102 protein-coding genes, 2 tRNA genes, 1 pseudogene and 2 riboswitches (2 of these 107 only partly in view) are annotated in these 113,945 nt (G+C 71.2%); of the genes and pseudogenes, 70 read left to right on the plus strand and 35 right to left on the minus strand.

Features of this window, described 5'->3' with window-relative positions:
- On the plus strand, positions 1 to 93 hold the 3' end of the coding sequence (locus tag IFT51_RS04700; RefSeq protein ID WP_192059708.1) for a putative protein N(5)-glutamine methyltransferase. It extends 819 nt beyond the left edge of the window; only the last 93 of its 912 coding nucleotides appear in the window; its start codon lies beyond the left edge, outside the window; the stop codon is at positions 91 to 93.
- Here the strand turns inward: IFT51_RS04700 and IFT51_RS04705 are convergent.
- A complete protein-coding gene (locus tag IFT51_RS04705) occupies positions 75 to 497 on the minus strand; it encodes a hypothetical protein (protein WP_206758085.1) in 423 nt (140 codons plus the stop codon). The genes IFT51_RS04700 and IFT51_RS04705 overlap by 19 nt on opposite strands.
- Positions 498 to 607: 110 nt before the next feature.
- Here IFT51_RS04705 and IFT51_RS04710 point away from each other — a divergent pair, with 110 nt between their 5' ends.
- The 4 genes from IFT51_RS04710 (at position 608) to gcvP (ending at position 6,023) form a co-directional block, all read left to right on the plus strand.
- Positions 608 to 1,057, plus strand: coding sequence for an SseB family protein (locus IFT51_RS04710; RefSeq protein ID WP_192059712.1), 450 nt, complete (start codon positions 608 to 610; stop codon positions 1,055 to 1,057).
- Between the two features lie 72 nt (positions 1,058 to 1,129).
- Positions 1,130 to 1,233, plus strand: a riboswitch (glycine riboswitch).
- Between the two features lies 1 nt (position 1,234).
- A riboswitch (glycine riboswitch) is annotated at positions 1,235 to 1,330 on the plus strand.
- Positions 1,331 to 1,435: 105 nt separating this feature from the next.
- Positions 1,436 to 2,650 carry a glycine cleavage system aminomethyltransferase GcvT gene (gcvT, locus tag IFT51_RS04715; RefSeq protein WP_192059714.1) on the plus strand — a complete coding sequence of 405 codons (1,215 nt, stop codon included), beginning with the start codon at positions 1,436 to 1,438 and terminating at the stop codon, positions 2,648 to 2,650.
- Between the two features lie 62 nt (positions 2,651 to 2,712).
- Entirely contained in the window at positions 2,713 to 3,090 is a 378-nt protein-coding gene (gene gcvH / locus IFT51_RS04720) for a glycine cleavage system protein GcvH (protein ID WP_192059716.1), read from the plus strand.
- A 104-nt stretch (positions 3,091 to 3,194) separates the two neighbouring features.
- Positions 3,195 to 6,023, plus strand: coding sequence for an aminomethyl-transferring glycine dehydrogenase (gene gcvP, locus IFT51_RS04725; protein WP_244636961.1), 2,829 nt, complete (start codon positions 3,195 to 3,197; stop codon positions 6,021 to 6,023).
- 55 nt (positions 6,024 to 6,078) lie between these two features.
- Here gcvP and IFT51_RS04730 read toward each other — a convergent pair whose 3' ends face one another.
- Positions 6,079 to 6,864 (minus strand): CPBP family intramembrane glutamic endopeptidase, encoded by a 786-nt coding sequence (locus IFT51_RS04730; protein WP_192059721.1) that lies wholly within the window; start codon positions 6,862 to 6,864, stop codon positions 6,079 to 6,081.
- Positions 6,865 to 7,099: 235 nt separating this feature from the next.
- Here IFT51_RS04730 and IFT51_RS04735 point away from each other — a divergent pair, with 235 nt between their 5' ends.
- From IFT51_RS04735 to IFT51_RS04760, 6 genes are all read left to right on the plus strand, one after another.
- A complete protein-coding gene (locus IFT51_RS04735) occupies positions 7,100 to 8,725 on the plus strand; it encodes an ABC transporter substrate-binding protein (protein ID WP_192059723.1) in 1,626 nt (541 codons plus the stop codon).
- Between the two features lie 148 nt (positions 8,726 to 8,873).
- Positions 8,874 to 9,803, plus strand: a complete 930-nt coding sequence (locus IFT51_RS04740; protein WP_055794476.1) for an ABC transporter permease — start codon at positions 8,874 to 8,876, stop codon at positions 9,801 to 9,803.
- On the plus strand, positions 9,793 to 10,749 hold the full coding sequence (locus tag IFT51_RS04745) for an ABC transporter permease (RefSeq protein WP_192059725.1): 957 nt from the start codon (positions 9,793 to 9,795) through the stop codon (positions 10,747 to 10,749). The genes IFT51_RS04740 and IFT51_RS04745 overlap by 11 nt, the downstream gene beginning before the upstream one ends.
- Positions 10,746 to 12,503 (plus strand): ABC transporter ATP-binding protein, encoded by a 1,758-nt coding sequence (locus tag IFT51_RS04750; protein WP_192059727.1) that lies wholly within the window; start codon positions 10,746 to 10,748, stop codon positions 12,501 to 12,503. Before IFT51_RS04745 ends, IFT51_RS04750 begins: the two co-directional genes overlap by 4 nt.
- A gap of 141 nt (positions 12,504 to 12,644) precedes the next feature.
- Positions 12,645 to 14,555, plus strand: a complete 1,911-nt coding sequence (gene typA / locus IFT51_RS04755) for a translational GTPase TypA (protein WP_192059729.1) — start codon at positions 12,645 to 12,647, stop codon at positions 14,553 to 14,555.
- 147 nt (positions 14,556 to 14,702) lie between these two features.
- Positions 14,703 to 15,218 carry a hypothetical protein gene (locus IFT51_RS04760; RefSeq protein ID WP_192059731.1) on the plus strand — a complete coding sequence of 172 codons (516 nt, stop codon included), beginning with the start codon at positions 14,703 to 14,705 and terminating at the stop codon, positions 15,216 to 15,218.
- Positions 15,219 to 15,270: 52 nt separating this feature from the next.
- Here the strand turns inward: IFT51_RS04760 and efeB are convergent, their stop codons facing one another.
- The 3 genes from efeB to efeU are packed head-to-tail and all read right to left on the minus strand — an operon-like array spanning position 15,271 to position 18,679.
- The gene (efeB, locus tag IFT51_RS04765; protein ID WP_192059733.1) at positions 15,271 to 16,587 is read right to left on the minus strand and encodes an iron uptake transporter deferrochelatase/peroxidase subunit; all 1,317 of its coding nucleotides are present in this window, start codon (positions 16,585 to 16,587) and stop codon (positions 15,271 to 15,273) included.
- A 14-nt stretch (positions 16,588 to 16,601) separates the two neighbouring features.
- On the minus strand, positions 16,602 to 17,807 hold the full coding sequence (gene efeO / locus IFT51_RS04770; RefSeq protein ID WP_192059735.1) for an iron uptake system protein EfeO: 1,206 nt from the start codon (positions 17,805 to 17,807) through the stop codon (positions 16,602 to 16,604).
- A complete protein-coding gene (gene efeU, locus IFT51_RS04775; protein ID WP_192059737.1) occupies positions 17,804 to 18,679 on the minus strand; it encodes an iron uptake transporter permease EfeU in 876 nt (291 codons plus the stop codon). Before efeU ends, efeO begins: the two co-directional genes overlap by 4 nt.
- Before the next feature lie 155 nt (positions 18,680 to 18,834).
- Between efeU and IFT51_RS04780 the strand changes: the two genes are divergently transcribed.
- The 4 genes from IFT51_RS04780 to IFT51_RS04795 are packed head-to-tail and all read left to right on the plus strand — an operon-like array spanning position 18,835 to position 22,879.
- Positions 18,835 to 20,142: a PIG-L family deacetylase gene (locus tag IFT51_RS04780; protein WP_192059740.1), complete on the plus strand. Its 1,308-nt coding sequence runs from the start codon at positions 18,835 to 18,837 to the stop codon at positions 20,140 to 20,142.
- On the plus strand, positions 20,139 to 20,456 hold the full coding sequence (fdxA, locus tag IFT51_RS04785; RefSeq protein WP_192059742.1) for a ferredoxin: 318 nt from the start codon (positions 20,139 to 20,141) through the stop codon (positions 20,454 to 20,456). The genes IFT51_RS04780 and fdxA overlap by 4 nt, the downstream gene beginning before the upstream one ends.
- Positions 20,457 to 20,466: 10 nt before the next feature.
- On the plus strand, positions 20,467 to 21,567 hold the full coding sequence (gene dapC / locus IFT51_RS04790; protein ID WP_192059744.1) for a succinyldiaminopimelate transaminase: 1,101 nt from the start codon (positions 20,467 to 20,469) through the stop codon (positions 21,565 to 21,567).
- Positions 21,568 to 21,583: 16 nt separating this feature from the next.
- The gene (locus tag IFT51_RS04795) at positions 21,584 to 22,879 is read left to right on the plus strand and encodes a citrate synthase (protein ID WP_192059746.1); all 1,296 of its coding nucleotides are present in this window, start codon (positions 21,584 to 21,586) and stop codon (positions 22,877 to 22,879) included.
- A gap of 188 nt (positions 22,880 to 23,067) precedes the next feature.
- Here IFT51_RS04795 and dapD read toward each other — a convergent pair whose 3' ends face one another.
- Entirely contained in the window at positions 23,068 to 24,036 is a 969-nt protein-coding gene (gene dapD / locus IFT51_RS04800) for a 2,3,4,5-tetrahydropyridine-2,6-dicarboxylate N-succinyltransferase (RefSeq protein WP_192059748.1), read from the minus strand.
- 88 nt (positions 24,037 to 24,124) lie between these two features.
- Between dapD and dapE the strand changes: the two genes are divergently transcribed.
- The 3 genes from dapE to IFT51_RS04815 all read left to right on the plus strand — a co-directional run bounded on the left by dapE (position 24,125) and on the right by IFT51_RS04815 (position 26,710).
- On the plus strand, positions 24,125 to 25,198 hold the full coding sequence (gene dapE, locus IFT51_RS04805) for a succinyl-diaminopimelate desuccinylase (RefSeq protein ID WP_192059751.1): 1,074 nt from the start codon (positions 24,125 to 24,127) through the stop codon (positions 25,196 to 25,198).
- Positions 25,183 to 26,454, plus strand: coding sequence for a hypothetical protein (locus IFT51_RS04810; RefSeq protein ID WP_371740682.1), 1,272 nt, complete (start codon positions 25,183 to 25,185; stop codon positions 26,452 to 26,454). Before dapE ends, IFT51_RS04810 begins: the two co-directional genes overlap by 16 nt.
- An 85-nt stretch (positions 26,455 to 26,539) precedes the next feature.
- A complete protein-coding gene (locus IFT51_RS04815; RefSeq protein ID WP_192059753.1) occupies positions 26,540 to 26,710 on the plus strand; it encodes a DUF3117 domain-containing protein in 171 nt (56 codons plus the stop codon).
- A 68-nt stretch (positions 26,711 to 26,778) separates the two neighbouring features.
- Here IFT51_RS04815 and IFT51_RS04820 read toward each other — a convergent pair whose 3' ends face one another.
- The gene (locus IFT51_RS04820) at positions 26,779 to 27,405 is read right to left on the minus strand and encodes an O-methyltransferase (RefSeq protein ID WP_192059755.1); all 627 of its coding nucleotides are present in this window, start codon (positions 27,403 to 27,405) and stop codon (positions 26,779 to 26,781) included.
- Between the two features lie 63 nt (positions 27,406 to 27,468).
- On the opposite strand from IFT51_RS04820, the gene IFT51_RS04825 reads away from it, so the two are divergent.
- A complete protein-coding gene (locus IFT51_RS04825) occupies positions 27,469 to 27,873 on the plus strand; it encodes a Sec-independent protein translocase TatB (RefSeq protein WP_192059757.1) in 405 nt (134 codons plus the stop codon).
- A gap of 23 nt (positions 27,874 to 27,896) precedes the next feature.
- Here the strand turns inward: IFT51_RS04825 and IFT51_RS04830 are convergent, their stop codons facing one another.
- The gene (locus IFT51_RS04830; RefSeq protein WP_192059759.1) at positions 27,897 to 28,811 is read right to left on the minus strand and encodes a LysR family transcriptional regulator; all 915 of its coding nucleotides are present in this window, start codon (positions 28,809 to 28,811) and stop codon (positions 27,897 to 27,899) included.
- Between the two features lie 236 nt (positions 28,812 to 29,047).
- On the opposite strand from IFT51_RS04830, the gene IFT51_RS15320 reads away from it, so the two are divergent.
- Entirely contained in the window at positions 29,048 to 29,170 is a 123-nt protein-coding gene (locus tag IFT51_RS15320; RefSeq protein WP_255354969.1) for a hypothetical protein, read from the plus strand.
- Positions 29,171 to 29,270: 100 nt separating this feature from the next.
- On the opposite strand, the gene IFT51_RS04835 is transcribed toward IFT51_RS15320, so the two are convergent.
- From IFT51_RS04835 to IFT51_RS04845, 3 genes are read right to left on the minus strand one after another with little or no spacing between them, the layout of a single operon-like run.
- Positions 29,271 to 30,434, minus strand: a complete 1,164-nt coding sequence (locus IFT51_RS04835; RefSeq protein WP_192059760.1) for a P-loop NTPase — start codon at positions 30,432 to 30,434, stop codon at positions 29,271 to 29,273.
- Positions 30,427 to 31,011: a DUF1003 domain-containing protein gene (locus IFT51_RS04840; protein ID WP_192059763.1), complete on the minus strand. Its 585-nt coding sequence runs from the start codon at positions 31,009 to 31,011 to the stop codon at positions 30,427 to 30,429. Before IFT51_RS04840 ends, IFT51_RS04835 begins: the two co-directional genes overlap by 8 nt.
- Positions 30,998 to 32,317, minus strand: coding sequence for a magnesium transporter MgtE N-terminal domain-containing protein (locus IFT51_RS04845; protein ID WP_192059766.1), 1,320 nt, complete (start codon positions 32,315 to 32,317; stop codon positions 30,998 to 31,000). Before IFT51_RS04845 ends, IFT51_RS04840 begins: the two co-directional genes overlap by 14 nt.
- A 48-nt stretch (positions 32,318 to 32,365) precedes the next feature.
- Here IFT51_RS04845 and IFT51_RS04850 point away from each other — a divergent pair, with 48 nt between their 5' ends.
- From IFT51_RS04850 to IFT51_RS04865, 4 genes are all read left to right on the plus strand, one after another.
- Positions 32,366 to 32,863: a general stress protein gene (locus IFT51_RS04850; protein WP_192059768.1), complete on the plus strand. Its 498-nt coding sequence runs from the start codon at positions 32,366 to 32,368 to the stop codon at positions 32,861 to 32,863.
- Positions 32,863 to 33,471 (plus strand): hypothetical protein, encoded by a 609-nt coding sequence (locus tag IFT51_RS04855; RefSeq protein WP_192059770.1) that lies wholly within the window; start codon positions 32,863 to 32,865, stop codon positions 33,469 to 33,471. The genes IFT51_RS04850 and IFT51_RS04855 overlap by 1 nt, the downstream gene beginning before the upstream one ends.
- 109 nt (positions 33,472 to 33,580) lie before the next feature.
- Positions 33,581 to 34,375, plus strand: a complete 795-nt coding sequence (locus IFT51_RS04860) for a DUF1775 domain-containing protein (protein WP_192059772.1) — start codon at positions 33,581 to 33,583, stop codon at positions 34,373 to 34,375.
- Positions 34,372 to 35,244: a copper resistance protein CopC gene (locus IFT51_RS04865; protein WP_192059774.1), complete on the plus strand. Its 873-nt coding sequence runs from the start codon at positions 34,372 to 34,374 to the stop codon at positions 35,242 to 35,244. Before IFT51_RS04860 ends, IFT51_RS04865 begins: the two co-directional genes overlap by 4 nt.
- 148 nt (positions 35,245 to 35,392) lie before the next feature.
- Here IFT51_RS04865 and IFT51_RS04870 read toward each other — a convergent pair whose 3' ends face one another.
- Together IFT51_RS04870 and IFT51_RS04875 are read right to left on the minus strand one after the other, a co-directional pair.
- Positions 35,393 to 36,886, minus strand: a complete 1,494-nt coding sequence (locus IFT51_RS04870; RefSeq protein ID WP_192059776.1) for an aminopeptidase P family protein — start codon at positions 36,884 to 36,886, stop codon at positions 35,393 to 35,395.
- Between the two features lie 53 nt (positions 36,887 to 36,939).
- On the minus strand, positions 36,940 to 37,968 hold the full coding sequence (locus tag IFT51_RS04875) for an endonuclease/exonuclease/phosphatase family protein (protein WP_192059779.1): 1,029 nt from the start codon (positions 37,966 to 37,968) through the stop codon (positions 36,940 to 36,942).
- Between the two features lie 40 nt (positions 37,969 to 38,008).
- Between IFT51_RS04875 and IFT51_RS04880 the strand changes: the two genes are divergently transcribed.
- Positions 38,009 to 38,863 carry a PHP domain-containing protein gene (locus tag IFT51_RS04880; RefSeq protein ID WP_192059781.1) on the plus strand — a complete coding sequence of 285 codons (855 nt, stop codon included), beginning with the start codon at positions 38,009 to 38,011 and terminating at the stop codon, positions 38,861 to 38,863.
- A 315-nt stretch (positions 38,864 to 39,178) separates the two neighbouring features.
- Here the strand turns inward: IFT51_RS04880 and IFT51_RS04885 are convergent, their stop codons facing one another.
- On the minus strand, positions 39,179 to 40,615 hold the full coding sequence (locus IFT51_RS04885; RefSeq protein WP_192059783.1) for a DEAD/DEAH box helicase: 1,437 nt from the start codon (positions 40,613 to 40,615) through the stop codon (positions 39,179 to 39,181).
- Between the two features lie 118 nt (positions 40,616 to 40,733).
- Between IFT51_RS04885 and IFT51_RS04890 the strand changes: the two genes are divergently transcribed.
- Positions 40,734 to 41,420, plus strand: a complete 687-nt coding sequence (locus IFT51_RS04890) for a ferritin-like fold-containing protein (protein ID WP_243214474.1) — start codon at positions 40,734 to 40,736, stop codon at positions 41,418 to 41,420.
- A 56-nt stretch (positions 41,421 to 41,476) separates the two neighbouring features.
- On the opposite strand, the gene IFT51_RS04895 is transcribed toward IFT51_RS04890, so the two are convergent.
- On the minus strand, positions 41,477 to 41,764 hold the full coding sequence (locus IFT51_RS04895) for a hypothetical protein (RefSeq protein ID WP_192059785.1): 288 nt from the start codon (positions 41,762 to 41,764) through the stop codon (positions 41,477 to 41,479).
- Positions 41,765 to 41,766: 2 nt separating this feature from the next.
- Positions 41,767 to 41,991, minus strand: a complete 225-nt coding sequence (locus tag IFT51_RS15045; RefSeq protein ID WP_192059787.1) for a DUF3107 domain-containing protein — start codon at positions 41,989 to 41,991, stop codon at positions 41,767 to 41,769.
- A 99-nt stretch (positions 41,992 to 42,090) separates the two neighbouring features.
- Between IFT51_RS15045 and IFT51_RS04905 the strand changes: the two genes are divergently transcribed.
- Together IFT51_RS04905 and IFT51_RS04910 are read left to right on the plus strand one after the other, a co-directional pair.
- Positions 42,091 to 45,240, plus strand: coding sequence for a UrvD/REP family ATP-dependent DNA helicase (locus tag IFT51_RS04905; RefSeq protein WP_192059789.1), 3,150 nt, complete (start codon positions 42,091 to 42,093; stop codon positions 45,238 to 45,240).
- A complete protein-coding gene (locus IFT51_RS04910; RefSeq protein ID WP_192059791.1) occupies positions 45,237 to 48,578 on the plus strand; it encodes an ATP-dependent DNA helicase in 3,342 nt (1,113 codons plus the stop codon). Before IFT51_RS04905 ends, IFT51_RS04910 begins: the two co-directional genes overlap by 4 nt.
- Here IFT51_RS04910 and IFT51_RS04915 read toward each other — a convergent pair.
- Positions 48,569 to 49,564, minus strand: a complete 996-nt coding sequence (locus tag IFT51_RS04915) for a phosphotransferase (protein WP_192059794.1) — start codon at positions 49,562 to 49,564, stop codon at positions 48,569 to 48,571. The two genes, IFT51_RS04910 and IFT51_RS04915, sit on opposite strands and share 10 nt — an antisense overlap.
- 74 nt (positions 49,565 to 49,638) lie before the next feature.
- Here IFT51_RS04915 and nudC point away from each other — a divergent pair, with 74 nt between their 5' ends.
- Positions 49,639 to 50,571 carry an NAD(+) diphosphatase gene (gene nudC, locus IFT51_RS14835; RefSeq protein ID WP_197981792.1) on the plus strand — a complete coding sequence of 311 codons (933 nt, stop codon included), beginning with the start codon at positions 49,639 to 49,641 and terminating at the stop codon, positions 50,569 to 50,571.
- The gene (locus IFT51_RS04920) at positions 50,568 to 52,280 is read left to right on the plus strand and encodes an ATP-dependent helicase (protein ID WP_371740683.1); all 1,713 of its coding nucleotides are present in this window, start codon (positions 50,568 to 50,570) and stop codon (positions 52,278 to 52,280) included. The genes nudC and IFT51_RS04920 overlap by 4 nt, the downstream gene beginning before the upstream one ends.
- On the opposite strand, the pseudogene IFT51_RS15325 reads toward IFT51_RS04920, so the two are convergent.
- Positions 52,210 to 53,058, minus strand: a pseudogene (locus tag IFT51_RS15325) (TOMM precursor leader peptide-binding protein); the annotation flags it as partial. The gene IFT51_RS04920 and the pseudogene IFT51_RS15325 overlap by 71 nt on opposite strands.
- Before the next feature lie 69 nt (positions 53,059 to 53,127).
- Positions 53,128 to 54,504, minus strand: a complete 1,377-nt coding sequence (locus IFT51_RS04925; protein ID WP_192059798.1) for a zinc-dependent metalloprotease — start codon at positions 54,502 to 54,504, stop codon at positions 53,128 to 53,130.
- Between the two features lie 82 nt (positions 54,505 to 54,586).
- Here IFT51_RS04925 and IFT51_RS04930 point away from each other — a divergent pair, with 82 nt between their 5' ends.
- From IFT51_RS04930 to IFT51_RS04945, 4 genes are all read left to right on the plus strand, one after another.
- Positions 54,587 to 55,711, plus strand: coding sequence for a PDZ domain-containing protein (locus IFT51_RS04930; RefSeq protein ID WP_371740708.1), 1,125 nt, complete (start codon positions 54,587 to 54,589; stop codon positions 55,709 to 55,711).
- 104 nt (positions 55,712 to 55,815) lie between these two features.
- Positions 55,816 to 58,779: a UPF0182 family protein gene (locus IFT51_RS04935; RefSeq protein ID WP_192059800.1), complete on the plus strand. Its 2,964-nt coding sequence runs from the start codon at positions 55,816 to 55,818 to the stop codon at positions 58,777 to 58,779.
- A gap of 126 nt (positions 58,780 to 58,905) precedes the next feature.
- A tRNA-Met gene (locus IFT51_RS04940) sits at positions 58,906 to 58,979 on the plus strand.
- A gap of 110 nt (positions 58,980 to 59,089) precedes the next feature.
- Positions 59,090 to 60,286: a glycerate kinase gene (locus IFT51_RS04945; RefSeq protein WP_192059802.1), complete on the plus strand. Its 1,197-nt coding sequence runs from the start codon at positions 59,090 to 59,092 to the stop codon at positions 60,284 to 60,286.
- On the opposite strand, the gene IFT51_RS04950 is transcribed toward IFT51_RS04945, so the two are convergent.
- A complete protein-coding gene (locus IFT51_RS04950; RefSeq protein ID WP_192059804.1) occupies positions 60,206 to 61,405 on the minus strand; it encodes an aminotransferase class I/II-fold pyridoxal phosphate-dependent enzyme in 1,200 nt (399 codons plus the stop codon). The two genes, IFT51_RS04945 and IFT51_RS04950, sit on opposite strands and share 81 nt — an antisense overlap.
- A gap of 160 nt (positions 61,406 to 61,565) precedes the next feature.
- Here IFT51_RS04950 and IFT51_RS04955 point away from each other — a divergent pair, with 160 nt between their 5' ends.
- From IFT51_RS04955 to IFT51_RS04980, 6 genes are all read left to right on the plus strand, one after another.
- Positions 61,566 to 63,335 carry a trypsin-like peptidase domain-containing protein gene (locus IFT51_RS04955; protein ID WP_192059806.1) on the plus strand — a complete coding sequence of 590 codons (1,770 nt, stop codon included), beginning with the start codon at positions 61,566 to 61,568 and terminating at the stop codon, positions 63,333 to 63,335.
- 147 nt (positions 63,336 to 63,482) lie between these two features.
- Positions 63,483 to 64,526 (plus strand): glycosyltransferase family 2 protein, encoded by a 1,044-nt coding sequence (locus IFT51_RS04960; RefSeq protein WP_192059808.1) that lies wholly within the window; start codon positions 63,483 to 63,485, stop codon positions 64,524 to 64,526.
- A gap of 8 nt (positions 64,527 to 64,534) precedes the next feature.
- On the plus strand, positions 64,535 to 65,341 hold the full coding sequence (locus IFT51_RS04965) for a CDP-alcohol phosphatidyltransferase family protein (RefSeq protein WP_192059811.1): 807 nt from the start codon (positions 64,535 to 64,537) through the stop codon (positions 65,339 to 65,341).
- Positions 65,338 to 66,216 carry a glycosyltransferase family 2 protein gene (locus IFT51_RS04970; RefSeq protein ID WP_192060188.1) on the plus strand — a complete coding sequence of 293 codons (879 nt, stop codon included), beginning with the start codon at positions 65,338 to 65,340 and terminating at the stop codon, positions 66,214 to 66,216. Before IFT51_RS04965 ends, IFT51_RS04970 begins: the two co-directional genes overlap by 4 nt.
- Before the next feature lie 55 nt (positions 66,217 to 66,271).
- Positions 66,272 to 67,555, plus strand: a complete 1,284-nt coding sequence (locus tag IFT51_RS04975) for a CDP-glycerol glycerophosphotransferase family protein (protein ID WP_371740684.1) — start codon at positions 66,272 to 66,274, stop codon at positions 67,553 to 67,555.
- Positions 67,556 to 67,652: 97 nt separating this feature from the next.
- Positions 67,653 to 67,958, plus strand: coding sequence for a helix-turn-helix domain-containing protein (locus IFT51_RS04980; RefSeq protein WP_192059812.1), 306 nt, complete (start codon positions 67,653 to 67,655; stop codon positions 67,956 to 67,958).
- 15 nt (positions 67,959 to 67,973) lie between these two features.
- On the opposite strand, the gene IFT51_RS04985 is transcribed toward IFT51_RS04980, so the two are convergent.
- The 5 genes from IFT51_RS04985 to IFT51_RS05005 form a co-directional block, all read right to left on the minus strand.
- The gene (locus tag IFT51_RS04985) at positions 67,974 to 68,255 is read right to left on the minus strand and encodes a hypothetical protein (RefSeq protein ID WP_192059814.1); all 282 of its coding nucleotides are present in this window, start codon (positions 68,253 to 68,255) and stop codon (positions 67,974 to 67,976) included.
- Positions 68,256 to 68,373: 118 nt separating this feature from the next.
- Entirely contained in the window at positions 68,374 to 69,159 is a 786-nt protein-coding gene (locus IFT51_RS04990; RefSeq protein ID WP_192059816.1) for a hypothetical protein, read from the minus strand.
- Positions 69,160 to 69,168: 9 nt separating this feature from the next.
- Entirely contained in the window at positions 69,169 to 69,945 is a 777-nt protein-coding gene (locus tag IFT51_RS04995; protein WP_192059818.1) for an ABC transporter ATP-binding protein, read from the minus strand.
- Between the two features lies 1 nt (position 69,946).
- The gene (locus tag IFT51_RS05000) at positions 69,947 to 70,732 is read right to left on the minus strand and encodes an ABC transporter permease (RefSeq protein WP_192060190.1); all 786 of its coding nucleotides are present in this window, start codon (positions 70,730 to 70,732) and stop codon (positions 69,947 to 69,949) included.
- A 57-nt stretch (positions 70,733 to 70,789) separates the two neighbouring features.
- The gene (locus IFT51_RS05005; protein WP_192059820.1) at positions 70,790 to 71,503 is read right to left on the minus strand and encodes an NTP transferase domain-containing protein; all 714 of its coding nucleotides are present in this window, start codon (positions 71,501 to 71,503) and stop codon (positions 70,790 to 70,792) included.
- Positions 71,504 to 71,763: 260 nt separating this feature from the next.
- On the opposite strand from IFT51_RS05005, the gene IFT51_RS05010 reads away from it, so the two are divergent.
- The 3 genes from IFT51_RS05010 to IFT51_RS05020 all read left to right on the plus strand — a co-directional run bounded on the left by IFT51_RS05010 (position 71,764) and on the right by IFT51_RS05020 (position 75,166).
- Entirely contained in the window at positions 71,764 to 73,302 is a 1,539-nt protein-coding gene (locus tag IFT51_RS05010; RefSeq protein WP_244636925.1) for an ABC transporter ATP-binding protein, read from the plus strand.
- Positions 73,278 to 74,843: an ABC transporter permease gene (locus IFT51_RS05015; RefSeq protein WP_192059822.1), complete on the plus strand. Its 1,566-nt coding sequence runs from the start codon at positions 73,278 to 73,280 to the stop codon at positions 74,841 to 74,843. Before IFT51_RS05010 ends, IFT51_RS05015 begins: the two co-directional genes overlap by 25 nt.
- 62 nt (positions 74,844 to 74,905) lie before the next feature.
- Positions 74,906 to 75,166: a DUF3039 domain-containing protein gene (locus IFT51_RS05020; RefSeq protein ID WP_192059824.1), complete on the plus strand. Its 261-nt coding sequence runs from the start codon at positions 74,906 to 74,908 to the stop codon at positions 75,164 to 75,166.
- 45 nt (positions 75,167 to 75,211) lie between these two features.
- On the opposite strand, the gene IFT51_RS05025 is transcribed toward IFT51_RS05020, so the two are convergent.
- Positions 75,212 to 76,501, minus strand: coding sequence for a nicotinate phosphoribosyltransferase (locus IFT51_RS05025; protein ID WP_192059826.1), 1,290 nt, complete (start codon positions 76,499 to 76,501; stop codon positions 75,212 to 75,214).
- A 60-nt stretch (positions 76,502 to 76,561) separates the two neighbouring features.
- On the opposite strand from IFT51_RS05025, the gene murI reads away from it, so the two are divergent.
- Genes murI through rdgB form a run of 3 tightly spaced genes read left to right on the plus strand, consistent with a single transcriptional unit; the run spans position 76,562 to position 78,797 of the window.
- Positions 76,562 to 77,446 (plus strand): glutamate racemase, encoded by an 885-nt coding sequence (murI, locus tag IFT51_RS05030; RefSeq protein ID WP_192059828.1) that lies wholly within the window; start codon positions 76,562 to 76,564, stop codon positions 77,444 to 77,446.
- Positions 77,443 to 78,213: a ribonuclease PH gene (gene rph / locus IFT51_RS05035; RefSeq protein ID WP_192059830.1), complete on the plus strand. Its 771-nt coding sequence runs from the start codon at positions 77,443 to 77,445 to the stop codon at positions 78,211 to 78,213. The genes murI and rph overlap by 4 nt, the downstream gene beginning before the upstream one ends.
- Entirely contained in the window at positions 78,210 to 78,797 is a 588-nt protein-coding gene (gene rdgB, locus IFT51_RS05040) for an RdgB/HAM1 family non-canonical purine NTP pyrophosphatase (RefSeq protein ID WP_192059832.1), read from the plus strand. The genes rph and rdgB overlap by 4 nt, the downstream gene beginning before the upstream one ends.
- Positions 78,798 to 78,819: 22 nt before the next feature.
- On the opposite strand, the gene IFT51_RS05045 is transcribed toward rdgB, so the two are convergent.
- The 3 genes from IFT51_RS05045 to IFT51_RS05055 all read right to left on the minus strand — a co-directional run bounded on the left by IFT51_RS05045 (position 78,820) and on the right by IFT51_RS05055 (position 80,976).
- The gene (locus IFT51_RS05045) at positions 78,820 to 79,545 is read right to left on the minus strand and encodes a DedA family protein (RefSeq protein ID WP_192059834.1); all 726 of its coding nucleotides are present in this window, start codon (positions 79,543 to 79,545) and stop codon (positions 78,820 to 78,822) included.
- A 25-nt stretch (positions 79,546 to 79,570) separates the two neighbouring features.
- Positions 79,571 to 79,652: transfer RNA gene (locus IFT51_RS05050), tRNA-Leu, on the minus strand.
- 70 nt (positions 79,653 to 79,722) lie between these two features.
- Positions 79,723 to 80,976 (minus strand): MFS transporter, encoded by a 1,254-nt coding sequence (locus tag IFT51_RS05055; protein WP_192059837.1) that lies wholly within the window; start codon positions 80,974 to 80,976, stop codon positions 79,723 to 79,725.
- Between the two features lie 59 nt (positions 80,977 to 81,035).
- Between IFT51_RS05055 and mnmA the strand changes: the two genes are divergently transcribed.
- The 15 genes from mnmA to IFT51_RS05130 all read left to right on the plus strand — a co-directional run bounded on the left by mnmA (position 81,036) and on the right by IFT51_RS05130 (position 97,332).
- Positions 81,036 to 82,163 carry a tRNA 2-thiouridine(34) synthase MnmA gene (gene mnmA, locus IFT51_RS05060; protein ID WP_192059839.1) on the plus strand — a complete coding sequence of 376 codons (1,128 nt, stop codon included), beginning with the start codon at positions 81,036 to 81,038 and terminating at the stop codon, positions 82,161 to 82,163.
- A 10-nt stretch (positions 82,164 to 82,173) separates the two neighbouring features.
- A complete protein-coding gene (ligA, locus tag IFT51_RS05065) occupies positions 82,174 to 84,486 on the plus strand; it encodes an NAD-dependent DNA ligase LigA (protein WP_192059841.1) in 2,313 nt (770 codons plus the stop codon).
- 106 nt (positions 84,487 to 84,592) lie between these two features.
- On the plus strand, positions 84,593 to 86,056 hold the full coding sequence (locus IFT51_RS05070; RefSeq protein WP_192059843.1) for an alpha/beta hydrolase: 1,464 nt from the start codon (positions 84,593 to 84,595) through the stop codon (positions 86,054 to 86,056).
- Positions 86,057 to 86,173: 117 nt separating this feature from the next.
- Positions 86,174 to 86,473, plus strand: a complete 300-nt coding sequence (gene gatC, locus IFT51_RS05075) for an Asp-tRNA(Asn)/Glu-tRNA(Gln) amidotransferase subunit GatC (RefSeq protein WP_055794582.1) — start codon at positions 86,174 to 86,176, stop codon at positions 86,471 to 86,473.
- 2 nt (positions 86,474 to 86,475) lie between these two features.
- Entirely contained in the window at positions 86,476 to 88,026 is a 1,551-nt protein-coding gene (gatA, locus tag IFT51_RS05080) for an Asp-tRNA(Asn)/Glu-tRNA(Gln) amidotransferase subunit GatA (protein WP_192059845.1), read from the plus strand.
- Positions 88,026 to 89,525: an Asp-tRNA(Asn)/Glu-tRNA(Gln) amidotransferase subunit GatB gene (gene gatB / locus IFT51_RS05085; RefSeq protein ID WP_192059847.1), complete on the plus strand. Its 1,500-nt coding sequence runs from the start codon at positions 88,026 to 88,028 to the stop codon at positions 89,523 to 89,525. The genes gatA and gatB overlap by 1 nt, the downstream gene beginning before the upstream one ends.
- An 88-nt stretch (positions 89,526 to 89,613) precedes the next feature.
- Positions 89,614 to 90,516 carry a hypothetical protein gene (locus tag IFT51_RS15055; RefSeq protein WP_192059850.1) on the plus strand — a complete coding sequence of 301 codons (903 nt, stop codon included), beginning with the start codon at positions 89,614 to 89,616 and terminating at the stop codon, positions 90,514 to 90,516.
- A complete protein-coding gene (locus IFT51_RS05095) occupies positions 90,509 to 91,345 on the plus strand; it encodes a DUF3097 family protein (RefSeq protein ID WP_192059852.1) in 837 nt (278 codons plus the stop codon). The genes IFT51_RS15055 and IFT51_RS05095 overlap by 8 nt, the downstream gene beginning before the upstream one ends.
- 76 nt (positions 91,346 to 91,421) lie before the next feature.
- Positions 91,422 to 92,066, plus strand: a complete 645-nt coding sequence (locus IFT51_RS05100; RefSeq protein ID WP_192059854.1) for a spermidine/putrescine ABC transporter substrate-binding protein — start codon at positions 91,422 to 91,424, stop codon at positions 92,064 to 92,066.
- 25 nt (positions 92,067 to 92,091) lie between these two features.
- Positions 92,092 to 92,502: a DUF3054 domain-containing protein gene (locus IFT51_RS05105; RefSeq protein WP_192059856.1), complete on the plus strand. Its 411-nt coding sequence runs from the start codon at positions 92,092 to 92,094 to the stop codon at positions 92,500 to 92,502.
- Between the two features lie 92 nt (positions 92,503 to 92,594).
- Positions 92,595 to 93,341: a DedA family protein gene (locus IFT51_RS05110; RefSeq protein ID WP_192059858.1), complete on the plus strand. Its 747-nt coding sequence runs from the start codon at positions 92,595 to 92,597 to the stop codon at positions 93,339 to 93,341.
- Positions 93,342 to 93,441: 100 nt separating this feature from the next.
- The gene (locus IFT51_RS05115; protein ID WP_192059860.1) at positions 93,442 to 94,293 is read left to right on the plus strand and encodes a hypothetical protein; all 852 of its coding nucleotides are present in this window, start codon (positions 93,442 to 93,444) and stop codon (positions 94,291 to 94,293) included.
- Positions 94,294 to 94,415: 122 nt separating this feature from the next.
- A complete protein-coding gene (locus tag IFT51_RS05120; RefSeq protein WP_192059862.1) occupies positions 94,416 to 95,423 on the plus strand; it encodes an SDR family oxidoreductase in 1,008 nt (335 codons plus the stop codon).
- Positions 95,420 to 96,886, plus strand: coding sequence for an NAD(P)/FAD-dependent oxidoreductase (locus IFT51_RS05125; RefSeq protein WP_192059864.1), 1,467 nt, complete (start codon positions 95,420 to 95,422; stop codon positions 96,884 to 96,886). Before IFT51_RS05120 ends, IFT51_RS05125 begins: the two co-directional genes overlap by 4 nt.
- A gap of 17 nt (positions 96,887 to 96,903) precedes the next feature.
- Positions 96,904 to 97,332: an SRPBCC family protein gene (locus tag IFT51_RS05130; RefSeq protein WP_244636926.1), complete on the plus strand. Its 429-nt coding sequence runs from the start codon at positions 96,904 to 96,906 to the stop codon at positions 97,330 to 97,332.
- 101 nt (positions 97,333 to 97,433) lie between these two features.
- Here the strand turns inward: IFT51_RS05130 and IFT51_RS05135 are convergent, their stop codons facing one another.
- Complete coding sequence (locus tag IFT51_RS05135; RefSeq protein ID WP_192059868.1) at positions 97,434 to 99,116, minus strand: long-chain-fatty-acid--CoA ligase; 1,683 nt, start codon at positions 99,114 to 99,116, stop codon at positions 97,434 to 97,436.
- A 133-nt stretch (positions 99,117 to 99,249) separates the two neighbouring features.
- Between IFT51_RS05135 and IFT51_RS05140 the strand changes: the two genes are divergently transcribed.
- The 3 genes from IFT51_RS05140 (at position 99,250) to lepB (ending at position 101,709) form a co-directional block, all read left to right on the plus strand.
- Positions 99,250 to 100,068, plus strand: coding sequence for an oxidoreductase (locus IFT51_RS05140; protein ID WP_192059870.1), 819 nt, complete (start codon positions 99,250 to 99,252; stop codon positions 100,066 to 100,068).
- 106 nt (positions 100,069 to 100,174) lie between these two features.
- On the plus strand, positions 100,175 to 101,092 hold the full coding sequence (locus IFT51_RS05145; RefSeq protein WP_192059872.1) for an oxygenase MpaB family protein: 918 nt from the start codon (positions 100,175 to 100,177) through the stop codon (positions 101,090 to 101,092).
- Between the two features lie 29 nt (positions 101,093 to 101,121).
- Positions 101,122 to 101,709 (plus strand): signal peptidase I, encoded by a 588-nt coding sequence (gene lepB, locus IFT51_RS05150; RefSeq protein WP_192059875.1) that lies wholly within the window; start codon positions 101,122 to 101,124, stop codon positions 101,707 to 101,709.
- Between the two features lie 19 nt (positions 101,710 to 101,728).
- On the opposite strand, the gene IFT51_RS05155 is transcribed toward lepB, so the two are convergent.
- The 4 genes from IFT51_RS05155 to IFT51_RS05170 form a co-directional block, all read right to left on the minus strand.
- The gene (locus tag IFT51_RS05155) at positions 101,729 to 103,423 is read right to left on the minus strand and encodes a long-chain-fatty-acid--CoA ligase (protein WP_192059877.1); all 1,695 of its coding nucleotides are present in this window, start codon (positions 103,421 to 103,423) and stop codon (positions 101,729 to 101,731) included.
- Positions 103,424 to 103,483: 60 nt separating this feature from the next.
- Positions 103,484 to 104,041, minus strand: coding sequence for a TIGR03086 family metal-binding protein (locus tag IFT51_RS05160; protein ID WP_192059879.1), 558 nt, complete (start codon positions 104,039 to 104,041; stop codon positions 103,484 to 103,486).
- Positions 104,042 to 104,291: 250 nt separating this feature from the next.
- A complete protein-coding gene (locus tag IFT51_RS05165) occupies positions 104,292 to 104,843 on the minus strand; it encodes a YceI family protein (protein ID WP_192059881.1) in 552 nt (183 codons plus the stop codon).
- A 177-nt stretch (positions 104,844 to 105,020) separates the two neighbouring features.
- Entirely contained in the window at positions 105,021 to 106,025 is a 1,005-nt protein-coding gene (locus IFT51_RS05170) for an aldo/keto reductase family protein (protein ID WP_192059883.1), read from the minus strand.
- Positions 106,026 to 106,310: 285 nt separating this feature from the next.
- On the opposite strand from IFT51_RS05170, the gene IFT51_RS05175 reads away from it, so the two are divergent.
- The 6 genes from IFT51_RS05175 (at position 106,311) to IFT51_RS05200 (ending at position 113,574) form a co-directional block, all read left to right on the plus strand.
- Positions 106,311 to 107,825: a glycosyltransferase gene (locus IFT51_RS05175; protein ID WP_371740686.1), complete on the plus strand. Its 1,515-nt coding sequence runs from the start codon at positions 106,311 to 106,313 to the stop codon at positions 107,823 to 107,825.
- Positions 107,822 to 109,816, plus strand: a complete 1,995-nt coding sequence (locus IFT51_RS05180) for a glycosyltransferase family 39 protein (RefSeq protein ID WP_192059885.1) — start codon at positions 107,822 to 107,824, stop codon at positions 109,814 to 109,816. The genes IFT51_RS05175 and IFT51_RS05180 overlap by 4 nt, the downstream gene beginning before the upstream one ends.
- Positions 109,817 to 109,910: 94 nt before the next feature.
- Positions 109,911 to 110,768, plus strand: coding sequence for a DUF4397 domain-containing protein (locus tag IFT51_RS05185; RefSeq protein ID WP_192059887.1), 858 nt, complete (start codon positions 109,911 to 109,913; stop codon positions 110,766 to 110,768).
- Between the two features lie 103 nt (positions 110,769 to 110,871).
- Positions 110,872 to 112,041 (plus strand): glycosyl hydrolase family 8, encoded by a 1,170-nt coding sequence (locus IFT51_RS05190; RefSeq protein WP_192059889.1) that lies wholly within the window; start codon positions 110,872 to 110,874, stop codon positions 112,039 to 112,041.
- Position 112,042: 1 nt separating this feature from the next.
- On the plus strand, positions 112,043 to 112,714 hold the full coding sequence (locus IFT51_RS05195) for a class F sortase (protein WP_192059892.1): 672 nt from the start codon (positions 112,043 to 112,045) through the stop codon (positions 112,712 to 112,714).
- 53 nt (positions 112,715 to 112,767) lie between these two features.
- Positions 112,768 to 113,574, plus strand: coding sequence for a polyprenol monophosphomannose synthase (locus IFT51_RS05200; RefSeq protein ID WP_192059893.1), 807 nt, complete (start codon positions 112,768 to 112,770; stop codon positions 113,572 to 113,574).
- 72 nt (positions 113,575 to 113,646) lie between these two features.
- Here IFT51_RS05200 and treZ read toward each other — a convergent pair whose 3' ends face one another.
- A protein-coding gene (treZ, locus tag IFT51_RS05205; protein ID WP_192059895.1) for a malto-oligosyltrehalose trehalohydrolase crosses the window boundary here: on the minus strand, positions 113,647 to 113,945 show its 3' end. The gene runs 1,459 nt beyond the window's last position; only the last 299 of its 1,758 coding nucleotides appear in the window; its start codon lies off the right edge, out of view; its stop codon occupies positions 113,647 to 113,649.

A 113,945-nucleotide genomic window follows, 5' to 3' on the forward strand; every position in this document is an offset into this window, starting at 1 on the left:
CACGAGACGACGGTCGTCGTGGGCGTGCGACCGCAGTCGGATGCCGCCGGCGGTCGGACGATGCCGTCAGCGGGTCAGATGTCGACCGGGTAGACGCCCTCGACGACGGGGGACTCCGGGGTGCCCGACACCTCGCAGCTGAAGGCGGCCTCGATGCGCCCGTCGGCGGTGTGGCCGTAGCGCACCTCGACGACCGCGCCGGTGGCCGAGTCGCGGACGTCGTCGTCCTCGTAGCTCCACACGTCGTCGAGGAACGGGACGTCGGGGTACTCGGCCGCGACGGCGTCGACGCAGGCGTCCCAGGCCGGCGGGGCCTCTCGCGTCGGCGCCGTGGCCGGGGCGGGGGGAGTGGTCGTCGGGATCGGCGTGCTCGACGCGTCGGCCCCCGTCGTGGCGAGCCCGGAGGTCTCGGCGGCGCCGGGCTCGGACGTCGGGGTGGCGCACCCGGCGAGGGCGAGGACGAGAGCGATGCTGCTGACGAGCAGGGGGGCGGCCATACGGGGCACGAGCGCTCCTCGAGGGATGACGGGCCGCCACGGTGGCAGGCTTCGAGGGTCAGGATACCGTCACGGAGTCGTTACGGAGGTTCTTCGGGCAAGGTGGACCGATGACCGCTTCAGAGAACCGTGAACCGACCGCACTCGAGCAGGCCATCGCCAAGGGCCAGGCGGGCGAGGGCGACATGAACTCCGTGCTCGCCGAGTTCGTGAACGCCGAGATCGTCGTCCCCACCGCCGTCCAGGCGGAGGAGTCGCTGAACGAGCTGCAGCCCGTGCTCTTCGATCGCGAGGGCACGCCCATGCTCGCCGCCTTCACGCACGCCGACATGATCGGCGACCAGGTGAGAGAGGTGGCGGCGCACTCCGCGACGATCCACGCCGCCGAGCTCGTCCAGGCCATCCCGCCGCAGACGGGACTGGTCGTGAACCCCGGCAACCCCGAGGGCTTCGAGATGCTGCCCGAGGGCGTCGCGCAGCTCGCCGACGACGTCCGCGAGCTCGTGGCCGCGCACCAGGCCGACGAGACCGCGGCGACCGATCGGCCCGCCGGCGCCTGAGCGTCTCGACCCCGAAACCTGCTCGTCACACGCCGGCTGTAGGCTGAGCGCCACAACCGAACATCGGGCCACGAACACGTCGCGGGAGAGCCCCGGTGCGCATCACATGCGCCGACCGGGCACCGAAGGAGCAAGCTCCCCGCCAATCTCTCAGGTACGCGTACCGCGACGGACTGGCCACTCTGAAAAGCAGGAGCGCCTCTCGGCGACTCCTCGCCCACGGTGAAAGTCGACCCGCGTCGGCGAAGCTCTCAGGCCCATGACAGAGGGGGAGCCCCGCACGACTCCGGTCGGGCGGGGCCCACCCCCGTCGTGCAGGCGCTGCACGGCATGCTCCCGGTCGAGACAGCTCGAGGCCGGGCCGTCCTCAGGAGTCAGATGTCCGACGCAGCCTCGAACCTGCCCGCCGCCCCGGGCCCCACCGACGCCGACCTCGTCGACGCCGAGCTGGCGGACGCCGACCTCGTCGACGCCGACCCGGCCGACGTCGACGACGAGCGCTTCAGCCCGCTCCACGAGATCCACGTCGCCGCGGGCGCCTCGTTCACCGACTTCGCCGGGTGGCAGATGCCCGTGCGCTACAGCTCGGATCTCGCCGAGCACCACGCCGTCCGCACCGCGGCGGGTCTCTTCGACCTCTCGCACATGGCCGAGATCGCCGTGGTCGGACACGACGCCGGCGTGTTCCTCGACCAGGCGCTGGCGGGCACCCTCTCGACGATCGCCGTCGGTCGGGCCAAGTACTCGCTGCTCCTCGCCGACGACGGCGGGATCGTCGACGATCTCGTCGTCTACCGGCTCGACGAGCACGACTACCTCGTCGTGGCCAACGCGGGCAACCGGGAGGCCGCGTTCGGCGCGCTCGCGACCCGCGCCTCCGGCTTCGACGTAACGGTCGACGACGAGAGCGACGACACCGCTCTCGTCGCGATCCAGGGTCCCGAGGCGGAGGGCGTCCTCGACGCGCTCATCAGCGGCGACCGTCTCCAGCCCGACGCGCCGCTCTCGACGCTCCGGTACTACCGGGTGCTGCAGGGCACCTTCGACGACGCCCCCGTCCTGATCGCCCGCACCGGCTACACCGGCGAAGACGGCTTCGAGCTCTACCTCGCGCCCGAGTCCGCCGCCGACCTCTGGACGGCGCTCGCCGAGGCGGGAGCACCCCGGGGCGTCGTCCCCGCCGGTCTCGCCAGCCGCGACACGCTGCGACTCGAGGCGGGCATGCCGCTCTACGGCCACGAGCTCGGTCGCGACGTGCGCCCCGCCCAGGCGGGTCTCGGCCGCGTGGTCGACACCTCGAAGGACTTCGTGGGCCGCTCCGGTGTCGACCCGGCGCCCGGCGCCCGTGTGCTGGTGGGTCTGACCCTGCCGGGTCGTCGCGCGGCCCGCGCAGGCTACCCCGTGGTCACCGACGACGGCACCGTCGTGGGCGAGATCACGAGCGGCGCGCTCTCGCCGACCCTGGGGCACCCCGTCGCCATGGCCTTCGTCGATCCCGACGTGGTCGACCGCGGCCCGGCCCTCGCCGTCGACGTGCGGGGGACGCCGATCCCGGCGACCGTCGTGCCCCTGCCGTTCTACAAGCGCTCCTGACCCTTTCGCGGGCCGACGGCCCGCGCGCCCCGCACCTCATCCCCCTCTCGAAAGGCCTCGGCATGACCGACCTCACCTCGCTGCACTACACCGCCGAGCACGAATGGCTGCTCATCGACGGCGACACCGCCACCGTGGGCATCACCGACTACGCGGCCGAGAAGCTCGGCGACGTCGTCTACGTCGACCTGCCGTCCGCGGGCACCGAGGTCGAGTCCGGCACCGTCGTCGGCGAGATCGAGTCGACGAAGTCCGTGGGCGAGCTCTTCGCCCCCGCGCTCGGCACGGTGCTCGAGATCAACGACGCCGTCGTCGACAGCCCCGATCTGGTCAACAGCGACCCGTTCGGCGACGGCTGGCTCATCAAGATCACCCTGGCGTCGACCGACCGCGTCGGCCTCCTCTCGCGCGACGAGTACGTCGCCCTCACGGCCGAATGACCGGCGGGACGACCTCCGGGTCGGTGTTCGGAGACTGGGCCGGTCGTGCGGCCGGCGGATTCGTCGACCGCCACATCGGCACGACGCCGTCCGATCAGGCCGCGATGCTCGCCGTCGTCGGGCACGACAGCGTCGAACGGCTCGTCCGGGCCGCCGTCCCCGACAGCATCCACACGTCGGCCGACGCGGGCGGCACGCTGCCCGCACCGGTGGGCGAGACGGAGGCGCTGGCCGAGCTGAGACGACTCGCCGACCGCAACCGCCCCTCCCGCACGCTCCTGGGGCTCGGTTACTACGACACCGTCACACCCGCGGTGATCCAGCGCAACGTCCTCGAGAACCCGAGCTGGTACACGGCCTACACGCCCTACCAGCCCGAGATCTCGCAGGGGCGGCTCGAGGCGCTGATCAACTTCCAGACGATGGTCTCCGAGCTCACCGGTCTGACCACCGCCAACGCCTCCATGCTCGACGAGGGCACGGCCGTGGTCGAGGGCATGCTGCTCGCCCGCCGCGCCTCGAAGGCGAAGAGCGACGTGTTCGTCGTCGATGCCGACGCGTTCCCGCAGACCAAGGCGCTGCTCGCCGGTCGTGCCGCGGCCGTCGGCATCGAGCTGGTCGAGCTCGATCTGACGGGCGCCGATGCGGCCGAGGTGCCCGAGTCGTTCGGGCTGTTCGTGCAGTACCCCGCGGCGACCGGCGCCGTCCACGACCTCGCGGCGATCAGCGAGGCCAGTCACGCCCACGGCGGTCTCGTCGTCGTCGCGGCCGATCTGCTCGCGCTCACCCTCCTCACCCCTCCCGGCGAGTTCGGGGCCGACGTCGCCGTCGGGACGAGTCAGCGCTTCGGCGTGCCCATGGGCTTCGGTGGTCCGCACGCGGGCTACATGGCGGTCCGCACCGGTCTCGAGCGGCAGCTGCCCGGGCGCCTGGTCGGGGTGTCGCAAGACGTCGACGGGCGGCCGGCCTACCGGCTGAGCCTGCAGACCCGAGAGCAGCACATCCGTCGCGAGAAGGCCACGTCGAACATCTGCACCGCCCAGGTGCTGCTGGCCGTGATGGCCTCGATGTACGCCGTCTACCACGGCCCCTGGGGGCTGCGGCACATCGCGTCGCGGGTGCACGCTCACGCGGCCGACCTCGCCGAGGCCATCGCCGCCTCCGATCTCGAGCTCGAGAACGACACGTTCTTCGACACGCTGCAGGTCTTCGTGCCGGGCCGGTCCGCCGAGCTCGTGGCCGCGGCCCGCGGGCGCGGCTACCTCGTGCACGCCGTCGACGCCGACTGCATCCGGCTGTCGTTCGACGAGACGACCACGCGCGACGACGTCGTCGCGGTCGCCGAGGTGCTGGGCGTCGAGATGCCCCCCGGAAAGGGCGGCGACGGCCCGTCCGGACTCCCGGAGGCGCTGCTGCGGACGAGCGACTACCTCACCCACCCGGTCTTCCGCACCCACCGCAGCGAGACCAGCATGATGCGGTACCTCAAGCACCTCGCCGACAAGGACTACGCCCTCGACCGCGGAATGATCCCGCTCGGCAGCTGCACCATGAAGCTCAACGCGGCCACCGAGATGGCGGCCGTGACCTGGCCCGAGTTCGCCTCGGTGCACCCGTTCGCGCCGGCGGAGGACGTCGAGGGCTACCTCGACCTCGTCGGTCAGCTCGAGGGCTGGCTGGCCGATCTGACCGGTTACGACACGGTGTCGCTGCAGCCCAACGCGGGCAGCCAGGGCGAGCTCGCGGGTCTGCTGGCGATCCGCGGGTACCACCTCGCGAACGGCGACGCCGCGCGCACGGTGTGCCTCATCCCGCAGAGCGCCCACGGCACCAATGCGGCGAGTGCGGTGCTCGCCGGCATGAGGGTCGTCGTCGTCGCCTGCGACGACCGGGGCAACGTCGACCTCGACGATCTGCGGAAGCAGGTCGCGGCCCACGCCGACGATCTCGCGGCGCTGATGATCACCTACCCGTCGACCCACGGCGTGTACGAGCACGACATCCGCGACATCACCGACGCCGTCCACGAGGCGGGCGGCCAGGTCTACGTCGACGGCGCGAACCTCAACGCCCTGCTCGGGTTCGCCAAGTTCGGCGAGTTCGGCGGCGACGTCTCGCACCTGAACCTGCACAAGACGTTCTGCATCCCGCACGGCGGCGGCGGGCCCGGTGTCGGACCGGTCGCGGCCAAGGCGCACCTCGCGCCGTTCCTGCCCGGCCACCCGATGGCGCAGCAGGCCGACCGACGCACCGGGGCGGCCGCGGCGGCGCCGGGGGAGCGACCGGCCCATGCCGGCGTCCCGGTGTCGAGCGCCCCGTACGGTTCGCCGAGCATCCTGCCGATCAGCTGGGCCTACATCCGCATGATGGGCGACGAGGGGCTCGTGCAGGCCACCGGCGCGGCGGTGCTCGCGGCGAACTACGTCGCCGTGCGACTGCGTGAGCACTACCCGGTGCTGTACTCGGGTGAGGGCGGGCTCGTCGCGCACGAGTGCATCCTCGACCTCCGCCCGCTCCGCGACGCGACCGGCGTGACCGTCGACGACGTCGCCAAGCGACTCGTCGACTACGGGTTCCACTCGCCGACGATGTCGTTCCCCGTGGCGGGCACGCTGATGGTCGAACCCACCGAGAGCGAGGACCTCGCCGAGATCGACCGGTTCGTCGACGCCATGATCGCGATCAAGCACGAGGCCGACGAGATCTCGTCGGGTCGGCACGCCGTCGAGGACAGCCCGCTGCGGGCCGCCCCCCACACGGCCGAGTCCGTCATCTCGGGCGAGTGGACGGCCGGTTACAGCCGCGACGAGGCCGTCTACCCGGTCGACTCGCTCAAGCGCGCGAAGTACTGGCCGCCGGTCCGTCGCATCGACCAGGCGTGGGGCGATCGCAACCTGTTCTGCGCCTGCCCGCCGGTCGAGGCCTTCGCCTGATCCGACCGACCTGCGCCCGGGTCCGCGCTCGCCGCTCGGACCCGGGCGTCGGCCGTCAGGAGGGAAGTCCGAAGAACGCGGGGAACGTCGCCGCCGCCCACGGGTAGCCGATGAAGACCGCCGAGTCCATCACGACGTGTGCCACCACGAGCGGCAGGATGCGCCCGAACCGGGCGTACAGCCATCCGAACACCAGGCCCATCACCACGTTGCCGACGAACGCGCCGAACCCCTGATAGAGGTGGTACGTGCCGCGCAGCAGGGCGGCCGCGACGATGATCGTCCACGGACGCCAGCGGAGATCGGTCAGGCGCGCGAAGAGGTAGGCCACGACGATGACCTCCTCCGTGAGTCCCGCCCGGAGCGCGGAGAGCACCAGCACCGGGACGGTCCACCAGTGCTCGCCGAGGTCCGTGGGCACGACCGTCACCGTCAGGTCGAGAGCCTTGCCGACCAGGTACAGGCCGATGCCGGGGATCCCGATCGCGAGGGCGAGCCCCAGGCCGCCGAGCACATCGCGTCCGCTGCGCGAGAAGTCGACGCCGAGGCGCGCCAGGTGAGGGCGGCGGCCCTGCCAGAGCAGGTAGGCGACCAGCGCGACGGGCACGAGGTCGACGACCACGGCGAGCACCTGGTAGACGAGGTCGAACACGGCGCGATCGCTGAGCGACGAGTTGAGGGTCGCGGTCTGCTGCGACAGGCTCGTGGGCTGGGTGAGGCGGTTGACGATCGACACGAGCGAGTACACGGCGGAGGCGCCGAGCGACAGCCCGAGCACGATCGCGATCTCGACCCGGAGGCGCGAGCGGCTGGGCAGGTCGACCGCCGGTTCGAGAGGCATGGCCGGATAATACCTGCCACGTGTCTGATTTCTCGCAACGGAAACCTGCGCAGATGAGGGGCTTGACGCAACGATCCGTGTGTCGGCGCAACGATCCATCGAATTGGTTTCCGTCGTGTAACCGTTCGCCCTGAGGTTTGGAGAAGCCTGAAAGAGGTGCCTAGGGTCGTCTTCATCCAACGTGGCACGACTCATGGGGAGTCGTGCTGCGTCCTTTCTTGCATCAGGAGGAACATTGAAGAAGACGCGCATGGGCCTCGGGTCCGTCGCCGTCGTGGGGGCGGCAGCACTCGTCCTCACCGGCTGCTCGAACGGCGGTGACTCGGGCGACGCCGCTCCCTCGGGCAACGCCGACGCCATCATCACCACGAACGGCAGCGAGCCGCAGAACCCGCTGGTCCCGTCGAACACCACCGAGACCGGTGGCGGGAAGATCATCGACTCGATCTTCGCCGGCCTCGTCTCGTACGACGCCGAGGGCGCCACCGAGATGGACGTCGCCGAGTCCATCGAGTCCGACGACAACCAGCTCTGGACCGTCAAGCTCAAGGAGGGCCAGACCTTCACCGACGGCACCCCCGTCACCTCCGAGTCCTTCACGAAGGCCTGGAACTGGGCCGCGCAGATCAGCAACGCGCAGAGCGCCTCGTACTTCTTCGACAACATCGAGGGCTACGACGCCGAGGCCGACAGCGACCTCTCGCTCGAGGTCGTCAGCGACACCGAGTTCACGGTCATGCTGAACGCCCCCGAGGCCGACTGGCCCCTGCGTCTCGGCTACTCGGCGTTCTCGCCGCTGCCCGAGTCGTTCTACGACGACGTCGACGCCTTCGGCGAGAGCCCCGTCGGCAACGGCCCCTACAAGCTCGAGAGCGCCGACGCCTGGACCCACAACCAGGACATCAAGCTCGTCACCAACGAGGACTACGACGGTCCGCGCACGCCCGTCAACGGCGGCCTCACCATCACGTTCTACACGACGCAGGACGCCGCGTACTCCGACGTGCTCTCGGGCAACCTCGACATCCTCGACCAGGTGCCGGACACCCAGTTCGCCTCGTACGAGAGCGACTTCCCGGAGCGCTTCGCGAACCAGCCGGCCGCGATCTTCCAGTCGATCACCATCCCGCAGTACCTCGAGCACTTCGACGGCACGACCGAAGAGGGCAAGCTGCGTCGTGCGGCGATCTCGCTCGCGATCAACCGCGGCGACATCACCGACGTCATCTTCCAGGGCACCCGCACCCCCGCCAAGGACTTCACGTCGCCCGTCATCGACGGCTACTCCGAAGACCTCGACGGCTCGGACGTGCTCGACTACGACGCCGACCGCGCCAAGGAGCTCTGGGCTCAGGCCGAAGAGATCGCCCCCTACGGCGACACCACCTTCACCATCGCCTACAACTCCGACGGCGGACACCAGAACTGGGTCGACGCCGCGACGAACAGCATCGCCGACACGCTGGGCATCAAGGCGGCCGGAGAGCCGAAGCCCACGTTCGCCGAGCTCCTCGACCAGGAGGACAACGACGCCATGACCGGCGCCTTCCGTTCCGGATGGCAGGCCGACTACCCGTCGCTGTTCAACTTCCTCGCGCCGCTGTACCAGACCGGTGCCGGTTCGAACTACGGCCGTTACACGAGCGACGAGTTCGACGGTCTCCTGAGCGAGGGCGCCGCCTCGACCTCCGTCGACGACGCCAACGCGAAGTTCCAGGAGGCGCAGGAGGTCCTGCTCACCGACCTCCCCGTCATCCCGCTGTGGTACTCGAACGTGACCGGCGTGTGGGCCGACACGGTCGAGAACGTCCAGTTCGGCTGGAACTCCGTCCCGCTGTTCTACGAGGTCACCAAGCAGTAAGGAACGCATCCGATAGAGGCTCCGGCCTCGTTCAGAACTGCCGAGGGGTCCGGGCGGGTTATCCTGCTCCGGGCCCCTCGGTGGGCGTCCACCACTCTCTCTCCATGATTGCGACATCCATGCACGCGCAGAAAATCGAGGCGGCCTGATGCTCTGGTACACCGGCCGGCGCCTCCTCCAGCTGATTCCCGTCTTCTTCGGGGCGACCTTCCTCATCTACTTCATGGTGTTCGCCCTCCCGGGCGACCCGATCGCCGCCCTGTTCGGCGAGAAGCAGCCGAGCCCCGCCGTCATCGAGGCCATCCGGGCGCAGTACAACCTCGACAAGCCGTTCATCGTGCAGTACCTGCTCTACATCGGCGGTCTGTTCACGGGTGACCTGGGCACGACGTTCTCCGGTCGCCCCGTCATCGACGAGCTCGTCCGGGCGTTCCCGATCACGTTCCGTCTCGCCATGCTCGCTCTCCTGTTCGAATCGATCGCCGGGATCGTCGTCGGCCTCTACGCCGGCCTCCGCAAGGGCAAGATCTTCGACAACAGCGCCCTCGTGGTCTCGCTGCTGCTCATCTCCGTGCCGACGTTCGTCATCGGTTTCGTCCTGCAGTACGTCTTCGGCATCCAGCTGGCCCTCTTCCGGACCACCGTCAGCTCGCAGGCTCCGTGGAGCGAGCTGGTGCTGCCCGCGATCGTGCTCGCCTCGGTGTCGTTCGCGTACATCGTCCGACTCACCCGCGCCTCCGTCGCCGAGAACATGAGCGCAGACTTCGTGCGCACGGCGACGGCGAAGGGCCTCACCCGTCGACGGGTCGTCGGGGTGCACATCCTCCGCAACTCGCTCGTGCCCGTCATCACCTACCTCGGCGTCGACATCGGATCGCTGATGGTCGGTGCGATCGTCACCGAGGGAATCTTCAACATCCAGGGCGTCGGTGGCACCGTCTACCGGGCCATCCAGCTCGGCGAGGGGCCGACCGTCGTGTCGTTCGTCGCGGTGATGGTCATCATCTTCATGCTGGCCAACCTGCTCGTCGACCTGCTCTACGCCGTTCTCGACCCGAGGATCCGCTATGCCAAGTAACACGACACCGGGCCTGTCGCCCGACCACTACGTCGCCCCGCTCGACGAGACCCCGCTGAAGGCCGTCGACGCCGTCGACGAGACCGAGAAGCCCCGCTCCAGCTGGAACGACGCGTGGGACGCCATGAAGACGCGCCCCCTGTTCTGGATCTCCGCGGTGCTGATCCTGTTCGTGATCGTCGTGGCGCTGTTCCCGCAGCTCTTCACGAGCACCTCGCCGACCTCCGGCGCCAGCCTCCCCGACAGCAACGGACCGGCCGAGTCCGGGCACCCGATGGGCTTCACGCTGCAGGGGCTCGACGTCTACGCCCGTGTCGTCTACGGCACCCGGGCCTCGTTGACCGTGGGCCTGCTGGCCACGGTCCTCGTGACCCTGGTGGGCATCGTCATCGGCTCGCTCGCCGGCTACTACGGCGGCTGGCTCGACGCGCTCGTCTCGCGTCTCGGCGACATCTTCTTCGCCATCCCCACCGTGCTCGGCGCCATCGTGCTCATGTCGGTCCTGCCGTCGCGCACCCCGCTGACGGTCGCCCTCGTGCTGTCGCTCTTCGCCTGGCCGCAGATCGCCCGCATCATGCGCGGCTCGGTGCTCGGCGCCAAGAGCAGCGACTACGTCATGGCCTCCGCCGCGCTCGGCGTCTCGCGCTTCCGCATCCTGGTCAGGCACGTCATCCCCAACGCGATCACTCCCGTGATCGTCGTGGCGACGGTCTCGCTCGGCACGTTCATCGTCGCCGAGGCCACCCTGTCGTTCCTCGGCATCGGCCTGCCCGGCACCGTGATGTCGTGGGGCAACGACATCAACGCCGCCCGCGCCTCCCTGCGGGTCGCCCCGATGCCCCTGATCTGGCCGGCGGCCGCCCTCTCGGTGACCGTGCTGTCGTTCCTCATGATGGGCGACGTCGTGCGCGACGCCCTCGACCCGAAGGCGAGGGCCCGTCGATGACCTCCACCTCCACCCGTCCCGAGTCGGCGAGCACCGCCTCCTCGGCGACCCCTCTGCTCGAGATCAAGGGCCTGAAGATCGGGTTCAAGACCCAGTCGGGCTACGTCGACGCCGTCCGCGGCGTGGACTTCACGATGATGCCGGGCGAACGTCTCGCGATCGTGGGCGAGTCCGGCTCGGGCAAGTCGACCACGGCCACGTCGATCATCGACCTGCTGCCGGGCGCCGGCGAGGTCACCGGGGGGCAGATCCTCTTCGAGGGCAAGGACCTCACGAAGGCGACGCCCGCCGAGATGCAGGCCATCCGCGGTCGCGACATCGGCTACGTGCCGCAGGACCCGATGTCGAACCTCAACCCGGTCTGGAGCATCGGCTTCCAGGTCGAGGAGGCCATCCGCGCCAACGGCGTGGCCACCGGCAAGCAGGCGGTGCGCGATCGCGCGATCGAGGTGCTGAAGGAGGCGGGGCTCGGCGACGCCGACCAGCGTCTGAAGCAGTTCCCTCACCAGTTCTCGGGCGGCATGCGCCAGCGTGTGCTGATCGGGATCGGCCTCTCGTCGCGCCCGAAGCTGCTGATCGCCGACGAGCCGACGTCCGCGCTCGACGTCACCGTGCAGCGGCGGATCCTCGACCACCTCGAGACCCTGACGCGCGACTACGGCACCTCGGTGCTCTTCATCACGCACGACCTCGGTCTCGCGGCCGAACGCGCCGAGAAGCTCGTCGTCATGTACAAGGGCCAGGTCGTCGAGTCGGGGCCGTCGAAGGAGATCCTGGCGAACCCGCAGCACCCGTACACGCAGCGTCTCGTGGCCGCGGCTCCGAGCCTCGCCAGCCAGCGCATCCAGTCGAGCATCGCGCCGACGCACACCAACGACGTCGAGATCTCCGACGAGGGCGCCGACGACGCCGAGCTGATGAAGCGCGCGCACCAGCGCGAAGAGCTCGGCAAGCGGAACGCGTCGTACATCCAGGTCGAGAACCTCACCAAGCTGTACAAGATCCGTCAGGGCGGCTTCAAGACGACCGAGCTGCGGGCCGTCGACGACGTCTCGTTCTCGATCCCGCGCGGCACGACGATGGCGCTGGTGGGCGAGTCCGGCTCGGGCAAGTCCACCGTGGCCAAGCTGGTCCTCCAGCTCGAGTCCATCACCTCGGGCACCGTCGCCATCGACGGGAAGAGCGTCGGGGCCCTGAAGGGCAAGGAGCTCTTCGACTTCCGTCGTCGGGTGCAGCCCGTCTTCCAAGACCCCTACGGCTCGCTCGACCCGATGTACAGCGTCGGCAACACGATCGCCGAACCGCTCGTCACCCACGGCATCGGCGACCGCAAGAGCCGCCAGCAGCGTGTGCACGAGCTGCTCGATCAGGTGTCGCTGCCCGTCTCGATGGTCAACCGCTACCCGGGCGAGCTCTCGGGCGGTCAGCGTCAGCGCATCGCCGTCGCCCGGGCGCTCGCGCTCAAGCCCGACGTGATCGTGCTCGACGAGGCCGTCTCCGCGCTCGACGTGCTGGTGCAGGGCCAGGTGCTCGACCTGCTCACCGACCTGCAGACGGAGCTGGGGCTCACCTACCTCTTCATCACCCACGACCTGGCCGTGGTCCGCCTCATCGCGGACAACGTCTGCGTCATGCAGAAGGGACGCATCGTCGAGGCCGGCACCACCGACGAGATCTTCGCGAACCCGGCGCAGCAGTACACCCGCGAGCTGCTCGAGGCGATCCCCGGCGCGAACTTCGAGTTCGGCCGGTAGTCGACCCGCGCCTCCTCGTCAGGGGCCTCTCCACCGTTCCGACAGGGGCGGGGGAGGGGCCCTTTACCACGTGCCGTAGACTGTCGTCGCCGGGCTCTGTCCCGTGCATCTCCCCCTCCGCTTCTCGTAAGGAATTCATCCATGGCGACTGCCATCCGCAGCGACCTGCGCAACGTGGCGATCGTGGCCCACGTCGACCACGGCAAGACGACTCTCGTCGACGCCATGCTCAAGCAGACCAACTCGTTCGACGCCCACTTCGACACCGAAGACCGAATGATGGACTCGAACGAGCTCGAGCGCGAGAAGGGCATCACGATCCTCGCGAAGAACACCGCGGTGCTCTACAACGGTGCTCACGCGGCCGACGGCCCGATCACCATCAATGTGATCGACACCCCCGGCCACGCCGACTTCGGCGGTGAGGTCGAGCGCGGCCTCTCGATGGTCGACGGCGTCGTGCTGCTCGTCGACGCGTCCGAGGGGCCCCTGCCCCAGACCCGCTTCGTGCTCCGCAAGGCCCTCGCGGCCAAGCTCCCCGTCATCCTGCTGGTCAACAAGACCGACCGCCCCGACGCCCGCATCGACGAGGTCGTGGCCGAGTCGCAGGACCTCCTCCTCGGTCTCGCCAGCGACCTGAGCGAAGAGGTCGAAGACCTCGACCTCGACGCGATCCTCAACGTGCCCGTGGTCTACGCCTCGGGTCGTAACGGCGCAGCGTCGATCAACAAGCCGGCCGACGGCTCGCTGCCCGACAACGCCGACCTCGAGCCGCTGTTCGACGCCATCCTCACGCACGTGCCGGCGCCGACCTACGACGACGAGCACCCCCTGCAGGCGCACGTGACCAACCTCGACGCGTCGCCGTTCCTCGGTCGTCTCGCGCTCCTCCGCGTGTTCCACGGCACCCTGAAGAAGGGCCAGACCGTCGCCTGGGTCAAGCAAGACGGCACCACGGTCAACGCCCGCATCACCGAGCTGCTCATCACCAAGGCCCTGCAGCGCTACCCCGCCGAGTCCGCGGGCCCCGGCGACATCGTCGCCGTCGCCGGCTTCGACACCATCACCATCGGCGAGACCCTCTCCGATCCCGACGACGTCCGGCCGCTGCCGACCATCACGGTCGACGACCCCGCGATCTCGATGACCATCGGCACGAACACGTCGCCGCTGATCGGCAAGGTCAAGGGTCACAAGCTGACCGCGCGCATGGTCAAAGACCGTCTCGACCGAGAGCTGATCGGTAACGTCAGCCTCAAGGTCGTCGACATCGGACGCCCCGACGCGTGGGAGGTCCAGGGTCGAGGCGAGCTCGCACTCGCCATCCTCGTCGAGCAGATGCGACGCGAGGGCTTCGAGCTCACCGTCGGCAAGCCGCAGGTGGTCACCCGTCGCGACGAGAACGGCAAGCTCCAGGAGCCGTTCGAGCACATGACCGTCGACGTGCCCGACGAGTACCTCGGTGCGATCACCCAGCTGATGGCCGCCCGCAAGGGCCGCATGGAGAACATGGCGAACCACGGTTCGGGCTGGGTCCGCATGGAGTTCATCGTCCCGTCGCGTGGCCTGATCGGCTTCCGCACGCAGTTCCTCACCGACACGCGCGGCACCGGCATCGCCAACGGCATCAGCCACGGCTACGGCCCCTGGGCCGGCGAGATCTCGACCCGTACCAACGGCTCGATCATCGCCGACCGCTCGGGTGTCGTCACGCCGTTCGCGATCCAGAACCTGCAAGAGCGCATGACCTTCTTCGTGCAGCCGACCGAAGAGGTCTACGAGGGCATGGTCGTGGGCGAGAACTCGCGCGCCGACGACATGGACGTCAACATCACCAAAGAGAAGAAGCTGACCAACATGCGTCAGTCGACGGCCGACAACTTCGAGTCGATGACGCCCTCGCGCGTCCTCTCGCTCGAGGAGTCGCTCGAGTTCGCCGGTGACGACGAGTGCGTCGAGGTCACCCCCGACGCCATCCGCATCCGCAAGGTCGAGCTCGACGCGTCGGCTCGCCAGCGCAGCACCGCTCGTCTCAAGAAGCAGAACGCGTAGCACCACCGAATCACCGCCAGACCGAGAGGCGGCCCGCAGCAGTGCGGGCCGCCTCTCGCGTATCCACCCCGCTGCGCTTCGCCGCCCCTCGCTGCGTGCCCCGCACGTTCCACGCCCACGCCCAGAGACGGCCGCTACCCTCTCCGGGTGCCGATCCGTTCGAAGTCCCTCATCCGCCCCGTCGCCGCTCTGACCATCGTCGTCGGTCTCGGCGCCGGCCTCACCGCGTGCGGTTCGGGCTCGCCGATCGACAACATCGTCGGCGGCGCGATCGACAGCAGCGTCGAGGGCCTCACCGGCACCGTGCAGCAGGCCGTCGAAGACGCCGCGGGCGAGGCGCTCGGCGGAGCCGGCATCACGACGGACGGCACGCTCCCCGAGTCGTTCCCCGCCGAGGTCCCGCTCGTCGAGGGCACCGTGCGCGGGGGCGGCGCCGGGCCCGAGGGATCCGGCTGGGTGGCTCAGATCACCGTCTCGGGCGCCGACCGCTTCACCGTCGCGCAGCAGCAGCTCGAGCAGGCCGGCTACACGGCCAGCGGGGTGGACTCCGACGCGGACAGCGGCTTCGGCACATTCACGGGCCCGGCGTACCGCGTCGTGCTCACCGTGTCGACCGACACCGACGGGGTCTCGACGGCGACCTACGTCGTCACCCCCGTCTGACCTCCGCACTCGCGGGCGTCCGCGCCGCGCCGGCCGCCCCGACCCGGCGGCGTCAGGCGAAGAGCGTCTCGCCGACCCAGCCGTTCTCCGACGCGCCCGGCGGCACCGCGAAGATCGCCGAGCCGACGTGCTTGACGTACTCGTTCATGCGATCGCTGCGGGCGAGCGACTGCTGGATCGGCACGAACTGCCTCCGGCTGTCGCGGTTGAAGCAGATGAAGAACAGCCCCGCGTCGAGGCGTCCGAGCTCGTCGTTGCCGTCGACGAAGTTGTAGCCGCGCCGCAGCAGGGTGGCCCCGTCGTTGTTCTGCGGGTGGGCGAGCGCGACGTGCGAGTCGGGCGCGATGGCCGGCCCGCCGGTCGAGGCCGCGGCGGCGAAGTCGGGTGCGGTGAACTCCGATCCGCCCGACAGCGGGGCCCCCTCGCCCTTGTCACGGCCGACGACGGTCTGCTGCTCGGCGAGGGAGGCGCGGTCCCAGGTCTCGATCGTCATCCGGATCTTCCGGGCGACGAGGTACGACCCGCCCGCCATCCAGGCGGCGCCGTCGCCCTCGGTCGCCCAGACGCCGTCGGCGACGGCCCCGGTGTCCTCGGCCTTGACGTTCGCGGTGCCGTCCTTGAAGCCGAACAGGTTGCGCGGAGTGGTCTGCCCGCGGGTCGTCGACGAGGTGCGGCCGAAGCCGAGCTGCGACCAGCGGAGGGAGGCGCGGCCGAAGGCGATCCGCGACAGGTTGCGGATCGCGTGCACGGCCACCTGGGGGTCGTCGCTGCACGCCTGCACGCAGAGGTCGCCGCTGCTGGCCGCCTCGATCAGCTGATCGCCCGAGAAGTGCGGCAGGTCGATCAGCGCGGCAGGGCGTCGCGAGGCCAGCCCGAAGCGGTCGACGCCCGTGGCGGTGCTGAAGAGCGTCGGGCCGAAGCCGATGGTCACGGTGAGCCCGGCCGCTGGCAGGCCGAGGGCCTCGCCGGTGTCGTCAGGAGGCGCGGCGAGCGACCCGCCCGTCGCCCCCGTCGGACTCACGTCCAACCCGGCGGTCAGTCTCGACGCGGCGTAGCTCCAGTCCTTCAGCAGCTCGACCAGCTCGGCGCGCGTGGTGCCGTCCGAGACGTCGAACGCTGCGAAGTGCAGGCGGTCCTGCGCGGCGGTGGTGACGCCCGACTGATGCGGTCCGAAGAACGGGTACGTCGCCGCCGCGCCCGAGCCGCCCGCGGTGTGCGCGACGACCGCGCGGTCGGCTCCGATCCCGACGCCGAGACCGAGCACGCCGGCGCCGACGCCCGTGCCGACGAGTCCGAGCAGGCCCCGTCGCGACAGCCCCGGTCGCTCGGCGGCGCCGCCCGTCTCTCGGGCGCCGTCAGTCCCGCCCACGCTGCGGGCCACCGTCAGGAGACCAGGGCCGCGGTCAGCCGGCTGAGCGGCTCGCTGAGCGCGTTGACGGCGTCCGACAGCTTCTTCTTGTCGGCGTCGGTCAGCTCGGTGTAGGCCGGGTAGCCCGAGTCGAGGCTCCCGTAGCCGGCGAGCAGGGTCTCGACCGAGGTCATCTCGTCGTCGATCGAGGTCGCGAGCTCCGGGTCCTCCTCGTCGACGATGTCGCGGACGCCGTCGAAGGCGACACGGGCCCCCTCGAGGTTGCCCTGGAAGTCGTAGAGGTCGGTGTGCGACCAGATCTCCTCCTCGCCGGTGATCTTGCCGGTGGCGACCTCGTCCATCAGGCCGACCGCCCCGTTCGCGATCGTGTCGATGCCGACCGAGAAGTCGTCGGCCGTCACCTCGTCGTAGAGGTCGGCGGTGTCGCCGGTCAGCAGGTCGGCGAAGCGCTGGCGCTCGGCGGGTGTCAGGGCGACGTACGCCGCGCCGCCGTTCGCGTCGGCCGACGGCTGCCAGAGGTCCTTCTCGATGCGGTGCCAGCCGGTCCACTCGGTGCCGGGCTCGACGTCGGCCTCTCGGAAGTCGATCTTCGGGTCCAGGTCGCCGAACGACTCGGCGATCGGCTCGATGCGCTCGTAGTGCGCCCGGGCGGTCGGGTAGAGAGCGCGCGCCCGGTCGTCGTCACCGGAGGTGTACGCGGCCAGGAACTCGTCCGTCGCCGCGACGAGCTGCCCGGTCTGGTCCTTCACGTAGCCGACGTAGGCGGCGGCCGCCGCGTCGATGCGCTCCTTCTCCGAGCCGGTCGGCTCGACGGCGCTGCCCGAGTCGGTGACGGTGAACGTCGCGCGGACGCCCTCCCCGACGAGACCCGGGACGCACGCGGTGTAGTAGTCGCCCGCGGGCACCGACACGGTCATCGAGCCGGACGTCCCCGGCCCGATGTTCTCCTTCTCGCTGATGATCCGCAGGCCGTCGTCGGCGAGCAGCTCGAACTCGCTGTTGTCGCTTCCCGTGTTCGTCATCGTGAACGTGACGGGGCCGCTCGGCACCGAGGTCGTCGACAGCACGCAGCCGTCGTCGGACCCGTCGACGGTCACGGCGGTGGCCGCGGACGAGCCGGCCGGCGTGTTCGCGACGCAGCCGGTGAGGGCCAGCACGACCACGGCGAGGCCGGAGGCGAGGCCGAGAGGGTGGACGAGGCGGGCGGGGCGAGCGGTCATTCGTGGGCTCCTGCGGTGCGGGGGGTGAGAGTGGTGGACTCGGATCCGGAGGCGGCGGGACGGGTCGGCCCGCGCCTCCTCGTGGCGCGTGCGACGAGCGGGACGACGACGGCGAGGTAGACGAGCCAGCCGCCGAGCTGCAGCCAGCTCGGGGTCGGGGTGAAGTTCACGAGACCCTGCAGCAGCACGCCCTGGGGGCTCGTCGGCGGCACGGCCGAACTGACGTCGAAGGCCGTGGAGGTGCGGCCCGGCAGCACGCCGGCCTCCTGCAGGTCTCCGATCCCGTAGGCGAGCACCCCGGCCGCGACCACCACCAGGAAGTACCCGGTCACGGTGAAGAACCGCCGGAGGTCGATGGTCATCACACCGCGGTGGATGGCGACGCCGATCGCGACCGCGCTGAGGATCCCGAGCAGGGCGCCGAGCAGGGGCACGGGCCCCCCGCCGGTCGACTGCACCGCGGCCCAGACGAAGAGGGCCGTCTCGATGCCCTCGCGACCGACCGACAGGAAGCCGAGTGCGACGATCGCCCAGGCGCCGCCCTCGAGCGCCCGGTCGAGACCCGACTGCAGCTCGTGCTTCATGCTCCGCGCCGTGCGGGCCATCCAGAAGACCATCCAGGTGACGAAGCCGACGGCGACGAGCGAGAGCCCGCCGCCGATGATCTCCTGCGCCTGGAAGGTCAGGCCGTAGGCGCCGAAGGTGAGGACGGCGCCGACGCCGAGCGACAGCACGACGGCGGCCGTGACGCCGAGCCACAGCCGGGGGAGGACGTCCCGGCGATCGACCTTGACGACGTAGGCGACGAGGATGCCGACGACGAGCGAGGCCTCGAGGCCCTCTCGGAGTCCGATGAGGTAGTTGGCGAGCACTGATGGGGCCTTCGGGTCGGCGGCGTACGGGCGGCATCGGCGGCGCCTGGGGCGGTCGGGACTCGACCGCACGGGGTGGTTTGGTTAGGCTAACCTTGCTAAGGGTCGGCTGACGAGGACCGACCATAGTGCGGGGCGGCCTATCCTGTCCAGTGATGACTTACTTCGGCACGCCTGGTGGCGACGGAACCGGCTCAGCGGCCCCCCGGGTCGAACGGGTGCTCGTCGTGCACGCCCACCCCGACGACGAGACGATCACGACGGGGGGCACCCTCGCGACCCTGGTCGACGCGGGTGCGAGCGTCACCGTCGTGTCCTGCACGCGCGGAGAGCTCGGAGAGGTGATCCCCGACGACCTCGCACGACTGCGCGACGACGAGGCCGCGCTGGCGGTCCACCGAGAGGGCGAGATCGCCGCGGCGCTCCGCGAGCTCGGCGTGCGCGACCACCGGTTCCTCGGCGACGTCGGCGCGCGGACGCCCGGTCTCGAGCCCCGCGTCTACCGCGACAGCGGCATGGTGTGGCGCTCCGACGGCGTCGCCGGTCCGACCGACGACCTCCACCCGGCCGCGTTCTGCGCGGCCGAGTTCGGTGAGATCGTGTCCGATCTCTCCGCCGTCGTCGACGCCGTCCGGCCCACGGTCGTCGTCTCGTACGACGACGACGGCGGCTACCACCACCCCGACCACGTCCGTGCGAATCGGGCCGCCGTCCGAGCCGCCCGCCTGGCGGGTGTGCCCTACTTCGCCATCGTCGCGGGCGCCGACGAGGCGACCGGCGTCGAGGCCGAGGCCCTGCGCGACGACCCCTCGGTCGTGACGATGGACGTCCGACCCGTGGCACCCCGGGTCGTGGCCGCGCTCCGTGGGTACCGCACGCAGCTCGAGGTCGTCGACCTGCCCGGCGGCGGAGCGGGCATCCGCTACCCGCACGGTCGGGTCGACCGCCTGGCGTCGACCGAGTCGTTCCGCTTCGTGGCGGACCCCGACGAGCTCGCGCCGCTCCCGGCGAACACCTCCGAGTTGAGCGACATGAGTCTCGGAGGCAAGATCGGCACCTACCTGCTGTCCGTCGCGGCGGGCGCCGTCTTCGGGGCGATCGGCACGGTCGCGCATCAGGGCACGACGTCGATCGGCGGCGCGGTGGTGCCCACCGGTCTCGTGCTCTCGCTGATCATGGCGCTCGCCCTCCTCGTCGGCTTCCGCCAGGTCTTCCGGTCGCGCACCGTCGTGGCGGCCGTCGCGCTCGGACTGCTCGGGGTCACCGCGCTGCTGTCCCAGCCCGGTGCCGGCGGTTCGGCGCTCGTCCCCGCGAATCCCGCCGGCTACCTCTGGACGTTCGGCCCGGTGCTGATCGCCACGGTCGTGCTCGCGTGGCCCTTCCTCGACGGGGGAGCCAACGTGCAGCGAGGCCGCGATAAGATGAACGCCTTGCCCGACGCGAAGGGAACACCCGAGACGTGACGTATGTGATCGCACTTCCCTGTGTGGATGTCAAAGACCGAGCCTGCATCGACGAATGCCCCGTCGACTGCATCTACGAGGGCGAGCGTTCGCTCTACATCCACCCCGACGAATGCGTCGACTGCGGTGCGTGCGAGCCCGTCTGCCCCGTCGAGGCCATCTACTACGAAGACGACCTCCCCGACAAGTGGGCCGACTACTACAAGGCCAACGTCGAGTTCTTCGACGAGATCGGCTCGCCCGGCGGCGCGGCCAAGGTCGGCGTCATCGCGAAAGACCACCCCGTCATCGCCGTCCTCCCGCCCCAGGGCTGACGAGTCCGTCGTGGCGCTCGATCTCCCCGACTTCCCGTGGGACTCCCTCTCCGAGCTCGCGACGACGGCACGGGCGCACCCCGGTTCGATCGTCGACCTCTCGGTCGGGTCGCCGGTCGATCCGACCCCGGTCGTCGTCCGCGACGCTCTGACGGCCGCCACCGACGCGCACTCCTATCCGCAGGTCGCGGGCACACCCGCCCTGCGTGAGGCGATCGTCGAGTGGTACGCCCGGCGACGCGGCGTCACGGGTCTCGACACCGACGCCGTGCTCCCGACGATCGGGTCGAAAGAGCTGATCGCCGGCATGGCCCTCTGGCTCGGCCTGGGCCCGGGCGACACGATCGTGCATCCGGCGAACGCCTACCCGACCTACGCGCTCGGCGCCGCGCTCGTGGGCGCCGACGCCGTCGCCTCCGACGATCCGGCGTCATGGCCCGAGTCGACCCGTCTCGTCTGGCTCAACAGCCCCGGCAACCCCGACGGCTCCGTGCTCGACGTCGAGCGGCTCGCCGCCGCGGTGGCCCGTGCCCGCGAACTCGGCGCCGTGATCGCCGGCGACGAGTGCTACGCCGAGCTCGGCTGGGAGGGCGAGTGGGCCACGCGACCCACGCCGTGCATCCTCGACCCCCGTGTGGTCGGCGACCGGCTCGACGGGGTCGTCAGCGTCTACTCGCTCAGCAAGCAGTCGAACCTGGCGGGGTACCGGGCGGGCTTCGTGGCCGGCGACCCCGCCGTCATCGCCCAGCTGCTCGCCGTCCGCAAGCACGCGGGTCTCATGCCGCCGGCTCCCGTCCAGGAGGCCATGCGCGTGGCGCTCGGAGACGAGGCGCACGTGGCCGAGCAGAAGGCGCTCTACCGCGCGCGACGCGCAGCCCTGGCGCCGGCCCTCGAGGGCGCCGGTTTCCGCATCGATCACAGCGAGGCCGGTCTCTACCTCTGGGTCACCCGCGACGAAGACGCCTGGCAGAGCGCCGCCTGGCTGGCCGAGCGGGGCATCCTCGTGGCGCCCGGCTCGTTCTACGGCGCCGAGGGCGGGCGGCACGTCCGCGTGGCCCTGACGACGACCGACGAGCGCATCGCCGCCGCCGTGGAGCGCCTCGAGCACTGACCGCTAGGCTGGCGGAGTGACTGACACTGCCAACGACGCCCAGAAGGCCACGCTGCAGTTCCCGGGGGGAACAGCCGAGTTCCCGATCGTCCCGAGCACCGAAGGTGCCTCGTCGATCGACATCTCGACGTTCACCAAGCAGACCGGTTTCACCACCCTCGACAACGGGTTCGTGAACACCTCGACCGCCCGCAGCAAGATCACCTACATCGACGGTGATCAGGGCATCCTGCGCTACCGGGGCTATCCGATCGAGCAGATCGCCGCGAACTCGACCTACCTCGAGACCGCCTGGCTGCTCATCTACGGCGAACTGCCCACCCCCGACGAGCTGGCGGGCTTCGACGCCCGCATCCGCCGCCACACGCTGCTGCACGAAGACCTCCGTCGGTTCTTCGACGCACTGCCGCATTCGGCTCACCCGATGTCCGTGCTCTCGAGCGCGGTCGGCGCCCTCGGCACGTTCTACGAGGGCTCGATGAGCACCTCCGACCCCGAGCAGGTCGAGCTGCAGACGATCCGTCTGCTGGCGAAGCTGCCGGTGATCGCCGCGTACGCGCACAAGAAGAGCCTCGGTCAGGCGTTCCTCTACCCCGACAACTCGCTCAGCTTCGTCGACAACTTCCTCAAGCTGAACTTCGGCACGATGGCCGAGCCGTACGAGGTGAACCCCGTCCTCTCGAAGGCGCTCGAGCGCCTCCTCATCCTGCACGAAGACCACGAGCAGAACGCGTCGACGTCGACCGTGCGACTCGTCGGCTCGACGCAGGCCAACATGTTCTCGTCGATCTCGGCCGGCATCAGCGCCCTCTACGGCCCCCTGCACGGCGGGGCGAACGAGGCCGTGCTGTCGATGCTGGCCGACATCAAGGCCAGCGGCCAGGGCGTCGAGCGCTTCGTCGAGCGGGTGAAGAACAAAGAAGAGGGCGTCAAGCTCATGGGCTTCGGCCACCGGGTCTACAAGAACTACGACCCGCGCGCAAAGCTCGTCAAAGAGAGCGCGAACGAGGTCCTCGCCGCCCTCGGCGTCAAAGACGACCTGCTCGACATCGCGATGGAGCTGGAGGGCATCGCCCTCGCCGACGACTACTTCGCCGAGCGCAGGCTCTACCCGAACGTCGACTTCTACACCGGCGTCATCTACAAGGCCATGGGGTTCCCGCCCCGCATGTTCACGGTGCTCTTCGCGATCGGGCGTCTGCCGGGCTGGATCGCCCACTGGCGCGAGATGAACGCCGACGCCACGACCAAGATCGGCCGCCCGCAGCAGCTGTACCTGGGCGAGACCCAGCGCGACTGGCCCCAGCGCTGACCGCGCATCGGTCGCTGCCAACACGACGCCCCGGCGTCGGCGCCGCACCCGCATCTCGTGGGTGTCGCGCCGAAGCCGGGGCGTCGTGCTGTCAGCAGCCGCAGCCGCAGCAGCAGCAGCAGCGACAGCGACAGCAGCCGCAGCCGCAGCCACAGCGGTAGCGACCGCCGTAGCAGCGGCCGCAGCCGCTAGGCGTGCAGCTGCGAGTTCAGCGTGATGCCGTGGCCCTTGCGCGGCAGCACCTCGACGGCGCCCGTCAGCGAGTTGCGGCGGAACAGCAGACCGGGCCGCCCCGAGAGCTCGACGGCCTTGACGGTCTGGGTCGAGCCGTCCGACGACGTCGTGCCGCCGACGACGACCACCTTGGTGCCGGCGGTGACGTAGAGACCCGCCTCGACCACGGTGTCGTCGCCGATCGAGATGCCGATGCCGCTGTTCGCGCCGAGCAGCGCCCGCTCGCCGATCGTGACGCGCTGCGCGCCTCCTCCTGACAGGGTGCCCATGATGGAGGCGCCCCCGCCGATGTCGGATCCGTCGCCGACGACGACGCCCTGCGAGATGCGGCCCTCGACCATCGACGTGCCGAGGGTGCCGGCGTTGAAGTTGACGAAGCCCTCGTGCATGACGGTCGTGCCGGGGGCGAGGTACGCGCCGAGGCGGACGCGCGAGGCGTCGGCGATGCGGACCCGCTCGGGCGAGACGTAGTCGAGCATGCGGGGGAACTTGTCGATGCCGGTGGTCGCGATGCCGGCGCGCTGCAGGGCGGGGCGGAGGCGGGCGAAGTCGTCGGGGTGCACCGGGCCGGCGTTCGTCCACGTGACGATCGGCAGGTGCCCGAAGACGCCGTCGAGGTTGACCGTGTTCGGCTTCACCAGCAGGTGGCTGAGCAGGTGCAGGCGCAGGTACGCGTCGGAGGTGGACGCAGGAGGCGCGCTCAGCTCGATCTCGACGGTCACCGGCACGAGATCGACGGCGCGGCGGGCGTCGGGCCCGGCGGCGTCGGCGATCTCGGCCGGGACGAGTGCGGGGTCGCGGTCGGCCGGGAGGCGGCCGAGCGAGGGGGAGGGGAACCAGGTGTCGAGCGTCGTGCCGTCGGCGGAGACGGTCGCCAGCCCGTCACCGTAGGCGTGGGTGGCGGCGGTGTCGTCGGAAGTCATGACGACAACCGTATCGGCCCGACTCCGTGCGGTCACGGGGTGCGACGACCGCAGCAGGCGCTCCGTCGGCCCCCGTACACTCGGGGCCATGCCGAAGATCGACCTCAGCGTGTCCGCCGTCGACGTCACCCGCCAGCTCTGCGACATCGAGTCCGTCTCCGGCGACGAGGGTCGCATCGCCGACGCGATCGCCGAGACCCTGGCGGGGCACGATCATCTCGAGGTGGTGCGCGACGGCGACGCGATCGTCGCCCGCACGAGCCTGGGCCGGCCGCAGCGCGTCGTGGTGGCGGGGCACATCGACACCGTGCCCCTGAACGACAACCTGCCGACCCGCTACGAGACCGAAGACGGCGTCGAGTTCCTCTGGGGTCGCGGCACCGTCGACATGAAGGCCGGCTGCGCCGTGCACCTGCGGCTGGCCGTCGAGCTGACCGAGCCCAACGTCGACGTGACCTGGGTCTGGTACGACCACGAGGAGGTCTCCGACTCCCTCAACGGCCTGGGCCGCCTCGTCCGCACCCGCCCAGAGCTGCTCCAGGCCGACTTCGCCATCCTCGGCGAGCCCACGCGCAGCGAGATCGAGGGCGGCTGCAACGGCAACCTCCGGGCGGAGATCCGCACCACGGGTCGCCGGTCGCACAGCGCCCGCTCGTGGATCGGCGACAACGCCATCCACCGCGCCGCCCCCATCCTCGACCTGCTCGCCGCCTACGAGGCCCGCGAGGTCGAGGTCGACGGCCTCGTCTACCGCGAGGGGCTGAACGCCGTCGGCATCGCGGGCGGTGTCGCCGGCAACGTCATCCCCGACGAGTGCGTCGTCACCGTCAACTACCGCTTCGCCCCCAGCCGCTCCGGCGACGAGGCCGTCGCCCATGTGCGCGAGCTGTTCGCCGGCTTCGACGTCGTGGTCGTCGACCTCGCCGAAGGGGCTCGACCCGGGCTCGACGCCCCGTTGGCCGCGCAGTTCCTGGCCGCGGTCGGCGGTGAGGCGAAGCCGAAGTACGGCTGGACGGACGTCGCGCGCTTCTCCGCCCTCGGCGTGCCCGCCGTGAACTACGGCCCCGGCGACCCGCTCCTCGCCCACCACGACGACGAGCGGGTGCCGCTCGAGCAGATCGTCGACAACGAACGCGGACTGCGGGCGTGGCTGACGGCCTGACCGTCGGAGACGCGACCCGCGCCTCCTCGGCGGGCGAAGGAGGCGCGGGTCGTCGCCGAGCTCGTCGCGCGCTGGTCGTCCGCTACCGTCTCACCCCCTGGTGGGCGCGGGTGCTCGTCGTGTTCGTCGCCTCCCGCGTCGTCAGCACCGCTCTCCTGCTCGGCTTCGCGCGGGTGCAGGGGCCCAACGCGTGGACGCTGCCGAGCCCGGACTACGCGAGCTTCGCCACCATCTGGGACGGCCACTGGTACTACATCATCTCGGCGGTCGGCTACCCGACGACCCTGCCGATCACCTCGACCGGAAACGTCGGCGAGAGCGCGTGGGCCTTCATGCCGGTGTACCCGTTCACGGTCCGTGCCCTGACCGAGCTGACCGGGGTGCCGTTCGCACCGCTCGCCGTGTTCGTCTCGGTCCTCTGCGCCGCCGGCACGGCCCTGCTGCTGCACCGACTGATGCGGCATGTGCTGCCCGAGGGCACGGCGCTCTTCACGGTCGCGCTGTTCTGCTTCTCGCCCCTCTCGCCGCTGCTGCAGGTGGCCTACGCCGAGTCGATGTTCCTGCTGCTGCTCTCCGCCTGCCTCCTCCTGCTGGTGCGTCGTCAGTATCTGCCGATGCTGCCCCTCGTGGCCGCGCTGTCGTTCACGCGACCGGGCGCCCTCGCTCTCGCCCTCGCGATCGGACTGCACGCCGTCCACCGATGGTCCACGCGCGCCCGCGACCCGTTCCCGCGCCGCGAGATGATCGCCGTCTCGGTGTCGGCGGTGACCACCGCGGTGCTCGGCGTCGGCTGGCTGATCGTGGCGGGCGTCGTCACGGGGCGGCCGGACGCCTACACGGCCACCGAGCTGGCATGGCGGGCGCCCTACGTGGGGTACGGGCCGCTGGTGCCCTTCTCCGCCTGGTTCGAGGGGGCCGCCTTCTGGTCGCGGATGAGCGGCTGGTTCCCCGTCGGGGCGGTGTTCGTGCTCGCCGTGCTGGGTCTCGCCGTCCTCCTGCTGGGGCCTTGGGGGCGCCGGATCGGAGTCGACCTGCGCCTCTGGGGAGTCGCCTACGCGCTCTATCTGCTCGCCGTGTTCTTCCCGCAGTCGAGCACCTGGCGACTGCTGATGCCGCTCTTCCCGCTGCTGGGCATCCTCGCGGTGCCCCGTTCGCGCGTCTGGCGCGTGGGGCTGCTGCTGGTCTTCGTCGCCGGGCAGTTCGCCTGGCTGTACTACAGCTGGTGGGTCGACGGCTACGACTGGACGCCGCCGTGATCGGCCGACGACGGAAGCGCGTTTAGGTGCGGGCGTACAAATCACGGATAATAGGACGAGCATCTTTGCGAAAGGGGACTATCTGATGGCAGCCATGAAGCCGAGGACCGGCGACGGACCTATGGAAGCCGTGAAGGAGGGTCGTCTCATCATCGTGCGTGTTCCGCTCGAGGGTGGGGGACGCCTCGTGGTGTCGGTCAACGACGACGAAGCCAAAGAGCTCCACGACGCCCTCGCGAGCGTCGTCGGCGCTTAGTCGGCCACCTTCCCAGCACCATCGCGAGCAGCCCCGCCGATCACCGATCGGCGGGGCTGCTCCGTCGTTCAGAGCTTGACGAGCTGCAGGAGTCCGTCGCCGGCCGTCGACAGCGAGCTGATCACCGCAGGGGAGGTCGAGACCTCGGTCAGCAGCGTGCGGAACTGCGTCGTCGTGGCGTCCCGGCGGGCGGGGTTCGCGACCGAGCCGTGCCAGAGCGCGTGGGCGACCAGCACGAGTCCGCCCGGGCGGGCGAGGCGCAGACCGTGCTCGACGTACTCGATGACGGAGCCAGGGTCGGCGTCGACGAAGACGATGTCGTACGAGTTCTCGTTCATCCGCGGCAGCACCTCGGAGGCGCGGCCGGTGATGAGACGGAACCTGTTCACCGGCACGCCGGCGCCGAGGTACGCGTCGCGGGCGGCCTGCTGGTGGTCGACCTCGCGGTCGATCGACGTGAGGGTCGCCCGGGGTGCGCCGTGCAGCAGCCACAGACCGCTGACGCCGACGCCGGTTCCGATCTCGATGATGTTCTTCGCACCCGATGCTGCCGCGACGACCGCGAGCTGCGCGCCGACGGCGGGGGAGATCGGTTCGACCCCGACCTCGAGCGAGTGCTGACGAGCCTCTGCGAGCGGACCGCTCTCGGTGACGAGCTCTTCGGCGAATTTCCAGCTTGACTCTATTTGCGACACACCCACTCCTCGAAAGGCCAACTCTAGGGGGTGGCCCCCGGCGGCACCGGTTAGTCTGCTTGCGTGTCCCTCTCCGGTCTGACGTTCGACAAGCTGCTCATCGTGGGTGTGCTGGCCGTCTTCCTGCTCGGGCCCGATCGTCTGCCCGTCTACGCGTCGAAGCTCGCTCAGCTCGTCAAGTCGGTCAAGAACATGGCCAACGGCGCCAAAGAGCGCATGCGCAGCGAGATGGGCCCCGAATTCGACGAGGTCGAGTGGCAGAAGCTCGACCCTCGGCAGTACGACCCCCGCCGCATCATCCGCGATGCGCTCCTCGATCCGCCGAGCGGGGGCGCCACGTCCGTGACCCCCGCAGCCATGGCGACGGCCGGGGCGGTCGCTGCGGGTCTGCCCTCCCGCGGCCCGGCGCCGCGCTCCGTGCCGCTCGCCGCCGGCGAGGTCGCGCCCTACGACTCCGAGGCCACCTAGGCCGCTCGTCTCGGCGCCTGCGCTCAGACACCCCCGTGCAGGCCGGCGACCCGTGTCGCCTCGGCGCGGAGCGCGTCGACCACGCGACGGACGCTCGGCCTCTCGGCCCGGTCGCGGCGCATCAGCGCCGAGACGTAGCGGACGGCCCGGATGTTCTCGAGAGGCAGCAGGACCATGTCGTCCCGCGCCTCCTTCGCGGTGAATCGGGGCAGGACGGCGATGCCGAGACCCGCACCCACCAGCGACTCGGTGACCTTCGTGTCGCTGAAGCGCTGCGAGATGCGCACGGGGCTGCCGGTGACGCGCTCGATCTCGGTGTAGACCCACTCGAACGGGAAGCCGCTCGGCACCCCGATCCAGCTCTCGCCCTCCAGATCGGAGGGGGAGAGCGAGGCCCGGCCCGCCAGGCGGTGGTCGGCGGGGAGGGCGATGTCGAGCGGCTCGGTGAGCAGGGGGACGTTGACGAGGCCGCGCCCCCGCCAGGAGCGGCTCTCGGACGCGTGGGCGACGACGACGTCGTGGTCGCCCGCCAGGTCGGCGAACTCGCGGATGGACGGGTCGTGGTCCGTGGCCACGACGACGAGACCCGGCGTCTCGGCGACGGTCCGCAGCAGGCCGGGCAGCAGCATCTGGCCTCCCGTGGGGAAGGTCGCGAGGGTGACCTCTCCTTGGGGGGTCGCGATGAAGTCGGCCCAGACCGCCTGGGCCCGCTCGAGCGCGACGGCGACGTCGGTGGCGGTCTGGGCCAGCACGCGCCCCGAGCCGGTCAGGACGACGCCGCGCCCGATGCGCTCGGTGAGCGCCACGCCGGCCTCCTTCTCGAGGATCTTCAGCTGCTGCGACACCGCTGACGGGGTGCGGTGCGTGGCCCGCGCCACGGCGGCGATGCTGCCCCGCTCTGCCAGCTCCCGGAGCAGTTCGAGTCTCTTGACGTCCATGTAGACAATCTACGGTGTTCCGGTAGCAACGTGAGATTGTTCTACGTCTTTGCAAGGCGCAGAATAGAGGAGTCCTCGGAGCGACCCCATGCGCTCCGGCCCCTCGGTCGACCTGGTCCCGAGGCTCGGGTGTCCGTCGGATGCACGGCGGCTCCACCCATCACGCACGACGTCGAACCGCGTCGTGTCCGCACCACCAGACCGCGCGACGCATCGCGCCAAGAAAGAGAAACACCATGTTGACCGGAATCATCGTCCTCGCCATCGCCGCCGTCGTCGGCATCACCGGGTCGATCGTCTCCGTCGCTCGCGACGGCTTCCACGCGATCCCCACCAAGACCTACACCCGCTGGAGCTAGGTCCGCCGCCGTCGCCACTCGCGACGGCCACCGCCGAGGGGCGTCTCGCATCGCGAGGCGCCCCTCTCGCATGCCCGGGGTCGCCCGGGGCGAGGGCGGCTCAGCCGACGCTGAGGCCGAGCTTCCGCCCGGCGAGTCCGCGTTCGCGCACCGCGAGCCGGTCGGCGAGGGCCTCGATGGCCCGTGCCGCGGGGTCGGAGGGGGCGGCGAGCACGACGGGCGTGCCCGCGTCGCCGCCCTCGCGCAGTGCCAGACTCAGCGGCACGCTCGCGAGGACGGTCACCGGCTCGTCCTGCCCGGTCGACAGCCGGCGGGCCGTCTCGGCGCCGCCGCCCGAGCCGAACAGCTCGAGCACGGAACCATCGGCCTGGGGGAGACCGGCCATGTTCTCGACGACGCCGAGGAGGCGCTGGCCGGTCTGGCGCGCGACCACACCGCTGCGCTCGGCCACGTCGGCCGCCGCGGGCTGCGGTGTCGTCACGACGAGCACCTCGGCGTGGGGCAGCAGCTGCCCGACCGAGATGGCGACGTCGCCGGTGCCCGGAGGCAGGTCGAGCAGCAGCACGTCGAGATCGCCGAAGTAGACGTCGGTGAGGAACTGCTGGATCGTCCGGTGCAGCATGGGCCCGCGCCACGCCACGGCGGTCGACGCGTCGTCGACGAACATGCCGATCGAGATCACCTTCACCCCATGGGCGACGGGCGGCAGGATCATGTCGTCGACCTGCGTCGGCTTGACCGATGCTCCGTCGTCACCGACGAGACCCAGAAGGCCGGGGATGCTGAAGCCGTAGACGTCGGCGTCGACGATGCCGACGGCGAGCCCCCGGGCGGCCAGCGACACCGCGAGGTTCGCGGTGACCGTCGACTTGCCGACCCCGCCCTTGCCGCTGGTCACGGCGTAGACGCGGGTGAGCGTCTCGGGCCCGAACTGCATGCCCCTCGCGGCCCGGCCGGCGCGCAGCTTCTCGGTGAGGGCGCGCCGCTCGTCGCGGGTCATGACCGTCACATCGACGTCGACCGCCGTGACGCCGGCCACGGACGCGGTGGCGGCGCGCACGTCGCGTTCGATGGTGTCGGCGGCGGGGCAGCCGACGATGGTGAGCTTCACGGTCACCCTCGCCGCGCCTCCTCGGTCGACGGAGATGTCTCCGATCATGTCGAGCTCGGTGACGGGTTTGCGGATCTCGGGGTCGAGCACGCGACCCAGCGCGCGTCGGACGCCCTCGACCAGCGGACCGGACGTCGTGTCGTCGTCAGCCACGGTGCCCGTCGTGTCTCGTGTCGTGCCGCTGCTCGCGACGAGCCGGGGCCGAGGAGGCGCGGGTCGTGTCGGACTCGTCAGCGTCGCGTCGGTCGAGCTCGTCGAGCATCGAACGGAGCTCGGCGCGGATGAAGTCCTTGCTCGCCATGTCGCGCATGGCGATGCGGAGCGCGACGACCTCGCGGGCCAGGTACTCGGTGTCGGCGAGGTTGCGCTCGGCGCGCTGACGGTCCTGTTCGAACTGCACCCGGTCGCGGTCGTCCTGACGGTTCTGTGCCAGCAGGATGAGCGGCGCCGCGTACGAGGCCTGCAGCGAGAGGATGAGCGTCAGGGCCGTGAAGCCGATGGCGGCGCTGTCGAAGCGCCAGGCCTCGGGGGCGATGGTGTTGAAGATCATCCACGCGACGCAGAACAGCGTCAGCGCGATCAGGAAGTACGGCGTGCCCATCCCGCGCGCGACGGACTCGGTCGCGCGACCGAACCGGTCGCGACCCGGACCGCGCCGACCCGGGAGCACCCGGGTGCGGAGCCCCTTCGGCGCATCGAGCCGGACCGTGCTGCGGTTATCGCGTGCCACCGGGGGTCCTCCTCGCGGGCGTGTTGACGGGTGCGCGCCGCGGGCGCGGCCGGTTGCGGTTCAGGGGCTGACCCGGATCCTGGCTGCGCCAGTCGTCGGGGAGCACATGGTCGAGGACGTCGTCGATGGTCACCACCCCGACCAGGCGGTGGGCGGCGTCGACGACCGGCACCGAGACGAGGTTGTAGGTCGCCATGACCCGCGTGACCTCGAGGGCCGTGGCATCGACGCGCACGGGTTCGAGCTGCTGGTCGAGCAGCGTGCCGAGCCGTTCGTTCGGCGGGTAGCGCAGCATCCGCTGGAAGTGCACCATGCCGAGGAACCTGCCGGTGGGCGGCTCGTAGGGCGGCAGCGTGACGCACACCGCGGCGCCGAGGGCCGGCGCGAGCTCGTGCCGACGGATCAGGGCGAGCCCCTCGGCGACGGTGGCGTCGGCGGAGACGATGACCGGCTCGGTGGTCATCAGACCGCCCGCCGTGTCGGCGTCGTAGCTCAGCAGCATCCGCACGTCGTCGGCCTCGTCGGGCTCCATCAGGCCCAGCAGCTGCTCTTTGCGCTCTTCGCTGAGCTGCGCGATGAGGTCGGCCGCGTCGTCGGGCTGCATCTGGTCGAGCACGCCCGCCGCGCGGTGGTCGTCGAGCTGACCGAAGATGTCGATCTGCTCGGTCTCGGGCAGCTCTTCGAGCACGTCGGCGAGGCGGTCGTCGGAGAGCTCGGCCGCGACCTCGTGCCGGCGCTCGGGGGTGAGCTCGAGCAGGGTGTTCGCGAGGTCGGCGGGCACCAGGTCGGAGTACGCGGCGATCAGGTGCTCGGCGCTCTGCGCCTCGCCGTCGGCGTTCTCCTCTCGGACGTCCTGCCAGGAGGCGAAGGTCGTGGGCCCCTTGCCGAACGGCGACGGCGTCGACTTCGGCTTGCGGAGGAACAGCTGGCCGATCTCCCAGTCGCCCTCGGATACCTCGTCCATCGCGACGTCCTCGATGGTGGCCCGGCCGCCGTCGCGACGCAGGGTCACCTTGCGACCGAGCATCTCGGCGATGACCCGGGTCTCGCCGCCGCGCTGCTCGAAGCGGCGCAGGGTGATGAGTCCGTTCGTGATGATCTGACCCGAGCCGATGCTCGTGACCCGGCCGATGCCGACGAAGACGCGGCGTTTGCCGGGCACCTCGACGATCAGTCCGACCACCCGAGGGGGCTCGTCGCGACGGTAGACGACCAGGACGTCGCGGACCTTGCCGACCTTGTCGCCGGCGGGGTCGAAGACGGAGCACCCGGCGAGACGGGCGATGAAGACTCTGTTGGCGCTCACACGACCAATTTAGTCCGTCGAGACAGGCGCCCCGTGTTTAATGGGGCCATGACGAATCAGAGCCCCCTGGGCCGACGCACCCGTCCGGTGCCCACGGTCCCGCGGGGCGACGTCCTAGGCACGTACGCCAGCTACCCCGAGGCGCAGGCCGTCGTCGAGCGCCTGTCGCACGCCGACTTCCCGATCAAGCAGCTCGCCATCATCGGCAACGACCTCACCACGGTCGAGCGGGTCACCGGCCGGCTGACCTACGGCCGGGCGGCCCTGGCCGGCGCGGTGACCGGTCTGTGGCTGGGGGTCTTCTTCGGTCTCGTGATGCTCGTCTTCTCGCCGACGACCGTGACGATCACCACCGTCGTCGCCGCCGCCCTGATCGGCGCAGGCTTCGGCATGCTCTACGGCATCGCGAGCTTCGCCATCAGCCGTCGTCGTCGCGACTTCACCTCGACCCACCAGGTGCTCGCCACGAGCTACCAGATCGTCGTCGACCCCGAGGTGTCGTCGCGCGCCCACGAGGTCCTCGCACGCCCCGACCAGAAGCGCTGATGGACGCACGACGGATGCGGTTCCACCGCGGCTGGCTGACCGCCGGTCTCTCCGTCGTCGTCGCCGCCTTCTCGCACGTGGCCGGCGGCGGTGCCGAGCCGGGCCTCCTCGGGGTCGGCCTCGCTCTCGCCTTCGCGCTGCCGGTCTGCGTGGCGCTCGCCGGTCGGCGCGTCTCCACGCCCCGCCTCGCCGCATCCGTGGTGCTCAGCCAGTTCGCGTTCCACATCCTCTTCTCCCTCGGCTCGACCGCGACCACGGGGCTCGGCGCGTCGGGCGGGCACCACTCGCCCCTGATCCTGACCGTCCGCGCGGCAGCGGGTGCGACGGCGGCGCCCGAGGCCGCGATGAGCACGTCGGCGATGTGGCTCGCGCATGCGCTGGCCGCCGTCGTCACGGTGGCGGCCATGGTCCGCGGTCACCGGGCGATGCGGACGGCGCTGCGGGCGGCCTCGCGTCGGGCCGTCGCCGCCGGGCGGGTCCTCGGAGACGGGGTCGTCCCCGTTCCGGAGGCGCGCCTCCTGAACGCCGTCGTCCCGCCTCTCCGACGGGGCCGGCCCCCGCGCTTCCTCACCGCGAGTCCGCACCGGGGTCCGCCTCGTCCCGTCTGACTCCGACCGTCGCCGAACCCGGCGACGGGACGGCGCCGTGCCCTCGGCCGACGCCGATCATCAGACACCGGCCGTGCTCCGCGCAGCCGAGAACAAGGGACCACCACTCGTGAAGAAGACCACTCTCGCCCTCCGGGCCGGCGGCGTGCTGGGCGCCGCCGCGCTCCTCTCCCTCGCGGCGCCGCTCGCCGCCTCCGCCCACGTCCACGTCGAGCCCGGACAGGCCGAAGCCGGTTCGTACTCGACGCTCACCTTCAAGGTGCCGAACGAGTCCGCCGACGCGGGCACCGTCCGGTTCGTCGTCGACCTGCCCACCGACACCCCCTTCACCTCCGTCTCGTACGAGCCCGTCCCCGGGTGGTCGACCGAGGTCGCCACGGGTGCTCTGCCCGAGCCGGTCGACATCGACGGGGCGACCGTCACGACGGCTCCGGTGACGGTGACGTGGACGGCCGACGAGGGTGCTCAGATCGCCCCCGGGCAGTTCCAGCAGTTCGTGATCTCCGCCGGGGCCGTGCCCGACACCGGCTCGATCCTGCTCCCGTCGCACCAGGAGTACAGCGACGGCAGCGTCGTCGACTGGGACGAGCCCGCGCCCGCCTCCGGTGAGGAGCCCGAGCACCCGGCACCGACCCTGTATGTGAACGACACGCCGCCCGACGAGGGGCACTCCGACAGCCACGCGGTCGGCGAGGGGGCCGACGCCTCGTCCGACGCCTCGTCCGACGACGCGGCCGTCAGCGCGTCCGGCGACTCCGACGCGTCGTCGACCGCGGGCGTCGCCTTCGGCATCGGCGGGCTCGCGTTCGGGGCCGTCGCCCTCGTCGTCAGCGTCGTCGCGCTGACGCGTCGCCCCGCAGCGGGCGGCCGGGGCGGGCGCAGCTCGGGCGGGTCGACCTCGTGACGGGCCGCTCGCGCAGCGTCCTCGCCACAGGGCGCTCCCGTCTCGCCGGCGGTGCCGGCGCATTCGGCGGCGTCGGCGGCCTCGCCGGCCTCGTCGGTCTCGTCGGTCTCGCCGGACTGGCCGTGCTCGTGCCGGCGACGGGGGCCTCGGCGCACGACTACGTGCTCTCGAGCAGCCCGGAGCAGGGGGCCGTGGTCACCACGGAGCTCGGGGAGGCGTCGGTCACCTTCAGCGACGTCGTGCTCGATCTCTCGGGGACGGGCTCCTCCAACGTGCTCGAGGTGACCGACGCCTCCGGACGGCACTTCGAGGACGGCTGCTCGACGACCGCCGGGCCCGTCCTCAGCACCGGCGTCGCACTCGGCGCCGCAGGCGAGTACACGATGACCTACCAGGCGGTCTCGGCCGACGGGCACACGGTGTCGGACTCGCGGTCGTTCAGCTACCAGCCGCCGGCGGGGGTCGAAGCCTCCGCGGGCGCCGCCGAGCGGCCCGTCTGCGACCCGTCGACGAGCGACCCGACCGACGACCCGGCCGTCAGCGGGCCCGACGGCGACGAACCGGATGCGGCGGCCACGACCGACCCGGCGGCGAGTGCCGACGCGACCGTCGTTCCTGAGACGGGTTCCGCCGCCGAGGCGACGGACCAGTCGCCCGATGCGGCCGACGACGGCGACGGGCTCGGCCTGGCGATCGGACTCGGCGTCGGGATCGTCGTCCTCGCCCTGGTCGCGGTCGTCGTCGTCATCGCGACGAGTCGACGTCGATCCGGTTCGGACGAGGGAGGCGACGAGGGCCCCGACGGCGGCGGCGAGACCGGCGGCCCGGCGGACGGCCCGGCGGACGGGCGCTCGACGCCGCGGTCGTAGTCCCGGTCGGACGACCGGCCGGCCGTACGACGAGCCGCTCACGCGACGAGCCGCTCACGCGACGAGCCGCTCACGCGACGAGCCGCTCACACGACGAAGGGCCCGGGCGACCGCTGATGCGGATCGCGCGGGCCCCTCGTCGGACGGGTCAGCCTCGGGCGACCCAGGCCTCGACCTCGGCGACGGTGCGGGGGATGCCCACCGAGAGGTTCTCGGCGCCGTCGGCCGTGACGACGATGTCGTCCTCGATGCGGACTCCGATGCCGCGGAACTCCTCGGGCACGCTCAGGTCGTCGGGCTGGAAGTAGAGCCCGGGTTCGATGGTGAACACCATGCCCGGCTCGAGCACCCCCTCGAGGTACAGGTCGCGGCGCGCGGCCGCGCAGTCGTGCACGTCGATGCCCAGGTGGTGGCTGGTGCCGTGCACCATGTACCGGCGGTGGTACTGGTGGTCGGGCTCGAGCGACTCGGCCGCGCTGACGGGCAGGAACCCCCACTCGGCGGTGCGCTCGGCGATGACCCGCATGGCCTCGGCGTGGATCTCACGGAACCGGATGCCGGGGCGAACGATCGCGAAGGCCGCGTCGGCCGCCTCGAGCACGGCCTCGTAGACCAGGCGCTGCACGTCGGTGAAGCGACCCGACACCGGCAGGGTGCGTGTGATGTCGGCCGTGTAGAGGCTGTCGAGCTCGATGCCGGCGTCGATGAGGATGAGGTCGCCGTCACGGACGGCCCCGTCGTTGCGGGTCCAGTGCAGGACGCAGGCGTGATCGCCCGATGCCGCGATGGTGTCGTAGCCGACCGTGTTGCCGTCAGCGCGTGCCCTTCGGTTGAAGGTGCCCTCGACCAGACGCTCGCCCCGAGGATGCGCGAGGATCTCGTCGAAGTCGCTCACGACGTCCGTGAACCCGCGACCCGTGACCTCGACGGCTTCGCGCATCTGGGCGATCTCGTAGGCGTCCTTGACCAGTCGCAGCTCGCTGAGGTCGCGTGCGAGGTCGCGGATGTCGTCGGCTGCCGAGGGTTCGGCCTCGGCGGCGGCGGGGGAGTCGGAGCGCCGGGCGGCGTCGATCTCGTCGACACGGCCCGTCAGCTCGGGGTCGGCCTCGCGCAGCAGCAGCGTGTCGCCGTCGACGACGCTGAGCACGGCGTCGAACTCGGCCAGGTCGCGGGTCGCGAGTCCGAGGTCGGCACCGACCTGCGAGAGCGACGGGCGAGGCCCGATCCAGAACTCGCCGATCTCGGGGTTCGCGTAGAACTCGTCGGAGTCGCGACCCGCGCTGGCCCGGAAGTACAGCGTCGCGTCGTGACCACCGTCGACGGGTTCGAGCACGAGCACCGACCCGGGCACGGTGTCGGAACCCCACCCGGTCAGGTGCGAGAAGCCGGAGTGCGCGCGGAACGGGTAGTCGCAGTCGTTGGAGCGGACCTTGGCGCGCCCGGCGGGCACGACGAGACGCTTGCCGGGGTGCTTCGCCGACAGGGCCTCGCGGCGAGCGGCCGCGAACGGCGCCTGCTCACGCGGCTCGGGGAGATCGCTCGGCCTCTCGGCCCAGTTCGACGAGATGTAGTCCTTGAAGGTGTCGGAGCCGGGGGTCGTAGAGCGGTTCGTGGTCGCGCGGGGTGCCTTCTGTTCAGCCATGGCACCCATTCTCTCGCGATCCGGATCGGCCTGCGCGACGTCCCGCCGGGTGCTCAGGCCCCGGTGCGGCTGAGCTGCGCGACGACCGGGCGGTGGTCGCTGCCGGCCTCATCGAGGTCGGTCACCACCCGGAACCCGGTGGCGAGCCAGTGTCGGGTGGCCATCACGTGGTCGATCGGGGTGCCGAGCAGCGGGCTGAGATCGGTCGGCCAGGTGCCGACGCCACCGTTCGCCGTGCCCACCGCAGCGTCGCGGCACGTGCCGAGCGCGCCTCCTTCACGGCCCAGCCCGCTCATGTGGTCGACGGTCGCGTTGAAGTCGCCGGCCATGATCACGTTGCCCGAGGCGCACGCGTCGGCGAGCACGTCGAGCCCGTCGCGCCACGTGTCCATCGTGTCGCGGAGCGGGGCGACGGGGTGGGCCGCGACGATGACGGGCGAGGCCTCGTCGACCGGGGTCGCGACGATGCTGGGCATGCCGGGCGTCGTGGTGATCGACGTGCCGTCGTCGGCCGTGGCGACGGTGTACTCGCCCAGGGCGGTCGACACGAGCAGAGACGTCGGCTTCGCGGTCGCCACGTCGTCGTAGCTGGAGGTGAAGCCGGCCATCGGGAGACCCGCCGCGTTCATGGCGTCGGCGACGGCCTTCGCGGTCTCGGCGTCGGTCTCGGGCAGGGCGACCACGTCGGCGCCGACCTCGACGGCCAGAGCGGCGATCGCGTCGGCGCCGGGCGCACCGCCGAGGGTGTTCCACGACAGGACGGTCACGTCGGATTCGAGCGCGTCGGTGAAGTCGTCGCGACCGATGCCGCGCGAGGCGAGCACACCGGTCGAGACGGCGCCGGCGACGAGCGCGAGCACGGCGATGGAGGCGGTCACCGAGCGGATGCGACGGGCGAAGAGCCCGACCACGAGCAGGACGACGGCCGCGACGAGGGCGACGCCCGCCGCCACGATGCGGAACGACACGACCTGCGTCGCCGGCCAGCTCCTCTGCAGGTCGAGGGCCTGAGGCCAGATGGCGAGCAGCAGCGCTGCAGCGGCGGCGAGCACGAGGACGAGGGCGACGAGACGACGGATCATGGCCCGACCGAGCATAGGCGACGACGCCTACGATGAGGGGATGCCGTCACGACCGATCGACCTGCACACCCACAGCAGCGTCTCCGACGGGACGGAGACCCCCGCAGAGCTCGTGCGGGCTGCATCGGCGGCGGGGCTCGGCACCATCGCCCTCACCGACCACGACTCGACGGCCGGCTGGGCCGAGGCGACGCGGGCGGTCGCCGGCACGGGCGTCACGCTCGTCCCCGGCATGGAACTGAGCACGCGGTTCGGGCTGAACAGCGTGCACATGCTGGGCTACCTCTTCGACCCGACCGACCCGGCCCTCGTCGCCGAGACCGCTCGACTCCGCGACAGCCGCCTGCACCGGGCCGAGCGGATCGTCGAGAGGATCTCGGCCGACTACGACATCAGCTGGCAGGACGTCCTCGACCAGTCGACGAACGGTGCCACGCTCGGCCGTCCGCACATCGCCGACGCCCTCGTCGCCCGGGGCTTCGCCCCCGATCGCAGCGCTGCGTTCGCCGGCATCCTGCACTGGCGCTCCGGCTACTACGAGCCGCACGAGGCCCCCAGCCCGCTCGTCGGGGTGCGGTTGATCCGCGATGCGGGCGGCGTCCCCGTGATCGCGCACCCGGCGACGCACGGTCGCGAGCCCAACGTCTCGGAGAAGGGCTTCGCGGCGCTCGTCGACGCGGGCCTGATGGGCGTCGAGATCGACCATCGCGAGAACACCCCCGCCGGCGCCGCTCGTCTCCGCGAGCTGGCCGCGCAGCACGACCTGATCGTCACCGGCTCGAGCGACTACCACGGTGAGGGCAAGCCGAACCGGCTGGGCGAGAACAGCACCGACCCCCGGCAGTTCGAACGGATCGTCGCGGCGGCCACGGGCTGGACGCCGATCGTCGGCTGAGGAGGCGCGGGTCGGGTCTGGTCTGGTGACGTGCCGAACCCGACCGGGCTGCGGGAGTCCGGTGTGCCGGACCCGAGCGGGCTGCGGGAGCTGGGCGTGCCGGACCCGACCGGGCTGCGGGAGCTGGGCGTGCCGAACCCGACCGATCGGCCGCGACACGCCGTTCGCCGGGTCGCTGAAAGGGCCCGCGGCCTTCTGGTCGCGATTTGCACAGCGGTGGGGCTGGTGGGTGGGGGTCGAGGGGCGTCACGTGAGACGACCCCCTGGCCCGGGTGGGCGAGGGGGTCGTGTCGGGTGCGGCGTCGGCCGTGGGGCTCAGCCCTGGGCGGGTGCGTCGCCGCTGGGACGACGGCGGCGACTGCGACGGCGGGGCTCGCCGCCCTCGCCGGAGTTCTCGGACGAGGCGGATCCGACCGACGCGCTCGTGGGCGGAGTTGAGGCCCCGCGACCCGAGCCCTGACGCCCCGACGAGCGACCGGCATCGTCGTCACGACCACGCGAACGGCCTCGCGACCCGGGGTTGCGTTCGCGGGGGGCGGAGGCCCCGCCCTCGACGGCGGCCTTGGGTGCGCTGCGCAGGCGGCCCTTGGTGCCGGCGGGGATGTCGAGGTCGGTGAACAGGTGGGGGCTCGACGAGTAGGTCTCGACGGGCTCGGGCTGCCCCATGTCGAGTGCGCGGTTGATGAGCGCCCACTTGTGCAGGTCGTCCCAGTCGACGAACGTGACGGCGATGCCCGTCTTGCCGGCGCGGCCGGTGCGACCGGCGCGGTGCAGGTAGGTGTCGTGGTCGTCGGGCACGGTGTGGTTGATCACATGCGTGACGTCGTTGACGTCGATGCCGCGGGCCGCGACGTCGGTCGCGATGAGGATGTCCTTCTTGCCCGCCTTGAAGGCGGCCATGGCCCGCTCGCGCTGCTCCTGGTTCAGGTCGCCGTGCACGGCGGCGGCGTTGAAGCCGCGGTCGTTGAGCTCTTCGACGAGCTTGGCGGCCGCACGCTTGGTGCGGGTGAAGACGACGGTCTTGCCGCGGCCCTCGGACTGCAGGATGCGCGCGATGACCTCGTCCTTGTCGAGCGAGTGCGCGCGGTAGACGACGTGCTTGATGTTCGCCTGCGTCAGGCCCTCGTCGGGGTCCGTCGCGCGGATGTGGATCGGGCGGTTCATGAACCGGCGGGCCAGCGCCACGATCGGGCCGGGCATGGTGGCCGAGAACAGCATCGTGTGCCGCGTCTCGGGGACCTGCTGGAAGATCTTCTCGATGTCGCTCAGGAACCCGAGGTCGAGCATCTTGTCGGCCTCGTCGAGGACGACCTCCTGGACGCCCTTGAGATCGAGGAGGCGCTGGCCGGCCAGGTCGAGGAGGCGCCCGGGGGTGCCGACCACGATCTGCGCCCCGGCCTTCAGCTGCTCGACCTGGCCCTCGTAGGCCTTGCCGCCGTAGATGCTGACGACCTTCGTCGAGCGGTTCGAGGTGGCGACCTCGAGGTCTTCGGCGACCTGGACGCACAGCTCGCGGGTGGGGACGACGACGAGCACCTTGACGCCGGGGGTGGGGTCGAGTCCGATGCGCTGGGCGATCGGGAGGCCGAAGCCGAGGGTCTTGCCGGTGCCGGTCTTGGCCTGGCCGATGATGTCCTGGCCGGCGAGTGCGAGCGGGATCGTCTGGGTCTGGATGGGGAACGGTTCGACGATCCCCTTCGCGGCCAGTGCGTCGACCATGTCCTGGTCGATCGAGAGGTCTGTGAAAGTCACTGTTGTTGCCCTGTCTCATATAGGCGGATGCAGCGAGTTTAGCCCGTCGCTCCGAGCGGGCCTCCGGACCCCGTAAGCTGTCGGCGTGGTGTCATGGATGGGCCGAGGGTCGAAGCGCGTGGTTCCCACGCTGCAGTGGCCCCGACCCTCTGCGAAGCAGCTCCCCGTCAACCGGGTCGAGCTCGGCGCATTCACCCCCGATCTCGAGGTCTACCTCGGGCAGGCCGCCTACCTGCAGCTCGCGCTCTCCGAGGCCCTCGGCCGTGCCGCCGGCTCGGCACCGTCGGTCGGCGCTCAGGCCGTCACCGCCCGCGTCGCCGGGGCGACGCTCGACCGACACCGCGGTCTCGTCGCCGAGATCGAGCGCATCGGCAGCGACCCCGCCGGCTCGATGGAGCCCCACGTCGCGGCCATCGACGAGTTCCGCCGTCGCACGACGGGGTCGACGTGGTTCGAGACCATGCTGGCGCACTACGTCTGCGCCGGTCTGCTCGACGACGTGTTCGTCCGTCTCGCAGCGGGTCTCTCGAACGATCAGCGGGATCGCATCGTCGCCGTGCTCGAGGCCGGCGACGACGCGGAGACCGTGGCGGATGTCCTGTCGGCGTCGATCGAGACCGACCCGCGACTGGCATCCCGTCTGGCGCTCTGGGGTCGTCGTCTGGTCGGCGACACCCTGCTCGTGGCTCGGGCCGCGATCTCGGCGTCGCACGAATCAGCGGACGACGAGCGTCTCGAACCCGTCTTCACGGAGCTCATCGCAGCTCACACGCGCCGGATGGACGCCCTGGGCCTGACGGCCTGACGGCCTGTTCGGCTGACGGCCCGCTGACAGCCTCGGGCCGCCGTGCGTCGGCGGGGTCAGCCGACGAGGCGCGCCACGAGAGCGTCGTCGTGCGCCCGCCGCGAGCGGGTGGTCACCCGGCAGACGACCGCCGAGACCACGGCGGGGGCCACGAGCGACACGACCCAGATCCATCCGCCGTCGGCGGACCAGCCGAGCCAGGTCAGGCCCTCCCAGACGACGGCCGCGACGGCGGCGCCCACGGCCGGAGCCAGTGCGACGCCGCGCGTGTCGCGCCCGGGGAGGACGAAGTGCGCGAGGAGGCCGACGATGACCCCGCCGAGCACGACGAAGAGGAGCTCCATCGTCAGCCGACGAAGCCGACCCGGCGGCTCTCCTCCGAGCCGACCTCGACGTAGGCGAGCGACGCCGTCGGGACGAGGTAGGTCTTGCCCTTCGCGTCGGCGAGCGTCACGTACGACTTGCCGCCGTCGAGAGCGTCGGCGACGACCTTCTCGACCTCGGCCGCGCTCTGCGACGTCTCGAAGCTGATCTCACGGGGGCTGTTGGTGATGCCGATTCTGATGTCCACGAGGTCACGATATCCGACGGCGTCGGCCGTCGGCGGCGCGTTCACTGTCGGCGCAAGCGCTCGACCCGAGTGTCGGCGGCAGCCAGTAGCGTCGACGACATGGTGACCACCGGCTTCCGCCTCCCCGACGAGAAGCGCCGCGCCTCCTCGCCGCTGCGCCTCGACGAGTCCCAGGCCCGCGTCGTCGGTCTGCCCGACGGCGTGTCCGCCGCGGTCATCGGGGCCCCCGGCACGGGCAAGACCACCACGCTGATCGAGGCGCTCGTCGATCGGGTCGAGGGCCGCGGGCACGGTCCCCGGTCGGTGCTGGTGCTGACACCGGCGCGATCGACGGCCACGCGCCTCCGCGACGTCATCGCCGCTCGACTCGGCGTCCCGACACCGGGGCCGATGGCACGGACGATCTCGTCGCTGGCATTCGACGTGGTCGGCCACTCGGCGCTCCTCGCCGGCGCCGAGCCGCCCACGCTGCTCACCGGCGGCGATCAGGACTCCATCGTCCGCGAGCTGCTCGAAGGGCACGAGGCCGACGGCACCGGCCCGCGGTGGCCCGAGCACCTCGGCCCGCAGGTCCGGCGGCTGCGCGGCTTCCGGACCGAGCTCCGCGAGATGTTCATGCGCGCCACCGAGCAGGGCCTGTCGCCCGACGACCTCCGTACCCTGGCGTCTCGCCGCCCTCGGCCCGAGTGGGCGTCGGTGGCGGACCTGCTCGACGAGTACCACCGGGTGGTCGACGGTCTCTCCGGTCGGCATCTCGACTCCGCCGAGCTCGTCGCCTACGCGGTGGCCGCCCTCGACCGCGGCGAGACCGCGCCCGTGGTCGAGGGGCTCGAGCTGGTGCTCGTCGAAGACGCCCATGAGGCGACCGAGTCCACCGTCTCGCTCCTCCGGGCACTCGTCCGACGGGGCGTCGCCGTCATCGCGTTCGGCGACCCCGATCTGTCGACGAACGCCTTCCGTGGCGGCAGCCCCGACATCCTGGGTCGGCTCGGCCCACGGCTCGGCGTCGAGGTCGTCGAGACCATCTTCCTGTCGACGGCCCACCGGCACGACCCCGTGCTCCGCGACCTCGTGTCCCGGGTGACCGGGCGCATCGGCACGGCGGGTGCGGGGCGCCAGCACGCCGCGGTGGCGGGTTCCGAGAGAGCCGCCGGCGTCGGCGACCCCGTCGGCGACGTCCCGCCGATCGTGACCGTGCGGGCCGACAGCCCAGCCCACGAGATCTCGTCGGTCGCGCGTCTGCTGCGCGAGCACCACCTGGTGAGGGGCGTGCCCTGGTCGCGGATGATGGTGATCGTGCGGAGCGGTGGCCAGGTCGCCTCCGTCGCCCGGGGCCTGCAGGCAGCCGAGGTGCCGACCCGCACCTCCATCGCCGGTCGCGCCGTCCGCGACGAGCACGCCGCCCGCCACCTCATCGCGGCCGCGTCCGTCGCCGTGGGTCGAGACCGGCTCACCCCGGAGATCGCCACCGACCTCCTGACCGGGCCGTTGGCCGGGCTCGACGCGCTCGCGGTGCGCCGCCTCCGATTGGCGCTCCGTGCCGACGAGCTGTCCGCCGGCGGCACGCGCTCCGCCGATGCGCTGCTCGTCGAGGCTCTCGACGGGCCGGGGCGCTTCGTGACGATCGACTCTCGCTTCGCCGCGCGCGCCGGTCGCTTCGCCGCCAGCCTCGACGCGGCGCGGCGGGCCGCGGCAGGCGGCGCCAGCATCGAGGAGGTGTTCTGGGGCCTGTGGGAGCGCAGCGGCCTCGCGGCCCAGTGGTCGGCGCAGTCCGCGGGGCGCGGCATCGTGTCCGCCGAGGCCGACCGCCATCTCGACGGCGTCGTGGCGCTCTTCACAGCGGCCAAGCGGTTCGTCGAGCGGACCCCGGAGGCCGACGCGATCGGATTCCTCGACTCGCTGCTCGACGCGGAGGTCCCTGACGACACCCTGTCGCCCCAGACCTCCGTCGAGTCCGTGCTGGTCTGCTCTCCGTCGGGCGCCGTCGGTCTCGAGGTCGACGTCGTCGTGGCCGCCCGCCTGCAAGACGGGGTGTGGCCCAACCTCCGACTCCGCGGGGCACTGCTCGGGCCCGACGATCTCGTCGACGCGTCGCGCGGCGAGTCGGCGCCGACGTCGGCCGTCGACGATCGGGCGGCGGTCCTCTCCGACGAACTCCGCATGTTCGCGCTCACCGTGTCCCGGGCGACCCGTCAGGTCGTGCTCTCGAGCACCGAGAACGACGACGAGGGGCCATCGGTCTTCCACCGGCTGCTGCCCGACGGCACCCCCACGGCACCCGCCGGGCATCCGCTGTCGCTCCGGGGGCTCGTCGGGCATCTGCGGCACGCCCTCGTCGACTCGCCCAGGGGCGCCCGGGCCGAGGCCGCCGCCGTCGGTCTCGCCCGACTGGCGGAGGCGGAGGTGGCCGGTGCCGACCCGGCCCAGTGGTACGGACTGGCGGCCGCGACCACCACGGCCCCGCTCGCCGATCTCGACGACCCCGAGGTACGCGTCCCCGTATCGCCGTCGCAGCTCGGCGCCTTCGAGGAGTGCCCTCTGCATTGGTTCGTCGACCGCTTCGGAGGGTCGGCCCCGAACTCCGCCATGGGTCTCGGCACGGTGCTGCACGACGTCATGGAGCACGCCGTCGACAGCGACGTCGAATCGCTCTGGGCGGCGGTCGAGGCCCGCTGGAGCGAGCTGCAGTTCGAGGCGCCATGGATCGACGAGGCCGAGAAGAGACGTGCGCGCACGATGACCGAGAGTCTCGCGTCGTACCTCCGCGACTTCGAGGCGAGCGGCGCCGAGCTGATCGGCGCGGAGTCGACCTTCGAGCTCGACATCGGGGCGGCGAGACTCCGGGGTGCGATCGACCGCGTCGAGCGGACCCGCGACGGGGCCGCGGTCATCGTCGACCTCAAGACCGGTCGATCGGCCCCCACCTCGGCTGCCGCGGTGGCCGAGCACCCGCAGCTGGGCAGTTACCAGGTGGCACTGGCCGACGGGGCGATCGAGGCGGTCCCGGACGGCACACCGCCCGGCGGTGCGAAGCTCGTCATCGTGTCGTCCGGCGTCCGCGGCAAGCTCTATCGCGAGCCGTCGCAGGCCCCCTTCGACGACGAGACCCTCCAGCTGTTCCGCGATCGGGTGCGTACGGCCGCAGAGCAGATGGTGGGGCCGGTCTTCCTGGCGCGACTCGACGACCACTGCACCGGGCGCCACGGCGGCTCGTGCACCATCCACATCGTCGGAGAGGTCAGCGGATGAGCCTGACGACCAGCGCCTCCTCGGCTGCGGCGCCGATGTCCGCACTCGAACTGGCGCACATGCTCGAACTGCCCCCGCCGACGCCCGAGCAGCAGGCCGTCATCGAGGCGCCGCTGACGCCCGCGCTGGTCGTCGCGGGAGCCGGCAGCGGCAAGACCGAGACCATGGCCAACCGGGTCGTCTGGCTGCTGGCGAACGGGCACGTCCGCGTGTCCGAGGTGCTCGGGCTCACCTTCACCCGGAAGGCCGCCGGCGAGCTGGGCGAGCGGATCGAGCGGCGGATCTCGCAGCTCGACGCGGCCGGGCTCCTCGGCGATGCTCTCGATCCGTTCGACCTGCCCACGGTCTCGACCTACAACGCCTTCGCGAACGGGATCTTCCGCGACAACGCCCTCCGCGTCGGCCGGGAGAGCGAGTCGCAGGTGCTCGGCGACGCCTCGGCCTGGCAGCTCGCCAGATCACTCGTCGTCGCGAGCAGAGACGACCGGCTGGCGGGTCTCGGTCGCAGCGTCGACTCCCTCACGGAGGCCGTGCTGCGACTCAGTCACGCGCTCAGCGAGAACGTCACGTCGGCGGAGCCGGTCGCCGCCCTCGCCGAGCGGTTCCTCGACCTCGCCGGTCTGCCCTCGACGAAGGGCAGCGCCTACAAGTCCGTCACCGATGCCGTCGGGGCCGTGTCGGCGCTCCCGCCCCTGCTCGAGCTCGCCGACGCCTTCGCCGACGAGAAGGCCCGACGGGGATTCGTCGAGTACTCCGACCAGGTGGCCCTCGCTCTCGAGGTCTGCGAGACGGCACCCGATGTCGTCTCGGAGCTGCGCGACCGGTTCCGGGTCGTGCTGCTCGACGAGTATCAAGACACCAGCGTCGTGCAGACGCGCCTGCTCTCGAGGCTCTTCCGGGGCACGGGGGTGATGGCGGTCGGCGACCCGCATCAGTCGATCTACGGGTTCCGGGGGGCGAGCGCCGCGAACCTCGGGCGGTTCCCCGTCGACTTCGACGCGGCCGAGGGCACCCGCTACAGCCTGTCGACGAGCTGGCGGAACGCCTCGACCGTCCTCGACGCGGCCAACCGGGTGGTGGCCGACCTGGCGACCTCCGGCGACGACCTCGTGGGGACGCTGCGGCCCCGTCCGTCGGCCCCGCGCGGTGCGGTCGAGGTCGCCTACGAGCAGACCCTGCCCGAGGAGGCCGCCCGGGTCGCCGAGTGGTTCGCCGGCCGGCTCGCGATCCCGACCGTGGTCGACGGGCGACCGGCACGACGCACCGCCGCATTGCTGTTCCGGTCGAAGAAGACGATGCCGGTCTTCGTCGAGGCGCTGGCCGCCCGGGGCGTGCCGTACCACGTGCTGGGAGTCGGCGGTCTGCTGCAGCGGCCCGAAGTCGTCGACCTCGTGGCGTGCCTGCGGGTTCTGCACGACCCTGCGGCGGGGTCCGAGCTCATCCGCCTGATGGCGGGTGCCCGATGGCGGGTGGGCGTCCACGACATCGCCGCGCTCCGGGGGGTGTCGTCGTGGCTCTTCTCGCACGACCACGCCCAGCAGGCGCTCTCCGACGAGGTCACCGCCGGGTTCCGTGCGTCGGTCGCGGTCGGTGAGCACGGCTCCATCGTCGACGCCCTCGACTTCGTCGCGACCGCGCCTCTCGCGCACCGGCAGCTCGAGGCGTTCAGCCCCGCGGGTCTCGACAGGCTGCGCCGTCTCGGCGCCCAGCTGGCGTTCCTCCGCGGTCGGACGGGTCTCGATCTCGTCGACCTCGTCACGGTCGTGCAGCAGGAGATGCTCCTCGACGTCGAGGTGGCCGCGGCCACGGGTGCAGGGTCGGGCGGTGCCTGGCTTCAGGCGTTCGACGACGAGCTCTCGGGCTACGTCGCCACCGACGACGGCGCCTCGCTCGGAGGCTTCCTCGCCTGGCTGACGGCGGCAGAGCGCCGCGACGACATGGGCCCGCGAACGGAGGCGGGCGAACGCGGCACCGTGCAGCTTCTGACCGTGCATGGTTCCAAGGGCCTCGAATGGGACGTCGTCGGAGTGCCGCGCCTCGTCGAGGGCGAGTTCCCCGGCACGTCGCGTGCGGGCGTGGGCTGGCTCGGCTTCGGAGAGCTGCCGTACGAGTTCCGCGGCGACGCGGCCGAACTCCCCGAGCTCGGGTGGCGCGGGGTCGACGACCAGAAGGACTTCGACCGCCGGCTGAGCGAGTTCAAGACCGAACTCGTCGCGCGTCACGAGGGCGAAGAGCGCCGACTGGCCTACGTCGCGTTCACCCGGGCCAAAGACGAGCTCCTCCTGAGCGGCTCGTTCTGGTCGTCGACCGTCAAACCCCGGAAGCCGAGTCGGTACCTGACCGACCTCGCGGCCGCGGGTCTCGTCGATTCCGAGAGTGTTCCCGAGGCGCCGGAGGACGACGAGAATCCATTGGCCGAGGCCACCCGCGAGCTGCCCTGGCCGGGGGATCCCCTGGGGGCGCGCCGCGCAGCGGTCGAAGAGGCCGCCGGTCGGGTCGGTCGGCTCATCGCGGCACGACGGGCTCATGCCGAGACGGTCGAGACGGTCGAGACGGTCGAACCGACAGATCGGCGGGCGGGCGAGCAGCAGACCGATGCGGACCGCGCGCCCCTCCTCTGGGCCGCCGACATCGACCTCCTCCTGCTCGAGCGCGACGCCGCACGAGCGGGGGCGGGTCTGCTCGATCTGCCGCAGCGGATCCCGGCGTCCCGCTTCAAGGACTACGTCGACGACCCGGCCTCGGTGGCAGCAGCGCTGCGGCGGCCCCTGCCCGAGCGCCCCTACCGGGCCACGCGTCTCGGCACCCTGTTCCACGAGTGGGTCGAGTCCCGGTACCGGCCCACGGGGCGGGTCGAGGTGCTCGACGCATTCGCCGTCGAGACCGACCTGGACGACGAGCAGGTCGGCGGGACGCGGGGTGTGGTCGACCCGGACGACGCGCGTCGGCTGGCCGAACTGCAGGCGACCTTCGAGCGCTCCGACTGGGCGGCCCTCGAGCCCGTCGACGTCGAGCTCGAGGTGCACCTGCCGCTCGCCGGCCGCACGGTCATCTGCAAGATCGACGCCGTCTTCGCGCGCGGCGACCGCTTCGAGGTCGTCGACTGGAAGACCGGGCGTTCACCGGTCGACGCCGACGACCTCGAGCTCAAGCAGCTGCAGCTGGCCCTCTACCGCGAGGCCTACGCCGCGTACCGGGGCATCCCCACCGAGCAGATCGACGCGGCGTTCTACTTCGTGGCCGACGACCGGGTCCTCCGGCCGGAGCACATCGCCGACCGGGCCGAGCTGCTCGACCTCTGGGGTCGCGTCGAGAGAGGAGTCAGCCCTCAGCCGTGACGCCGTTCCGTGGTCGACAGCAGCTTCTCGACGCCGTCGATGTCGAGGGCTGCCGTCTGACCGGCGCCGATCGCGCCGCTCCGGTCGAGTTGCAGCGAGTCGACCAGGCCGCCCATCAGCTCGACGGCGTCGTCGACCACCTCGGTGCTCTTCGTGCTCGTGCCGTGCAGCAGCCACTTCGCGAGTTCGAGCTCGTGATAGAGGGTCGCCCGGTGGCGCAGCTGGTGGTCGCTCGAGCCGCGCTCGGCGTTGTAGGCGTCGAACGCCTCGTCCACCGACGACGGCGTGCCGAGCAACCAGGCGAGATCGCGTGCGGGGTCGCCGACGTGCAGCTCGTGCCAGCCGAGGACGCCGGTGACGTCGCCGCCCGAGACCAGGATCGACCCGGCGTCGAGTGCGCCGTTGACGACCGTGGGCTGGAACTGCCAGAGCAGGTGATCCTGGATCGCCGCCTCCCACCGTTCGAGCAGGGCGGCCGGCAGGAGGCGCGTCGAGGCCGCCCGGTCGACCAGCGACGCCGTCGACCGCATCGCCTCGAACGGCGTGTGGCTGGTCAGACCCGCGTCCGTGACGAAGCTGGTCGGCAGGGAGTGGATGGCCGCGATGCCCCGGCCGACGACCGCGGGCAGACCCGAATCGGGGGTGACCCGGGAGGCGGGGACGTGCTCGCCGGCGATGAAGTCGTAGACGATGCCCCGGGTGCGACCGAGGGGCGCCTGACCGCGGTACTGGGGGACGCCGAAGGGCAGGCGACCGCGGACGCCGGCGCTCAGGGCGCGCAGGGCGACGAGGTCGGCCGACTGGCGGGCCTCGGCCCGCTGCGAGCGGGGCACGCGGATGATCCAGTGCTCGCCCAGGCGCCCGTTCAGCAGCGCCGAGTCGTAGTCGCCGCCGGTCGGGGAGCCGTACGGGGCGGCCGCGGAGACGTCCAGGTCGGCGACTGCCGCCGTGGCCAACGCGGCTAGAGTGAGATGAGATCTGGCCATGCCCTCAGGGTAGGCCGCCCGGTGTGGTGCCCCGTCGTTCGCCACGCTGTCAAACCGTGATGATTGGTCGTTCGATGTCCTCGCCTCTGACGGACCGCCTCCCGCTCGCCCGGCACCAGGTCGATCGCGACTACCTGACGCGTGATCGCGCCGGCGCCGTGTCCGACCTCCTGGCCTCGGAAGACACCCGGGTCCTGCCCCTCTGGCGCGGGCGCACGCTCATGGCCTCCGAAGACCGCCTCGCTCTGCTCCCGGCCAGTGACGTCCCCATGGCCGACGACTACGTCTACCTCGGGCTGTCGCAGGCGGCCGACGCGGCCGAACCCGTCGGCACCCCGCTCGTGGCGGCGCTGCTCAGCGACGACCAGGCGCGTGCGCTGGAGTCCGACGAGGCGTCATGGGGCAGCCTCCGGGCCTTCGGCAGCGCGCTGAGCGCCCGCGACGCGGGTCTGGCGGTCGAGGCGGTCGCCGTGGCCAACTGGCACGACTCGCACCGCTTCTCGCCGCGCAGCGGTCGCGAGCTCGTGAGCGACAAGGCCGGGTGGGTCCGTCGCGACCCCGAGAACGGCCACGAGGTGTTCCCCCGGACGGACCCCGCGATCATCGTGGCCGTCACGGACGCCGACGACCGCCTCCTGCTCGGGTCGAACGCCCTCTGGGAGAACAACCGCTACTCGCTGCTCGCGGGCTTCGTCGAGCCCGGCGAGTCGCTCGAGCAGGCCGTGCAGCGCGAGATCTTCGAGGAGTCCGGCGTGAAGGTCGTCGACCCCGTGTACCTCGGATCGCAGCCCTGGCCGTTCCCGGCCAGTCTGATGCTGGGGTTCCGCGCCCGGGTCGACGTCGACGACCCCGGCGTCCTCGAACCCGACGGCGCGGAGATCCTCGAGCTGCGCTGGTTCAGTCGCGCCGAGCTCGCCGCGAGTCTCGGCGAGGTCATCCTGCCCGGCCGCACATCGATCGCCCGCGCCATCATCGAGGACTGGTTCGGCGGCGAGATCGACCAGTGACCGAGGCCGCCGAACTCATCGCCGGGCTCGACGAGCAGCAGCGGGAGGCGGCCCGTCGGCTGCTCGGTCCGGTCTGCCTGCTCGCGGGCGCCGGAACGGGCAAGACCCGTGCGATCACGCACCGGATCGCCTACGGCGTCGCGACCGGGGTCTACGCGCCGAACCGCGTCATGGCGCTGACCTTCACCTCGCGGGCCGCCGCCGAGCTCCGCGGTCGTCTCCGGGCGCTGGGCGCCGGGGGAGTGTCGGCGCGCACCTTCCACGCGTCGGCGCTGTCGCAGCTGTCGTACTTCTGGCCGCAGACGATGGGCGGTCAGATGCCGCGCCTGATCGACGGCAAGGGCAAGCTGATCGCGCACGCGGCCGAGCGGCTGGGGCTGAAGCTCGACACGGCGTCGCTCCGCGACATGGCGGGCGAGATCGAATGGCGCAAGGTCTCCCGTCTCACGCTCGAGTCGTACGCTCAGGCGCTGCCCCAGCGGTCGCTGCCGCAGAACGTGAGCCCCGAACGCGCACTCGACCTGCACGCGGCCTACGAGGACATCAAAGACGAACGGTGGCAGCTCGACTTCGAGGACGTCCTGCTCGCCACGGTCGGCATGCTCCAGCTCGAGGCGCGCGTCGCGCAGCAGGTCCGAGAGCAGTACCGGTTCTTCGTGGTCGACGAGTACCAGGACGTCTCGCCGCTGCAGCAGGAGCTCCTCGAGCTCTGGCTCGGCGACCGCAACGACCTGTGCGTGGTGGGCGACGCCAGTCAGACGATCTACTCGTTCGCGGGCGCGTCGGCCGACTACCTGCTCGGCTTCGGCTCGCGCTACGACGACGCCACCGTGGTCCGCCTCGAGCAGAACTACCGCTCGTCGCGTCAGATCGTCGACACCGCCAACCAGCTGATGCGAGGGCGACCCGGTGCGCTGCACCTGCATCCCGCCGTCGAGACCACCGGGCCCGTCCCCCCGGTCGTCGAGTACCCGAGCGACTCCGCCGAGGCCCGCGGCGTCGCGCAGACGATCGCCGACGAGATCCGATCGGGTGTCGCTCCGGAGGAGATCGCGGTGCTGTACCGGGTCAACGTCCAGGCCGCGGCGATCGAGCGGGCACTCGCCGACGTCGGCGTCTCGACCCGGATCCACGGCGCGACGAGGTTCTTCGAGCTCCGCGAGGTCAAGGAGGCGCTGATGATGCTGAAGGGCGCCGCCGTCAGCATCGTGGGCGAGCCGCTCTTCAAGACCGTCAGCGACGTCCTCCGGTCGCTCGGTTGGACTCAGGAGGCCCCCGAGCAGCGCGGCGCCATCCGCGATCGGTGGGAGTCCTTGAACGCCCTGATGGGCCTGGCCGAGGCCTCGCCCGCCGACACGACCCTCCGCGCATTCGTCGACGAGCTCCTGGCGCGGCAGGCGGGCCAGCACGAGCCGACCATGCCCTCGGTCACCCTCGCGACCCTGCACTCCGCGAAGGGCCTCGAGTGGCGGAGCGTCTACCTCGTCGGTCTCAGCGAGGGGCTCGTGCCGATCAGCTACGCCCAGAACCCCGAGGCCGTCGACGAGGAGCGCCGCCTGCTCTACGTCGGGGTCACCCGCGCCCGCGAACGCCTCCGTCTGTCGTGGAGTCAGACCGGGCAGGGCCGAGGAGGCGCGCGTCAGCCGAGCAGGTTCCTGGAAGAACTGCGCATCCGCAGTCGGAATGCGGCCGAGTCGACATCGTCGTGATCCGACCCGTCTCGAGGTCGATGCGCAGGACGGCGCCGGCGGAGCCGGCATCGGCCCGGCGGCCGCCCGCCACGAGCGGCTCCGAGTCGAGGAGTCGTCGCGCGGCCGCGGCCGCCGCCTCCCGGAGGACGAGTGGTCTGGGTCGAGCCACGGGTCGTGTGCTGAGCTGACCCGCTATCGCGGGCCAGGCCGAATCGGCGTCGCCGGCCGTGAGGTGGAGGCATCGAGCGCAGGCGGTCAGCCCCGGCACGACGAGAGGGCCGATGCGCACGGAGCGGTCGCCCGTCCGGACGAGGAGATGGGGGAGATCGCCCCGCATCCAGTCCGACGCCGTCACGGGGTCGGGGGCCGGGCCGCCCACCAGCACGCCGACGGCGGGTGGGCTCCGAGGGTCGAGTCGCACCGCACCGACGGTGTGGACCGCGGTGTGCACCGGCAGGCCCTCCGACTGCAGCAGCCTCCCGATGTCGTCGGCCAAGGGTCCGCTGCCGGCGAGGAGCACGGCGAAGGCGGGCGGAGCCTGCGTCGGTCGGCGGTCGAGGGCGGGCTCGAGCCGTGCCACGAGGCGTGCGGCGTCGAGTCGGTCGCCCCCTGTCTGGGCCAGGATCGCGTCGACGCCGCCGTCACCCAGTCCGTGCGCCACAGCCCAGACGAAGGTCTCGTCGAACGCCGTCACGTCATGGAGGACGACGTACGCGCGTTCCACGCCGATCTGCAGAGTCGAGGGGTCCCGCCAGACGACGGCGGTGTGCGGGGGGAAGCGGAGAGGGCGGGACATCCGACGATCATGGTCGCCGACACGGTGGTCGACGCGGTTGTCCACAGGCGCCCCGGCCCCTCGTCCGATTCAGCGCTCGGGGGAGGACCCGGGTTCTCCGGCGGCGCCGTCGCCCCCCTCGTGCGGCCGATCGCCGGACGTGTCGTCGAGGAGCTCCGCGATCGCGCGGTCGACGTCGTCCAGAGCCGGCTCGGCGTCGGTCAGTCGAGCGATCAGACCCTGCGGGTCGTCGATGTCCTCGCTGGAGGGCACGATGTCGGGGTGCGACCACAGCGAGTCGCGGCGTTCGGCACCCACGGCCTCGGTGATCGCCGACCACATGGCCGCGGCCTCGCGCAGTCGCCTCGGGCGCAGCTCGAGACCAACGAGGGTCGAGAACGCGGACTCGGCGGGGCCACCGGCCGCGCGACGACGACGGACCGTCTCGGCGATGGCGCCCGATCTCGGCAGTCGTGCCGTGGCCTCGGCCGTGACGACGTCGACCCAGCCCTCGATCAAGGCGAGCATCGTCTCGAGGCGGGCGAGCGCGGCGAGCTGCTCGTCGGACTTCGGCGGGATCAGAGCGCCGCTGGCCATCGCGTCCCGGAGCTCGTCAGGGCTGGACGGGTCGAAGTCGACGGCCAGCGCCTCGAGGCGCTCGGTGTCGATGCTGATGCCCTGGGCGAATTCGCGGATCGACGAGATGAGGTGGAGGCGCAGCCACCGGGCGTGGCGGAACAGGCGGGCGTGCGCCAGCTCGCGGACGGCGAGGTAGATCTGGATCTGGTCGGTCTCGATGTCGAGGCCCTCGCCGAACGCGGCGACGTTCTGCGGCAGGATCGCGGCCTGCTGGTCGTCGAGCAGCGGGATGCCGACGTCGCCGCCCGAGACGACCTCGAGCGAGAGCTGACCCACCACCTGACCGAGCTGCATGGCGAAGAGCGTGCCGCCGACGCTGCGCATCACCTGGCTGGCACCGGCCAGCAGCGACTGCATCTCCTCCGGGGCCTGATCTCTCAGCACGCCCGTCAGCGAGTCGGCGATGGACGATGCGACCGGCTCGGCGAGCTGACTCCACACCGGCATGGTGAGACGCGACCACTCGGCCCGGGTCACCAGTCGCGGCGCCACCGTCAGCTCGGAGACGAACGTGACGTCGTCGAGCCACAGGGCGGCGACGTGGAACGCCTGCTCGAGAGCGGCCCGGTCGGCGGCGGGCGTCTCGACGGCCGATCGACTGCCGGCGGCGACGGCCTGCTCGGTGGCGACCTTCCAGTCGATCCCGTCACCGCTGCTGTCGACGGCGTTCTGCAGCTGGCTCATCAGCCGGGCCATGAACGCCGGGTCGTCGGGCAGGCCCGCCACACCGGCGAGCTGGGCCGGGTCGATCTCGGAATCACCGGACAGGAACTGGCGCAGCATCTCGCGGAACTCGTCCTCCGGCCCGCGCTGCGAATCATCGGTCATACGAACTACGCTAACTGCTGGCCATCGGAACAACCTCGAATTCGGCGCCCGCCCCGGGCTCCCCGCTCCGCCCGTGGCGAACATCGAAAGGACCGTCGTGGCCTTCTTCTCACCCCCGACCCGCGCCTCCCTGTCCCGGCGCCGTCCCGGCCGGGTCGGCTGGTCGCTGCTGGGGGTGGCTCTCGTCTCCGGTCTGGTGCTCACGTTCCTGCCGTCGCCCTATCTCATCGAGCAGCCGGGCCCGGTGTTCGACACCCTCGGCAGCGCCGAGTACGAAGGCGCCGACCAGCCGCTGATCACCGTGACGGGCGCCGAGACCTACCCCACCGCCGGCACGCTCGACCTCCTCACCGTGAGCGTCCAGGGCAACGAGTCGGTCCGGCCCAGCTGGGTCGAGGTCGTGTCCGCCTGGTTCGACCCGAGCCGGGCCGTCGTCCCGGTCGAGGCGATCTACCCCTCGGGGGTGACGAACGAGCAGGTCGACGAGCAGAACACGGTCGACATGCAGAACTCGCAGAAGTCCGCCATCGCCGCGGCCATGATCCACGACGGCTACACGGTGCCCAGCAGGGTCACGATCAGCCAGGTCTCCGCCGGCGGCCCGGCCGAGGGCGTGCTGGAAGAGGGCGACGTCGTCATCAGCGTCAACGGCACCAGCCTCGAGGCGGACGGCGACGTCGACACGCTCCGGCGGCTCGTGGCCGAGAACGGCGTGGACGAGGCCGCCACGGTCGTCGTCGAGAGGTCCGGCACGTCGATCACGACGGAGGTGACCCCTCAGGAGGTGCAGCGCACGGCCCTGCTCGGGGTCGGCGTCAGCGTCGACTACGACTTCCCCTTCGACGTGTCGCTGAAGCTCGACCAGGTGGGCGGTCCGAGCGCCGGCATGATGTTCGCACTCGGCATCATCGACAAGACGACCCCCGGCGAGCTGAACGGCGGCGAGCAGGTCGCGGGGACGGGCACGATCACCGCCTCGGGCCAGGTGGGCCCGATCGGCGGGATCCGTCAGAAGCTCTACGGCGCCCGGGACGCCGGGGCGAGCGTGTTCCTCGCACCGGCCGACAACTGCGACGAGGTCGTGGGCAACGTGCCCGACGGGCTCGACGTGTACTCGGTGACGACGCTCGACGACGCCGTGACGGTGCTCGAGACCGTGGCGGACGACGGCGACACGGCGTCGCTTCCGACCTGCACGGCGGGCTGAGGGCGGCCACCCAGCCGGGTCATAGGTCGGCGGTCGAGGGTTGAACGGTCAGGTGCGGCCCGTAGGATGGCCCCTCCACGTACCCCTGAGCCAGGAGCACACACTTGACGTCACCAGCATCGTCGCGATCCGCACGCCGTTCGCCCCGATTGCCCGTCCTGGTCACGGTGGCGATCCTCGCCGCTCTGGTCATCGCGTTCTTCATCTTCTCGTCCCTGCTGACCGACTACATGTGGTTCGACCAGCTCGGGTTCGCGAACGTGCTGACCACCCAGTGGATCGCCTCGGCGGTGATGTTCTTCATCGGGTTCCTGGCCATGGCCATCCCGGTCTACGTCAGCATCGAGATCGCGTTCCGCTTCCGGCCGGTGTACGCCAAGCTCAACTCCCAGCTCGACCGCTACCAGCAGGTCATCGAGCCGCTGCGTCGAGTCGTCGTGATCGGCGTGCCGATCGTCCTCGGGCTGTTCGCCGGCATCGCGTCGTCGACCAGCTGGCAGGTCGCGCTCCAGTGGCTCAACCGCACGCCCTTCGGTACGACGGACCCGAAGTTCGGCCTCGACGTCGGCTTCTACGTCTTCTCGCTGCCCTTCTACCAGGGCGCGGCCGGGTTCGCGTCGGCGGTCGTCCTGATCTCCGGTCTCGCCGCCGTCGCGACGAGCTACCTCTACGGCGCGCTGCGCTTCACGGGGCGCGAGGTCCGCATCTCGAAGGTCGCGCGCATCCAGCTCGCCATCACCGCAGCCGTCTACCTGCTCCTCCAGGGCGTGAGCCTCTGGCTCGACCAGTACGCGACCCTCACGCAGGGCGCCAACAAGCTCCTCACCGGTGTCACCTACGCCGATGACGCCGCCGGCATCCCCGGCAAGCAGATCCTCGCGCTCGCCGCGGCGATTGTGGCCGTGCTCTTCATCGTGACGGCCATCATCGGCCGCTGGCGTCTGCCGGTCATCGGCACCGCGGCATTGATCATCGCGAGCATCATCGTGGGCGGCATCTACCCCTGGATCGTCCAGCGCTTCCAGGTCGAGCCTAGCGAGCGCACGGTCGAGGCGCCGTTCATCGAGAACAACATCGACGCGACCCGCGAGGCCTACGGGGTGGCCGATGTCGAAGAAGAGACTTACGACGCCCAGTCCGACGCCGAGGCCGGTGCACTCGCCGGCGATGCGGTGACGACCGCCAACATCCGCATCATCGACCCCGCTCTCGTCACCGACGCTTTCGCGCAGCTCCAGCAGTACCGCCAGTACTACAGCTTCCCCGAGCAGCTGTCGGTCGACCGGTACACGATCGACGGCAACACGCAAGACACCGTCATCGCGGTCCGCGAGCTGAACACCGATCAGCTCGGCGCATCGGCGACGCCCTACAACACGACCTTCGTCTACACGCACGGTTACGGCGTGGTCGCCGCCTACGGCAACCAGCGCTCCGCCGACGGTCAGCCCGTGTTCCTCGAGTCGGGCATTCCCGTGACGGGTGCGCTCGGCGACGCCGACGAGTACGAGCCGCGGATCTACTTCGGTCAGCAGTCGCCGGCGTACTCCATCGTCGGCGGCAACGGGGACAACGACATCGAGCTCGATTACCCGTCGGGCAGCAACGACAACGGGACGAACCAGACGACCACCTTCGACGGTGACGGCGGGCCGAAGCTCGACAACCCCTTCAAGAAGCTGATCTACGCGATCAAGTTCCAGTCCGAGCAGATCTTCCTGTCGGACGCCGTGAACAACGAATCGCAGATCCTCTACGACCGCGACCCGTCCGAGCGCGTCCAGAAGGTCGCCCCGTACCTGACCATCGACAGCGCGCCCTACCCGGCCGTGGTCGACGGCAAGGTCGTGTGGATCGTCGACGGCTACACGACGACGCGCGACTACCCGTACTCGAAGCCTCAGGCGCTCAGCGACGCGATCGCCGACACCTACACCGAGCGCCCGACGTACGCCTCGAACGAGATCAACTACATCCGCAACTCGGTGAAGGCCACGGTCGACGCCTACGACGGATCGGTGAACCTCTACGCCTGGGACACCGAAGACCCGATGCTCCAGACCTGGCAGAAGATCTTCCCCTCGACGCTGACGCCGCTGGCCGACATGTCCGTCGATCTGATGCAGCACGTCCGCTACCCGCAGGACATGTTCAAGGTGCAGCGCGCCATCCTCGGCACGTATCACGTCACCGACTCCGACTCGTTCTACTCGAGCGACGACGCGTGGGTCACGCCGAACGAGCCGACGAGCACCGCGACGACGCCGCCCCTGCAGCCGCCGTACTACCTGACGCTGCAGCTGCCCGATCAAGATCCGGCCTTCTCGATCTACTCGACGTACATCCCCCAGCAGTCGGGTGAGAACGCCCGGAACGTCCTGACCGGGTATCTCGCGGCGAACGCCGATGCGGGGTCGACACCGGGGGAGGTCGCCGACAGCTACGGCGATCTGACCCTGCTGACCCTCCCGCGAACGGACACCCTCCCCGGCCCGGGGCAGGTGCAGAACAACTTCAACACGGACACCGCCGTGGCGAACCAGCTGGCTCTGCTCACCCGCGGTGACACGAGCGTCGTCCGAGGCAACCTGCTCACGCTCCCCGTGGGCGGCGGTCTCCTGTACGTTCAGCCGATCTACGTGAAGTCGACGTCGGAGACCTCGTACCCCGTGCTGCAGCGGATCCTGGTCTCGTTCGGTGACCAGATCGCCTTCGAGGACACCCTCGACGGCGCCTTGGACGAGCTGTTCGGCGGGAACTCCGGTGCGACAGCCGGTGACAACGGCGTGCCGACGACCGACCCGGCGGCCGACGACGGTGCGACCGACGACGGCGCGACCGATGGTGGTGACACGGGCGGCGACACCGAGACCCCGGCTCCGACCACGGCTCCTGACGCCGGCTCGGGAACGGACAACCCGGCGCTCGACCAGGCTCTGGCCGACGCGCAGTCCGCTCTCGACGACCGGGCCGCGGCGTACGCCGACAACGACCTCGTCGCGGCGGCGGAGGCGGACGCCCGTCTGCAGACCGCCCTCGAGGACGCGGTCGCAGCGAGCGGCGAATAGCACTCGCACCATCGATCGATGAGACCCCCTCCGGTGCTTCCGGAGGGGGTCTCGTCGTCTCCCGGAGGCCTGGACCGGTCGCGATTGGACGGACTGCGAAACGCGTGCTAGTGTTTCTTCTTGTGCCGCGGGGTGGAGCAGTTCGGTAGCTCGCTGGGCTCATAACCCAGAGGTCGTAGGTTCAAATCCTGCCCCCGCAACAGAAGAAAGAAAAGCCCTGGTCATCGACCAGGGCTTTTCTCGTTTCCCGCCATGCGTGTCTCGTCTCTCGAGGTTCCGCACTCGTCACTGCGCATGTCATTCTGACCTCATGCCGAACCTCCGAGTCGTCGTCGCTCCCGATTCGTTCAAGGGGTCGGCCGGCGCAGCCGTCATCGCCTCCGCCGTGGCGCGGGGCTGGCTCCGGGTCCGCCCGGACGACGTGCTCATCGAGGCGCCTCTGGCCGATGGGGGCGAGGGAACGCTCGATGCCTTCGAGGCGGCCGTCCCCGGGTCCGTCCGCCGTGAGACCGATGTGCCCGGCCCTGACGACCGGATCGTGCGGGCGCCCTGGCTCCTGCTGCCCGACGGTACGGCGGTCGTCGAGCTGGCGGCGGCCAGCGGGCTCGTCCTCCTGGAGGCGCCTCGTCCCTACGACGCGCATACGCGCGGGCTCGGGCGGGTCATCGTCGCGGCACTGGACGCGGGGGCCACGAGAGTGGTCATCGGTCTCGGGGGCAGCGCTTCCACCGACGGCGGCGCGGGGCTGCTCGTCGAACTGGGGGCGCGCCTCCTCGACTCCGTCGGAGACGCCGTGCCCGACGGCGCCCACGGGCTCACGGCCGCGGTCCGCATCGATCTGAGCGGGCTCCGAGCGCTGCCGCCCCGAGGGGTCACGGTGCTCGCGGACGTCCGCAACCCGCTCGTCGGGCCACGGGGCGCCGCCGCCGTGTACGGGCCGCAGAAGGGCGCCACGGGCGACGACGTGCTCGCACTCGACGAGGGGCTGCGTCGCTTCGCCCAGCTCGTCGACGTCGATCCCGAGACCCCGGGGGCCGGGGCGGCGGGCGGGACGGGCTTCGGTCTGCTGGTCTGGGGGGCCGCGCTCGTCCCGGGAGCCGAGGTCGTGGCTGACCTCGTGGACCTCCCGTCGCTCATGACCCGCGCCGATGTCGTCGTCACGGGCGAGGGGCGCCTCGACGAGCAGACCGCCGAGGGCAAGGTGGTCTCGGTCGTCGCATCGATCGCGGGGCGGGCCGACGTCCCGGTGCTCGTCGTGGCGGGCTCGATCGCCGACGGCGTCGCCGATCAGTCGGCCGCCATCGCCCTGTCCGAGCTCGCAGGAGGCGCGGAGGAGTCCATCGCCCATCCCGAGCTCTGGGCCGAGCGGGCCGGTGCCGCCCTGGCGGTGCACATGATCACCCGAGGAGTGCGGGGCGAGCTGTCGTCAGAGGCGGAGCGCGGCGAGGCGGCGGGTGGCCTCGTCGATGACCTCGGCTCGCTTGCAGAACGCGAAGCGGACGAGTGACGAGTACTCGTCCGCCAGGGCGGGGTGGCAGAAGGCGCTGACCGGCACGCCGACCACGCCCGCGATGCCGGGCAGCGCCCGGCAGAACGACGCTGCGTCGTCGAAGCCCAGCGGGGCGGCGTCGGCGACGACGAAGTACGAGCCCTGCGAGGGGGAGACCTCGAAGCCCGCCGTCGAGAGTCCGCCGGCGAGGAGGTCGCGCTTGTGCTGCAGATCGCCGGCGAGCCGGTCGAAGTGGTCGCGGGGGAGTCGCAGCCCGGCGGCGATCGCGGGCTGGAAGACGGAGCCGTTGACGAAGGTCAGGAACTGCTTGACGCTCATCACCTGGGAGACGAGTTCGGCGGGCCCGGACAACCAGCCGATCTTCCATCCCGTCGCGTTGAAGGTCTTGCCGCCGCTCGAGATCGTGAGCGTGCGTTCGGCCGCACCGGGGAGGGTCGAGATGGGCACGTGAGGGACATCGTCGAAGACGAGGTGCTCGTACACCTCGTCGGTCACGATGATCGCGTCGAACTCGTGGGCGAGGGCGACCACGGCCCGACGCGTCTGGTCGTCGAGCAGGGTGCCGGTGGGGTTGTGGGGGTCGTTGACGATCACGAGGCGGGTCCGCGGCGAGAACGCCGCCCGCAGTTCGAGGGGGTCGACCCGGAAGTCGGGACCCCGCAGCGGGACCGTGCGGTGCCTGCCGCCGGCGAGTCCGATCACCGCGCCGTAGGCGTCGTAGAACGGCTCGAGGGTGACGACCTCGTCGCCCGCGTCGACGAGGGCGAGCACCGTCGCGGCCAGCGCCTCGGTCGCGCCGGCGGTCACGAGGATCTCGCGCTCCGGGTCGAGGTCGATTCCGTAGAAGCGCGACTGGTGCTCGGCCACCGCCTCGAGCAGGGTCGGCATGCCGCGGCCCGGCGGGTACTGGTTCAGTCCACCCGCCAGGGCGTCCCTCGCGGCGGTGAGCACCGCCTCCGGAGGGTCCTCGTCGGGGAAGCCCTGTCCGAGGTTGACGGCGCCGGTGGACGCGGCCAGTGCGGACATCTCGGCGAAGATCGTGGGCGACAGTCGGCCCGCATCGTCGAGGAGCATGGCGCCGCGGGCCGTCCGCTGCCACGGTGTCGGTGAGGTCATGGTCCCTCACCGTAGCCCTCGGCGTGCTGCATGACGGGGCGGCGACCGGGAGTCGGATCCAGGCGTCGCTTATCGGGCGTGCAGCCCGCGCACAGGTTCGCCGAATGCTCTGCACAGGTGGACGGACCAGGCTGATGACGCTTGAAAGGAGCATCCGCTGATGAACGAGAACCCCCGGGGCGCAGACGACGCCGACGACACGACGCGTGGACCCCACGACGGCGAGGCGGCCCGAGACGACTCGACGGGCCGCGACGGCTCGACCGCCGGCGGTGACGAGGTGACGTACGGGGCCCCTCGGCTCCCCGACGGCGGCGCAGCCCCCGACGGAGACCCGGCACCTGGCGGCTACTCGGCGCCCGGCAGCTACTCGGCGCCCGGCAGCTACTCGGCACCGGGCAGCTACGCCGCGCCCGGCAGCTACTCGGCGCCCGGCTACCCTGAGCAGTCCTACGGCGGTCAGTCGCCCTACGGTGGTCAATCGCCCTACGGTGCCCAGCAGCCCACTCCGGGCCAGCAGGGTCACGGATCACCCCAGGCCTACGGGGCCCAGCAGGCCTACGGGGCCCAGCAGAACGACGGGAATCAGCACGGCTACGCCGGTCAGGCCGGCTACGCGCAGGGCGGCTACGCGCAGGCCGGTGCCGACGGCACCCCCACGCAGCAGTACGGGCACCACGGTGCGTACGCCGCGCAGAACCCCTACGACACGAGCACCTGGCAGGCGCCGGCACCCGCGCAGAAGACGAAGCGGAACCGCGGGGTCGGCGTGCTGGCGGCGACGCTGGCCGTCGGACTCGTCGCGGGCGGTGCCCTGGGCGGGGTGATCGGCGGATCCGTGGCCGATGGAGGCGCGGGCACGTCGACCGCGGCCGGACCCTCTCGGGATCTGACCGTCAACGACTACGACGACGCCACCGTGGTGACGGCCGTCGCGGCGAAGGCCACGAAGTCGGTCGTGACGATCAACGTCGCGTCGGGCTCCTCCGGCGGAACGGGTTCGGGGGTCATCCTCTCCGACGACGGGTACATCGTGACCAACACGCACGTCGTCACCCTCGACGGGGCGAGCGCGTCCGGCTCCGTCAGCGTGACGATGAGCGACGGCAGCATCCTGCCGGCCGAGGTCGTCGGGCTCGATCCCGTCGTCGACCTCGCCGTCCTGAAGGTCGACGCGACCGGTCTGACCCCCATCGAGTTCGCGGACTCCTCGAAGCTCAACGTCGGCGACACCGCCGTCGCGATCGGTGCGCCCCTCGGGCTCTCGAACACGGTCACCGACGGCATCGTCTCGACGCTCAACCGCAGCATCACGGTGCAGTCGTCCGCGGCTCCGTCCGACGGGTCCGACCAGGGCGACTCGAACGACAACAACGGCCAGGGCCCGTTCTCGTTCAACAACGGCGACGGTGCGCAGCAGGCTCCGGCCAGCAGCGTCATCTCGCTGCCGGTCATCCAGACGGACGCCTCGATCAACCCCGGCAACTCGGGCGGTGCGCTCCTCGACTCCGACGGCGAACTGATCGGGCTGAACGTCGCCATCGCGAGCTCTGGCGAGTCCTCCGGCAGCATCGGCGTCGGATTCTCGATCCCGTCGAATCTCGTGAAGCGCGTGGCGGGTGAGATCCGCGACTCCGGTTCCGCCTCGCACGGTCTGCTCGGCGCCAGCGTCGACGACGCGACGAGCGACTCGGCCGCCACGCAGGTCGGGGCCCTCATCGTCCAGATCAGCCAAGGAGGCGCGGCCCAGTCTGCCGGGCTCCGTCAAGGCGACGTCGTGACCGAGTTCAACGGCGTCCCGATCAGCGACCGCACCGATCTGACCGCGCAGGTGCGATTCCTGGCAGGGGGCAGCGACGCCGAGCTGACCTACGTCCGAGACGGGCAGGAGGGCACCGCGAAGGTGTCCCTCGACACTCTCACCACCTAGCAGCAGGGGGTCTCCTCCTGAGGGCGGGTCGTGGCGAGTGTCGCCGCGGCCCGCCCATCGCTGTTGATAGGCTCGCTGTCGATCGTCGGGGCATCCGACACGACCCACCGCGCCCCGTGCGCCGCGAGAACCCGAGGCCCGACCGACATGACACCGCTCGAGACTCCTCTGCCGGGTGTCTCGTACGTCATGCCCGTGCTGAACGAGGAGCGCGACATCCGCTCCGCCGTCGAGAGTCTCGTCGCGCAGGACTACCAGGGCCCCTTCGAGATCCTCCTGGCCCTCGGGCCGAGCGTCGACCGGACGAACGACGTCGTGGCCGAGATGTCGGCGGCCGACCCCCGCATCCGCAGTCTGGCCAACCCGGTCGGCTCGACGCCGGCCGGTCTGAACGTGGCGATCCGTGCCTCCGTCCATCCGGTGACCGTCCGCGTCGACGCGCATTCGGTGCTGCCGACCGACTACACCCGTCTCGCCGTCGCGGCCCTGCAGCGCAGCGGCGCCGACAACGTGGGCGGGATCATGAAGGCCGAGGGGCGCACCCCCTTCGAGAAGGCGGTGGCGCGGGCGTACGGCAGCCGCGTCGGGCTCGGAGGCACGCCCCACCATGTCGGGGGAGTCGAGGGGCCGACCGAGACCGCGTACCTCGGGGTGTTCCTGCGCTCGCGCCTGATCGAGGTGGGGCTCTTCGACGAGGGCATCAAGCGCGGTCAGGACTGGGAGCTCAACCGCAGGTTGCGCGTGACCGGCGGCACCGTCTGGTTCACCCCCGACCTCGTGGTCACCTACCGACCGCGTCCGAGCATCCGGAAGCTCGTCCGCCAGTTCGTCGCCACCGGTCTCTGGCGCGGCGAACTGGCGCGCCGGTTCCCCAAGGCCAACACCGTCCGCTATCTGGTGCCGCCGGTGATGGTGATCAGCGTGCTGCTCGGTCTGCTGCTCGGTCTCGTGGGTCTCGCGGCCGCGGTCGTGGGCAGTCCTCTCGCCTGGGCATCCCTCGGCCTCGCGGCACCCGGCGTCTACCTGCTGTTCGTCGTCGCCGCCGCCCTGCTGGCGGCGCGAGGCGAGAGCGTGCGGACCAGGTTGTGGTTTCTCGTAGTCTTGCCTTCCATCCACTTCGGCTGGGGCTTCGGATTCGTCTTCGGTTTCTCGAGCCTGACGAAGAACATCACCGCACACACCGGAAGATAGGCGATCCGATGACCGCCCCGCCCACGAGACCCTCGTCGATCGCCGAACTGCGTCGGGTCGCCCAGCCGCCCGAGGTCCGCAGCAGGGCGAACGCCGAGCACTGGACGGCGTCGCTCTACCTCCGCGACCTGTCGCCGTACCTCACCTGGATGCTGCTCAAGACGAGCGTCACGGCGAACGGCGTCACCGGGCTCATGATCCTCACCGGGTGGGCCACCGCCGCCGCCCTCCTCGTCCCCGGGGTCGGGGGCGCCGCTCTGGCGCTCGTGCTCGGGCAGCTGCAGATGCTGATCGACTGCAGCGACGGCGAGGTCGCCCGCTGGCGGCGGACCAGCTCGCCCGCGGGTGTGTTCCTCGACAAGGTGGGCCATTACTCCACCGAGGCCCTCATCCCCGTCGCCCTCGGCATCCGCGCGGCCGGGTACCCCTTCGACGCTCCCGGCGACTACCTGTGGACCACGCTCGGCTTCGCTCTGGCCCTCGTCATCGTGCTGAACAAGGCGCTGAACGACATGGTGCACGTCGCACGGGCCCACGCCGGCCTGACCCGACTCGAAGACAAACGGGGTGGGGTGAGCGCGCCCAGCAGCCGCCTCCTCTCGCGCCTGCGCGGCGCCGCCCGCTTCCTGCCGTTCCATCGTCTGTACCACTCCGTCGAGCTGACCATCCTCGCCTTCGCGGTGTCACTCGTCGGATTGGTCGTCGGCCAGCCGATCGCCGACCGTGTGCTCCTCTCGGTGCTCGTGCCGCTGGCTCTGCTCGCCCTCGTCGGGCACTTCGTCGCGATCATGGCGTCGAAGCGGGTGCGCTCCTGACCGGGTCCGGGCTGCCGCGCATCGGGGTCGTCAGCCTCACGCAGGGGAGGCGCCCGGCCGAGCTCGAGGCGGGTCTGGCGAGTCTGCTCGCTCAGGAGGGCGTCGAGCTCGACATCGTCTGCGTCGGCAACGGGAGCGGCCCCGGCGATGTCCCGTCGGGCGTGCGCACCCTCGAGCTGGGCGACAACGTGGGCATCCCCGCGGGTCGGAACCGCGGCGCCGATGTCGTGACCGGCGAGTACGTGTTCTTCCTCGACGACGACGCGTCGTTGCCGTCGACCCGCTTCCTGGCCGACGCGGTCGCGATCCTCGAAAGTGATCGGGGCATCGGCCTGCTGCAGCCCCGGGTGATGGACGCCCAGGGGGCGGCCAACCCCCGCCGGTGGATCCCGCGACTGCGGAAGGGCGATCCCCGCACCTCGGGCGACGTCTTCTCGGTCTGGGAGGGCGCGACGCTCCTGCCCCGCGACGTCTTCGACGCCTGCGACGGATGGGGAGAGCCCTACTTCTACGCGCACGAGGGCATCGAGCTCGCCTGGAGGGTCTGGGCCCAGGGGCGCCGAGCGCACTACGAGGGTGGTCTCGTTGCCCATCACCCCGCCATCGACCCGACCCGTCATGGCGAGTACTACCGTCTGAACGCCCGCAACCGGGTCTGGCTCGCCAAGCGCAACCTGCCGTGGCCCCTCGTCCCCGTCTACGTGGCGTCGTGGACGGCCGTCCAGCTGCTGCGCTGGGGACGGACGCCGTCGAAGCTGAGGCCGTGGTTCGCCGGCTGGGCCGAGGGATGGCGCAGCCGCCCCGGCGGCCGTCGGTCCATCGGTTGGGTAACGGTCGGGCGCATGACGAGGGCTGGTCGACCGCCGGTCATCTAGCCTGGAACGATGGCGGAGGCGTTCCGCCGTCGCCCCTCGAACGGAGATCGACCCTGTGGCATTGACCCGTGACCTCACGCTCGCCTGGAGTCTCGTCGGTCGACTCGCGAAGTCCCGTCGCAGCCGCCGAGCACTCGACCGGACCGACGCAGCAGGGCGGGCCCCGCTCGACGGCACGGTGCGGGTGGCCGTCTACTTCGCCGACACGTCCGTGAACATGTACCAGATCCGCCAGTGGTACGGCCCCCTGGCGCGTCTGAACGAGCGCTATCCCGTCGCCATCGTGGCGCGGTCTCCCGGTGCCACGGTCGAGCTGCTCGCCGAGTCGCCGGTGCCCGTGGTCTACGCCCGTCAGGTCGCCGACCTCGAGACGTTCGTCGCCTCCCAGCCCCTCGCGCTCACGCTCTACGTGAACCAGAACGCGAAGAACTTCCAGATGATGCGCTACGGCCGCATGTGGCACGTCTTCGTGAATCACGGCGAGAGCGACAAGATGTACATGACGACGAACCAGTTCAAGGCCTACGACTACGCCTTCGTCGCCGGCGACGCCGCACTCGACCGGCTCTCCGCCAAACTCTGGGACTACGACCTCGAGAAGCGCGCCGTGCCGATCGGCCGCCCCCAGGCCGACCACGTGGCCGGTGTCGTGCCGTTCGAGGCCGACGGCAAGACCGTCGTGCTGTACGCCCCGACCTGGGAGGGCGATCGGTCGTCGGCCGCTTACGGCTCGATCGCATCGCACGGCGTGGCCCTCGTGTCGGCGCTGATCTCGACCGGCCGTCATCGGATCGTCTACCGACCGCACCCTCGGAGCGGAGTGGTCGACCGCGACTACCGGCGGGCGCACGAGACCATCGTGAAGGCGATCGCCGCCGCGAACCTCGCCGATCCATCGGCGCAGCACGTCTACGATTCGGGGTCCGAGCTCGGCTGGCAGCTCGTCGTGGCCGACGTCGCCATCACCGACATCTCGGCCATGGTGTACGACCGGCTGGCGACCGGCAAGCCCCTCGTCGTGACGCGCCCCGTGTCGCCCGAGGCGGACGTCGACGAGCGAGGGTATCTCGGCGATGCGGAATGGCTCACGGCGGCCGGTGCCGGCGATGTCGCCGAGCTCGTCGATCGCGTGCAGGCGGATCCGGAGGCGCGGGGCAGGCTGGACCACTGGGTCACGCATCACTTCGGTGACACGACGCCCGGCATGGCGACGCAGCGATTCGAGGCCGCGGTCGCCCGCCTCGTCGCGCTGCGGGACGAGTACGCGGCGACGCATCCCGTCGACGCCGACTCCGTCCGCCCCGCGCAGGACGACTCTGACGGCGACATCGACTCCTGATCACGGGAACGAGTCGCCAGGCACCAGGCGCCTGTGGATGAATGCGTGATGTATTCAGCATCTGGATAGAGATCGCTGCATCGCGTATCCATGAGGTATGCCTGAGCCGACGTCGACCGCCGCCCGCATCTTCGGAGACCGAGTCCGGGAGGAACGCCAGAGGCTGGGGCTCACTCAGGACGAGTTGGCGCACCTGGCGGGAATGAACGTCTCGAACTACGGCAAGATCGAGCGCGGGATCGGCAACCCCGTGCTCCACACGATCGTGAGACTGGCCGTCGTGGTCGGTGTCGACCCTTCGGTGCTGGTCACCGGGATGACCGCGGAGCACCTCCCGCCCGTGCTCGAGACCTTCACGGCTGCCGACTACGTGAAGGAGCGCACCGCGCGGCGGACGAGCTGAACCCGGGGTCGGCGATCAGAAGCTGAACCGCCAGAGGAACTCCTCTCGCGTCGGCCGGAACCAGCGGACCACCGCGATGGAGTTCTGCGTGAGCTCGGAGGCGATGACGCTGACCGACAGGGCGTCGCCGGGGTCGAGCCTGTTCGTGGCGACGGGGACGAGCAACCCGCACCCGAGGAGGGTGACCCTGATGCCGAGGACGGGCTCGTCCGCCACATTGACCAGACGATGGACCCTGGGGGCCTTCGACCGATCGACGTGGAAGGGGACTGCGTAGGCGGTGGCTGTACTGGTCATGGCCCCACGGTAAGGAGCGCGACCGACGTCAGCCCCTCCAGCCTGTGGACGGCGTCCTCCTGTGGAGGGTCGCGATGGGCCAGCGGCGAGATGACGGGAGCGGACGGCCCCGGGGGTCTCAGGCGTCGAGGTCTGCTGCGAAGAACTGCGGTGCGGGGCCGAAGGCGTCGCGCGCGCTCATCACGACCTTCCGTCCGAGGAGGTGGTTGCCCGTGCCGCCCACCACGGCGCCGATGCCGAACGGGACGGCCCGCCCGATCACCGTGGCGGTCTGCGATGCGGCGAACCGACGGACGAACGACTTGCGGACCGAGTCGGTGAGACCGCTGATGGCGGCCTTGGGCAGCTTCTGCGTGACGAGCTCGCCCCAGAAGGCGGATCGCGCCGGCGCCGTCCCGAGGGCCTCGCCGGCGAACTGACGGACCAGGCTCGCCCCGGGAGCCCCCATCATCATCGCCATGACGAGGGCACGGGCTCGGTCGGGATCGGTGATGGCGATGCCGTGCACCTCGGTGACCGACTGGGCGAAGAGGGCGCTGGCTTCGAGGAACCCCGCGGTCTCGACACCCGACAACGCCAACGAGACGCCCCAACCGACACCCGGGATGACGGCGCTCGCGCCCACCGCGGCGCCACCGGTCGTGACGGCGGTCAGGTACTCGCGCTCGAGGATCCGGATGAGCTTCTCGGGGGTCGCCTTCTTGTGACGACGACGCAGTGTCCGGACGTGCCGTACGACGACGGGTCGCTGGATGGCCAGGAGACGATCGAGGCGCTGGAGCCACGGCGACTCGGCGAACACCTCGCCGGATTCGTCACGACCCGACTCGACCTCCGTCCCCTGGGCGGGGACGACGGGGACGACGGGGGTCACGGGGGACGAGGGATCGTGCTTCGGGCGCATCGCTCGACCTTACGCCGCGGGCCGGGGAGGATGATCCGAGTTGTAGCGGGACAGTGCTTCGGCGAGTGGGCCGTCGAAGACCAGTGCGCCCTTGTCGAGATACAGCCCGCGGGTGCAGAACCGCGTGAGGTCGCGCTCGTTGTGCGAGACGAGGAAGAGCGTCCGCCCGGCGGCCAGCATCTCCTCGATGCGGCGGTAGCACTTCTCGCGGAAGGCCTTGTCTCCGACGGCGAGCACCTCGTCGACGAGGATGACGGGCTCCTCGAGTCGGGAGATGACCGCGAAGGCGATGCGTACCTTCATGCCGCTCGACAGGTGCTTGTAGGGCGTGTCGACGAAGGCGGCGATCTCGGCGAAGTCGATGATCTCGTCGAACCGCGCGTCGATCTCCGCACGTGTCATGCCGTGCAGCCCGGCCGTCAGGTAGACGTTGTCGCGCACCGTCAGGTCGGCGACGAAGCCTCCGGTGATCTCGATCAGGGGTGCGACCCCGCCCTCGACCGCGACCGTCCCCGTGTCGGGCAGGATGACTTCGGCGACCAGCTTCAGGAGGGTCGACTTGCCTTGGCCGTTCCGGCCCACGACACCGATGGCCTCGCCGGCGTGCACGTCGAAGGAGACGTCTCTCAGAGCCCAGAACTCGCCGGGACGGGAGCGGCGGCTGCTGTCGGCGAACAGGTCCTTGAAGGAGCGACGACCGCGGCGGTTGCGCCGGAATCGTATTCCGACTCCCTCGACGCGGATGACGGGATCGCCGGGCTGTCGAGTCGCGCTGGGGGCGGGCATGTCAGATCTCCTTCAGGACTGCGCGCTCGCTCGCCCGGAAGACGACCAGGCCGATGCCGAGGATGAGGATGCTCATGCCGGCCCCGACGAGCACCTCGAGCAGGTCCAGCTGGTCGGGGAAGAACGCCGCGCGGTACAAGCCGAATATGCCGCTCAGCGGGTTGAAGGCCGCGAGGAGGTGGAGGCTCTCGGGGAGGTTCTGAGTCCCGTAGATGATCGGCGAGGCGTAGAAGAGGAACCGGAGTGCGAGTTTCGTGGCCCTCTCGAGATCGCGGAAGAAGACCACGAGCGGGGCGACGATGAGGCCGACACCGGTGACCAGGATCGCCTGCATCACGATGGCCAGGGGGAAGTAGACCACCTGCCAGTGCAGCTCGGCCTTGGCCACGATGGCGAACAGCGCGAGGACCGGCAGGCTCAGGAGGAACTCGATGCCCTTGGAGGCGACGAGCCTGTTCACCCAGATGGTGCGAGGGATCTTGGTCGATCGGACGAGCTTGGACTCGCGGATGAACGCCCTCGTGCTGTCGGAGACCGCTCCGTTGAACCACATCCAGGCCAGGAGTCCGCTGAGCAGGAAGACGATGTAGGGGTCTTCTCCGACGTCGCGCTCGAAGACGACCGTGAAGACGAAGAAGTAGATGCCGGCCATGACCAGCGGATCGAGGATCGACCAGATGTAACCGAGAGCCGAGGTGGAGTAGCGGACACGGAGGTCGCGGGTGGTCAAGAGCCACAACGTCTGCCGGTACCGCGTGAAGGCGCTGCGCGGCGGACGTTCGATCATGGCTTGGCTCACGGGTGTCCTTCGTCGATCAGGACACCGACCTCAGACCTGCGTCGATCAGACGAAGAGGTTCGCGCGCTCCAGGTCTTCGGCGAAGTCGACCTCGACGGCGTAGAGGTCGGAGATGTCCACGGGCTCAAAGAGTAGCCCGTCCTGCTCGATCGCCAGTTCGATGCCACGCTCGAAGTAGTCCTGGTTGTCGACCTTGTTCAGCTGACGCATCAGGACGGCCTTGTCGGCGCGGGAGACGTAGTTGATCCCGACTGCCTCGCCGAGACCGCCGACGACCTGCTTGGAGAGCTGGGCGATGAAGCCCTCGGCGTCGGTCGTGTACTTGACCTCCTCGTCGGAGACCTTCGAGGTGTTGACGGTGACGAACGACTGATCGGCGCGGACCTGGCGTGCGGCGCGGCGGAGCGCCTCGGGGTCGAAGACGACGTCGCCGTTCATCCAGAGGACACCGCCGGAGGCGCTGGCCCGGAGGGCGCGCAGCAGGCTCTTGGACGTGTTGGTCTGGTCGTACTGCTCGTTGTAGACGAACGCGGCCGAGGGGAACGCCTCGACGATGTGCTCGAACTTGTAGCCGACGACGACGGTGATCCGTGCTTCGGGGCCGAAGGCCTCGTGGATGTTGTCGAACTGCTGACGCATGATGGTGCGGCCGTCGTTGAGTTCCGTGAGCGCCTTGGGCAGCGAACGGCCGAGGCGGCTTCCGAGGCCGGCGGCCAGGATGACGACCTGCTGGGGTGCTGTCGAGTCGGTTCTGCTCACGTCTTGTCTCCTCACAGGGGCGAGGTCGGGCGAGCCGACTCTCTGGGTGACCCGGCGGAGGATCCCGGCCGTCTCTGGCTCGGGTCCGTCTCGTGTTCGAGCGGTGTTCACCGCGGGGTCTCGATCTGGACACGTCGTTGTGCCTGGGGAGTCTATCGCGGGGGGCGCTTCTGGCGGTAGTGTCCGCACCCTCTTCGTTTCCCATTCGTGATGCGCCCCGGTAGGCCGTGCCGGTCCACGCGCGTTGGTACGGTTGACCGATGGCTGTGACGACGGACGACGAACAGGGCGACGAGCGCGCCGACGACTCGCCCCGTTCGGGCGACTCGGACGACGGCCGGACGGACACCACGACGGGGACTGCGATTCAGGGGGACGACATGGACGGCGACGGCATCGAGACCGGCCGCGGGGGCGACGAAGCGGTGGCGCCGACGCCGACCGTCCGATCAGGTGGTCGTGCTCCGCGTCGCCCCGCGACGCCACGCTCTGCGGCCGATCGCTCCGCCGCCGCGAAGAAGGCGGCCGCGACCCGGGCCGCGAACGCCCGCGCACGGGCCGCCGAGGCGGCCGCCCGCGCGGCCGCCGAGGAGCTCGCCGCACGCGAGGCTGCAGCCGTTCAGGCGCAGGAGGACGCGACCACCGTCGCGGACGACGACGTCGCCGGTGATGAGGCTGAGCTCGTCGCCGAGACGGACGAGACCCTGGAGGCCGACAAGGCCACCGACACCGACCAGGACACCGACACCGACGAGGCCACGGACACCGTGGAGGCCACGGACACCGTGGAGGCCGTCGAGTCCGACGAGACCGTGGAGTCCTCCGAAGGCGACGAGACGACCGCGGTGCGGGCTGACGCCGACGCAGTCGTCGGCACTCGAGACGAGGCGACCGGGCCCGAGCCCGTCGTCGGCACCCGAGACGAGGCGACCGGGTCCGAGTCCGACGTCGAGAAGGTCGTCGCCGTCGACGGGACCGATGCGCAGGAGGCTCCCGTCGTCGACGAGGCGACCCGCGCCTCCTCGGAGGCCGTCGAGGCGCCGGTCGTCCTGTCCATCTCGGGTCTCGTGAAGCGCTACGGCGCCACGACCGCCGTCGACGGCATCGATCTCGAGGTGAGAGCGGGCTCGTTCTACGGCATCGTCGGCCCGAACGGTGCCGGCAAGACCACGACCCTGTCGATCGTCACCGGTCTGCTGCGCCCCGACGAGGGCAGCGTCAGCGTGCTCGGCAGCGACGTCTGGTCCGATCCGGCCGCAGCGAAGCGCGCCCTCGGCGTGCTGCCCGACAGGCTCCGACTCTTCGACCGTCTGACGGGGGCTCAGCTCCTCTACTACTCGGCGACTCTGCGGGGGCTCGACGGATCGACGGCGCGCAAGCGCACATCGGACCTCGCAACGGCCTTCGGCCTGCAGGACGCACTCGGACGGCTCGTCAGCGACTACTCGGTCGGCATGACGAAGAAGCTCGCCATCGCGGCCGCCATCATCCATTCGCCGCGGGTGCTCGTCCTGGACGAGCCCTTCGAGTCGGTCGACCCGGTGTCGGCGCAGACCGTGACCGACGTGCTGCAGCGCTACGTGGCGGGCGGGGGCACCGTCGTCCTGTCGAGCCACAGCATGGATCTCGTCGAGCGCATCTGCGACAGCGTCGCCGTCATCGTCGACGGTCACGTGCTGGCCAGCGGGACGGTCGACGAGGTCCGTGCCGGGCGCTCACTCGAGCAGACGTTCGTCGAACTGGCAGGCGGTCGGGCCGTCACGGAGGGCATGGAATGGTTGCAGAGCTTCTCCGACTGAGGCTCCAGACGATCGCCAACACGGTGCGCTTCGGTCCGCGTGCGCTGCTCGCCGCCGTCGTCTCGGTCCTCGTCGTCCTCCTCTCGTCCTCCGCGCTCTCGGCTCTGGCCGGCGGGCTCCGCGGTTCGTCGCTCGACGACGTCCGGGCCCTCGTCGTCGGTGGGGGCTCGCTGCTCCTGCTGGGTTACTTCGTGGTGCCGTTCGCACGGGTGCGCCCGCCCTGGGCGGATCCGCGCCGGCTCGCGCTCGTCGGCACGCCTGAGCCGGCCGCCGCCGCAGGGCTGGCACTCGGTGCCCTCATCGGGCTCCCCGCCTTCGCGCTCGTCGTGCTGTCGCCCGGGTACGTCCGTGCCTGGGAGGGCACCGGGGCGTCGGCGTCCGTCGCCGTGGTGGCCGCCGTCGCCGCGGGTGCGACGGCCTTCCTGCTATCGCTGGTCTCGTCCACTCTCAACACCGTCGTGCTCACCTCGCGCCGGTCGCGGCAGTTCCTCCTGGGCGGGGGAGTCCTCGTGGCTCTGCTCGTCGTGCCGTTGATCGTCGATCTGGTCCGCGCCTCCTGGACGGGCTCCGCGCCCACCGGCGTGCTGGCCGGGATCCTCGCCTGGACGCCGTTCGGAGCGGCCCTCGCGCTGCCCGGGCACGCCGCCGAGGGCGACACGGCACGGGTCGTGCTCGATGCGCTCATCGCGGCGGCCTCGCTGGTGGGGCTCTGGTGGGCCTGGCGCGCGCTCGTCGCCCGAGCGTTCGTCGATCGGCCCGAACCCGAGCTCGACGACGACACGAGCGGTCTCGGATGGTTCGAGTTCGTGCCGGCCACGCCGATCGGCGCGGTGGCCGCCCGGAGCCTGACGTACTGGATGCGCGACGCGCGTTACCGGATGTCCCTCGTCGTCATCCCGATCATCCCTCTGCTCGTGATCCCGCTGGGCATCGCGGGCGTGAGCTGGAACTGGCTGGCGCTCGTCCCGGTGCCGCTGATGTGCCTGATCGTCGGGTTCCTGCCGCACAACGACGTCGCCTACGACAGCACGGCGCTGTGGCTGCACGTGGCCGCCGACACGAAGGGGTCGTCCGACCGGATCGGTCGACTCGCGCCGCCCCTCCTCATCGGCATCCCTCTCGTCGTCATCGGCTCCGCCGTCGCGGTCTGGGCCTTCGGCGACTGGCGCGCCCTCTGGTCGGAGATCGGGATCGGGTCCGCCCTGCTGCTCAGCGGACTCGGCCTCTCCAGCGTCATGTCGGCGGCCATGCCCTACGCGACCGTGCGTCCGCACGACGATCCGTTCCAGCAGCCCCAGTCGAGCGGCTCGTCGTCGGTGCTCGCCCAGACGCTGATGATCGGCGGGGCGCTCGTCTCGGCCGTCCCCGCGCTCTGCTTCGCGGCCCTCGACCTCTTCGGCGGCGACACGTCGGCGGGTCCGTGGTCGATGGTGTCCGGTATCGCGGTGGGTCTGGTCGTGCTGATCGTCGGGGTCGTCGTCGGCTCCCGCGTGTTCACGAGGCGCGCGCCCGAGCTGCTGGCCTCCGCTCTCCGCAGCTGACGGCGCGATCCGAGGGACAGCCCCTCGACGCGGGTACGGCCCGGCGTCGTACCATGGTCGGCATGAGCAACACGGAAACCGGCGGTGGCCTCGATGTCCTCGATCGCGAGCTCGAGAAGCTCCTCAACGAGGAGAACATCGACCCGGGCGATCACGAGCGCTTCTCGCACTACGTCAAGAAGGACAAGATCATGGAGTCCGCCTTGAGCGGCAAGCCCGTCAAGGCGCTCTGCGGCAAGAAGTGGACCCCGGGTCGCGACCCGGAGAAGTTCCCGGTCTGCCCGACGTGCCGCGACATCTACGAGAAGATGACGAAAGAGTAGAACCGCGCACCACCTGATCGTGGCGCCCGGGCACCCCTCGCCCGATCAGGCGTAGACGGTCGGGATGACGGGTTCGCCGCGACCGAGGCGGAATGCGCCGGCAGGCAGCTCGGCGACCGCGGTGCGCCTGTGCTCGCGTGCTCGCTGGACACCGGCGTGCCCCATGAAGCGCTCGTCGACGACGCCGCCCGTGACCAGCGGGACGAGCAGGGCGCGTTCACCGTCGGCGGTCTCGTGGTCGCCCACGCGGACGAGCTCGGTGGTGGCGACGCCGCCGGACAGCACCCGCACGGGAGCCTTCCGGCCGCCGACGCTCGCCTTGTCCGCCGACTTCTTCGCGACGGAGAGCCACGCGCCGTCGCCGCCCCGGCGGGCGACGAGCTTGTAGACCATCCCCGCGGCCGGATGCCCGGACCCGGAGACCACCGACGTGCCGACTCCGTAGCTGTCGACGGGCGCGGCGCGCAGGGCGGCGATCGTGTACTCGTCGAGGTCGTTGGTGACCGTGATGCGGGTGCCGGTGGCCCCGAGGCCGTCGAGCTGACGACGCACCTGCGCCACGAGCGAGGGCAGGTCGCCGCTGTCGATGCGCACGGCGCCGAGGCCCGTGCCCGCGACCTCGACGGCCGTGCGGACCGCCTTCTCGATGTCGTAGGTGTCGACGAGCAGAGTCGTGCCCGAGCCGAGGGTGGCGACCTGCGCTCGGAAGGCCTCCTCCTCGCTGTCGTGCAGCAGGGTGAAGGCGTGCGCGGCCGTCCCCATGGTGGGGACGCCCCAGGTGCGACCGGCCTCGAGGTTGCTCGTGGCGTCGAAGCCCGCGATGTAGGCGGCTCGGGCGGCGGCCACGGCGCTCCGCTCGCCGGTGCGTCGCGAGCCCATCTCGGCGAGGGGGCGACCGTCGGCTGCGGCCACCATCCGCGCTGCGGCGCCGGCCACCGCCGAGTCGTAGTTGAAGACGCTGAGCGCGAGCGTCTCGAGCAGGACCCCCTCGGCGAAGGTCGATTCGACCACCAGGATCGGCGAGCCGGGCAGATAGACCTCGCCCTCGGCGTAGCCGTGCACGTCGCCCGAGAACCGGTAGTCGGCGAGCCAGTCGATCGTGGCGCCGTCGACGATGCGCTCGTCGCGGAGCCAGGACAGCTCGGCGTCGCCGAATCGGAAGCGGGTCAGCTCGTCGAGGAACCTGCCCGTCCCGGCCACGACGCCGTAGCGGCGCCCCTCGGGGAGGCGACGGGCGAACACCTCGAAGACGCTGTCGCGGTGGGCGGTGCCGGCGCGGAGCGCGGCCTCGACCATCGTCAGCTCGTACCGGTCGGTCAGCAGTGCACTGGTCACGGACTCAGCCTAGGCCGCGCGAGCCGGGCGGACCGCACGAGCCGGGTAGGCTGGGCGACCGTGACGGACGCACCCATCGGAGTCTTCGACAGCGGGGTCGGGGGGCTGACGGTGTCCCGGGCCATCATCGACCAGCTGCCCCGCGAGTCCATCCTCTACGTCGGCGACACCGTCCACTCGCCCTACGGGCCGAAGCCGATCGCGACGGTGCGCGAGTACGCCCTCGCCGTCATGGACGACCTCGTCGAGCAGGGCGTCAAGCTGCTGGTCATCGCGTGCAACACCGCGTCGGCAGCCGTCCTCCGAGACGCTCGCGAGCGCTACACGATCGGCCGGGGCATCCCGGTCGTCGAGGTCATCCAGCCCGCCGTCCGGTCGGCGGTCAAGCAGACCAGGGCGAGACGCATCGGCGTGATCGGCACCGAGGGGACCATCAACTCGCGCGCTTACGAGGACGCCTTCGCGGCGGCGGCCGACCTCGAGCTCTTCACCCGGGCGTGCCCCCGGTTCGTCGAGTTCGTCGAGGCGGGCGACACGTCGAGCGCCGAGCTGCGGGCCGTCGCCGAGCAGTACCTCGCCCCGCTCCGCGACGCCCGGGTCGACACCCTCGTGCTCGGCTGCACCCACTACCCCCTGATGTCCGCGGCCATCCAGTACGTGATGGGGCCTGACGTCCATCTGGTCTCGAGCGCCGACGAGACGGCCGCCGACGTCTACCGCACCCTCGTCGACCATGACCTCGAGGCCCCGGCGGGCAGCGTGCCCCGCTACGAGTTCGAGGCGACCGGCGACGACCAGGGGTCGTTCCTCCGTCTGGCCAAGCGCTTCCTGGGGCCCGAGATTTCCCGGGTCGGCCATCTCGAGACCGGCGCGATCGACCTCCCCCCACGACCTTCCCGCACGACCGAGCAGGGGCCGAGCACCGGCCCGAGGAGAACAGCATGAGCGACGACACGACCACCAGCACCAGCGCCAGCGCCAGCACGACCGTCCGCGCCGACGGTCGACGGGTCGACGACCTCCGCACCGTCACCATCGAGAAGGGCTGGAGCTCGCAGGCCGAGGGCAGTGCGCTGGTCTCGTTCGGTGACACGAAGGTGCTCTGCACCGCGTCGTTCACGAACGGCGTCCCCCGGTGGCTCACGGGCAAGGGCAAGGGCTGGGTGACCGCCGAGTACTCGATGCTGCCGCGGGCCACCAACTCGCGCAACGACCGCGAGAGCGTCAAGGGCAAGATCGGCGGTCGCACCCACGAGATCTCCCGTCTGATCGGTCGCAGCCTGCGTGCGGTCGTCGACACGAAGGCTCTCGGCGAGAACACGATCGTGCTCGACTGCGACGTGCTGCAGGCCGACGGTGGCACCCGCACCGCGGCGATCACGGGCGCCTACGTGGCCCTCGCGCAGGCCATCGAATGGGGTCGCGAGAAGAAGTTCATCGCGCAGAAGGCCTCGCCCCTGACCGACAGCGTCTCGGCCGTGTCCGTCGGCATCATCGACGGCGAGCCGATGCTCGATCTCGCCTACGTCGAGGACGTCCGCGCCGAGACCGACATGAACGTCGTGGTCACGGGCAGCGGTCTCTTCGTCGAGGTGCAGGGCACGGCCGAGGGCGCGCCCTTCGACCGTCGCGAGCTGGGCGAGCTGCTCGACCTCGCCGTCGCGGGCGCCGCCGATCTCACGCGCATCCAGCTCGAGGTGCTCGGCAAGTGACGAAGGTCGTCATCGCCACGCACAACCAGGGCAAGGTGGCCGAGCTCCGACTGCTGCTGGCCGAGACGGCGCCGGGCGTCGAACTGGTCGCCTACGACGGACCGGAGCCCGTCGAAGACGGCGACAGCTTCGTGGCCAACGCGCTGATCAAGGCGCGGGCGGCCGCCGAGCACACCGGGCTCCCCGCGCTCGCCGACGACAGCGGCATCTCGGCCGCCGCCCTCGACGGCGCGCCGGGCATCCACTCGGCGCGCTACGCCGGCACCCGAGACGCCGACGACAACATCGACAAGCTGCTCCGCGAGGTCTCGGCCCACGACGACCGCTCCGTCTGGTTCTCGTGCGCGGCCGCGCTCGTCGTACCCGGCGAGGAGGCGTCCGAGCACGTCGAGTCGGGGGAGTGGCGGGGGACCCTGCTGGAGGCGCGGGTCGGCTCGAACGGACACGGCTACGATCCGGTCTTCCGCCCCGACGGCGAGACCCGGAGCGCAGCGGAGCTCACGACCGACGAGAAGAACGCGGTCAGTCACCGTGCGCGGGCGTTCCGGGCGATCGCGCCCTACGTGGCGGCGCTGGCGGACTGAGTCGACCCGCGCCTCCTCGGCGTCAGCCCTGGTGAGGCGTGCCCGAGACCTCGGACGCGCCGGACAGGTCGACGTCGTCGGATCCGCCGGTCGGCCCGGTCTTCTTGGCCTGGTGCACGCCGTGGAGGTAGTGGATCGCGATCGGGACGACGGTGGCCAGCACCGCGCCGAGCAGGATCAGATCGATGTACGAGCTGACGAAGTCCGCGATCGGGGGGATGTGCCCGATGCCGAAGCCCAGCAGGGTGATGCCCATTCCCCAGACGACCGCCCCGATCGCGTTGAAGAGCGAGTAGCGGCGGTAGCTCATGTGGCCGACGCCCGCCATGATGGGCGCGAAGGTGCGGACGACCGGCACGAACCTCGCGATGATGACGGCCATCGGGCCGAACCGTTCGAAGAAGGCGTTGGTGCGGTTCACGTTCGCGACGCTGAAGAGACCGCTCTCCTTCCGCTCGAAGATGCGGGGCCCGACCTTGTGTCCGATCAGATAGCCGAGCTCGCCCCCCGCGAAGGCGGCGATGCTGATGAAGACGGCGATCAGCCAGATCGGCATGCCGAGGGCGCCCGGGTTCGTGGCCGCCAGGATGCCCGTGATGATCAGCAGGGTGTCGCCCGGGAACAGGAACCCGATGAGCAGTCCGGTCTCGGCGAAGACCAGGACGCAGACGCCGAGCACGGCCCACGGGCCGAACGCCGAGAGGAGGTACTCGGGGTCGAGCCAGGGGATGGAGACGAGGGGCAGCATCGGGTTGTTCTCCGGTCGGGTCGAGTGCGGGAGAAGGGACTTGAACCCTCACGCTCGAAAGCACAGGAACCTAAATCCTGCGTGTCTGCCAATTCCACCACTCCCGCGGCAGGGTCAGTGTAGCGAGCCGCTCGACGGGAACGCGATCGCCTGCCGGCACCGGACGGGCAGGAGGCGCTACCGCTGCGACCGGGGCACGTGCGGCGAGTACCGGGGCACGTAGCGCACCAGGATCGCCGCGCCGATCAGCCCGAGCACGCCCATCACGCCGCTGGCCACCGAGATCGAGACGAGGGCCGTCACGGCCGAGATCAGCAGGGGCGCACCGGCGCTGCCCGCGTCGCCCGTGAAGCGCCAGGCGCCGAGGAACGGCGCGGGGTCGCGCTCGTCGGCGAGATCGGCACCCAGGGTCATGAGGATGCCGCTGCCCACCCCGTTGGCGAGCGACATGAAGACCGCGACGGCGACGAACCACCCCACCCGGGCGTCGAGGTCGTGGGTCAGCGAGAGGGCCAGGTAGGAGACCCCCAGGCCCACCATGCAGGGCACGGCGCTCCAGAGGCGGCCGAAACGGTCCATGATCTGACCGCTCGTGTAGAAGAGCGCGAAGTCCGCCGCGCCCGCGACGCCGATGATGATCGCCGTCTCGGACGCCCCGAGTCCGATGCTGACGGCCCACAGGGGGAGCATGACCTGCCTGCCGGAGCGCATGGCCCCGATCAGAGCGGCACCGCTGCCGAGCTTGACCAGCACCCCGCGGTGTCGCCAGAGCGTCGCGAAGAGCCCCTGGCGCTCGAGGGCGACGAGATCGGGCTCGTCGGAGGCCCGACGCGCGGCGGGGCGCTCGCCGAACGCGGCCGCCGGATCGCGCAGGACGAGCAGCGACACGGCCGCCCCGAGGCAGCCGACGATGTGCACCACGAACGCGGACTGCACGCTGCCGGTGAGCTCGATCACCCCCGCCGAGAGGAACGGCCCCACGAAGTAGCCCAGCCGGAAGACGCCGCCGAGGCTCGACAGGGCGCGGGCGCGGATGGCGACGGGCACGAAGCTCGTCATGAACGCGTGCCGAGCCAGGGCGAACACCGCGGTCGCCAGACCGATCACCAGCACGCCGATCGCCAGGACGACCTCGTTCGGGGCGAGGAGGCAGGTCACCAGCCCGCCGATGCTGACCAGGGAGGCGCCGATCATGCTGCTGCGCTCGCCGACCCGCGAGACCAGCCAGCCGCTCGGGATGTCGCCGATCAGCTCGCCCACGAGGATGAGCGCGGCGACGAACGCGGCGAACGGCAGGGAGGCGCCGAGTCCGCTCGCGACGACGGGGATGATCGGGATGATGGCGCCCTCGCCGATCGCGAACAGGGCCGCGGGGAGGAAGGCGGCCAGAGCCACCGACCGCATGCTGAAGTCGGGTGCGGAGTCGGTCATGTCGTCGGCCAGACTAGCTCCGCCCCGGCGGGGGCCCGTCCGCTGCGTACACTTGTCGGATGAAGGTTCTTGCAGCGATGAGTGGCGGCGTCGACTCGGCGGTCGCCGCAGCGAGGGCCGTCGAGGCCGGTCACGACGTCGTGGGGGTCCACCTGGCGCTCAGTCGGATGCCGGGCACCCTGCGGACGGGCAGCCGCGGCTGCTGCACCATCGAAGACAGCATGGACGCGCAGCGGGCGGCCAACAAGATCGGCATCCCCTACTACGTCTGGGACTTCAGCGAGCGGTTCAAGCTCGACGTCGTCGACGACTTCGTCGCCGAGTACACGGCGGGCCGCACCCCGAACCCCTGCATGCGCTGCAACGAGCGCATCAAGTTCGCCGCCCTGCTCGAGAAGGCGCTCGCCCTCGGCTTCGACGCGGTCTGCACGGGGCACTACGCGACCATCCTCACCGACGACCAGGGCAATCGCGAGCTGCACCGCGCCTCCGCGTGGGCCAAAGACCAGTCGTACGTGCTCGGGGTGCTGACGACCGAGCAGCTGGCGCACTCGATGTTCCCGCTCGGGGCGACGCCGTCGAAGGCCGAGGTGCGCGCCGAGGCCGCCGAGCGCGGCTTCAGCGTCGCCACGAAGCCCGACAGCCACGACATCTGCTTCATCCCCGACGGCGACACCCGCGGCTGGCTGGCCGACCGGGTCGGGGCCGAGACGGGCGAGATCCTCGACCGCAGCGGTACCGTCATCGGCAGCCACGAGGGCGCGCACGCCTTCACCGTCGGTCAGCGCAAGGGGCTCAACATCGGGTTCCCGGCGGACGACGGCAAGCCCCGGTTCGTGCTCGAGGTGCGTCCGGTCGACAACACCGTCGTGGTCGGGCCGAAGGAGGCCCTCGACATCGCGGAGATCGCAGGCGGCTCGTTCACCTGGGCCGGTCTGCCGCCGGTCGACCCGACCACCGCGTTCGACTGCGATGTGCAGATCCGCGCGCACGCCGACCCCGTGCCCGCAGTCGCGCGGGTGTCGGTGGTCGAGGGTAAGACTGAACTCGTGATCACACCTCGCGAACCCCTCAACGGAGTCGCCCCCGGGCAGACCGCCGTCGTCTACGTCGGCACCCGGGTGCTCGGCCAGTGCACCATCGACCGCACGGTCAGCGCCGTGCCGGTCCCGGCCGTCGTCGCCTGAGCACCGGGCCATGAGCGACAGCGACGCCGTTCCCGCCGACCTCGCCGAGGCACGTGACGAGGCCGAGGGCCTCACCGCACGGATCCTCGATCTCCGCGACCAGTACTACGAGTCGAACGCCTCGACGGTGTCGGACTCCGAGTACGACGCCCTGGTGCGGAGGCTCGACGCGATCGAGCGGGCGCACCCCGAGCTCCAGAAAGACGACAGCCCCACGCAGACCGTCGGCGGCCGGGCCGAGACCACGCAGTTCGCCCCGGTCGAGCACGCCGAGCGCATGCTCAGCCTCGACAACGTCTTCAGCGACGACGAGCTGGCCGAGTGGGCCGCGAAGGTGCAGCGCGACTCGGGGTCCGAGCGCGTCCGGTTCCTGACCGAGCTGAAGATCGACGGTCTCGCCATCAACCTCCGCTACGAGAACGGCGTGCTCGTCACCGCCGCCACCCGCGGCGACGGCGTCGTCGGCGAGGACGTCACGGGCAACGTGCTCGTGATGGGCTCGATCCCCGAGCGCCTGTCGGGCACGGGTCACCCGCCCCTGGTCGAGGTGCGCGGCGAGATCTTCTTCCCCGTCAGCCAGTTCGACGAGTTGAACGCGCAGCAGCGCGAGGCAGGCGAGCGGGTCTTTGCCAATCCCCGCAACGCGGCCGCCGGGTCGCTCCGTCAGAAGGAGGAGGGCAAGAGCCCCGAGAAGCGCGAGCTGATGCACGCCCGCCTCCGTCGCCTGCGGATGCTGGTGCACGGCATCGGCGCGTGGCCGGTCGGCGACCTCGAACGCGCCACCGAGGTGCGTTCGCAGTCGGAGGTCTACGAGCTGCTGGGTGGCTGGGGTCTGCCCATCTCGACGCACCATCGGGTGTTCGACACGGTCGCCGACGTGCAGGCGTTCATCCACGACTACGGAGTGAGGCGCGCGTCGGTCGAGCACCAGATCGACGGCATCGTGATCAAGGTCGACGACCTGGCGCTGCACGAAGAGCTGGGCTCGACGAGTCGTGCGCCACGGTGGGCCACCGCGTTCAAGTACCCGCCCGAAGAGGTCAACACGACTCTGCTCGACATCGTCGTCAGCGTGGGGCGCACCGGTCGGGCGACGCCGTTCGCCGTCATGGAGAAGGTCGAGGTGGCCGGCAGCGAGGTGCGGCAGGCGACACTGCACAACCAGCAGGTCGTCAAGGCCAAGGGCGTGCTGATCGGCGACACCGTCGTGCTGCGCAAGGCCGGCGACGTCATCCCCGAGGTGCTGGGGCCGGTCATCGAGCTTCGGGACGGCACGGAGCGCGAGTTCGTCATGCCGACCGACTGCCCCGAGTGCGGCACACCGCTCCGACCCGCCAAAGAGGGCGACATCGACCTCCGCTGCCCCAATGCCCAGAGCTGCCCCGCGCAGGTGCGCGGTCGGGTCGAGCACATCGCGTCGCGGGGGTCGCTCGACGTCGAGGGGCTCGGCGAGGTCGCCGCCGCGGCGCTGACCCAGCCCGTGGAGCCCGCCGAGCCGCCGCTCCGCACCGAGGCGGGGCTGTTCGACCTCACGATGGCCGACATCTTCCCGGTGAGGGTCGTCGTCCGCGATTCCGAGACCGGCATGCAGAAGCTCGAGGCCGACGGGGCTCCCAAGCTGGTGACGCCGTTCCGGCGTCGGCGGACGAAGCGGGACGGCCCGTTCGACCCCGACGCCGACGGGTTCTCGGGCGACGAGACGTCCGTCCCGTCCAAGAGCGCCCTCGAGATGCTCGGCAACCTCGACAAGGCGAAGACGAGCCCGCTCTGGCGCATCCTCGTGGGTCTCAGCATCCGCCACGTCGGTCCGGTGGCCGCACGAGCTCTCGCGAACCACTTCGGCTCGCTCGACGCCATCCGATCCGCCGACCGCGACGAGCTGGCGGCCGTCGACGGCGTCGGCGGCATCATCGCCGACGCCCTGATCGACTGGTTCTCCGTCGACTGGCACGTCGAGATCATCGACCGGTGGGCCGCCGCTGGTGTGCAGTTCGCCACGCCCGGGCATCCGGGGCCGGGGGCTGCCGAGACGGCCGGCGGGGTGCTCTCCGGGCTGACGGTCGTCGCCACCGGGAGTCTCGAGGGGTTCAGTCGAGAGGGAGCCCAGGAGGCCATCCTCGCCGCCGGCGGCAAGGCGGGCAACAGCGTCAGCAAGAAGACCGACTTCGTCGCCGCCGGGCCCGGGGCCGGTTCGAAGCTGACGAAGGCGGAGGCCCTCGGCGTCCGCATCATCGACGCAGCGCAGTTCCATGTCCTCCTTAAGGAGGGCCCGACGGGGCTGGCCGAGCCCGAAACGGGGGACGATACCGACATCGAGGCGTAGCGCATCTGGTGGGGCGTCATCGGCTCCCCCTACGATATGAGCGCACATCGTCTTCGGGCTGTAGGGGGTTCGGGGTACAGGTGTGCCTCGAGGGGGAAGACCCGACGTGCTGTTCCTCGCTACAGCAATCCTTTCCGCATCGATCCACCTCCTCGGAGCGATCGATGCACCGGCGACATCGGTCGTGCCGTCCGAGGCCGTGTCGACGGCTCACGCCGAGGTCGAGACCGCTCTCGTCTCCGCGAGTGCGACCGTGCCAGCACGGGTTCCGGCCTGGGCGGGACCCGAGGCGGGGGAGTCCGCCGACGCGGTCGCCCTGGCGTGCGGTGGAGAGACGACCGAGGGCGTCGACGGGGCGGGTTGCCTCGGTGAGCTGACCCGCGCCTCCTCGGAGTCCGTGCGGTCGTTCGCTTCGCACCTGGACTCCGCGGGAGACGACGTCAGCGCACTGTCGGCCGCGGTGACCGCCGACGTCGAAGCCGACGTCGTCGGCGACTGGTGGGGAGCCCTCGACCCGTCGCGACGGAACGAGCTCATCGCGCTGGCACCCGGTCTCGTGGGCAACCTCGAGGGGGTGCCCTACGGCGTGCGCGACGGAGCGAACCGGGTCTTCCTGAGCGAGGCCGTGGCGGCCGTGGACGACCGTCTCGCGAGCGGCGAGGCCGGCCCTGACGACGTCGCCCGCGCCGCGATGCTCGCCGCCGTCGGCGAGGCCCTCGCCGATCGCACCAGCGGAGCGGCCGACCGGCAGCTCGTCCTGCTCGACACCGTCATGCCGGGTCGGGTCGCCGTGTCGATCGGGGATCTCGACGCGGCCGACGACGTCAGCATCCTGGTGCCGGGGATGCTCTACGGGGTGACCGGTCAGGTCGTCGACTGGTCGATCACGGCCGGTGGGCTCTACGACGAGCAGTCGAGCTGGGCGGGCCTGCCATCCGGACGGGCGGCCGCCGACGCCCCCTCGACCGCCGTCGTCGCGTGGATGGGCTACCGCACGCCCGATCTGACCAACGTGTACTCGCTCGACCTCGCCCGGGTCGGCGCCGGGCACCTGGTGGACTCGCTCGCCGGGCTCGACGCCGCACGCTCGGCGCACCCCGCGAGGGTCACCGTGGTCGCGCACTCGTACGGTTCGACGACCGCGACCCTCGCGCTGTCGTCCGGGCGGACCATCGTCGACTCGCTCGTGCTGCTCGGCTCGCCCGGGAGCGTCGTCGAGACGTCGACCCAGCTCGCCGTGCACGGCAGCGACGTCTACGCGGCGGCGGGCAGCTTCGACCCGGTGGCCGGCAGCGGCGTCTTCGGCGCCGACCCCGGGTCGCCGGGCTTCGGCGCGGTGATGCTGCACACCGGGGGAGGCCTCGACGGCGTGACCGGAGAGGCCCTCGCCGCGGCGCTCGGGCACAACGACTACCTGCGCCCCGGCACCGAGTCGCTCCGCAGCATCGCCCTGATCGGACTCGGTCGCGGCGACCTCGTCGACTCCGACGAACGCACCCCGGGCACCGGAGGCCCGGTGCTCCCCGACATCACGCTCGTGCGCCCGCAGGATCTCTACGCCCGCGACTGAGAAGGCGCAGGAGGCGCGGGTCGACTCGCACCGCGCCTCCTCGGTCGGAGCCTCCCCGTAGAATCGACGGCGACCCCCAAGCGCAGTACCCCCACACGATCCCTGTGACGGAGCACCATGTCTGACATCACGCGCGAGCAGGTCGAGCACCTCGCCGGTCTCGCCCGAATCGCCCTCACCGCCGACGAGATCGACACGATGACCCGAGAGCTCGGGCAGATCGTCGACAACGTCGCGAAGGTGGCCGAGGTCGCCACCGACGACGTCCCCGCGACGAGCCACCCCATCCCGCTCGAGAACGTCTTCCGCCCCGATGTCGTGGGCGAGACGCTCACGGCCGAGCAGGCGCTGTCCGGCGCCCCCGACCACGACGGCTCGCGCTTCAGAGTGAGCGCCATCCTCGGAGAAGAGCAGTAGAGATGACCGACACCGCAAGCCTCATCCGCCTCAGCGCGGCCGACCTCTCCGTCAAGCTCGGCTCCGGCGAGGTCTCGTCCGTGGAGGCCACGCAGGCGCACCTCGACCGCATCGCCGCGGTCGACGGCGACGTCCACGCCTTCCTGCACGTCAGCGACGCCGCCCTGGCCACGGCCGCCGACGTCGACCGCCGTCGCGCCGCCGGCGAGCCCCTCGGGCCGCTGGCCGGTGTGCCGATCGCCGTCAAGGACGTCCTCTGCACCATCGACATGCCGTCGACCTCGGGCAGCCGCATCCTCGAGGGCTGGGTGCCGCCCTACGACGCCACGGTCGTCAAGAAGCTCCGCGCCGCGGATCTCGTGCCGCTCGGCAAGACGAACATGGACGAGTTCGCGATGGGCTCGTCGACCGAGTTCTCGGCGTACGGTCCGACGCACAACCCGTGGTCGCTCGACCGCATCCCCGGTGGCTCGGGCGGCGGCTCGGCCGCGGCGGTCGCCGCCTTCGAGGCGCCCCTCGCTCTCGGCAGCGACACCGGCGGCTCCATCCGTCAGCCGGGCGCCGTCACCGGCACCGTGGGCGTCAAGCCCACCTACGGCTCCGTCAGCCGGTACGGCGCCATCGCTCTCGCCAGCTCGCTCGATCAGGTCGGTCCGGTCAGCCGCACCGTGCTCGACTCCGCCCTGCTGCACGACGTCATCAAGGGCCACGACCCGCGCGACTCCACCTCGCTCCGTGACGAATGGCCGTCGTTCACCGACGCCGCTCGCGCCGGTCTCGCCGGCGGCGCCCTGAAGGGCGTCCGCATCGGCGTCGTCAAGGAGCTGAACGGCGAGGGGTTCCAGGGCGGGGTCAAGACGCGCTTCACCGAGGCCCTCGATCTGCTCACGGCGGCGGGTGCGGAGATCGTCGAGATCTCGGCGCCGAGCTTCGAATACGCGATCAGCGCCTACTACCTCATCCTGCCGGCCGAGGCCTCGAGCAACCTCGCCAAGTTCGACTCCGTCCGCTTCGGCATGCGCGTGGTGCCCGAGGGCGGCGGCACCGTCGAGGACGTCATGGCCGCGACCCGCGAGGCCGGCTTCGGCCCCGAGGTGAAGCGCCGCATCATCCTCGGCACCTACGCGCTGAGCGCGGGGTACTACGACGCCTACTACGGCAGCGCCCAGAAGGTCCGGACCCTCGTGCAGCGCGACTTCGCGAAGGCGTTCGCCGAGGTCGACGTGCTCGTGTCGCCGTCCGCCCCGACCACGGCGTTCCCGCTCGGCTCGAAGATCGACGACCCGCTGGCGATGTACCTGAACGACATCACGACGATCCCGGCGAACCTCGCAGGCATCCCCGGCATCACGATCCCGATGGGGCTCGCCGCCGAAGACGGTCTGCCCGTCGGGCTGCAGTTCATGGCTCCGGCCCGCGAGGACGCCCGCCTCTACACCTACGGCGCCGCACTCGAGCAGCTGCTCGAGCAGAGCTGGGGACGCACCCTCATCTCGCAGGCACCCGATCTCAGCAGCACCGAACAGCACGCCGCCACCGAGGGAGTCATCTGATGGCCAAGGCAGACCTGATGGACTACGACGAGGCGCTGCAGAGGTTCGAGGTCGTGCTCGGCTTCGAGGTGCACGTCGAGCTCGCCACGAAGACGAAGATGTTCTCGGACGCCCCGAACTTCTTCGGCGGTGCCCCGAACACCAATGTGACCCCGGTCGACCTCGGCCTGCCGGGCTCGCTGCCCGTCGTCAACGAGCAGGCCGTCCGCTACTCGATCAGCCTCGGGCTCGCCCTGGGCTGCTCGATCGCCGAGAGCTCGCGCTTCGCCCGGAAGAACTACTTCTACCCCGACAACCCCAAGAACTACCAGGTCAGCCAGTTCGACGAGCCGATCGCCTACGAAGGCGAGGTCGAGGTCGAGCTGCCCGACGGCACCGTCTTCCGGATCCCGATCGAGCGGGCCCACATGGAGGAGGACGCCGGCAAGCTGACGCACGTCGGCGGTTCGACCGGGCGCATCCAGGGCGCCGAGTACTCGCTGGTCGACTACAACCGCGCCGGCATCCCGCTCGTCGAGATCGTGACCAAGCCCATCATCGGCGCGGGCGCGCTGGGCCCCGAGCTCGGCGCCGCGTACGTGTCGACCATCCGAGACATCGTGCGCTCGCTCGGTGTCAGCGAGGCGCGCATGGAGCGCGGCAACCTGCGCTGCGACGCGAACGTCTCGCTGCGCCCCCACGGCCAGGAGAAGCTCGGCACCCGCACCGAGACGAAGAACGTCAACTCGTTCCGTTCGGTCGAGCGCGCGGTGCGCTACGAGATCCAGCGGCAGGCCGCCATCCTCGCCTCGGGCGGCACCATCACCCAGGAGACCCGCCACTGGCACGAAGACACCGGTCGCACGTCGGCGGGTCGTCCGAAGAGCGACGCCGACGACTACCGCTACTTCCCCGAGCCCGACCTGCTGCCCGTCGTGCCTCCCCGCGAGCTGATCGAAGAGCTCCGGCTCGCCCTGCCCGAGGCCCCGGTGGCCCTCCGTCGCCGGCTGAAGGCCGAATGGGGCTTCGCCGACCTCGAGTTCCAGGACGTCGTGAACTCGGGCATGCTGACCGAACTCGTCGAGACCGTCCAGGCCGGCGCCTCCCCGCAGGCGGCCCGCAAGTGGTGGACGGGCGAGATCGCCCGTCTGGCGAACGCCCGGGGCGTCGAACCGTCGACCCTCGTGTCCCCGCTGCACGTCAGCGAGCTCATCGCGCTCGTCGAGTCGGGCGATCTGACCGATCGCCTCGCGCGTCAGGTGCTCGAAGGCGTCGTGGCGGGCGAGGGCGCACCCGGCGAGGTCGTCGAGAAGCGCGGGCTCAAGGTCGTCTCCGACGACGGCGCGCTCATCGCGGCGATCGACGAGGCCCTGGCCGGTCAGCCCGACGTCCTCGCGAAGATCCGCGACGGCAAGGTGCAGGCTGCCGGCGCCGTCATCGGCGCGGTGATGAAGGCCATGAAGGGCCAGGCCGACGCGGCCCGCGTGCGCGAGCTGGTGCTCGAGCGCGCTCAGGCCTGACGACCGGCGGCACGAGCATCGCCGTCGACGGGGGAGCCGCCGTGATCGAGCAGGTGCCTGCGCGTCGGCACGAGCGCGACGGCGACCGATGAGCGTGCCCCGGTGGATCCGACCCGCCGCCCCGGTCGGGGTGGCGGTCATGGGTCTCGCCGTCGTCGTCGCTGTCGCGGCGACGTGGCTGCCCCTGCGCGTCGTCGTCATCCGCACGACGGACGGTGCCGGGGCGGCGTTCGCGAGCAGGTCGGACCTCCTCCTGGTCGCCGTCGCGGTCGCCGTCGTGATCCTGATCGCGTATCTGGTCTCGGCCGCCGCGCTCGCCTGGACGCCCGCACGGCACCTGCTCGTGCCCCGCGCCTCCTACTGGAAGCACGTGACCCGACGCCGTGAGCTGCGGCGTCGACTCGCCAGCCACCTCGCCCGAGGCACGGCGGCCGGGCTCTGGTTCGTCGCCGCGCTGATCGTCGTGGCACTCGTCGGCCAGTCCGGTGGTGCCGTCGCCGCATGGTGGATCCCGCTCGCGGTGTCCGTCGTCTACGTCGTGGGGATGCTCGTCTGGCTCAGCTGGGTGCTCACCGGCGGATTCGCTCCGCCGCGGCGATCGGCGCAGACGGGAACGACGGCCGCGCGGTCGACTCCCGCACGCGCCGCCGGAGGCGCGGCGCAGGGAGCCTCACGCCGGTCGCCCCCTCGAGACGGGCCCTCTCGTGACGCGCCGACTCGAGACGCTCCGGCCCGCGCGGCTCAGCCCCGTCCTGCTCAGGCCCGCGCGGCTCAGCCCCGTCCGGCTCAGGCCCGCGCGGCCCAGCCCCGCGCGGTCGGGGGGAAGACCGCGTCCCCCGTGGGTCGCACCTCGCCGCGGCCCGGCGAGCGTCGCCGGTCCGACGAGGCCGCGGCGTCGAAGAGCCCGCCTCGCCCCTACCAGCCATCACCGAGACCGCAACCCCGAACCCGACCCGAACCACCGCAGAGAGGTCCATCGCCCCGTGACTGACGACCGATACGGAGACGACGTGCTGAGCGGCGACTGGAAGCGCTCGAAGCGGCCGGTCGCGACGCCGACCGACGCCGTCCGCGATCTGGTCGTCGAGGACTCCGCGAGCGGCTTCACCGGGGCCGTCGTGCGGGTCTCGGCGGGCCTGGTCGAGCTGGAGGACTGGAAGGGCCGCGTGCGGGCGTTCCCGCTGTCGGGATCGTTCCTGATCGACGGCGCGCCCGTGGCGCTGCGGGTGCCGCGGGCGGCGCCGGCCGGCCGGGCACGCACCGCGTCGGGATCGTTCGCCGTCGACGGGGCCCGTGCCCGGGTCGCCCGCGAGAGCCGGATCTTCGTCGAAGGACGTCACGACGCCGAACTGGTCGAGAAGGTGTGGGGCGCCGACCTGCGGATCGAGGGCGTCGTCGTCGAGTACCTCGAGGGCGTCGACCACCTGGCCGAGGTGCTCGCGGAGTTCCGTCCGTCGCCCACCCGGCGGGTGGGCGTGCTGGTCGACCACCTCGTCGCCGGCTCGAAGGAGAGCCGGATCGCCGACTCCGTCATGGCGGGGCCGTCGGGGGCGGGCGTGCTCGTCGTCGGGCACCCGTTCGTCGACGTGTGGCAGGCGGTCAGGCCCGCGCGCGTCGGTCTCGCCGAGTGGCCCGCGGTGCCCCGTTCGATCGAATGGAAGCACGGCATCTGCGACGCGCTCGGCTGGCCGCACGACGACCAGGCCGACATCGCCGCCGCCTGGCAGCGGATCCTCGGGCGGGTGCGGACCTTCGCCGACCTCGAACCCGCTCTGCTCGGCCCCGTCGAGCGACTGATCGACTTCGTCACCGTCGACTGACGGCACCCGGGCCCGGACCCGGTGAATCGCCCGGGGGTACACGGTCATCACCGCCCGATGCCCGTAGATTCGGGGCATGGCGGAATCGATCGAGGGGCGCGTGCAGAGCGCCGTCGACGCCTGGCTGCGCTGGCTGCCCCGCTGGCGCATCGGCACGGCCCGCGGGCGCACCCGCGTGTGCCGACTCTGCTTCGGGTCGCCCGTCGCCGTCGCCGCCGGTTTCGACCGCGACGTGCCGCACGCCGTCCAGCACGCGCTGCTGAACCGGCTGCGTCACATCGTCGACGACGAGGTCGAGATCTACACGGCCCGCAACCTGCCGCTCGTCGACCGGGAGCTGCGTCGCGAGGCCGACGGCGTCGTCGATGTCGGCTACCGCCCCGACGTCGGTCTCGACCCCGAGTTCGAGGGGCTCGACGTCGACCCCGAACCGGACCCCGCTCAGCCGTTCCTGTTCACGCTGGCCGGTCTCGCAGAGGAGGACGCGCCTCCTGCCGGGTCCCGCACGGTCGACCCCGTCGAGTACTCCGACGAGGCCAAGGAGGCGCTGCGCCGGGAGCTCGCGCTGGCCGACGACCACGCGCAGTCGGTCGGCACGAGCCTCTGCTTCGCCCTCGTCGCTCAGCGGGAGCGCATCGGCGACGCCGTCGAGCGTCTCGTCGAACCGCAGATCGACGACCTGCTGTCGGAGCTGTCGCAGACGCTCGAGCAGCCCTCCTGAACCCGCTCCCGCTCGAAAGGCAGACATGACCGGCATCTCACGCAGCGGGCGCTCGAGGCGCTCCACAGGGCTCTGGTGGGTCGCCGTCGTCGATCTCCTGCTCATCGCAGCGTTCGTCCTCATCGGCCGCAGCAGTCATGCCGAGGCCCTCGACCCCACGGGCGTCGCGACGACCCTCTGGCCGTTCGTCGTCGGTCTCGCCGTCGGCTGGGCGACGGTGCTCGGGGTGGGCTGGTCGATGCGCGGCCCCAGGGCGGGGCTCGTCGTCTGGGTGGCGACGGTCGTCGTGGGAGTGCTGCTGCGTGTCGCGAGCGGACAGGGCGTCGAGCCGAGCTTCGTGGTCGTCACGGCGATCGTGCTCGGGGTGTTCCTGGTGGGCTGGCGACTGATCGGGCTGCTCGCGACCCGCCGACGAGGCGCCGGCCGACCCGTCTGACCCGCGCAGGGGTCGTCCACAGCCTGACCCGGCATACTCGAGGAGCCGATCCGAGCCCGTCCCGAGCGGGACCCGAACCGACCCAGGGACACATGACCTCCTCAGCCGCGCCGACCGCACTCCTGACCGCCGCATCCGCCCCCGGGTCGTTGACCGAGAGCGGGGGCATCGTCGGCATCGCGTCGCGCGTGATCGACGCGCTGGGCGAGTGGGGCGTCGGTCTGCTGACCTTCATCGAGACGATCTTCCCGCCGATCCCGAGCGAGCTGATCCTGCCGTTGGCCGGTGCACTGGCCGGCAGCGGCGACATGAACATCGGCCTCCTGATCGTCGTCACGACGCTCGGAGCGTACGTCGGCGCACTCGTGCTGTACCTCCTCGGTGCGAAGCTGGGTCTCGAACGGAGCATCCGGTGGCTCTCGAAGCTGCCGCTCGTCGACCGCGAGGACTTCGACAAGGCGGCGGGCTGGTTCCACCGGCACGGTCGCTCGGCCGTCTTCTTCGGGCGCTTCATCCCCGGAGTCCGCAGTCTCATCTCGCTGCCGGCCGGCGCCGACCGCATGCCCCTCGTCACGTTCTCGCTCTTCACCATCGTCGGCAGCGGCATCTGGAACACCCTCCTGATCTCCCTGGGCGCCGCCCTCGGAACCCAGTACGAGCTGATCGACGAGTACGCGAAGTACCTCGACTACATCGTCTACGGCGCGATCGCCGGCGTGATCGTCTGGCTCGTGGTGCGGGCGCTGCTGCGGCGCCGACGTCGCGGCGGGTCCGCCGACGCCCGCGACACCCGCGAGCCCGGCGATCACCGAGACGCCGACGGCGACGTTCGCGGCTGATCCGCACGCTGCGCACAGGCAGGCGGCGGCGGGCGACCGTACTGTCGTGTTCGGCAGGTGCCTCCGCACCGCACACCACGAACGGAAGGGAACCGCTCCGATGGGATTCCTCGACAGACTCCTCGGCCGCGACGACGACCAGGCCAAGCCCGGCCCCAGGGCGGACACCCGGCCCTACGGCCAGCAGTCGTACGACCAGCAGCCCTACGGCCAGCAGTCGTACGACCAGCAGCCCTACGGCCAGCAGTCGTACGAACAGCAGCCCTCCGCCCAGCAGTCGTATGACCAGGCGCCCTCCGGCCAGCAGCCGTACGGGCAGGCGCCCGCGCCCCGGTCGTCCGCACCGCAGGCTGCACGGACCGACGACGAGATCGCCGTCGAGCGCTACCGCTACCTGCTGCGGACGGCCCCGCCCGAGACCATCGAGCAGGTGCACGCCGAGGCCTTCGAGAAGCTCACGCCCGAGCAGCGTCGCCTGGTCTTCGACGAGCTCAGCGCGCAGGCGTCCGAGAGCGAGCGCCCGCGCGGCGACGACCCGGCGTCGCTGGCGCAGGCCGCCACCCGGTCCGAGCTCCGCCAGCCGGGCACCCTCGAGCGCACGCTCGGCGGCGGCAGCCCCTCTGAGGGGCAGAACGCCCAGGGTCGCCGCGGGCCCGGCATGGGCTCGATGATCGGCGGCTCGCTGCTCGGCACGGTGGCCGGCTTCGTGATCGGCTCGGCGCTGGTCGGTGCGTTCCTGCCCGACGGCGGCGCCACGGCCGACGGCGGCGAGGGCGACCAGGGCGATGGCTCCGACACCGGCTCCGACCCGGGCGACACGGGCACGGAGACCGCGGGCGCCGACACCGGCGCGGGCGACGGCGGGGGCGACTTCGGGGGTGGCGACTTCGGTGGCGGTGGATTCGGCGGGGGCGACTTCGGGGGCGGCGACTTCGGCGGCTTCGACATCTAGCACCGTGCGGCGCTGCGTCGAGGTGACGACCGAGGAGGCGCGACTCACGCGAGTCGCGCCTCCTCGGTCGTGAACGACTACCGTCGGAGACCCGCGAACGCGAGGATGAGTCGAGGAGAAGCATGAGCACCAGCAGGATCGCCGTCGTCACCGGAGGAACCGCCGGACTCGGCCGTGCCACCGTCCGAGAGCTCGCCGCCCGCGGCTGGGACGTCGCGGTGCTCGCCCGTGGTCAGGACGGACTCGACGGGGCCGTCGCCGACGTCGAGGCCGCCGGGCGTCGCGCTCTCGGCATCCCGACGGACGTCGCCGACCGTGCGCAGGTCGAGGCCGCCGCCGATCGCGTCGAATCGGAGCTCGGGCCCATCGACCTCTGGGTGAACGACGCCATGGTCGGGGTGTTCGGCGAGTTCCTGGACACCGACCCCGACGACTTCGAGCGGGCGACGGCCGTCAACTACTTCGGCTTCGTCAACGGAACCCGTGCGGCCCTCTCGCGGATGGTGCCGCGCGACAGCGGTCACGTGATCCAGGTCGGCTCGGCGCTGGCGCACCGCGGCATCCCCCTGCAGGCCGCATACTGCGCCGCGAAGCACGCCGTCCAGGGCTTCACGGAGTCGGTGACCACCGAGCTGCTGCACAACAAGAGCGCGGTCCGCATCTCGACGGTCGACATGCCGGCGCTGAACACCATCCAGTTCAACTGGGTCCGCACGGATCTGCCCGACCACCCGATGCCCGTCGCGCCGATCTTCGAACCCGAGGTCGGGGCCCGGGCCATCGCCGCCGTCGCCGAGAAGCCGCGTCGCCGGTCGTGGATCGGCGAGCCGACGCTGGGGACGGTCATGGGCAACCGCCTCGCCGCGGGCGTGATGGACGTGTTCCTGGCCAAGACCGGCTACTCGGGTCAGCAGGCGCCCCAGAAGAAGGAGCCGATGCTGCCCGACAACCTCTACGAGCCCACGGCCGGCGACCACGGGGCGCGAGGCATCTTCAGCGATCAGGCCCATTCGACGAGCCCCCAGGTCTGGTACACCGAGCACCGCGTCATCGGTCGCGGTCTCGCGGTCGCGGCCGCCCTCGGTGCCGGATTCGCGACCGTCCGGGCGGTGTCGGGGCGTCGCCGATGAGCCGGCCCTACGACGCATCGGTCGTCGGGGCGGGTCCCAACGGGCTGGCCGCGGCGGTGGTGCTCGCTCGGGCGGGGCTCAAGGTGCAGCTCGTGGAGCGGGCGTCGACCATCGGCGGCGGCACGCGCACGGCCGAGCTGACCCTGCCCGGCTTCCGCCACGACATCTGCTCCGCCGTGCACCCGATGGCCATGGCCTCGGGGTTCTTCCGGCGGTGGGGGCTCGAGCAGCGCGTCGAGATGATCGTGCCCGAGATCTCGTACGCGCATCCCGTCGACGGAGGCACCGCGGGTGTGGCGTACCGCGACCTCGAGCGGACGGTCGCCGGTCTCGGGGTGGACGGGCCGACCTGGCGCCGCATGTTCGGCCGCCTCGTCGACCTCGAGGACGAGATCTCGCAGTTCACGCTGTCGCCCATCCTGCAGGTGCCCAGGCACCCCGGCACGGTGGTGGAGTTCGGCCTGCGCATCCTCGCCCAGGGCGGCCCCTGGTGGGACGCCGGGCTGAAGACGCGCGAGGCGACGGCCCTGCTCGCCGGCGTCATGGCCCACGCCATCCGTCCGATGCCGAGCCTGTCCGCCTCCGCCGCCGGTCTGACCCTCGCCGTGCACGGGCATGGGCGGGGCTGGGCTCTGCCTCGCGGCGGCAGCCAGTCGATCGCCGATGCGCTCGCGGCCGACCTCGTGGCGCACGGCGGGGTGATCGAGACCGACACGGAGATCACCGACCTCGGGCAGCTCGACAGCGACGTCGCACTGCTGGACGTGACGCCCCGGCAGCTGATCTCGATGGCCGGCGCGCGCCTCCCCGACGGCTATCGTCGTCGCCTCGAGCGGTTCCGCTACGGCGGGGGAGCGTCGAAGGTCGACTTCGCGCTCAGCGGCCCGGTGCCCTGGGCGGTCGACGCCCTGCGGGGGTCCCCGACGGTGCACCTCGGCGGCGATCGGGCCGACGTGGCCCGCGCCGAGCACGACGTGGCCAGGGGGCGGCACTCCGACGACCCGTTCGTGCTCGTCGTGCAGCCGAGCGTCGTCGACGACACGCGCGCTCCGAGCGGGCAGCACTCGCTCTGGACGTACGCGCACGTGCCGTCGGGCAGCACCCGCGACATGACCGAGGTCATCACGGCGCAGATCGAGCGCTTCGCCCCGGGCTTCCGCGACGTGGTGCTCGCGTCGCACTCGTACAGCGCCGACGAGCTCGAGGCCCACGATCCGAACTACATCGGCGGCGACATCGCCTCGGGTGCGCCGAGCCTCAAGCAGCTCGTCGTGCGCCCGGTGCTGTCGACCGAGCCGTGGCGGACCCCCGTCGCCGGCGTGTACCTCGCGTCGTCGTCGGTGCCGCCCGGGCCGAGCGTGCACGGGATGGGCGGCGCCTACGCCGCCCGCAGCGCCCTCCGGCACGAGTTCGGCATCACCGACCTGCCCCATCTGGGACCCGACCGGGGGGAGCCGGCATGAGCATCGAGGAGCGATTCATGGACGCATCGCCCGAGGACGTCTTCGCGATCCTGCGCGACGGCTGGTCGTACCCGAGCTGGGTCGTCGGGGCGTCGCGAGTGCGCGATGTGGAGCCCGCGTGGCCGGAGGCCGGCTCGAAGATCAGCCATTCGGTCGGCGTCTGGCCCGCGGTGATCGACGACTCGACGAGCATCGTCGAGTGGGACCCGCCCCGTCGCGTCGTCATGATCGCGCGCGGCTGGCCCCTGGGGGAGGCGCGGGTCGGGTTCGCGGTCAAGCCCATCTCGGGCGGTTCGCACGTCACCATGACGGAGGACGCGGTGTCCGGCCCGGGGACCCTCGTGCCGAGACCGCTGCAGAACGTCATGCTCAAGCACCGCAATCGCGAGACGCTGCAGCGGCTGGCCTGGCTGGCCGAGGGGCGACGGGACGGCAAGGCCGACTAGATCGGGTCTCGCCGCCCCCGGGTGCCCGGGGCCCCGAGCGCGGGATGCCCCCGGGCCGGAGCTCAGGATGCCCCAGGCGAGGATGCCCGGGGCGCTCGCGGTCAGTGACCGAGCAGCTCGTCGCGCACCTTGCGGCGCAGCACCTTGCCGATCAGCGAGGCCGGCAGGGCGTCGACGACGACGATGCGTCGCGGCACCTTGTAGGGCGTGAGGTGCTTGCGGGCGAAGGCACGCAGCTCGGCGACGTCGACCTCGGCACCGGGGGAGACGACGATCGCCGCGGCGACCTGCTCGCCGCCGGGGCTCGGCATGCCGACCACGGCCGCGTCGACGACGCCTTCGAAGCGCGTCAGGACCTCTTCGACCTCGGAGGGCGCGACGTTGAACCCACCGGTGATGATGAGCTCCTTGATGCGGTCGACGACGCGCACGAAGCCGTCGTCGTCGACGGTGACGATGTCTCCGGTGCGGAACCAGTCGCCGTCGACGAAGACCTCGCTCGTGGCCTGCGGCTTGCGGTAGTAGCCGGTGAACACCTGGGGGCCGCGCACGATCAGCTCGCCTGACTCGCCGGGGGCGACGTCGACCGTCGGCTGGTCGGGGTCGACGACCCGCACCTCCGTGCTCGGCAGCGGGAGCCCCACGGTGCCGGCGCGGCGGGTCGGCCCGACGGGATTGGCCATCAGCACGGGCGAGCACTCGGAGAGCCCGTAGCCCTCGACCAGCCAGCCGCCGGACTCGGCCTCCCACGGCTCGACGACCTCGGCGGACAGGGGCATGGCGCCCGAGATCGCGACCTCGACGCCGCGCAGCGAGACGCCGGCGTCGTCGGCCGCCTTGCGGAGGCGCGTGTAGATCGGCGGGACGGCCGGCAGGAAGGTCGGCGGTCGCTTCTTCATGACCTTGAGGACGAGCGCCGGGTCGAAGGCGGGGAACAGCACGAGGCGCGCCCCCATGCTCATCGCGAAGGTCAGGCAGAGCGTCAGGCCGTAGGCGTGGAACATCGGCAGGACGGCGTAGACGGTGCACGCGCCCTGCTCGATGGTCGGCACCCAGGCCCGTGACTGCGCCGCGTTCGAGAGCAGGTTGCGGTGCGTCAGCTGCGCGCCCTTCGGCGTGCCGGTGGTGCCGCTCGTGTACTGGATGACCGCGAGGTCGTCGGTCTCGGGGCGGGGGTGCTTGGAGCGGATCGGGCGCGAGCCGACGACGTCCTCCCACGGGGTCGTGCCACGGACCGGCGCGAAGAGGCGCTCGCGGGACTCGCGTGCCTTGGCGATCGGCAGACGGAGGGCCAGCCGGGTGCCGAACGGCATCGCCTTCGTCACGTCGACCGAGACGACGTGGTCGACCGCGACGTCGTCGGGGAACGCCTGGATCGTGTCGACGACCTTGTTCCAGGCGATGGCGATCTTGGCGCCGTGGTCTTCGAACTGGTGACGCAGCTCGCGCGGCGTGTAGAGCGGGTTGTGCTCGACGACCACGGCGCCGAGACGCAGGACGGCGTAGAACGCGACGACGTGCTGCGGGCCGTTCGGCAGCACGAGGGCCACGGTGTCGCCGTGGCCCACTCCGAGCTTCCGCAGGCCCTCGGCCGCACGCGCGATCTGCTCGACGAGCTCGGTGTACGAGGTCGTGGCCCCGAAGTACTCGAGCGCCACCGCCTTCGGGTAGCGCTTCGCGCTGCCGTCCACCAGGTCGAGGAGAGAGCCCGTGACGGGCTCGATCTCGTGCGGGACGCCGGGGGCGTACGAGTCAAGCCAGGGACGCGGGGTCTCGATGGTCACCCTCTCACTCTAGGGCGAACGAGGCCGTTCGATCGTGCGCGTCGTGCAGCGACGCGGGGAAGAGGCACCTGGACGTCTTCCAGACGGGCGGGCGTTGGATCGGGGGGACCCGCACCCCGACGAGAGGAACACCGTGAGCAAGGTCTGGTTCATCACCGGAGCATCCAAGGGCTTCGGCCGCGAGTGGGCCGAGGCCGCACTCGAACGAGGCGATCGCGTCGCCGGCACCGCGCGGAACCTCGACGACGTCGCCGGTCTCGTCGAGCAGTACGGCGACGCCTTCCTGCCGCTTCAGCTCGACGTCACCGACCGCGCGGCCGACATCGCCGCCGTGCAGGTGGCCGCCGAGACGTTCGGTCGTCTCGACGTCGTCGTGAACAACGCCGGCTACGGCCACTTCGGCATGGTCGAGGAGATCAGCGAGACCGAGGCCAGGGGGCAGCTCGAGACGAATCTGTTCGGCGCCCTGTGGGTGACGCAGGCTGCTCTGCCGATCATGCGCGAGCAGGGGTCGGGCCACATCGTGCAGGTGTCCAGCATCGGCGGCATCAGCGCGTTCCCGACGGTCGGCATCTACCACGCGTCGAAGTGGGCGCTCGAGGGCATCAGCCAGTCGCTGGCGCAGGAGGTGGCGGGCTTCGGCATCCACGTCACCCTGGTCGAGCCCGGCGGGTTCAGCACCGACTGGTCGGGCCCGTCCGCGTCGCGCAGCGACGGGCTCGAGGAGTACGCCGAGGTGCGCGAGGCCGCCTCGAAGCGCCCGTCGGCCGCCGACCCGGGCGACCCGAAGGCCACCCGCGGCGCGATCCTCAAAGTCGTCGACGCCGAGCAGCCGCCCCTCCGCATCTTCTTCGGCAAGGCGCCGCTCGGCATCGCCACCAAGGACTACGAGTCGCGTCTCGCGACGTGGAACGAGTGGCAGTCCGTCTCGGTCGAGGCGCACGGCGGCTGACCCTCCGTCGCCGACGCCCGCCGCGCCTCCTGCGTCTCTCGAGAGCTGCGGGAGGCGCGGTGTCCGTTCACGGGAGTCCTCAGGTCCGAGAGCGCATGATCGGGCCATGACCGACCTCGTCTCCCCGCTGCGCGCCCGTCTGCAGCAGACCTTCAACGGGCAGGCGACGGGCACGCCGCAGTGGATGATCGACCTCGAGAAGGGCGACGACGAGGGGTTCTTCGAGCCGGGGTCGGCCGTCTGGGCCGTGCACGGGGCCAAGGCGACCATCGCCGCCGGCGTGAGGGCGCTGCTCGTCCAGGCCCTCCACCCCGGTGCGCTCGCCGGAGTGCACGACCACTCGCGCTTCAAGGAGGACCCCCTGGGGCGGCTCGCCGGGACGATCCGCTGGATCTACACGGTCACCTACGGCAGTCGGGACGCCGCGACCCAGGCGTCGAACTGGGTCTCGCGGCTGCATACGAAAGTCGTCGGGCAGTACGACGACCGTCACGGCGTCTCGCACGGTTACGCGGCCAACGACCCCGAGCTGCTCAGCTGGGTGCACATGGCCTTCGCCGACTCGTTCCTGGCCGCCTTCCATCGGTGGGGCGGGCGCGAGGTGCCCGGAGGCCCCGATGCCTACGTCCGCGAGTGGGCCGTCGCCGGCGAGCTGATGGGTGTGCCGAATCCGCCGCTGACCGTTGCCGAGATGCAGCACCAGCTGATGGACTTCGATCGCCGGGGGGTCCTCGAGCGGACCTCCCGCACCGACGACGTCGTGCGGTTCATCCGGCGTCCGCCGCTGTTCCCCGTCCTCCGGGCCGGCTACCCCCTGCTGTTCAACGGCGCGGTCGCGACGCTGCAACCCCGATTCCAGGAGCTGCTCGATCTGCGTCCGCCGCACGTCGGTCCCGTCGAGCTGCCGACCGCCGGCCCCGCCGCGGCCGTGCTGCGGGGAGTGGGCGCCGTCATGGGCCCGCGGCCGCCGGCTGAGAAGCACGCGCTGGCGCGACTCGAACGACTCGGGTGGGCATCGGTCTGACCCCAGCAGGCGACTGAGAGGATGTCGTCGTGACCGACACCGCGCCTCCTCGTCCCCATCGACCGTTCCGCCTCCTGCGCGACGTCGTCGTGATCGTGCTGATCGCCCTGCTCGTCTCGTGGGGCGTCCGCACGTATCTGGTGCGGTCGTTCTACATCCCGTCCGCGTCGATGGAGAACACGCTGATGATCGGCGACCGGCTGGTCGTCAACGTGCTCGCCTCGAACGCGATGCCGCTGCACCACGGCGACATCGTCGTCTTCGAGGATCCGGGCGGCTGGCTGCCGGGGGAGCCGGGTCAGGACCTCGTCAAGCGCGTCATCGGTCTGCCGGGCGACACCGTCTCGTGCTGCGACGCCGAGGGGCGCGTGCTCGTCAACGGCGAGCCGATCGACGAGCCGTACATCACGGTGCCCTCGGGCGACCCGGCGTCGCTGACGCCCTTCGACGTCACCGTGCCCGAGGGGGCGCTGTGGGTCCTCGGCGACAACCGCGAGGACTCCGCCGACTCGCGGGCGCACCAGAGCGGGCCCTACGCGGGGTTCGTCCCGGAGGAGAACGTCGTCGGCCGGGCCTTCGTGGTGTTCTGGCCGTTCGACCGGGCCCGCTGGCTCTAGTCGTGCCGGGACGTCCCGTCTAGCCCGCGGCGATGAGGCTGTCGCGGACCTGCCGACGCAGCACCTTGCCGATCAGCGACTTGGGCAGCTCGTCGACCACGACGACCCGGCGCGGCACCTTGTAGGCGGCAAGGCGCCCGCGGCAGTGATCGCGCACGGCGGCCTCGTCGAGGGTCGCGCCCGCGGCCAGGACCACGGCCGCGACGACGTCCTCGCCGCCCTCGGCGCGCGGGACCCCCACCACGGCGGCCTCGGCGATGCCGTCGGCACCGAGCACGGCCTCCTCCACCTCGGACGGGGCGACGTTGAAGCCGCCCGTGACGATGAGCTCCTTGATGCGGTCGACGATGGTCACGTAGCCGTCGGCGCTCATGCTGACGATGTCGCCGGTGCGGAACCAGCCGCCCTCGAGGAACGCCTCGGCGGTCTCGTCGGGCCGGTTCCAGTAGCCGCGGAACACCTGCGGACCACGCAGCAGCAGTTCGCCCGCTGCCCCGGGAGGCACGGGTCGGGTCGGATCGGGGGAGTCCCGGTCGACGACGATCGCCTCCGTCGACGGGAACGGCACCCCGACGGTGCCGACGCGGCGGGTCGGGCCGATGGGGTTTCCGAGCGCGACGGGCGAGGTCTCGGTGAGACCGAAGCCCTCGACGAGCATGCCGCCCGTCACCCCCTCCCAGGCGGTCACGACGGAGGTCGGCAGATTCATGGCACCCGAGATGGCGAAGCGGGCCGACGACAGGTCGACGCGCTTCTCGCGGGCGCCGTCGGCGAGTCGCTGATAGATCGGCGGCACCGCCGGCAGGAATGTCGGCGGGTGCTTCTTCGCCGCCTTGAGCACGAGGTCGACGTCGAACTTCGGGAACAGCACCAGCCGCGCGCCGAGACTCATCGCGAAGGTGAGGCACAGCGTCAGCCCGTAGGCGTGGAAGAACGGCAGCACGCCGTAGACCGTCTCGGCGCCCTCGACCAGCCCCGGCACCCACGCGCGCCCCTGCTCGGCGTTGCTGCGGAGGTTGCGGTGCGTGAGGATCGCGCCCTTCGGCGACCCGGTCGTGCCGCTGGTGTACTGCAGCAGGGCGACGTCGTCGACCTCGGGCCGGGGGTGCTTCTTCTTGATCGGGCGGTTCGACAGCAGGTCGTCGAACGTCGAGTCGCCCGTCGCGCCGTCCGTCAGCGCCGCCCGCGACGACCTGGCGGCGGGCACCGGCAGCTTGAGCGCCAACCGGGTGCCGAGCGGCATGCCCTTGGTCACGTCGACCGACACGATGGTCGTCAGGCCGAGGTCGGAGGGCAGGGCGCGGAGGCGGTCGACCAGCTTGTCCCATGCGACCGCCACGGTCGCGCCGTGGTCCTCGAAGAGGTGGCGCAGCTCGCGGTCGGTGTAGAGCGGGTTGTGCTCGACGACGACGGCGCCGAGGCGCAGCACGGCGTAGAACGCGACCACGTGCTGCGGGCTGTTGGGGACGATCAGGGCGACGCGGTCTCCTCGACGCACGCCGAGCCTCCTGAGCCCCTCGGCCGCGCGCGCGATCTGGTCGCCCAGATCGCGGTACGACGTCTCGCGCCCGAAGAACTCGAGGGCCGGACGCGTGCGGTGCGCGGCCACGGCGTCGTCGATCAGGTCGACGAGGCTGCCCGTGACGGGCTCGATGTCGGCGGGGACGTCAGGAGCGTAGCTGTGCAGCCACGGGCGGTCGATCGGATCGGTCATGCCCCGAGCTTGCCAGGGTCGGGTGATGAACCCCCGGGAGGCGCGAATGCGTCGGGCGTGTCAGCGGGCGTCGCGGCCCGTCAACGCGAGCAGGCGGATGCGGAGCGGGGCGTCGTCGCCGACCGGCACGGGCGACGCGAACAGCCCCGAGGCCTCGAGAGCGTCCTTCTGCGGCTCGAAGACGCCCCAGACGGCCTCGACCAGGGCGTCGTCCAGCTCTTCGTCGGCGCCGACCGCACGAGCGAGATCCCAGCTGTGGATGGTGACGTCGGCGACCTGCTCGGCCAGGTACTCGTGCACGGGGACGACGTCGGCGCTCAGTCGGACCTCGGCGTGCGGATCGGCGTCGCGCCAGGCCGCCGTCGCGGCGTTCGACCAGCGGTGCCAGGCCTCGACGAGGTCGTCGCCGAGCGGCTCGATGGAGTTCTCGGCCTCGGCGGGGTCGCCGCCCTCGAGCAGGAGGGGCACCCACTGCTGCTCGCGGGTCACGTGCCGGACGAGGTCGCGGACCTTCCACTCGGTGTCGGGAGTGGGGGCGTCCCAGTCGGCCACGGCCTCGACCCGGCGGGCGAACTCGTCGTGCGCGGTCTTCTGCAGGGTGATCCAGTCGACGGTCATGGGAGTCCTCTCGGGTGGTGCGGGGCTGACTGCCAGGGCCAACCGTACGGGGCCGCGCATTGTTCCGCGGGTCGGTGCGGCGGGTTCCCGTCATCGGGGGCGGGTCAGCGCTGACCCGCCGCGGATGACGGGAACCCGCCGAAGCCCCGGAGGCGCGGGTCGCGGGCCCGCCGGAGCCGAGGAGGCGCGGGTCGCGCACGAAGGGCCCGCATCCGACAGGCGGATGCGGGCCCTCGAGAGGTGCTGCTGCTTACGCGGGGAGCACGAACTGGATCTCGAGCGTGACGGTCACGTCGTTGCCGAGCGTGAAGCCGCCGGCCTCGAGGGCCGCGTTCCAGGTGACGCCGAAGGCGGTGCGGTCGATCTTGGTGGTCGCCGAGAAGCCGAGCTTCGTCTGGCCGTAGCCGTCGACGACGAGGCCGCCGAACTCGCTCTTCAGGGTGACGGGCTTGGTGACGCCACGGAGGGTCAGGTCGCCGTGCACGAGGAACTCGTCGCCGCTCTTCTCCTCGATGCTGTTCGAGACGAAGGTCATCTTGGGGTGCTCTTCGGCCAGGAAGAAGTCGCCGGTCTGCAGGTGACCGTCGCGGTCCTTCTGGTTCGTGTTGACCGACGCGACGTCGATCGAGGCCGTGACCTTGCTCGCGGTGTGGTCCTCGGCGGTGACGAGGGTCGCGTCGAACGACTCGAAGCTGCCCTTGACCTTGCTGATGGCGAGGTGACGGACGCTGAAGGAGACCTCGCTGTGCGTGGGGTCGAGGTTCCAGGTGCCGGCGGGGATCGTCTCGGTGGTGATTGCCATGGTGTTCTCCTGTTGGTCTGGGTGACTGATGTGACGGTGTCCGGTGATGTGACGATGTCTAGTGGTGCGATGACGTCTGGGGTTTCGGTGACGTGTCACCGAAGGTCGGTACGAGTATATGCAAGTGCATCCACCCCTGACGAATTCCCGTGACGCCGGATTTCTCCGCGCCGGGTCTCAGGCGGGTCGCTCGTCGGGCGAGACGGTCTTCGACGGGTCGGTCTCGGCCAGGTCGCCGAGCGCCTCGTCGATCGCGGTCATGACCTCGGCGGGCAGCTTCACGCCCGCGGCCTTGACGTTGTCGCCGACCTGCTCGGGTCGCGAGGCGCCGATGATGGCCGACGCGACGTTGTCGTTCTGCAGCACCCAGGCGATGGCGAGCTGGGCCATCGAGAGGCCCAGATCGGCGGCGATCGGCTCGAGCTTCGCGACTCCGGTGAGCACCTCGTCGGTGAGGAACCTCTTGATCGAGCTCGCGCCTCCCTTGTCGTCCGTGGCGCGGCTGCCGGCGGGCAGCTCGGCGCCCGGCTTGTACTTGCCGGTGAGCACGCCCTGCGCGACCGGCGACCAGACGATCTGGCCGAGACCGTGCTGCTTGCTGGTGGGCACGACCTCCTGCTCGATGACGCGCCAGAGCATCGAGTACTGCGGCTGGTTCGAGATGAGCTGCACGCCGTACTTGACGGCCAGCTCGTGCCCGGCACGGATCTGGTCCGCGTTCCACTCGCTGACCCCGATGTAGAGCGCCTTGCCCTGGCGGACGACGTCGGCGAACGCCTGCATGGTCTCTTCGAGCGGGGTGTCGGCGTCGTAGCGGTGCGCCTGGTAGAGGTCGACGTAGTCGGTGCCGAGACGACGGAGCGACCCGTCGATCGACTCGAGGATGTGCTTGCGGCTCAGCCCGACGTCGTTGTGACCTCGGGGCCCGGTCGGCCAGTACACCTTCGTGAAGATCTCGAGCGACTCGCGACGCTCGCCCTTGAGCGCGTCGCCGAGGACCTGCTCCGCCGCCGTGTTCGCGTACGCGTCGGCGGTGTCGAAGGTCGAGATGCCGGCGTCGAGCGCGGCACGGACGCACTGGGCGGCGACGTCGTTCTCGACCTGCGAGGCGTGGGTCAGCCAGTTGCCGTACGTGATCTCGGAGATCTTGAGGCCGCTGTTTCCTAGGTATCTGAAGTCCATGTCGTCAAACTACGCGCCTCGGGTGGCCGACGGGCTGCCCCCCGACCGGGGGACGTTAACGGGAGATGACGGGAAGCTGGCAATTCCCCGGCAGCCGGGGGATCCGACCAAACCGATTTTCGAGCACCCCCCGAACCGGTGCCATACCCGAGGTGAGAACCCTCGGACGAGGGGCGCCGCCGACTGCCGCCCCGGCGCCGACCCCGAATCGCGCGACCTGCTGAGCATCACGCTGCTCGACGACACCCACGACCAACCCGACCTCTTTTGACAGGAGAGTGACCCGTGTCGACTGACCCGACGCACAATGCCGACCTGCTGGCAGCCGGTGAGCCCGCCCCGCTGCTGACCCCGCAGGCGCCGGCCTCGCCCGAGACGTTCGTCCCCAACCGAGGAGGCGCGGCGACGGCCGGCGAAGGACTCGCCGGCTTCCAGCTCCCCGACTGGTCCGCCCTCGAGTGGATCGGCTACTCGTCGCTCGTCGTCATCTCGCTGCTGCTCACCGCGGTGGCCGTCTCGACGCTCTGGTGGATGCTGCACGCGTGGCGCTCGAAGGACAACCTCGAGGGCAGCCAGTTCAGCGAGGACCCTCTCGACGCCGCTCACTCCTTCACCTTGCTGGTGCCGGGTCGGCACGAGGAGGAGGTCATGGGCCAGACCCTCGACCGACTCGCCCTGCAGGACCACCCGGACTTCGAGATCATCGCGATCGTCGGTCACGACGATCCCGGCACCGAGCGCGTCGCCCGCGAGGCCGCCGCGCGCCACCCCGAGCTGATCCGCGTGATCGTCGACTCGAGCGTGCCGAAGAACAAGCCGAAGGCCCTCAACCTCGCGCTGCAGTCGTCGCGGGGCGAGATCGTCGGAGTGTTCGACGCCGAGGACGAGGTCCACCCGCGCCTCCTGACGCTCGTCGACTCGCGTTTCACCGAGACCGACGCCGATGTGGTGCAGGGCGGCGTGCAGCTGATGAACTTCCAGAGCAGCTGGTGGAGTCTCCGCAACGTGCTCGAGTACTACTTCTGGTTCCGGTCGCGTCTGCACTTCCACGCCAAGGAGAAGTTCATCCCCCTCGGCGGCAACACGGTCTTCGTGCGCAAGGAGTGGCTCGACTGGTCGGAGGGCTGGGACGCCGAGTGCCTCGCCGAGGACTGCGAGCTCGGGGTCCGACTCTCGAGCGCCGGTGCGAAGGTCGTCGTGGCCTACAGCCCCGAGGTCGTCACCCGCGAGGAGACCCCCGGCACCTTCGTGTCTCTGCTCAAGCAGCGCACCCGCTGGAACCAGGGCTTCATGCAGGTCTACGGCAAGGGCGAATGGAAGAAGCTCCCCCGACTCCGTCAGCGTCTGATGGCCCGCTACCTGCTCACCATGCCCTTCATCCAGGCGGCCACCGGGCTGATGATCCCGATCTCGATCGCGCTGATCCTCACGGTCAAGGTCCCGACGGCGATCGCGCTGGTCTCGTTCATCCCCCTGGCGCCGACACTCGTGCTGCTGGCCGTCGAGTTCACGGGTCTCCGCGAATTCGGTCGCACCTACGGGCAGAAGGTCCGGGCGCGCGACTACTTCCGACTCGTCTGGGGTCTGCTGCCTTACCAGATCTTCCTGGCCCTGGCCGCCGTCCGGTCCGTCTGGCGACAGGTCCGAAAGCTGAACGCCTGGGAGAAGACGGAGCACACGGGCGCCCACCGACCTGCCGCCGTGCCCGCCCCGCTCGGGCACGCCGCCCCGACCCCGACGACCGACGCGGCCGGCCGCTCGACCGACGACCTCGCCCTGACCGGAGGTGGTGACCGATGACCAGCATCCTCGACCGACCAGCCGACACGACCGTCGCACCGGACGCACCGATCCGGCCGCGTCCGGCCGAAGCGGATCGCGCCCCCCGGGTGTCGTGGCTCCGACGTCACGGCGCCTCCCTGCTCTGGCTCCTGCCCGTCCTCGCCGTCGCCGCCGTCGTGCAGAGCCTCAACATGGCCGGCTCGCCGCAGCGGATCGACGACGAGGGCACCTACGTCGCCCAGGCCTGGGCCGTGCAGAACCTCGGCGAACTCGCCCATTACACCTACTGGTACGACCACCCGCCCGTGGGCTGGCTGCAGATCTCGGCGTACACGGCCCTGACCGGCGCGTTCTCGCGCTACAGCATCGCCGTCCTGGCGGGCCGCGAGGCCATGGTGTTCTTCACCGTCGTCGCGGTCGCCCTGCTCTGGGCGCTGGCCCGCAGGATCGGGCTGAGCCGCGTGGCCGCCTCGGTCGCCGCCCTCGTGTTCGCCGTCTCCCCCCTCGCCGTGCAGTTCCACCGCACCGTGTACCTCGACAACGTCGCGACCCCGTGGCTCCTCGCCGCCTTCCTGTTCGCCCTGAGCAGGCGGCACCAGCTGGCCGGCTACGCGGCGGCCTCCGCGTCGTTCGGCATCGCCGTCCTGTCGAAGGAGACGTACCTGCTGGCCCTGCCGTTCCTGGCCTGGGTCATGATCCGGGGAGCCGACCGCTCGACGCGTCGGTACACACTGTCCATCGCCTCGGCGCTGCTCGTGCTGATCGGCCTCTCGTACATCGCGCTCGCCGGGGTCAAGGGCGAGCTGCTGCCGGGCGCCGGGCGCGTCAGTCTGCTCGAGGGGATCACGTTCCAGCTCGGCACCCGCGAGTCGAGCGGCTCGATCCTCGACACGGGCAGCCTCTTCTTCGCCACCGTGTCGCAGTGGTGGCAGCTCGACATGGTCGTGATCGTGCTGGGCGCGGCGGCCTCGGTCGTCGGCGTCTTCCTGACGAGGGTCCGGCCGATCGCCGTGATGATGGTCTTCCTCATCGCGTTCATGTTCCGCCCGGGCGGCTATCTGCCCGTCCCCTACGTGATCATGATGCTGCCGTTCGCGGCGCTGCTGATCGCGGCGGTCTCTGACTCGGCCGTGCGCTCGCTCCGCGCCCGACGCGAGAGCCGGCTCGGCACGGCGGCCGGCCGCTCCGGCGCCGTCGTCTGGGTCGCCGTGACCGCGGTGGCGGCCGTCGCCATCGTGCCGCTCTGGACGACCCAGCTCCGCGGGTTCTTCCTCGCGGACCTCGACGCCCCGATGCGCGACGCGCAGGGATGGATCTCGGACAACGTGCCGAAGGACAGCCGACTGCTCGTGGACGACGCGATGTGGGTCGATCTCGTCGACGACGGATTCGCTCGGGACAACGTCATCTGGTTCTACAAGCTGGACACCGACGGCGCCGTCCGGGCGCAGTCGCCGAACGGCTGGCGCGACAGCGACTTCATCGTCACGACCGAGTCCGTCCGCACCTCGGGCGGCTCCTCCGAGGGCATCCGTCAGGCCCTCGACAACTCGACAGTCGTCGCGTCGTTCGGCAGCGGCGACCAGGAGGTCGACGTGCGTCGCATCGACACCGACGGGGCCGCCCAGGCCGCGACCGACGCCGACGCCGACGCCGCGGCCCGATCGCAGGTCGGTCGCGAACTCGCCCAGAACCCGTCGCTGCAGGTGTCCGACGTGTTCCGCCAGACGCTCACCGACGGCCGGGTCGACCCGAGGGCGATGATCGTCCTGGGTCAGCTCGCCGCGACCGGTCCGATCGACGTCGCCGACCCCGGTGCGCTGCCGGGCGAGTCGGAGGGGCTCTTCCGCCAGCTGGAGATCAGCCCCGCCGACGGTCGGTCGGTCGACGATCTGGCCGCCGTCGTCGACGGACTCGGATCGACCTACGCGCCCGTCGGTGCCGACCCGACCGATGACGGCCTGATCGCCACCTGGTCCGCCCTCCCACCGAGCGGCCTGCTCGGCTGAGCCGCACGGCGGCGCGTGGTCGATCCGACGCGCGCCGCCCCTCCTCCCGCCGGCTCCTCCTCGAGCCGGATCCCGACCGGAAAGGAACCACCTCATGGCACCCGCCATCAGCACCATCCGAACCCCCGCCTCCTCCCGCCGCCGACTCACCGCCGCTCTCGCCCTGGGCGTCGCCGCGACCGCCGCCGTGGCCGCCTCGGTGGTGGGCGTCTCGCCCGCCCAGGCCGCCGAGGGCGACGGCTGGGTCCGCGTCGGCCACCTGTCGCCCGACACCAAGTCGGTCGACGTCACCCTCACCTCGATCAAGGGCGGTCAGGTCGTCATGGACCTCGACGACGTCACCTACGGTCAGGTCAGCCCCTACGAGGCGCTGCCCGCGGGCACGTACGTCGTCTCGATGACCGCCGCCGACGCACCGGCCGCCGAACCGGTGATCAGCACCAACGTCACCGTCGAGAGCGGGCAGCCGATCACCGCGCTGGCGTACGGCGAGAACGACGACCTCCGGACCGAGGTCTTCACGGACGACCTCACCGCCCCCGCGCCCGGCGAGGCGAAGCTCCGCCTCGTGCAGGCGGCGAACGTCACCGACACCGTCGACGTGGCGACCAGCACCGGCACCACGATCGCCAGCGACGCCCCCTTCGGCAGCGCCAGCGGGTACGCCAGCGTCGACGCCGGCCCGTGGACGCTCGACCTGACGGGCGACGACGTCGAGGGTTCGGCCGACGTCGACCTCGCCGCAGGCAGCGTCAACACGCTGTTCGTGCTCGACAACTCGACGGGTGGACTGACCGTCGTACCCGTCGTCGACAGCGCGTCGACCGCCGAGACCCCGCAAGGGGGCGTGCAGACCGGAGGCGGCTACCTCGCCGAGCACCCCGCCGACGAGGCCTCCAGCGAGACGCGGGGCTTCTGGGCGTCCGTGCTCGGCTTCCTCCGCATCGGCTGACGCCGCGGCGGAGCGTATGGACGGACGAGGAGGCGCGGCTCGGCGCCGCCGGGCACCGCGCCTCCTCGACCGGCACGACGATGACTGCACAGTGAGGAACGACATGACGAAGAAGACGAGACTGCTGCTCGCAGCGGCGGTCGTGGTGGCAGTGACCGTCACGGCCGGGATCGCCTCATTCGTCGTCGGCCCGTTCGGCGGTTCGCCGGACGAGGCGGGCGGACGGACGGGCGCGACCAGCGACCCCGGCATCACCCCCACCTCGGCACCCGAGCGGACGCCCGACCAGATCGGAGAGGCGTTCCTCGACGACTGGGTCGACTCCGACGGGCGCGTCGTCCGCCGCGACCAGGGCGACGACACCGTCAGCGAAGGCCAGGCGTACGGTCTCCTCGTGGCGGTCGGCGTCGACGACGAGAAGGCCTTCGACACCATCTGGGAGTGGACCACCGACAACCTCGTGCGCGACGACGGTCTGCTCGCCTGGCAGTGGGCGGACGGCGCCGTGGTCGACGACGGCCCGGCGAGCGACGCCGACGTGGACGCCGCTCGGGCGCTCGTGCTCGCCGGCGACGCCTTCGACCGCCCCGATCTGACCGCGGCGGGCGTCGAGCTCGGCGGCGTCGTGCTCGACACGATGACCGCGTCGACCGACGTCGGGCGGATCCTCCTCCCCGGGTTGTGGGCTCAGGGCGATGCGCCGTGGTCGTACAACCCCTCGTACGCCTCGCCCGCGACCTTCCAGGAGCTCGGCGCCGCCAGCGGCGACCCGCGCTGGGACGAGCTCGCGGCCGGCTCGCGCGCCGTGACGACGGAGATCCTCGACTCGACCGCGCTGCCCAGCAACTGGGCGCAGGTCGCACAGGACGGCACGGTCGTGCCCCTGCCGAGCGCCGACGGATCGAGCGGCACCGTCGAGTACGGCTACGACGCCGCCCGCCTGCCCCTGCGGTACGCCGAGTCGTGCGACCCGGCCGATGTGGCCCTCGCCGCGCGTCTGGCGCCGGTGCTCCAGCGCTACGACGAGCTGCCCATGCAGCTCGACCTGGGGGGCCAGTCGACCGGAGCCGACAAGAGCCCGTTGGCCTACGCGGCCCGGGCGGCCGCCGAGGCCGCAGCCGGCGACCGGCAGGCGGCGGCCGACGACCTGCGTCGCGCCGACGAGGTCGCCACCTCGACCCCCACCTACTACGGCACGGCCTGGTCGGCGCTCGCAGCCCTGCAGCTCGACGGCACGTCGATCGGTCCGTGCTCGCCTCTGGAGGAGGACTGACATGAACCCCACCACCTGGCTCCGCGAGCACACGAAGGCCGCCGTCGCGATCGGCGTCGCCGTCGCGCTGGCCGTCGGGGGCGTGACCGTCGCGGCGGTCGCGGCGCAGCCCGACGGCGCATCGTCGACATCGACCGGCACCGAGGAGGCGCGGGGCGGCTCGACCCCGTCCGTCTCGACCGAGGGGTTCCAGGACCCGGCGGCCCAGACGTACACCGCGCCTCCTGCGGGCGCCGAGCCCGTTCGGGTGCGGATCCCGTCGATCGGCGTGGACTCGGGGCTCGAGGATCTCGGCCTCGGGGCCGCCGGCGAACTGGACGCTCCCGAGGCGTGGATGTCGGCCGGCTGGTACGAGGACGGCGTCGTGCCCGGGGGAGTAGGCCCCGCGATCATCGCCGGTCACGTCGACTCGTCGACCGGGCCCGCGGTGTTCGTCGATCTGCCCGAGCTCGAGCCCGGCGACGAGGTGCTCGTGACCCTGTCGACCGGTGAGGTCCACACCTTCTCGGTGACCGGCAGCGAGACGGCTCCGAAGGCGAACTTCCCGACCTCGGACGTCTACGGGAGCACGCCCACCCCGACACTGCGGCTGATCACCTGCGACGGACGATTCGACTCGTCGACCGGGCACTACGAGGACAACCTGATCGTCTTCGCCGACCTGGTCTCGTGACCGGCTCGAACCCATCCGAACCCGACCCGACCCGAACGGGAGTAGACCCCACCATGAACGACGCGCTCGTGATCATCCCCACCTACGACGAGAAGGACAACCTCGACTGGATCGTCGGCCGCACGCTCGACTCCGGCGCCGCGGTGGACATCCTGGTCGTCGACGACGGCTCGCCCGACGGCACCGGCGAGCTGGCCGACGCCTACGCCGCCCGCGACTCCCGTGTGCATGTGCTGCACCGCACCGAGAAGGCCGGCCTCGGCGCCGCCTACCTCGCCGGCTTCGCCTGGGGTCTCGAACGCGGCTACGACGCCCTCGTCGAGATGGACGCCGACGGCTCGCATCACCCCGAGCACCTCCCCGGCATGCTCGAGCTGCTGCGCGACAACGACCTCGTGCTCGGCTCGCGCTGGGTGCCCGGCGGCCGCGTCGAGAACTGGCCGATGCGCCGCGAGCTGCTCAGCCGCGGCGGCAGCTGGTACACCCGGGGCGCCCTCGGCATCCGCGTCGCCGACACGACCGGAGGGTTCCGGGTGTTCCGCTCGTCGGCTCTGCGCCGCATCGACCTCGACGAGGTGGAGTCGCGCGGCTACTGCTTCCAGGTCGACCTGCTCTGGCGTGCCCTGCAGGCCGGTCTCCGGGTCGTCGAGACGCCGATCACGTTCACCGAACGCGTCCACGGCGCCTCGAAGATGAGCGGCTCGATCGTCAGGGAGTCCCTGACCAAGGTGACCCTGTGGGGTCTCCGTCGCCGGTCGCTCGCGCTCGTCGAGCTGATCGTGCGGCACCGCCGCCTGCCGAGCGTCCGTGCGACGTCGCACCGCGTCGGACCCTCGAGCGGCGGCGTGTCCACGCGCTAGCGACCGACCGTGGACGGTGCACGCGCGCCCGGGCCGGTCGGGCCCCGGCGCGCGTCATCGAGGGCTCCGGCGTCAGCGGACGATCGCCACCGAGCGCGCCGGCAGCAGCAGACTGGACCCGGGTTCGATCGACGCGTCGCTGGCGAAGAGGACGGTGCTGCTCGGCACGGCGACCCGCGCCTCCTCTGCGGCGAAGTTGATCGCGATGCGGAGCTCGCCGCGCGTGAGCACGAGCCAGCGGGCGTCGGCGTCGTAGTCGACCGAGACGGAGTCGAAGCGCGGGTCGGTCAGGTCGGGCTCGCTGCGCCGCAGGGCGCCGAGACGACGGTAGGCGTCGAGCAGCACGGCGTGGCGACCCGACTCGAGCTCGG

It is taken from the genome of Frigoribacterium sp. CFBP 13712 (assembly GCF_014842255.1).
In the GTDB taxonomy this organism is placed as follows: Bacteria; Actinomycetota; Actinomycetes; order Actinomycetales; family Microbacteriaceae; genus Frigoribacterium.

Bases quoted from the DNA above. Each gene is read 5' to 3' on its own strand.
- IFT51_RS04705 (WP_206758085.1), bottom strand. From the start codon at position 497: ATGGCCGCCCCCCTGCTCGTCAGCAGCATCGCTCTCGTCCTCGCCCTC.
- IFT51_RS04710 (WP_192059712.1), top strand. From the start codon at position 608: ATGACCGCTTCAGAGAACCGTGAACCGACCGCACTCGAGCAGGCCATC.
- gcvT (WP_192059714.1), top strand. From the start codon at position 1,436: ATGTCCGACGCAGCCTCGAACCTGCCCGCCGCCCCGGGCCCCACCGAC.
- gcvH (WP_192059716.1), top strand. From the start codon at position 2,713: ATGACCGACCTCACCTCGCTGCACTACACCGCCGAGCACGAATGGCTG.
- gcvP (WP_244636961.1), top strand. From the start codon at position 3,195: ATGCTCGCCGTCGTCGGGCACGACAGCGTCGAACGGCTCGTCCGGGCC.
- IFT51_RS04730 (WP_192059721.1), bottom strand. From the start codon at position 6,864: ATGCCTCTCGAACCGGCGGTCGACCTGCCCAGCCGCTCGCGCCTCCGG.
- IFT51_RS04740 (WP_055794476.1), top strand. From the start codon at position 8,874: ATGCTCTGGTACACCGGCCGGCGCCTCCTCCAGCTGATTCCCGTCTTC.
- IFT51_RS04745 (WP_192059725.1), top strand. From the start codon at position 9,793: ATGCCAAGTAACACGACACCGGGCCTGTCGCCCGACCACTACGTCGCC.
- IFT51_RS04750 (WP_192059727.1), top strand. From the start codon at position 10,746: ATGACCTCCACCTCCACCCGTCCCGAGTCGGCGAGCACCGCCTCCTCG.
- typA (WP_192059729.1), top strand. From the start codon at position 12,645: ATGGCGACTGCCATCCGCAGCGACCTGCGCAACGTGGCGATCGTGGCC.
- efeO (WP_192059735.1), bottom strand. From the start codon at position 17,807: ATGACCGCTCGCCCCGCCCGCCTCGTCCACCCTCTCGGCCTCGCCTCC.
- IFT51_RS04780 (WP_192059740.1), top strand. From the start codon at position 18,835: ATGACTTACTTCGGCACGCCTGGTGGCGACGGAACCGGCTCAGCGGCC.
- dapD (WP_192059748.1), bottom strand. From the start codon at position 24,036: ATGACTTCCGACGACACCGCCGCCACCCACGCCTACGGTGACGGGCTG.
- dapE (WP_192059751.1), top strand. From the start codon at position 24,125: ATGCCGAAGATCGACCTCAGCGTGTCCGCCGTCGACGTCACCCGCCAG.
- IFT51_RS04815 (WP_192059753.1), top strand. From the start codon at position 26,540: ATGGCAGCCATGAAGCCGAGGACCGGCGACGGACCTATGGAAGCCGTG.
- IFT51_RS04830 (WP_192059759.1), bottom strand. From the start codon at position 28,811: ATGGACGTCAAGAGACTCGAACTGCTCCGGGAGCTGGCAGAGCGGGGC.
- IFT51_RS15320 (WP_255354969.1), top strand. From the start codon at position 29,048: ATGTTGACCGGAATCATCGTCCTCGCCATCGCCGCCGTCGTCGGCATC.
- IFT51_RS04850 (WP_192059768.1), top strand. From the start codon at position 32,366: ATGACGAATCAGAGCCCCCTGGGCCGACGCACCCGTCCGGTGCCCACG.
- IFT51_RS04855 (WP_192059770.1), top strand. From the start codon at position 32,863: ATGGACGCACGACGGATGCGGTTCCACCGCGGCTGGCTGACCGCCGGT.
- IFT51_RS04870 (WP_192059776.1), bottom strand. From the start codon at position 36,886: ATGGCTGAACAGAAGGCACCCCGCGCGACCACGAACCGCTCTACGACC.
- IFT51_RS04875 (WP_192059779.1), bottom strand. From the start codon at position 37,968: ATGATCCGTCGTCTCGTCGCCCTCGTCCTCGTGCTCGCCGCCGCTGCA.
- IFT51_RS04880 (WP_192059781.1), top strand. From the start codon at position 38,009: ATGCCGTCACGACCGATCGACCTGCACACCCACAGCAGCGTCTCCGAC.
- IFT51_RS04895 (WP_192059785.1), bottom strand. From the start codon at position 41,764: ATGGAGCTCCTCTTCGTCGTGCTCGGCGGGGTCATCGTCGGCCTCCTC.
- IFT51_RS04905 (WP_192059789.1), top strand. From the start codon at position 42,091: ATGGTGACCACCGGCTTCCGCCTCCCCGACGAGAAGCGCCGCGCCTCC.
- IFT51_RS04910 (WP_192059791.1), top strand. From the start codon at position 45,237: ATGAGCCTGACGACCAGCGCCTCCTCGGCTGCGGCGCCGATGTCCGCA.
- IFT51_RS04915 (WP_192059794.1), bottom strand. From the start codon at position 49,564: ATGGCCAGATCTCATCTCACTCTAGCCGCGTTGGCCACGGCGGCAGTC.
- nudC (WP_197981792.1), top strand. From the start codon at position 49,639: ATGTCCTCGCCTCTGACGGACCGCCTCCCGCTCGCCCGGCACCAGGTC.
- IFT51_RS04925 (WP_192059798.1), bottom strand. From the start codon at position 54,504: ATGACCGATGATTCGCAGCGCGGGCCGGAGGACGAGTTCCGCGAGATG.
- IFT51_RS04945 (WP_192059802.1), top strand. From the start codon at position 59,090: ATGCCGAACCTCCGAGTCGTCGTCGCTCCCGATTCGTTCAAGGGGTCG.
- IFT51_RS04950 (WP_192059804.1), bottom strand. From the start codon at position 61,405: ATGACCTCACCGACACCGTGGCAGCGGACGGCCCGCGGCGCCATGCTC.
- IFT51_RS04955 (WP_192059806.1), top strand. From the start codon at position 61,566: ATGAACGAGAACCCCCGGGGCGCAGACGACGCCGACGACACGACGCGT.
- IFT51_RS04960 (WP_192059808.1), top strand. From the start codon at position 63,483: ATGACACCGCTCGAGACTCCTCTGCCGGGTGTCTCGTACGTCATGCCC.
- IFT51_RS04965 (WP_192059811.1), top strand. From the start codon at position 64,535: ATGACCGCCCCGCCCACGAGACCCTCGTCGATCGCCGAACTGCGTCGG.
- IFT51_RS04980 (WP_192059812.1), top strand. From the start codon at position 67,653: ATGCCTGAGCCGACGTCGACCGCCGCCCGCATCTTCGGAGACCGAGTC.
- IFT51_RS04985 (WP_192059814.1), bottom strand. From the start codon at position 68,255: ATGACCAGTACAGCCACCGCCTACGCAGTCCCCTTCCACGTCGATCGG.
- IFT51_RS04990 (WP_192059816.1), bottom strand. From the start codon at position 69,159: ATGCGCCCGAAGCACGATCCCTCGTCCCCCGTGACCCCCGTCGTCCCC.
- IFT51_RS04995 (WP_192059818.1), bottom strand. From the start codon at position 69,945: ATGCCCGCCCCCAGCGCGACTCGACAGCCCGGCGATCCCGTCATCCGC.
- IFT51_RS05000 (WP_192060190.1), bottom strand. From the start codon at position 70,732: ATGATCGAACGTCCGCCGCGCAGCGCCTTCACGCGGTACCGGCAGACG.
- IFT51_RS05010 (WP_244636925.1), top strand. From the start codon at position 71,764: ATGGCTGTGACGACGGACGACGAACAGGGCGACGAGCGCGCCGACGAC.
- IFT51_RS05015 (WP_192059822.1), top strand. From the start codon at position 73,278: ATGGTTGCAGAGCTTCTCCGACTGAGGCTCCAGACGATCGCCAACACG.
- IFT51_RS05020 (WP_192059824.1), top strand. From the start codon at position 74,906: ATGAGCAACACGGAAACCGGCGGTGGCCTCGATGTCCTCGATCGCGAG.
- rph (WP_192059830.1), top strand. From the start codon at position 77,443: ATGAGCGACGACACGACCACCAGCACCAGCGCCAGCGCCAGCACGACC.
- IFT51_RS05045 (WP_192059834.1), bottom strand. From the start codon at position 79,545: ATGCTGCCCCTCGTCTCCATCCCCTGGCTCGACCCCGAGTACCTCCTC.
- IFT51_RS05055 (WP_192059837.1), bottom strand. From the start codon at position 80,976: ATGACCGACTCCGCACCCGACTTCAGCATGCGGTCGGTGGCTCTGGCC.
- mnmA (WP_192059839.1), top strand. From the start codon at position 81,036: ATGAAGGTTCTTGCAGCGATGAGTGGCGGCGTCGACTCGGCGGTCGCC.
- ligA (WP_192059841.1), top strand. From the start codon at position 82,174: ATGAGCGACAGCGACGCCGTTCCCGCCGACCTCGCCGAGGCACGTGAC.
- gatC (WP_055794582.1), top strand. From the start codon at position 86,174: ATGTCTGACATCACGCGCGAGCAGGTCGAGCACCTCGCCGGTCTCGCC.
- gatA (WP_192059845.1), top strand. From the start codon at position 86,476: ATGACCGACACCGCAAGCCTCATCCGCCTCAGCGCGGCCGACCTCTCC.
- gatB (WP_192059847.1), top strand. From the start codon at position 88,026: ATGGCCAAGGCAGACCTGATGGACTACGACGAGGCGCTGCAGAGGTTC.
- IFT51_RS15055 (WP_192059850.1), top strand. From the start codon at position 89,614: ATGAGCGTGCCCCGGTGGATCCGACCCGCCGCCCCGGTCGGGGTGGCG.
- IFT51_RS05100 (WP_192059854.1), top strand. From the start codon at position 91,422: ATGGCGGAATCGATCGAGGGGCGCGTGCAGAGCGCCGTCGACGCCTGG.
- IFT51_RS05105 (WP_192059856.1), top strand. From the start codon at position 92,092: ATGACCGGCATCTCACGCAGCGGGCGCTCGAGGCGCTCCACAGGGCTC.
- IFT51_RS05110 (WP_192059858.1), top strand. From the start codon at position 92,595: ATGACCTCCTCAGCCGCGCCGACCGCACTCCTGACCGCCGCATCCGCC.
- IFT51_RS05115 (WP_192059860.1), top strand. From the start codon at position 93,442: ATGGGATTCCTCGACAGACTCCTCGGCCGCGACGACGACCAGGCCAAG.
- IFT51_RS05120 (WP_192059862.1), top strand. From the start codon at position 94,416: ATGAGCACCAGCAGGATCGCCGTCGTCACCGGAGGAACCGCCGGACTC.
- IFT51_RS05125 (WP_192059864.1), top strand. From the start codon at position 95,420: ATGAGCCGGCCCTACGACGCATCGGTCGTCGGGGCGGGTCCCAACGGG.
- IFT51_RS05130 (WP_244636926.1), top strand. From the start codon at position 96,904: ATGGACGCATCGCCCGAGGACGTCTTCGCGATCCTGCGCGACGGCTGG.
- IFT51_RS05145 (WP_192059872.1), top strand. From the start codon at position 100,175: ATGACCGACCTCGTCTCCCCGCTGCGCGCCCGTCTGCAGCAGACCTTC.
- IFT51_RS05155 (WP_192059877.1), bottom strand. From the start codon at position 103,423: ATGACCGATCCGATCGACCGCCCGTGGCTGCACAGCTACGCTCCTGAC.
- IFT51_RS05160 (WP_192059879.1), bottom strand. From the start codon at position 104,041: ATGACCGTCGACTGGATCACCCTGCAGAAGACCGCGCACGACGAGTTC.
- IFT51_RS05165 (WP_192059881.1), bottom strand. From the start codon at position 104,843: ATGGCAATCACCACCGAGACGATCCCCGCCGGCACCTGGAACCTCGAC.
- IFT51_RS05170 (WP_192059883.1), bottom strand. From the start codon at position 106,025: ATGGACTTCAGATACCTAGGAAACAGCGGCCTCAAGATCTCCGAGATC.
- IFT51_RS05180 (WP_192059885.1), top strand. From the start codon at position 107,822: ATGACCAGCATCCTCGACCGACCAGCCGACACGACCGTCGCACCGGAC.
- IFT51_RS05185 (WP_192059887.1), top strand. From the start codon at position 109,911: ATGGCACCCGCCATCAGCACCATCCGAACCCCCGCCTCCTCCCGCCGC.
- IFT51_RS05190 (WP_192059889.1), top strand. From the start codon at position 110,872: ATGACGAAGAAGACGAGACTGCTGCTCGCAGCGGCGGTCGTGGTGGCA.
- IFT51_RS05195 (WP_192059892.1), top strand. From the start codon at position 112,043: ATGAACCCCACCACCTGGCTCCGCGAGCACACGAAGGCCGCCGTCGCG.
- IFT51_RS05200 (WP_192059893.1), top strand. From the start codon at position 112,768: ATGAACGACGCGCTCGTGATCATCCCCACCTACGACGAGAAGGACAAC.